This window comes from Niallia sp. FSL W8-0177 (assembly GCF_038006285.1).
In the GTDB taxonomy this organism is placed as follows: Bacteria; Bacillota; Bacilli; order Bacillales; family Cytobacillaceae; genus Niallia; species Niallia circulans_A.
The window spans coordinates 2,997,312-3,112,654 of the sequence record NZ_JBBOUX010000001.1; the positions used below are offsets into that span (position 1 = coordinate 2,997,312).

Here is a 115,343-nt window from a genome sequence, read left to right on the forward strand (position 1 = left end):
GATATCAAAATCTTCCATAAATCCATTGCCACCATGTAGCTGCACACATTCATCTACTACCATATCTAATACTTCCGATGCAAAAATTTTATTTAAGCTACACTCTATAACATATTCATTTATGATTTTCGCCATTATCGTCCATTCTATATCTGCATCTACTTCATCCATTGCTGTAGACAGTAATCCTGCTGTACGATAGACAGTGCTTTCTGCCGCATAAATATAGGAGGCCATTGTTGCATACTTTTCAAGCGTAAGCGGAAAATGAGATAATGGAACAGAAAACTGCACTCGCTTATCCGTGTAAGCAATCGTCTTTTTTAATGCTTCTTTACTAGCACCAATTGCTCCCAGACCAAGCTTATAGCGACCAATATTTAAAATATTTAATGCGATTAAATGACCTTTTCCAATCTCTCCTAACACATTTTCCACTGGTACTTCTACTTGATCAAAACGAACGGCGCAGGTGGAAGAACTCTTGATTCCTAATTTATTTTCTTCTTTCCCTATTGAAATACCTGGAAAGTCTTTTTCTACAATAAATGCAGTAAAATGTTCTGTGTTTACTTTTGCATAGACGATAAAGATATCGGCAATTCCTGAATTGGTAATCCACTGTTTTTCGCCAGTAAGTGAATAGTGTGTCCCTTCCTTATTTAAAACTGCTGTTGTTTTTATACTAAGAGCATCGGATCCCGCTGAAGGCTCCGTTAACGCATAGGAGGCGATTTTTTTACCAACGGCTAAATCCGGTAAATATTTTTCCTTCTGCTTCTTATTACCAAATAAAACAATTGGTAATGAACCAATCCCTATATGAGCCCCATGGGTTACAGAAAATCCGCCTGCAACAGCCATTTTTTCTGAAATAATGGCTGTACTGATTTTATCTAAACCCAAACCACCATATGGTTCTGGGATATCTGAACTTAACAGACCCAGTTCCCCTGCCTCTTCCATCAGCTGTTTTGTTATTGTAAATTGATGATTTTCCATCTCTGCCAAATGAGGTAGTACTTTTTTCTGAACAAACTCACTTGTCATTTCTGCAATCATCTCATGCTCTTCTGTATAATCCTCTGGGGTAAAAATTGCGTCTGCGGTGACCTGTTCCGTTAAAAAACTCCCACCCTTTTGCATAGTAATCCTATCCTTCCTTTCTCCACCACTTAATTTTTATGATAAAAATGTTATTCCTTTTTCGTCGTTAATGGTTTTCCTGTTTGCAATAGATAGAGCATTCTTTTTTGCGTCTCCTGCTGTTGTATTAATTGGATAAACGCTTCTCTCTCTAAATTTAATAAATAGTCCTCTTCCACTAATGCACCAAATTCTACACTGCCACCAGTAAGAACTATAGCAAGATTGCTGGCAATCTCGGCATCATATTCGGAGATAAAACCTATTTTTTTGAGCTTATCAACTTCTTGCATTAAGAAGTCATAACCCATTTTACCTGTAACCATAATCTTTTCTTTTTTAGCCGCTTGAAACTTTTCATCCGCTAATTGTAGAACCGCTTTTTTAGCATCTCTTAATAAAAATCGATCATTATTAGTTATCCCATCTCTCTCTGTTAAGAAGCCTAGTTCTTTCGCTTGAACGGCAGAGGTAGCTACCTTAGCAGTCAAAATGGTCTGAAATACTTCTGCAGTAAGCTGCAGCATTTCTTCTGGTAAAAGTTGTTGATTTTCCTTCCATTTATTGCAATATAAGGCTGTTGTTCCTCCACCGCCAGGGATAAGGCCTACCCCTGTTTCTACTAGTCCAAGATACGTTTCTAACGATGCTTGCACCTTATTTGCCGCCAGACAAATTTCTGCTCCTCCTCCTAATGTTCTTTGATAAGGGGCAGCTACAACTGGCTTCTGGCAATATTTTATGCGCTTCATTGCTTGCTGAAAACGGCGGACGGCTATCTGCAGCTCTACATTATCCTCATTTTGAGCTTCTAATAGCATTAAAGCTAAATTAGCCCCAAGACTAAAGTTCTTTTTTTCACTGCCAATAACCAGTCCTTTATATGCTTCTAACTCTACTTTTTCGATCGCCTTATCAATCATCACAAGAATGTCCATTCCAATGCTCATATTGGAGCTGTGTAATTCCAGTAATAATACTCCGTCTCCAATATCCATTAAACTTGCTCCATCATTGGAAAGAAGCACGCCTCTTTGCTTCTTCCATTCTTGTATGCATATTTGGTCCACGCTTTTTGGAATTGGCAGATATTTTCCTTGATGGTAATAATGTTCTACTCCATTAATCACTTTATAAAAAGATTCAAATCCTTGATCCAACATTTCTTTAATCCATCCAGGTATCTCCCGTGAATCTTTTTCCATTCGTTCTACTGTAGCTTTTAGTGCTAGTTCATCCCATAAACGAAAGGGCCCATTCCTCCAATTAAATCCAGACTGAACAGCTTGATCTATCTCATAAATAGAATCGGAAATCTCCCCAACCATTTTGGCTGAATATAGTAAAAATGGGGCTATTCCTTTCCAGAGAAATTGTGCTTTGGGATTTTTTTCTTCTAAGAATAGAGGAAGCGATCGATGATCTGCTTTCTTTTTTGTTCCAGTCAAATTTTTGTATGTCCACGTATGATAATCAAGAACTTGCAGCCCTTCTTCCGTTTTTCGGTAAAATCTCTTTTGCACCTTTCTGCCCAACATTTTTTTCTTGAGCATTTCTTCTAATAAAGCAGGAATTTGATACATCTCTATTTCTTCTGTATCATTCATTTTCCCTTGCATATTATGAATTACTTGATAAAAAGTATCTAAACCAACCATATCTAATGTATGAAAGGTGGCACTTTTCGGACGACCAATTAGTGGACCTGTTAATTGATCAACTTCTTCGATTGTTAAATCTTCCTTTATCATTTCTTTCACAATATTTAAAAAAGCAAAGGAGCCAATCCTATTTGCAATGAAGTTAGGAGTATCATTCGCTTTTACTACTACCTTTCCTAATTCTTCTTCCGCAAATTGACTGATGGTTTTTACAACATTTGGGGCGGTAACTTTAGTAGGAATGATTTCAAGTAATTTAATATAACGGGGTGGATTAAAAAAGTGTGTACCTAAAAAATGTGCTTGAAAATCTGGAGAAAGATTTTCTTTCATCTGGTTAATCGATATACCAGAAGTATTGCTACTGATAATAGATCCTTTTTTACGGTATTGATCTATCTTTTTAAAGAGCTCCTTCTTTATTTGCATATCTTCAATAATTGCTTCTACAATCCAATCCGATTCTCTTAATAAGTCAAAATCATCTTCTAGATTCCCAATTGTTAGTTGCGCTAAATTATTTAAAGATGTAAGCGGGCTTGGGGATTCTAACTTCATTCTTTCAATAGCAAGCCTACCAAATCGATTCCTCACAACCTCATCTTTTAATGTCAGTCCTGCTTCTATTTCTTCGGATAGTAACTTAGTTGGTACAATATCCAGCAGAACCGTAGAAATTCCTGCATTAAGAAATTGTGCTGCAATCGCTGCCCCCATAACTCCAGAACCAATAACCGCAGCTGATTTTATCTCTTTCACCATGCATCCTCCTTGAAAAAATGTATTAAAATTTGATGGAATTCAAATGGCTCTAAAACACACCATTACTCTTTGTACGTCCAAGTGACGTAATTTTTAACAAAAATTGTGGCAAATTATTCGTTTTTTCTCCATGCTGTGTACTCATTAAATAAAAAAAATAGGAAATGCTAGTAAGGAATGAGTAAAGGGAGGTGTATAAATAAATGGCTCGTCTTAAGAAGAACCCTTCTAAAGCAGGAGTTAGTGCGGCAAGTGTAAAAGGCAACGCTGGTCCAACAGTTGAAACAGATGGTGGCGGAAAAGTTAACAGTCAAAATAATCAATATAAAAAGCAATAGTTTAACAGGAGGTAGATTTTGATGCAGCAACAACAAAATAATATGACTCAACCTAACGGGATGATGATGAAACCACCTGTTATGGTAACAGTCAAAGATTCCCTTTACTTAACAGATATGCTTTCTTGGAATTTACTAGCAATGAAAAAAGCGCATTTTTTTGCTCAACATGCCCAAGATCCAACGATTAAATCACAGCTTGAAAAATGTGGACAAATGCATCAGCATCACTATGAAAGAATACTTAGTCACTTAGATGCTAACAGTCAGCCAATGGCACAGCAACAGCAATAGATTGTAACGAAAAAATTAGTGATTGTTTATTCAATTTGCTCATTCTGCTAAAGAGATTGCCAAACCTTTTTAAGTTGACTCTGCCTTTTGTAGAATGAGCACCTATTCTTCTTAAAGGACTTTGAATAAGCAATCATCTTACTAAAACAATGATTTTATGAGGGAGGAAAAAGAAAATGGATCAACAAAAACCAATTCAAAATCCTGAGTCACAGGTTCCAAAAACACCGCAAATGAATGATCGCGATTTTACAAACGACATGCTTTCAACAGAAAAATACATGACGGATGCTTATTCAACAGCTTTAAATGAAGCCAGTAATGAAACATTTTATCAAGATTTATTATCCATTTTTACCGAAACACAAAATATGCAAAGAGAATTGTATGATTTAATGTTTCAAAAAGGATGGTATAAGCTTGAAGCTGCTGAGCAACAAAAAATCCAGCAATCTTATCAACAATTCAAAGGATACAGTAACCAATTTCCATATGGAAACACCACTATTCAGTAAAACCCTCATTTTATCCACCCAAAACGACATCGTTATGGGTGGTATTTTTACGCTTTGTCCAGCTTTCTTTATAGCATATGTTTTATTTTTGATTTTGTTTTCTTATCTCATTCATTTTTTTAATTTCTGATACAATTTGAACAATTGTTTGTTTCCCATCAGGGAATTTAGCATTCCAATGCTTTACTAAGCCTGGCATATTTTTGGACATATAAGTATAGAGCATCCATACTTGCACTTTTTCCTTTAATTCCTCATTTTCTTCTCCAAGAAGTAATTCCGTATAATTACTCAACAAGGAGTCAAATTCCTCTTGAAATTTCTCGTCCAATTTTCTTCTCTCCCTTCTATTTTCATTGACAACATGATGGAATTGTTTTATTATAAGAGTACACCTAATGATAATGATTATCAATATCATTAACTTCCCATAATTAATATTCTTTCCTTTTCTTTCCCCCTCATTTAAAGAATCGAGAAAGAATACACAAAAAGAGGCTGCTTCCCTGTCAGCCTCTTTTTGTCGTTACATAAAAACCGTTATTCATCACTAGAAAACATATATTTTTTATAATGATATCGAATGGAAAAAATCAATCCCATCGAAAGCATATTTCCCATCAAAGAACTACCTCCATAGCTTATAAAAGGAAGTGGTATCCCGGTAATAGGAAGAATCCCTACCGTCATCCCAATATTTTGGAAAACATGGAAACAAAGCATACTAATAATCCCTACACTCATACATGTATAAAAAGTATTTTTTGTTTCTAAGGCCACTTTTGTTATGTGATAAATAAGCAAGAAAAATAAACTAATGATAATACTTGCTCCAATGAAGCCAAATTCCTCGCCGACTACACTAAAAATAAAATCAGTGTGATTTTCTGGAAGCACTACTTCACTTGTGCCAACACCCTTTCCTGTTGTCTGGCCCGAACCAATTGCAAGCAAAGACTGGGTTAAGTGGTAACCCGTTGTACTTTGGTATGTATAGGGATCTAACCAGGAATAAATTCTTCCCATCTGATACTCCTTCACTCCAAAATACATGGTGATCCAATCTGGATGCCAAATAACAAGGTATAGGACAGCTGTTGCAATCACAGCAAAACTAGAAAAAATCGGCGTCAAGATCTTCCACGAAATACCAGATATAAAAATCATCCCCAGCATAATAGCAAGAAAAACTAAGGAGGTTCCCAAATCAGGCTGCTTCATGACAAGAAGAAGCGGAAATGCTGTTACAGCTCCAATTTTAAATAAGAGAAAAAAGTCACTTTGTATCGTCTTTACTATATACTTTTCCTGATGATCTACAATGATTCTCGATAGTGCCAGTACTAAAAATACCTTTACAAACTCAGAAGGCTGCAGAGAAAAACCAGGTAAAGTGAACCAACTTTTTGCACCATTAATTTCTCGGGCAATACTGGGCGGTGCTAATATAAGCAATACCAATAAGAAAAGACCAAAAGCATACAGATACCAGGTCAGTTTCTTCAACTGGTCCGAATCTAAACGAATTACTCCAATAATAATACCTATACCAACTACATAATACATAACTTGCTTTAACACATAGGATGAGTTTGCTCCATATATAGCAATAAGGCTAGTTAAACATAGAAGCATTAATATTAGAACAAGTGTATAATCTATTTTCGATGAATTTTTTGGGGACATTTTGTCATTGCTCCTTGTTCAGTAAAACTTTTAACAGGTTATCATTCTTCAATTCATAAATAATCATTTTTTACCATTTTATATTTACCCCCAAATGAATAGGGTCACACACACACATTTACAATTCTCCATTATATTTGTATTTGCATGAAATAACAACTTTCGACAATCATTTTTATAAAATTATTTATTTTGATTTCTAACTTTAACCAAATTAATAAAAAACTGTTTAAAATGTCATATAACTTACTCTTTTTATTTTCCCCCAAAAAAAGAGAATGATCAAAATAGCTCCACTCCTAGAAAAATATTCTGGGATGTTAACTACTACTTTGACCACTCTCTTATTTAAGCTTCTACATGTATCGTTTTCGTCAACTCCACTAAATCGTCTGCGATTTTAGCTAATGATTTAGTAGAAGAAGTAATTTCTTCCATTGCCGCCAATTGTTCCTGAGAGGCTTCTGACACGTTCATTGAATTTTGACTGTTTTCCTTAGCAATGCCACTAACTTGATCCACCGAACCTGCAACCTCAACTATATTCGTAGAAATATTATGTGCAGCCTCTAAAATACTTTCCATTTGCTGACTCATGGATAACATTGATTCCGAAATTATCGTAAACTTTTCTTTAGTATCATTGGTAATATTAATGCCGTCTTTTACTTCCTCTGTCACTCGTTTCATTGTTTTAACAGAAGATAGAGTATCTTTTTGAATTTCATTCACTAGAACTGCGATTTGCTTAGCGGACTGATTGGACTGTTCTGCCAATTTCCTTACTTCTTCTGCTACTACTGCAAAGCCTTTTCCTGCTTCACCAGCCCTAGCAGCTTCGATGGCTGCATTTAATGCCAATAAATTTGTCTGATCAGCAATTTCTGTTATAACATTTAAGAATTGACCAATCTCCTGGGAACGCTCTTGCAATAATACAATAGAGTCATTCGATTCTTGCACTGAATTTTGAATTAAACTCATTTGCGTTACAGTATTATCAACAACTGCTTGTCCTTCTTTAGCTTTCAATACAGTATTATGGGTGCTTTTCACCATATCCTCTGTATTCTTCGCAATATCTTTAATTTCATTATTCACAACAGCAACCGAATCAACAATGAAATCCATTCCTTTTGTCTGCTCTTCAGAACCAGCAGCAACACTTTGAATGGCAGCTGAAATCTGCTCTGATACATGGTTTGTTTCTACTGTATTAGCAGTCAGCTTTTCGGCAGAAGCATTTATGTGTTCAGATGTTTCATTCACTTTTTGTACTAAGTTGCGAATAAACTCTTTCATCAAAATAAACGCATCTGTTAGATGGCCAATTTCATCATTAGAAGTTTTATGAATTTCAATCTCTAATTCGCCTTCTGTAATTTTCTTTATTGAATACAATAATTTCTTAAGAGGAGAAATTATGATTCTTCGTGTAAATAATGCAACAATCACTGTTACAAAAATTAAATTAATGACAGTATTAACAAAAATACTGAATTCTTGTGGGAAGACGCCGGCTTCCAGAATCATCTCATTAAGCTTAAAGGATATCATGGTGCTAAATAATGTAGCAAAAAAGATAATGACAATCATTTTTGTACGTAAACTGCGAAAAATACTTCGTTTCTTCATATGAGTTCCCCTTCTAATTTAATAGTTATATATACCTGTTCTTATATCGCGTAAAACCCTATAAATTATGTAATAAGATCTATATACATAGATATCACAAACAAAAAATAGTTGTTTATACCCATTTTACAAAAAATAGTGTATTTAAGCAATTTTTATCCTTTTCTAAAAAAAAAGGAGTATAGCCAAACGTACGGCTATACCCAAAGTGAGAGGAGGTTATGGGGTTACGGTATAAAGAATATGCTGTGCATTCAGCTTCTAAGAAGGTGATACAAGCTATTCTTTATACTTATTAGATATGCTTTTTTATAAAATCAGTGAGGGCTTATCCCCTTTATCGATAAAAAAGGGCAATCATCCTTTTGCGTTTTTAGCGGTAGTATATTTCATCATTCGGACATATACTACATTATAAAGATTAGCGGAAAGAAGGTTCTAAATGAAAAACACCTTATATGTAAACTCCATCATCCATTGTTGTTTGTTGACTGTCTTTGCGACGACTCTTTTTTATATACTGACTGGTTTATCCGTTTTTACTATTGCCTCCTTGATTTCAGGGGTGTTAGTAGCCTTCATTAGTTTATTAGAAGAAGAGGTCATCCATAAGAAAATCCATGATGAACATTGACTTTATTTTTTTAAAAATAATTTACTCTTTTATGTATAAAAAAAGAAAAAGGGGTCCACAATGATACTACAAAGTGTAATTCCCCCTTTTGTTTAGAGCTGTTTCAGATTAATTCTCGCTTTTGAGATATTCCTGATCAGCTCTTTTTTTTATTGAATTAATTGAAGAAATTGTCGCGTCCTTGCTTCTTTTGGCTCAGAAAAGATTTCATGCGGGCTACCTTTCTCTACAATATAGCCACCATCCATGAAAATCACTTCGTCCGCAACTTCTTTCGCAAATTTCATTTCATGTGTAACGATAATCATCGTCATGCCTTCATTTGCAAGTTGTTTTATTACTTTTAAAACTTCTCCAACAAGCTCTGGATCCAACGCAGATGTTGGTTCATCGAATAACATTACTTCTGGTTCCATCGCAAGCGCTCTGGCAATGCCAACTCGCTGCTGCTGCCCGCCTGACAGTTGAAATGGGTAAAAGTCGATTTTATCCCCCAGTCCTACTTTATTTAGTAAATCTGCCGCTTTCATTCTTGTCTTTTCTTTTGATTGCTTTTTCACCGTGATGGGACCTTCCATCACATTCTCAATGGCAGTTTTATGGGGAAAAAGATTGTAGCTTTGAAAAACCATACCTGTTAATTTCCGAAAATCTGTTATAGCCTTTTTCGTTACTTTCGTCGAGAAATCCAATTGCTTATTCTCTATTGTAATATGACCACTAGTTGGTATTTCTAATATGTTTAAACATCGAAGCATCGTCGTTTTTCCTGATCCTGAAGGACCAATAACAACAATGACTTTCCCTTTTTCCACTTCTAAATTTATGTCCTTTAATACTTGTAAATCGCCAAAATGCTTGGACAACCCTTTAATTGAAATCATGATGCTCGCTCCTTCTTCTATCGATTATTTTAGTCTTCCTGCCTAATAGAAGCTTTTTTATTTACTCAAGTGACGGCCGAATCGATTTTCCAGTCCTTGCTGGATAATAGAAAGAGGGAAACAAATAAGCCAATACAATAGGGCTACCTCTGAATATAGCAATAAGAACTCATAATTCGTACTTGCGATTTCCTGTGCCTTTCGAAACATTTCTGTTACGAGAATTAAGGCTGCTAGAGACGAATCTTTAATTAAACTGATAAATGTATTAGATAATGGTGGAATCGAAACACGTGCAGCCTGTGGCAAAATAATTCTTTTTAAATTTTGAACATAGCTCATCCCAATGGAATAGCCAGCTTCCCATTGCCCATTAGGGATACTCAAAATGGATCCTCTCACAATTTCCGATCCATACGCTCCAACACTTAATGAAAAACCTATAATAGCTGCTACAAAAGGTTCGAGCGTAATACCAACATTGGGCAACCCATAAAAAATAATGAAAAGCTGTACGAGTAATGGTGTTCCGCGAATGATGGAAACATAGATTCCAGCAATCACTTTAAAAATTTTTATACTGGATAATCTAGCTAAAGCGGTTAATACAGCTAAAATTATCCCAATAATAAAGGATATAATGGATAGTGGTATCGTATATAAAATAGCCCCCTTCACCAAAGGGAGAAGGGAACTAACTGCTATATCATAATATCGTTGGAATGCTTCTGGGTCAGTAAAAATGCTATTTAAGTACATCTTCTCCGAACCATTTCTCAGATATTGATTTATACGTACCATCATCAACCATTTCTTTAAGTGCTTTATTTACCGCTTCAACTAACGTATCATTTCCTTGTCTAAACATTAAACCACTATGCGCTACATCATCAGCAGTATCGACAATTTTAACTTTTACATCAGGTTTTTGCTTTTTAAAATCTAAGAAAGATAATTTATCATTAACGGTAACATCTACTCGTTTGGCATTAAGAAGTTCAATCGCTTGATTAAACCCATCCACTCCAACTAGCTCTGCGCCATTCGTTTTGGCGATTTCCGCATAATTACTTGTTAATGATTGTGCTGACTTTAATCCCTTCATATCTTTAAAACTTTTCACATCTGAATCTTCTCTTGTGATAAGAACAGCAGCAGAAGAAATATAAGGATCAGAAAATGCATACTTTGCTTTTCTTTCATCATTAATCCCTACTTGGTTCGCAATCATATCAAAACGCTTTGCATCAAGGCCTGCAAACATAGCATCCCATTGTGTTTCCTTAAATTCTGCTTTCACGCCTAAACGTTTTGCCACTTCTTGTGAAATTTCCACATCAAATCCAGTTAACTTCCCAGAATTATCATGAAAAGTAAAGGGAGGGTATGTACCTTCCGTACCAACTATTAATGTGCCCTTATCTTTAATTTGTGCCAATAAATCAGTGTTGTTATCAGCTTTTTTATCTGCAGAATCTTTTGATCCCTTATCTGAATTGCTACCACAAGCAGCTAATACAATGGTAAGACTTACTAATAAACTTAACAATATACTAAATTTTCTCATATCATTCCTCCTTATTCCGATAAGACTTGTCAGCAATAGCTATCATAGTATAGGGGATTACCATTTGTCAAAGCATTGATTCTCCTTTTTATTTTCACCAAAAGTTCTGACATTAACCATGTGGATTATATCCATTTGATACCAAAAAAAGTGACCTTTTAAACGGTCACTTTTTTCCAATTATATAAAAATAAATAAATGCATTATGCTGCCGGCTTTCTAAAAACAAGTGGATGATATCGATGTAATTTCCCTTCATAGACTTTTTGCATTTTGTATTCATCTAATAAATCATAAGGGGTCATTAAACATGGAGGCTTATTAAAAAATAGAACACCACTGTCATGCAAAATCGATGCAACAAATTGCGAACAAAAATAAGCATTTTTACGATTATATGGGATTTTTAGTAAAATAAATAAAAGCCCAAGTAAATTGTATCGATAATTGCTTTGTTCTTTCTCCATCTGCTCAATTTTATTCTTCATTTTTTCATATTGTGTTTGCGTCACAGAAATGGAATAAATAATACACCTACTGTTTCGAAAAAAACTATGCTGCACATTTTCCTTCACAAATCCCCCGATAAATGGATTGCTTGGCTTTCTTCTTCCAAAACTATAAACTTCATTTAATTGCGGATCAAAAGAAATAGATGCATGATTATGGGGCTTTCTTGTAAAAAATTTAATACAACGTGTAAATAAAGTGCCTGTATCCGTTAAAATAATATATACATTTCTTTCAGTCACACAAACACCCCTCCTTCACATTATAATTTTCTTATCGAAATAGCTGCTTCCTTTGTAAACACTTTTAAGCAAAAGTTATAATCTTTAAGACTCCTCTTTGATATCATATAGAGTTAACCGCCGACTGGAAACAAACTCTTGTATTATTTTTATCTACGTCTTTAGACTTAAAAAAGTTACATAAAAAGCATACTTACTTAGAAAGATAATAATTCTCTATAAGTAAGTGTGCCTTATTTAAAAAATCATGCTTTCTTTGCCAGTTTTCAACTCTAGCACAGTATCTGTGTAACCACAATTCCCCTATACTTCGTTCTCATTGAGTAATGGTGATTCAGCTCTTCCCATAATCATTTGGTAATCTGGAAGAATCGGCAAGGAACCAACCTTTGTTGCTACTATTGCCCCCAACCTATTGGCTTGATCTATATAAGACTCCATCTCTTTTTTACAAGCTGGAAATCCCTTTTCATAAATACAAGCAAGAATCGTTGCCATAAACGCATCGCCTGAACCATTCGTATCTATTGCCTTTATCACCTTTCCAGCCATTTGGACTTTTTCCTCGTATAATTGTCCAATTGCCCCTTTCTCACCCAAAGTAATTAACTTGAAAGGTATTTGGAACTTCTCCAAATTTGCTAAGCCTTTCTCTACCGATTGAATCTCTAATAAAAAGAGAAGTTCTTCTTTTGACATTTTTAGGATATCTACAAAAGACAAAAATTCCATGATCACTTGTCTACATTCCTCTTCATTATTCCATCTTTTAATCCGAATATTTGCATCAAAAGCAATGATTAAGCCTTTTTTCTTTGCGATTTCAATCGCCTTCTTTGTTGCTACTCTTGCACTTGGATGAAAGAGTGTCCCAGAACCAAAATAAAAGATCGATTTATTTTCAAAAGATGATTCCTTAAGATCTGATTCTAATACCACTTCATTCGGCGTTTCATTTTCATATTTATGAAACTCTCTCTCTCCAGATGCATCTAAATGAACATATACTTTCGATATTTGCTTGGTTGGTGTACGAACGCTGTCTTTAAGATTTATTTTTTCTTTTAACATTTCCTTTTCGACAAATTGGCTATCTTCTCCACTTCCTAGTTTCGTAAGATAAAAACTAGGAATAGCAAATCTACTGATATGTACTGCAACATTCACAGAAGCTCCCCCTAAACTTCTTTCAAAACAATTATTATCACTCGATTGTGAAACATAATCGATAAACGCATCGCCAAGAGACAGGATTCCTTTTCGTTCCATTTCGTGATTCTTCCTCTCTATCTTTTTCTATCTTTCTAGTATATCTTCTTTTATTTCTTTCGCTAATATTAATTAATGAAACTTCTGTATTTCTTTCTACGTTATACTTTATGTATTTTTCCATCAAAAAAATGGAATTTACAACTAAGTCTAATTTTATATTCAATATATCATTCAGCTTTTGCTAAAATTTTGATATGATAGATAGGCGTATGTTTTCGAGTAAGAATATAATTTGGGAATGAATGGATAAAATAGGAGTGAAAAAATGTTGGATAATTTATGGGATTTAATAGTTGCCTTTATTTTGGGCATAGTAGAAGGTTTGACGGAATTTGCACCTGTATCATCAACTGGACATATGATACTAGTCGATGATTTATGGTTAAAGTCAGGGGAAATTTTTTCACCTGAAGTAGCTAATACCTTTAAAGTTGTTATTCAATTAGGATCGATTTTGGCAGTAGTAATCATCTTTAAAGATCGTTTCTTAAATATTCTTGGTTTGAAAAAAACAATTAATGGTGAAAAAGTAGTCGGACATAAATTAAGCTTAGTACAAGTTATTATTGGGTTAATTCCAGCTGCTGTTTTAGGACTTCTTTTTAATGATTACATAGATGAACATCTATTTAATTTTAAAACGGTTATATATGCTTTAATTGTGGGTGCAATCCTAATGATTATCGCAGACTTTACGCAAAAGAAGAAGAAACCAACCACGACTTCGTTGGATCAAATTACAAATAAGCAAGCATTTTTTATTGGTTTATTTCAATGTATCGCCCTATGGCCAGGCTTTTCAAGATCTGGATCAACGATATCTGGCGGTGTACTGATGGGGCTAAGCCACCGGGTAGCAGCTGACTTTACCTTTATCATGGCAGTACCGATTATGGCTGGTGCAAGCTTTATCTCTTTACTAAAAAATTGGGAATACATCACATCTGCTGCTCTCCCATTCTTTATCGTTGGATTTATCAGTGCGTTTATTTTCGCATTAATTTCTATACGATTCTTCTTAAAGCTAATCGATCGAATTAAATTAACACCATTTGCGATTTATCGTATTGTGCTTGCTATCATTATCATTGTTGTGTTTATTTAATAATATTTATAAACAAAAAGTCATCTCCTCTGAGATGACTTTTTGTTTATGTCCACCTATTTTTCTTTATGGATTCTTTTCGTTGTTTTTCACTCTTCACTTCTAATATATCTAACAAGAATATAAAAATCGGAATGCCTACAATTAATCCCCATACTCCAAAGAAGTGTTCGGAAAATATTAAAACAATAAATGTGAAAAAAACTGGTAAATCGGTCTTAGAAGACATTAATTTAGGATTTAATATATATGCTTCAAGCGCATGAATTACCACAATTAAGATAACAATTGAAATGACATGTGATATTCCTCCGACCGTGTAACCGATAATACATAATGGGATAGAGGAAATAATAACCCCGGCAACTGGTATTAGACCTAGTAAGAAAATCATAATACCTAATCCAAATAATTGAGGAAAGCCTAAGAAATACAAAGCAGTGGTCGTTAACACACAATTAATAAGAGCGATTATAAATTGTGCTTCTATTACTTTTCCAAAGGTTGCCACAAATTTCTTACAGAAATATTTACATTCAAAATAAATGGATGCTATTTTACTTGTATGAAAACGAGTAGCAAACACCCGTAATCTTTCTTTTTCCAACAAAAAGAATAGGCTTAATACTATCGCCATAAACACTTGAAGCAGATTTCCCCATATATTTGTAAAATACTTAAATATAAAGGTAAAGCCCTGATGTAAATAGGTCGTTACACTAAGATTATTTATTGTATTAACTATAAAATTCAAGACTGCATTGTCATGTGGCTGCATATAAAAGTCTGTGATTTGGATAACCAAAATCGAGATTTGCTGGATGACAACAGGTAAATAGGTGGAAATCCCATATATGAGCAAAAATAACACAGTAAAATATAGCAAAATAACTGCAATCGTTCGTTTTATCGCAAATTTGCTTGTAAAAAACTGAACAAGTCGATCCATTAAGTAAGAAAATATAAAAGTAAATAAAATGAGATTTACCATACTACGTACAAAGTAAAGGATCAAACCAATTAAAAACAAAATTAAAAATCTTTTTACTGCTTTTTTTTGAAAAAAATGAAGCAACATCTCCATGCATAAGACTCCTGACGATTTAAAATACCTAACTACAATAAAATTTCCTTTCTTTATCCTTTATTATTAATCCAAAAATGAAAAATAACAAGAAAAAATGTTTGTTTTTTCACAGATTAATTTCAATTCCATTATCTAAAGAAAAATTTCCATTTAATCCATTCTGCTTTATCCAATTTCCAATTGCAACAAAATCACAGTCCATATGAAAAGAAAGGCTTTAAGGTTATCCCCTAAATGCCTTCCTCTTGCTTATTAATCCTTTACTCGTTTAAATGGCCACCAGTTTGCTTCCCCAAAATTCTTTACAAGAACAGGTATAAGCAATGGCAAGATGATAAATGCATATAGGAATAATCCAACTAATACAATGCTCGCTATCTGTAATAAAGATAACATTCCTGATGGCATCATCGCTGCAAATGTTCCCCCTAAGATGATAGCCGCAGAAATGATGACCGTTCCCATCTTCTTCATTGCTTCTAACATCGCATCTTTTATCGTTAAATTCTTATATTCATTAAATCGATCCATAAGGAAAATACTATAATCCACACCTAAAGCTACTAAAATAACAAATCCAAAGAATGGTACTGCCCAACTGATCCCAGAATAACCAAGCAGATTCACGTAGATTGCCTCATTTATTCCAAGTGTTGTATAGAATGTTAAAATTAACGATCCAATAATATAAGCTGGCATAATGATAGACCGGAATAAAAAGATTAAAACAATCGAAATCCCAATCATCATCCAAATAACAGTATTTGTGTAATCGGCATTGGACATAGTGCGAAGATCTGCATTGGTACTAGTAATACCAGAAACAGCAACTTCCGCATTTTCAAGCTTAGTTCCCTTTGTTACTTGATCAACCCTATCTTTTATCCTATCAATTTGATCAATTGCTTCATTTGAATATGGATTGTCGGAGAATACAACATCAAATGTCATGATTTTGCGACTAGGGGATAGGTACGTATCTAAAGCCCCTTTAAATTCATCACTCGCTAATACTTCATCTGGAATGTAGAAACTGTTTGTTTCGTTTTTAGATAATCCAGATAAATAATCCGTAGCAGAACCTAAGCCATCTGATACTTGATCTAATCCTTCAGCACTTTGTGATAATCCATCCGTTAATTGGCCAATCTGACCACCTATATTATTAAAGCCATCTAGTAATTGCTTTTGCCCATCATTAATACTACTTAATCCATTCGTTAATTTAGGCATATTGTTCACGATCTGCCCTTGACCATCTGCTAATTGGTCTAATCCCTTTTGCTGTTGGTCAATGCCATCTAGTAATTGCTGCAGTCCAGTCGAAATATTTGCTTGATTTTTTAATATTTCTGTATAGCCTGCATTCGCTTTACTTATGCCTGTTTGTAATTTAGCTAACTCTGTATTTAATTGATCGATACCAGCACTAATTACGGGTAATTGTTGTTGTGCTCCTAAAAATCCTGCTTTAATTCCTTTATATGCTGGGTTATCAGCTATTCCAGCATAAGTTCCTTCTAAGGAACTAAATGATTCTTTTGGGACTTTATTTAGGCCTTGTGCTAATTGCTCTAAACCTGAACTGATTTTTTGATATTCCCCTAGAATAGCGGATAGACCCTTCTCTGCCTCTTTATATCCAGCTTGTAATTTATTATGCTCATTCAACAGTGCTTCTGCCCCTGTTTTTGCCTGTTGTAATCCTGACTTTATTTGATCAGAACCAGCAGACCCTTGGCGAATGCCTTGTTCAATTTTTTCTAAATTAGTTTGAATTTCTCCCAAACCAGATTTCACATCATTTGTGCCTTTAATGAGCCCATTAATCCCATCTGCTGCATCATTCAACTGTGGTCCTGACTTTTGCAGTTCATCTCCGGCACTGTGAAGCCCCTTACTTATTTGATCAATTCCTTCTTTTCCTTGGCCCAAACCTTCTTCCAAGGATTTCGCTTGATTAGAAATATAAAGATCTTCAATGGAGTCTCCCATTGGTCTCGTTACAGACCGAACTTTATCGACTAAATCTACTTTAGCTAATTCATTTGTAATCGTATCTGCTAAAGATAAATACTCTATTGTATCTAATTCGTCATCATTTTTTAAAATAACCGTTGTTGTCATGGACTCTCCTGGTCCAAAGCTGTCCGCAATTGCATTAAATGCTTTTATCGATGAATAATCATCCCCAATTTCTTCTAAAGAATTAAAAGAAATATCACCATCATAAGTAACAAGGAATGGAATACAAATACATGCTACAACCAATAAAGATAGCAGCGGTCTTTTTATAGAGAAATTACCTGCTATTTCCCAAATTTTGCTGTCTCCATGCTCTGCCGACCCTTTAGATGGCCAAAATAATTTCTTCCCTAATAACAGCATAAAAATTGGTACAACCGTAAATAAGGCGATGAGTAAAATAGCTACCCCTACTGCTACGGCTGAGGCAGATTGGTAAAGCACAAATTTAGAAAATCCTATCGCGGCAAAACCAATCATTACTGCAACACCGCTAAAAAAGACCGTTCTTCCTGCATTTTTGTATGTTTCTACTATCGATTCCCAAATACTTTCCCGATGCATCATTTCCTCTTTAAACCTACTTAATAGTAGAATACAATAATCCGTCCCTATTCCAAAGAGAACAGCAACCAAGAAAATTTGAGTATACGTAGAAAGTGGGAAATTAAATTTATCTACTAGAATAGATACAATAGATTGGGACGCTAAGTATGTAAGTCCTACTGTAATTAAAGGAATAAATGGCGCAACTACCGATCTAAAAACAATTAACAATACAGCCAGAATGAAGACAACCGTGATTCCTTCTGTCTTCTTTAATCCCTCTTGAGAACTATTTACTAAATCCTGATCAATCATCCAGTTGCTGGTATAATAGTGATCCACATCGTATTTTTCAATTGTTTTATATAATGCGTCGCTAACCTCTTCCGCTTCTCTATCATTCCAACTAATAGTCAATGATGTGAGGATGGTTTTTCCATCATCTGAAACCAATTGGTCCTTTAATTCCTCCTTTTCAAACGAGGAAAGTATATCTGTAATTCCTAACTTATTCTTGTTGGCTTCTAATGCATCCACTGCTTTTTTCGCTTCCGCAATATCTTTTTCCGTCAACTTCTTATCATTATGAAAAACTAATGCCACTGTTGACTGTTCTCCTGCATTTTTCTGATTCTGAATCTCATCAAGAATTTTTCCAGCTTCAGAAGAAGAATACTCATCAGGAATGGTAATCTGCCCTTTTTCCTTCACTAAATCTCCCATATTTGGAGCTATTATAAATAAGCCGACTATAGCGATAATCCACGCTCCAAGGATAAACCATTTTCCTTTTAAAATAGCATTCAACTTTATTCCCCTCCAGCTTCTATTCTTTATTTCTCTTCAATTAATCTATCTAGCTTGGCATACGTGTCTATAAAGTTTTGAATTTCAGCTTGATCAAATTGTGAAATAACAGACACAATCACACTTTGAATTTTTTTCTCCATCTCGCCAAATATCACTTTTCCTGCTGAAGTTAAAGTTAAATAAATCACACGCCTATCCTTTTCATCTCTTGTTCTCTCAACCCATCCCTTTTCAACTAAGCGGTTAATGATCGGAGTAATGGCACTTTTTTTCACCCCAAATACAATCGCAAGCTCTGTAGATGTACATACTTCCACATTGTTGATATGGCGCATTGTAAAATGCTGTTCTGTTGTTAGAACATCTCCTATTTCTTGTCTAATTAACTGATCAAATTTACGATTAACAGAAAAATTTATACTTACATATCGATCAATAATCTGATTTATCTCTGCTCGATTAATAATATTCACCCCACATCTATTTAGTTAAAGGGTTTAACTATTAAACATTTTAACTTTATTTTTATTTTTATGTCAATACAAAATTTTCATGCCAAAAAAGAAATAACAATAGCACTAAGAATGCAATACTTCCTCCATTAATTGATTATGCTATAATAAGTAAAAAATTAATGGAGAATAAGAATATGTTTACAAATATCTCAATGAAAAATACACTTATGGAAAGTCTAGGAATCAATATTGTTGAAGTAAAAAATGGGGTATGCATTGCGACGATGCCAGTAGATGAACGAACAAAACAACCTTTCGGCTATCTACACGGCGGAGCTTCCGTAGCTTTAGCAGAAACTGCTGCAAGCATTGGGGCAGCTAGTCTAATTGATCCCAAAAAACAAGCGGTGTTTGGCCAAGAAATAAACGCAAACCATATTCGCTCGGTAAAAGAAGGTCTTGTAACCGCAACTGCTACAGTTATTCATCAAGGAAAATCCAGTATGGTTTACGAAATTAAATTAGCGAATGATAAAAAGGAATTAATATGCATCTCACGGTGTACGCTGGCAGTAATTTCTTTAGAGAAATAGGAGGAATTGGGAGGTGAAATTTCATTTTAGTTGATATTTGTGGGCGGTTGGCTGATTTCTCCTTGCCTTTGGCTGATATTTCGGCTCTTTGGCTGATATTTCAGGAGTTTGGCTGATTCTCTCTTCCTTTTGGCTGATATTTCGGCTCTTTGGCTGATTCCTCCCTCCTTTTGGCTGATATTTCGGGAGTTTGGCTGATTCTCTCTTCCTTTTGGCTGATATTTCGGGAGTTTGGCTGATTCTCTCTTCCTTTTGGCTGATATTTCGGCTCTTTGGCTGATTCCTCCCTCTCTTTGGCTGATTCCCCACTCCCTTTGGCTGATATTTCAGGAGTTTGGCTGATTCCTCCCTCCTTTTGGCTGATATTTCGGCTCTTTGGCTGATTCTCTCTTCCTTTTGGCTGATATTTCGGCTCTTTGGCTGATTCCTCCCTCTCTTTGGCTGATTCCCCACTCCCTTTGGCTGATATTTCAGGAGTTTGGCTGATTCCTCCCTCCTTTTGGCTGATATTTCGGCTCTTTGGCTGATTCTCTCTTCCTTTTGGCTGATATTTCGGCTCTTTGGCTGATTCCTCCCTCTCTTTGGCTGATTTCTTCAATTTTCTCCCCCCATTCAGCGCTTATTTTTCCAATCAACACAAAAAGTGCACGTAAAAATCAGCAAATTGATTTTTACGTGCACTTTTCTCTTATCTATATCTTATATACAAGTATACAATCTTGCTTCATACGGTTTCAATGAAATAGAAGTAGTTGGCTCATGTTCTTCAACTGGGTAATTTGCTAACAGTAGATTTTCATGCTCCAATTCGACGACACGATTTTCAAACACTGCCTCTTCTGCTGATAAATTAGAAATGATCACCATCTTCTTATCATCTAGGGTCCGAGTATAAGCAAAAACCTGTTTATTCTCTTCATCCACTAAATCAAAAGTTCCATATGTTAAAATTGGACCTGATTTTTTCAACTCTATCATCTTCTTATAAAAATGATAGATAGAATCTGGATCTTGCTTTTGACTTTCCACATTGATATCTAAATAGTTTGGATTCATTCCCATCCAAGGTGTATGATCAGAAAAACCAGCATATTCATCACTTGACCATTGCATTGGAGTTCTGGAATTATCACGGCTAGTAGACCAAATAATCTCCATTACTTCCTTATGACTAAATCCTTCTTCCCGTTTCAATTTATACAGGTTTTTCGTTGCCACGTCATCATATTCCTCTATCGTAGGAAATTGAACATTTGTCATTCCTATTTCTTGCCCTTGATAAATGAATGGAGTTCCTTGCATAAAGAAATACATCATTCCTAACGCCTTGGCGCTTTCTTTCCAATATTCCTTATCGTTTCCCCATGTAGAAACAGATCTTGCTTTGTCATGGTTTTCAATAAACAAAGCATTCCATCCCTTGTTTTCTAAACCCTTTTGCCATTTATTTAAAACCTGTTTCAATTCCATAACATCGACGCCATAATTTTTTTCGTTATCCCATAAGTCTAAATGTTCAAATTGGAAAACCATATTAAATTTCCCTTTTGTTTCTCCCACCCATAGCTCTGCTTCTTCCACCTTTACACCATTGGCTTCTCCGACCGTCATAATATCATATTTAGCAAATGTCTCATTCTTTAACTCCTCTAAAAATGGTTGAATTCCTTCTACATTCATATGCTTATCAAAAGATGGGACATAGTCTAAGCCTAGTGGATTATCCATATCTTTTAATCCTTCTTCTTTTTTAATATGACTGATGGCGTCAATTCGGAAACCGTCAATACCTTTGTCAAGCCACCAATTAATCATATTGTATAGAGCTTTTCTTACTTCTTCATTTTCCCAATTTAAATCTGGCTGTTTTGTTGAAAAAATATGCATAAAATATTGTCCAGTTGCCTCATCCAGTTTCCAAGCAGAGCCTCCAAATATACTTTCCCAGTTGTTCGGCTCCTTCCCATCTACTCCATCTCTCCAAATATACCAGTCTCTTTTCGGATTATTTAAGGAAGACCGAGATTCTACAAACCATTCATGCTCATCACTTGTATGATTAATTACTAAATCAATAATTAACTTCATGCCACGTTGATGTACTTCATATAGAAGCAAGTCAAAATCATCCATTGTTCCAAACTCATCCATAATATCTTGATAATCACTAATATCATAGCCATTATCATCATTTGGCGATTTATACATTGGACAAATCCAAATACAATCAATCCCAAGTTCTTTTAAATAATCTAATTTAGTTATAATTCCCTTTAAATCCCCTATTCCATCTCCATTTGAATCCATGAAACTTCTAGGATAAATCTGATAAGCTACTGCCTCTTTCCACCACTTTTGAGTCACTATAATTTCTCCCTTTCTACATCTAATTTCTGTTTTATTACCACATTAAAGGTTGTTTTATTCCGCTACTCGACAACAAGAGTTTCTTTCCACCATTTTCGCAGGTACGGTAATTCGCTTAGTTACAGCATTAGGATATTTAATATCATCTAGTAAGCATTTGGTTGCTTCAACACCAAGCTGAAAAATATTAATATCGACACTTGTTAAGGAAGGCTTCATATACTTACCAGTTGAAATATTATTAAATGCGACAATGGATAAATCTTCTGGAATAGATATGGAAAGTTCCTCTGCATAGCTAATTAATTCAATCGCAATAAAATCATCTGAGACAACAAACGCTGTCGGTCGACTCTCCAAATTCAAAATCTCCATAAGCTTCTCTTTTGTTCGATCCACTAATTCCTTATCATAAATAATTAATTCTTTTTGATAAGCAATTCCATTTTCCTTTAATGCTTGTTTAAAACCTTTCAAACGATCAATCGTAAAAACCATTTCCATATTGGCTCCAATAAAGGCAATTTTCTGGTGACCTAATTGAATTAAGTACTCGGTAATTTGTTTCGTAATAAACACATTATCATTATCCACAAATGTAATTCTTTCAGCATTTTGATAGGGTCTCCCAATAACAGTAAATGGAAATTTATTTAGTAAAAGATAATCCATAATTTTGTCATTCGTTTTACTATATAATAGAATAATGCCATCTACCCTTTTTCCCTGTACCATCTCGATTACTTCCTGCAATATTTCCTCTTCGGATGCCCCAGTTGTTAAATAAATGCCAAACTGACTTTTTCTTGCTTCCAAGCTGATACCTCTTAAAACTTCTGGAAAAAATGGATTTTCTAGCACTCTCTCTGTCGAGTGTGGCATGACAATTCCGATTGTTTTCGTACTCTTAACTACTAAGCTTCTTGCTTGAAGGTTCGGATGATATCCTAATTCCTCCATTGCTTCCCGGACTTTGCGCTTCGTTTCATCACTTATTTTCGGATGATTCGCCAGTACCCTTGAAACAGTGGATGGAGAAACATTTGCTAATTTACCAACATCTTTAATGGTTACTGCCATACTTTCCCCTCCGTTATTTTCAGCACTACAATGGTAAACGCTATCATTTTATATTAAAAAAATTGTTTTATCATTCACCTTTTGTGCAAACGATTGCACTAACATATGTAGAATATACCATAGGAAGAGCTTTATATCAATAAAAAATATTTAGATGACAGGATTTATATTCCCTTTTTTTACAGTATAGGCACAGAGAATCACTCTCTGTGCCTATGTTGTCACATATATTCTCATTCATTATTGACTCTCTAGAAAAAAATCAGTCAATTTATTATCCTAACATTATTTGTCTATCGATTCTAATTCCTTTATCATCGGAGGATTTTCAAGTACCGTATCCATATAATTTCGTCCCCAGCTATACATAGCATCTAAAATGGGCATAAGCGATTTCCCTTCATCTGTTAAGGAATATTCTACTTTTGGAGGGACAACTGGATAGACAACTCGTTTTACTATATAGTCATTTTCTAACTCACGCAATTGGTTGACAAGCATACGCTGTGTAATTCCGGGAATTAAAGCTTTTAGTTCACCAAATCGCTTTGTTCCTTCTTTACCCAAATGCCAAAGGATTAGCATTTTCCATTTTCCGCCTATTATGCTTAAGGTTAGTTCTTTCTCACAATTAAATTCTTTGCCTGCCATTCGTTCCATCATCATTCCTCTTTCCTTAAATGATACTTAGTATACTTTTAGACACTATATAAAAAAAAAGTGCGTACTTACTTAAATGGATTATAAAACGTATAATAACGGTTGTACAGAAATTAGACATATTTCAGTCTTCTTTGTGCAAGATAAAACGAAAAAAAGAAAAGGAGCTAATCAAAATGAAATTACAATTAGCATTAGATTTAGTTAATATACCACAAGCAATCGAGGTTGTTTCTCAGGTTGAACAATATGTTGATATCGTTGAGATTGGTACACCTGTAGTAATAAATGAAGGTCTTCACGCTGTTAAGCAATTAAAAGAAGCTTTTCCTAATTTGTCTGTATTAGCAGACTTGAAAATTATGGATGCAGCTGGTTATGAAGTAAGCCAAGCGGTTAATGCTGGTGCTGACCTTGTCACTATTTTAGCTGTTGCTGAAGACGAATCCATTAAAGGTGCTGTTGCTGAAGCGAAAAAGCTTGGCAAAGAAATTCTTGTCGATATGATCGCTGTTAAAGATATTAAAACACGCGCACAACAACTTGATGAGTTTGGTGTTGATTACATTTGTGTTCATACTGGATATGACTTACAAGCAGTTGGTAAAAACTCTTTTGAAGATTTAAAAGCAATTAAGAGTGTTGTCAAAAATGCTAAAACTGCAGTTGCAGGTGGCATTAAACTAGAAACATTGCCAGAAGTGATTGCTGCTCAACCAGATTTAGTTATAGTTGGCGGAGGAATTACTAGCCAAGAGAACTTAAGTGAAGCTGCATCTAAATTTAAAGAACTAATTGCTCAAGGATAAGTAAATGAAAACAAGCGATTATCTTGACCAAGTCATTCAAGAATTAACGGAGGCAGGAGCACTTATTGCAAATGAGGACTTAGAAAAGCTTGTCGAACGTATTCTTCAATCAAAAAAAGTTTTCGTTTATGGAGCTGGCCGTTCTGGGTTTATGCTTAAATCATTTGCGATGCGAATGATGCACATGGGAATTGATGCTTACGTTGTTGGAGAAACGGTTACTGCTACTTATGAAAAGGATGATCTTCTCATTGTAGGAACCGGTTCTGGTGAAACAAAAAGTATTATAACCATCGTAGAAAAAGCAAAAAGTATTGGTGGAAATATTATAGCCCTAACTATTTCTCCTGATTCTACTATTGGGAAGCTGGTTGATCAAGTTATTAAAATGCCTGGTTCACCAAAAGATCGAGAAAATAATGAAGCGAAAAGTATTCAGCCAATGGGTTCCTTATTCGAACAGTTACTCCTTATCGTCTTGGATAGTGTAATTTTAAAATACATGGAAATAAAAGAATTAGATTCCAGTAAAATGTATGGGAAGCATGCTAATTTAGAATAGATTTTTCTAAAAAAAGAAAAGGATAGATAAAGCATCCTTCATATGCTAAATCTATCCTTTTTCTTTTACTAATCAGAACCTCCACCACAGCTTGAACAGGAGCTATCAGAGGAGCAAGAGCTGTCTGATGAACAGAATACCGATCCAGTTCCACAGCTTGTGCAGCTTGCTGAACTATCACTACTCATTTTCATATAACTGGAAAATTCTGCGTAATGAAAATAAGATACAGATAAATAAGGAACAAGCATGGAATTGAATTTTTGTTCCCTTTTACTTTTTTTCATTTTGTCATAGATGGTACTTTTTTGATAATCTCTAACCTTCTTTACCGATTTTTTCATAGCGGTAATCAGCGCATAAATAGTAGTATGATATTTCGTATCCGTTTTAAAATATCGATTAAATAATTCGTCTTCAGATAAGTTTTTAAAGTCTTCGATAATAGTTGGATGAACAGGATATCGAAAAAATCCCTTATATAAATAGATATTCTCTTTTCTTATAAGAAAAAGTTCTGCATAAACCCAATCAAAAAATCCTCGTAAATCAGGATTAGATTTCCCTTTTACATTAGGACTGTGATGGAGAGTTGAGCCTAAGTATTTATGGGAGAAATCCTTATATTCTCGGGTAAACATGAGCATCTGATGCCATAATTCATCAACTTTCACACTAAACATAGGAGATTCTTTTAAAAGAGAGGTTAAAACAAAATATCGTTTTAAATCAAGTAAGCGCCATTCATACTCATTTTCTCTTAACTTGTTCTCTCTCCTTACTCGTTCTTCTACATTTTCCATATAACTTCTAGTAAGAGATTGTTCTAGGTCATCACTTAGTTTTTTTAATCCTTTAATTGGCTGAATCTCTAATACTTTAGGAGATGCACCAAATTTAAAGGTGAGTCTTGTGCGCAAAAATAGAATAATCCAAATCATAATAACGGTAAGTAGAAGCAGCCATGCCATCTCATCTCTCCCCTTCCAATTAACGGCATTATCTAATTTATAAAGATTAAATTAGAGATTAATAATACGAATTTTATTATGTAAAGTTCCGCCTTTACATTTTTTTAATATTTTATTAATATTAAAACATTTAACTAGAAGCTTATAAAAAATACACCACTAATGGCTAAGTGGTGTACGCATAAAATAATATGTGTAAATTCTTAATTCCCTTGTTATGGGAATTAAGAATTGGTATAATCACTCTATTCTTTTAGCATAAATAATATAACGCTGCGGTGCATTGCCAACAAAGCGAAATGGATAGCATGTTGTCAGGATAAGTTCTTCTTGTGTATCATCTAGTGTAATAATTGATTGATCATCGGCCTCGACTATTTTAGTGGCAGTGATTTGATAAGAGAATTCTCCATATGGTAAAACAATTTTAAGCTCGTCGCCTATTTCTAATTCTCCTGCTCTCCTAAAGACCGTATCACGATGGCCCGATAAGACGATTTGTCCATTTTCATCTGGATAGAAGCTGCCTTTATAATGTCCAACCCCTTTTTCCAAATCATCTGGATCTGTTCCTTCTACAATTGGTAATTCCCCATCAATTTTGTCGATCTTTAATAGTCCAACAGCATCTCCAATAGATGGGACAAAACGTTTACTTTCTTTATCCACCCACTTTTCATTCCCTTTGTTAATGGCTGCCTTAGCTTCGGATAAAGAATTCTTAGTTTGCGCTTTCGTATCCATAATATTCCAAACGCCATATCCAATAAAAAGTACTCCACCTAATATAAGCAGGAGGGATAACCATCTAGTCCACTTCATATCATCCTATGCCTTTCTTTTATAGTTTATTAAAACAACTATTTCTTATTACGAACAATACTATTGCTACTTTGATTAAATTGTAAGCTATTGTTACAGTATCTGGCAATAGCTTTCCTTCTCTACTATTGTATAAATGGTAATTACTAATAATAAAGATAACTTAATCATGTGAAATTTATATTAGTCAATTGTAAATTTATCAATTGAAATAGAGAATTTCGTAATCTATTAATGTCTATTAAAAAAAGGACCACATGTAAATGAACGATGTGATCCAATACTATCTTTATTTAGAAACAGCTATCGCTTCTGCTATATTTGCAGCGTGATCTCCTACTCTTTCTAGATTGCTAATGATATCGACAAAAACAATTCCTGCATCCCCACTACATTTTCGTTCATTCAAGCGACTGATATGCTTTTTTCGATATCTTTTCTCCATTTTATCAATCTCTTCTTCATTCGTAATAGCTTTTTTAGCAAGCTCCTTATCATTTGCAAAAAAGCTTTCATATGAAGTTTTTAGCGTTTCCACTGTAAAATCATACATTTCTTCTAATTCTACTTTTGCATCTGCTGAAAATTCTACTTTTTTATTGATTTTATACTCTACAAGCTCTACGATATTTTCCATATGATCCCCGATTCTTTCAATATCTCTAATAGAATCAACTAAAATAGAAAATTCTTCACTTTCATGAGGTGTAAGAGCTTTAGATGAAAGTTCGACTAAATATTTGGTAATTTCTTTATCTAAATTATTTATCCCTTGTTCGTATTGCAGTGCTTTTTCTTTATATTTCTTTTCTCCAGTCTGCAAATATTTAAATGTTTCTTCTAAACCTTTTATCGAGAATTCCTTCATTCTCTCTAGCTCTTCCTTTGCTTGTCCTAAAGCAATCGAAGGAGAATGCTCAATAAATGTTGTATTTAAGTGCTGAGGCTTCGTAATAATTGCTCCATCGTCTCCAGGAATTAACTTTGTCACAAGCCAAGCTAGTGCAAAGATAAAAGGAAATTGAATAATTGTATTGGATACATTGAATATCCCATGCGCAAAGGCAATTGTCATTGGTTCATTTAATCCAAGAACACCCTGTAAATACGAAATAAAATGCGTAAATGGCACCAAAATTATTACAAATATCACTGTCCCAATAATGTTAAAGAGTACATGCACCATCGCCGCTCTTTTTGCAGCTATAGAAGCACCAATGGCAGCAAGAATTGCTGTAATTGTTGTTCCGATATTATCTCCAAATAATACTGGTAAAGAGGCTTTCAGCGATATAGCATCGGTTGCAAATAACTCTTGTAAAATTCCAATAGTGGCACTAGAACTTTGAACAATTAATGTTAAGACTGTTCCAACTACTACTCCTAAAATTGGATTGTTACTCATATTTACTGTTAATTCATGAAATGCTTCTAAAGAACGTAACGGCTTCATGCCTGTACTCATTAATTCTAATCCATAAAACAATGCTCCAAAACCAAATACAACTTGTCCTAATGAAGTAATTTTTGTATTTTTAAAGAAGAATAAAAGAACAGCACCCGCTGCAATAATTGGTAAGGCATATGCTCCAATATCAATTCCAATAATAAAAGCCGTAACCGTCGTACCTATATTTGCCCCCATAATAACCCCAATGGCTTGGCGTAAGGTCATGAAGCCAGCACTTACTAATCCTACCGTTATGGCTGTTGTTCCTGAGCTGGACTGAATTAAGACCGTTACAAAAATCCCAGCCAATACTCCCATAAACGGGTTTGTCGTAAACCGGTCTAAAATTTCTTGAAGACGATCACCTGCAGCATTCTGCAAACCATCTCCCATATATTTAATACCAAAAAGAAATACCCCTAACCCTCCAAGAAACTGGAAGATCATCTCTTGATAATTTATTTCCAAATGTTTGTCCCCCCCTAAATCCTTATACTGTTAAGACAGATACCAAGTTATCATAACAACACTCGACAAGAATTTACACTATCCTTGAATATTATTTACATGAAATTAATATCGTTTACGAAAAATTTACATTTAATTTTTAAAAGAATAATTGACATTTTTTACTTTGTTTAAAACACAGAGAAAGCGTTTAATATATAAATCCATAAAAAATTCGGTTTTTATCCAATTCCTCTTGAAATGTTTTATGTTAAGATAGTAATGTTTTTCCTTATAGATTTCAGGAAAGAATTATCTTGCAAGGAGCGTAATACCATGATTGATAAATTAAAACCAATTCCCTCTTTATCTTCTAATTCCGTATTCTTAGCCGCTTTATTGGGAATGGTTGGCGGCTTTTTAGATGCGTATACTTTTATTAGCAGGGACGGCGTATTCGCCAATGCGCAAACAGGGAATATTGTTTTGTTTGCAGTGAACGCAGCAACTGGCGAATGGAGAGAATCCCTTCATTATATTCCCCCATTAATAGCTTTTGTTTTAGGAGTGCTAGTCTCAGAAATTGTGAAGATTCCTTCTTTAAGAGAGATCTTATACAGCTATAGACGGTCGATTCTAATATTGGAATGTATTGTTTTAATTATCGTCGGCTTCTTGCCGGCATCTGTACCAAACATTATTGTGACAACAAGTATTTCCTTTGTATCATCCTTACAAATATCTACTTTTAATAAACTCGATAAATGGGCCTATAATTCTACAATGACTACAGGTAATTTACGAACTGCGACGCAAGCCGCTTATGCTGCTTTTATCAAGCAAAGTCAAGAGGCAAGAACCCAATTTAAAGAGTTTTCCCTTATAATCGGCTCTTTTATTTTCGGAGCGTTACTAGGAACATTTACAACCTCTCAATTTGGCACTAAAGCTATCTGGATATCTGCCATCATTTTAATTATTGCATTAGTTCTCTATCATAAAGATAAAGGATATATTCGTAAGCGTTGTGCAAAATAATTAATGTGAAATAAAAGGAGAAAGGCTGATTATTGGCAGCCTTTCTCCTTTTTATTTGCTATTCATAAGGCTATATAGTTCTTCCCATCTTCTTTCCAGCCCTTCCTTTTCCGATAAAAATTGTGCTAAGCTCTCCCATTCCGTCTCTGTTTCTATTCTTCTCTCTACTTCTGATATCTCCTTCTCCAATTCTTCCAGTTCATTTGCCAAATCCACTAGATTAACGGCTGATTCGGTTCTTTGGCTTTTCTTAATCGGCTGCATCTTTTTTTTCGATGTTATTGTTTCGTCTATATGCACTTGTGTCCTTTTCCTTTCCTGTGACTTTTCTCGTGCATACGTATAATTTCCTTCATAGCATTGAATCTCTTGTGACTCAATCCAATAAATCTTCTGAAAAAGCTTATTTAAAAAATAGCGATCATGGGAAACAGCCAGTATAGTACCATCAAAATTCTCAAGAGCGTCTTCCAATACTTCACGAGAATCAATATCTAAATGATTCGTTGGTTCATCTAAAACAAGCAGATTAATTTCTTGATGCATCAGCTGGGCTAATCGTAGCCTCATTCTTTCTCCGCCACTTAAATTGGCAGTCTTTCGAAAAACAGAATATCCATAAAAGAGAAATTGCGCTAAAATATGTCGTGCCTCCCCTTCTGTCACAGATACTGCATTTCGAAAAGCCTCGATAACTGTTTCTCCTTCCATTTCTGTTAAGGTATGCTGAGAAAGATAACCGATTTTAACATTACTTCCAATCTTGATTTCTCCTTCATCTGCCTTGATTTGCTGAAGAATCATTTTTAATAAAGTTGATTTCCCTGTACCATTCTCTCCAATAATAGCTGCCCTATCCTTGTAGTTAATCTTTATCTGTACATCTTTAAATAGGATTTGCCCTCCAAAACTTTTTGAAACATTGCGAAGTTGAATTACGTCCTTCCCACTTCGATCACTTGATTCCATTTCAAAATTCATTTTCTTTCTATTAATAATTGGGCGGGCTAATTTTTCCATCCTCTCTAAAGCCCGTTCCATGTTTCGCGCACGCTTATGAAGTCCTTCATTAGGCGGGTTGGCACGATTGGCCCATTCGCGCAAGCGTTTAATCGCTTCCCTCATTTTCTTGATTTTCTTTTGCTGTTCCTCGTATGCTTGAAATTCTCTTAAAAGCCTTTCTTCCTTTTCCTTCGTAAAATTAGTGAAATTAGTATGATAGGTCGTTACTTCTCCATCCTCTAAATCGATAACTTTTTGAATTACTTCATCTAAAAAGTAGCGATCATGTGAAATAAGTAAAATGGTTCCACTATAATCTTGAAGAAACCTTCCTAGCCACTCCACTGCCATTAAATCTAAATGGTTTGTCGGCTCATCTAATAAAAGGAAATCTGGTTCTTCCAGAAGAATCATGGCTAAACCAATTTTAGTTCGTTCTCCTCCACTTAAATCTCCATATTTTTTGTTTACTAAATGCTGAATATTTAACCCGTTTACAATCTTTTCAATCTTGGCATCCATCTCATACCCGCCAGCATTTGTAAAAAATTCTTGCAGTTTTCCATACTCCTCGATTAAAAGCTGTAATTGGCTTGGAGAGTTGTCCTTCGCCATTTCCTGCTCCATCTGTTTCATCTTCTCTTCGATGATAACTAGATTTGAAAATGCTTGCTTTAAAACATCTTTTGCCATCCATTCTGGTTTAAATTCTGGTATTTGTTCTAAATACCCAATTTTCATGCCTTTTTTCCAATGTATTTGCCCAGCATCTGGTGTTTCCTTCCCAGCTAGAAGCCTAAACAAGGTTGTCTTGCCACTTCCGTTTCTGCCAACAAGACCTACTTTTTCCTTATCCTTGATCTCTATAGAAATATCTTCAAATATCGTGTTTCCTCCATACATTTTCGCTATCTTATTTACGCTGCAAATAATCATTTTACCGCTCTCCTTTGTTATGATTATCTCTTTTCCCAACCTCTAAACGGACGATTCCAGTCCATTTAAAGCAACACAAAAAGCCATGGAAAAACAATTTCTCCATGACTTATCTGCTATAGAAAAGACCTATCCTCTTTTCTATCCATATAACCTGCTACATCTATGGCTATAAAAAATTTCCATGTACTTTTCTAAAGACTTCTGATTTTCGAAAATCCATGCAAAAAGGAGCGCATGAAAATGCACTCCTTTTACCGTCCATATAGATGTGGGTAAGAGATGTTTTCACCGTTTTAATTTGCTATTTAGTTGTTTAAAAAAGGGCACACTTATCCCGTTAACAACTACAATCGCAAATTTCGCACGGTTAATATAGAGACTTTCCATCATATAACCTTGCACTAAAACGGTTGAACTTAACATCCTTTCCCACCTCTTTTCTTTGTATGATAAATTTATTATACCTTTATCAGACATACTTCACAAGAAAAATCAGTAAACTTCGAATCAAAATAATATTCACTAATTTATCAAGTATCTTTCTATCGAAGATGCCTTCTTGTTAAAAGGAAAAGCAGTCGATATAATAATATGAAAACAACGTTGTTATTTTTATTTATGAATGAATCGGAGGGGTGAAGATGAGTGTCACCATTAAAGATATAGCTAAAAGCGCGGGAGTAAGCTATTCCACTGTTTCAAAGGCACTTCGCGATAGTCCATTAGTAAAAAAACCTACGAAGGATCTCATTATGGCAGTTGCTAAGGAATTAGGTTACCAACCCAATATTGCAGCAAGAAGCCTCGTTTCCAAAAAATCTTTTACTATTGGTGTTGTTTGGCCTACCATTGAACAAACCGTTCTCTCAAAGCTTATTACAACTATTAACAAGGAATTGGAGGAGCTTTCTTATACAACATTGATATCTATAAATGAAGTAGAGTCTGCTTTAAAAATCTTCAGCCGCTATCAAGTAGATGCCATACTAGCATTTGATACTAGTCAATCCATTGTTTCTTCTCATTCAGCTGTTCCTATTGTTATGCATGGACTAGCAAATAAGCAAACGCCTTATCCTGTTATTGATGTAAATCGCCAAAAAGCAACTTATCATGCGGTACAATATCTTCATAAGATTGGTCATCATTATATTAGCTATATTGGAGATGTAGAAAGTGATGAACTGCAAAAAGAAAAGGTCAAGGGTTTTGAAGAGGCGATTTTAGAGTTAGAATTACCGACTTTTTCTTTTCAAAAAATACGAGTGAATAATTTTGATCAATATGACGGTTATGAGGCTGCTAAGCAATTACTTACTTTACCTAAACGGCCAACTGCCATTCTTACAGGAAGTTATGATCTTGCGCGCGGTGCTCTTCAAGCTATTTCTGAATCTAAACTATCCATACCAAATGATATTTCTATTATTAGTTATGATAACTTTCCAGCACTAGAGCATTTTGATATGCCCTTATCGACAGTCGGAGTTCCATTAGACAAAATTAGTAAAAAAACGATTGAAATATTGATGAAAGTGATTAATGACGAAGAAGTAGAAACTAAAATTTTTATGGAACCAGAATTAAAAATTACAAATTCCTGCACAAATTATCCTAGATAAAAAGAGGAGACTTCTATGAAATTAGAAATTTCCTCTTACAAACTATCACTTTATCTAAAATCTCACCAATGAATCTAGTTTTACCGGCATGCCAGTTTTTATAGAAATATTTCCGGCAATTCCTGTTAAGATAGATTTCACGCCGTCAATATGGGTGGCGGCACGATGAAACCGATCCTCGATTGGTTCCCCAAAAATGTCTCGAAGTAAAACAGGATCTCCACCGCCATGCCCCCCTTCCCCCTCATTAATCTCTACCTCATAAGGCTTTCCTAGCATTGGATGAACAGTTATACTCATGGAGGATAGCGCCCCTTCCTCCTCTTTATTCCCACCAGAATTAACATACGATTTTTCGATTACTTTCATTTCAATTCTTCCTTTTGTTCCATTAAAGGCAACATTAAACCCTTCCCATGGGGCATAAGCATGTAAAGAGTACGTAAGAATTGCTTTGTTTTTAAACTTAGCTATTAATCCTAATGTGTCTTCGGTGCTAATGCCATCTCCAAACACACTTTGATCTCGCTGATACCCATCTTCTTTTTCGGCATTCAGATACATTTCCTTTAAGTGTTCATTTTTCTCTAAGTGTAAGGCAAAATGATCCGATATTGCATATTTACTGCCATAAGCTCTTTGATAAAACTTAGTTTCCCCACGTTTCTCCGCATTTTCTCTTCCATAAAACATCAAGTCCCCCATTGCTAAAACAGTATCTGGATAGGACTGCAGCCAGAAATTAACAAGATCAAAATGATGGGTTGATTTATGAACAAGCAAGCCGCCACTATTCCGTTTATCTCGATGCCATCTTCTAAAATAATCTGCTCCATGCTCTGTATTCAGTAGCCATTCAAAATGTACAGCATGCACATCTCCAATTACTCCATCTTCAATTAATTCTCTAATTTTGGTATTATGGGGAGCATAGCGATAGTTAAAAGTTACTCGTAGTTTTCTATTTGTACGTTTCACTGCATCTAAAATAGACTGTGCCTTTTCTTCATCAATCGTCAATGGCTTTTCTGTAATAACGTCACATCCCAATTCCATCGCCTTTATAATATATGTATGATGGGTGCGATCCATTGTTGTAACAATGCAGTAATCTGGGGTTTGGTCTTTCAGCATTTGTTCAAATTGATCTGCTGTATATGTTGGTACCTTTTTATAATTATACTTTGATTCTAATAGATGGTTGGCATAAGCCATTCTCGTTTGATTTAAATCACAAAAACCTACTAAATCGGCCGTATCTCGAAAATCCCGCGCTATTGCTCCATAAAAAAATTCTGCCCGTCCACCTGTACCAACTAATGCATATGTTTTCTTCTTCATGATTTTTCCTCCTTATTGTTTAACCATTTTGCTTATTGCCTAACATAAACTAAATGAACTCTTTTTTGTTTTTAGCCACATCAATAATCATCAGAAACTTTGCATATACGGAACACACACAAAGAAAACGATTACATTTTATAGATAAATAATGAAGCTATCTGATGTGCACCATCTACAATTGAGGATATCAAAAAATAGAGAGAATAACCAAAATAACAACGTTGTTATTTTGATTATAAAGGAACTATCCCTAAATATCAATCTTCTAAAAGTATCCTTTTGTCATATCCTTAAAAAAATACAACATAGTTAAATTGCTAGCTCCTAATACTACTTGGTTATTAGGAGCTATAATCATCATATTTAGGACTTTATTATTTTGTAGCTATATGCCGGAATTTTATATGTTCCCTCCTCTAACTTTTTCTTACTTTCCCATTCCCAACTATTTTCTGGTACGGTTATTTCACCAGTTCCTCCATCCATATTTATCGCAAACCAGTAGGTGGCATTCCCTCCAACTCTCGGGATAAGAACCGTTCCAGGAGTGGCTTTTATTTCCCTTTTAATAGCTGCTGTTTCTGCATAATGTTGAATTAATGCCTCAAGCATTTCTTCTCCTGATTTGCCAAGTGGCAAACTGCCAAGCATGACTATTTTCCCTTTGCCCCTTTTAGTCTCTTTGATAAATGCCCTTCCAGCACCAAGTCCTTCTTTGATTAAGCCAATATTTCCTCCTTTATCAGTATTAAAAATTGTGCTCCATAAGCCTAACTCTGCCGTGATTCCAAACGCTTCCCCTATTGTATTCGTTCCATCTAATGGATTTGTAAATAAAGCCTCCGTACCTGCTGCCTTTTCGAGCTCGCCAAGTGCACAATTCGTATGGATAGTATGTTCACCCGTACGTCCTCCGGTAAGGGGGCCGACAATCCATATTCCTCCTTTTTCAACAAATGTTTCAGCTCTTTTTATATATTCTGTTGAAAGATAAGGAATAAATGGGGTAAACAATATTTTATAATCGTCTAAGTCTGTTTTTTCCATAATCAAGTCACGTTGAATCCCTAAAGAAAGGAAGCGTTCATAAAAACTCGTTAACATCTGTTTATATTGAACTCCATTAAATGGCTCTGTTTGAAAATAGGCTTTAGCCCGGTCCGAATAGCAAATCGCCACCTCTGCTTGCTTTGGCTTCGTCCGAAGCAGAAGCGGTTCTAATTCTTTTCGAATTCGTTCTACTTCTAATACATTTTTATAACCAATTGTTGGTTTTCCCCAAGCACTAATAACAGAACTATGAGAAATCTCACAACCGCTTCGCTGTTGCCTCCAAAGCCAGTAGCAAAAACCTTCAGCTCCTGCAGCATAAGCATATGCTGCTTCTGCCTGCAAATAACCATCTAAATGTGGGTTTGCATATCTTTCCAGTGAGGCACTAAAAGAAGTACTTGTTTCCATCAGCCAAAATGGTCTATCTTTCTTTATATTTCTATACAAATCACACAGCATCATAAAGGAACTAGCATTTTCCTGGACCGCATATGTATCAAAAGAGGCAAAATCTAGAGTTTCAAACAACAATGCTTGATCCAGATCAAAAAAGACTGTTGCATTATGTGTAATAGGCGCATTTGAATGTTGACGAATAATAGCTGCTTGCTCTGTTGCAAACTCTGCTATTTTCTCATGTGTGAATAATTTATACATTGTTGATAAAGATGCGTTATGCAAGAAAGGTGTTTGTTTAGGCTGTGGAATTTGTTCAAATGTTTGATAGTATTGGCTCCATATTTGTGTGCCCCATGCTACATTTAAATTTTCAATCGTTTCATACTTTTGTTTTAGCCAACGATGCCATTCAGATTTACAAGTATCACAAAAGCACTCTCCAACATGACATTTAAATTCGTTATCTAACTGCCAGGCAATGATACCAGGCAACTCTCCTAACTCCTTTGCCAGTGTCTCCGTAATAATGGCTGCCTTTTCACGAAAATAGCCATTATTTGTACAAACGTGCTGCCTTGCTCCATGGCTCATAATAGTACCATTTTTATCTACATGCATACGTTCTGGATGTTGATAGGACATCCAAATTGGTGGTGTTGCAGTCGGTGTGCAGAGGATAGTATCAATACCATTATCTTTCAATTTCTTAATCACTTCTTTCAAAAAAGATACATTCACATTTCCTTCTTCTTTCTCGATAAAGGACCAAATAAATTCACCTATACGCACCACATTAATTCCTACTTCTTTCATTAGTTGGATGTCTTCTTCTATAATTTTTTGATCCCATAGCTCAGGATAGAAAGCCGCACCATGATATAGCTTTTGCAAATTTATTTCCTCCTCTTTATAACTGTCTGCTAACAATAAGTGTATAAAAATTCGGATAGACATAAAATAGCTAATGACTGTCCATATGGCATCGTAGTCATCGGAATTTGGCGATAAAATTCCAGTGTTTCTCCCATTCCAGTTCCTACTGATACTTTTTGTAAAGCACCTTGTTCATTTATTTCTTGGATAATTGCCTGTACTGCCTTTAAAGCAATCTCTTTATATTCCGAGCCAATGTACCTTTTGTGAACTGCTTTCAATATTCCGTACGCAAAGCCAGCCGTGGCGGATGCCTCTAAATAGGAGGATCGGTCGGTAATCAAGGTATGCCACATACCTGTTTCATGTTGATATTCTTTTAATGTCTCTATCTGCCTAGTTAGTGTCTCTAATAAATATTCACGAAAGAAATCTCCCTTTGGCAGTTCAAGCAAATCGATTATTTCAGGAATAGCAATGGTAATCCAGCAATTACCTCGTGCCCATAGAGCCTCTGCAAAATGGTGATCCTCCTCAAACGTCCAGCCATGGAACCATAATCCTGTTTTTCGATCACAAAGATATTTTGTATGAATAAGAAACTGCTTTTTCGCTTCTTCTATATACATTTGGTTACGAAGCAGTTTTCCAATTTTTGCAAGAGGTAAAACAGTCATCATTAGTGTATCATCCCATAGCTGATTTTTATTTTCAGGTCCATAGGTCATGTGCTGAAGTCCATCTTCTTTTGTCCTTGGCATTTCATATAGCACCCAGTCAGCCCACTTCTCTAAATAAGGTAAATACGTTTGATCCCTTGTATCTTCATAGAGGTATGCCAAGGTAAGCAGAGGCGCCATCGTATTGACATTTTTAGGTGGAACTCCCTCTTTTAATCTTCGGTAATACCATTCTGTGATTATTTGCTTTGCCTTTTGATCATTCGATATTTTCCAATAATTATAGATTCCATATAAGCCTACACCCTGTGGCCAATTCCATACTTCCCAGCTTTTATCATCCACCACAACTCCATCAAAATGTAGTAAGTACTCACCTGTTTGATCTTTAATACTCGCTAAATTCTCCATCAACTTTTCTATCGAACCAACCACTTTTTGTTTTTCTAACAAAAGTCCTGTATCAACCATCTCTTTCCCTCCATGTAAAGAATAAAGAAAATGTTCAGTTATAAAGATTTCTTTTCCCAGTGCTATTTCAAGCCACTTGTACTGATACCTTCCACAATATACTTTTGGAATAAGAAAAATATCAAAATAACTGGTAATAATGAGACAACAGACATGGCAAACATTGCTCCCCAATTTGATGCTGATTCTGTATCTAAAAATAATTTTAAAGCTAGGGAAACTGGATATAATTCTGCTTTATTTAAATATAAAACCGGATTGATTAAATCTTCCCATTTCCAATAAAACGAAAAAATAGCAGAGGTAGCTAACGCCGGTGTTATCAAAGGTAATATGATGCGAAAGAAGATACTAAAGCGGCCGCATCCATCTATTCTAGCTGCTTCATCTAACTCTACAGGGATGGTACGAATAAACTGGACAATTAAAAAGATGAAAAAGGCATGCCCAAAAAACTGTGGAACAACGATTGGTTTAAAACTATTTATCCAGCCTATTTTGGCAAAGATGATATATTGAGGAATCATTAATACTTCGTGTGGAAGCATCATCGTCACCATCATGCATGCAAACCAAAAGCTTTTGCCTTTAAACTGAATTCTCGCGAATCCATAAGCGATTAGCGCAGACGAAACTACCGCGCCAATGGTGGAAAGTCCAACAATAATCAAAGAGTTTTTAATAAAAGTACCAAAGGACTGTCCAGCAATTCCCTGCCATCCATCTGCATAGTTGGTCCAAATAAATTTTTCCGGAATAAGCGAATGAGCAGTAACAAAGATAGAAGAACTTTCTTTAAAGGAGCTCACAATTAACCATATGACAGGATAGAGCATGATAATAGCAATGATGCTAGTAATCAGATGAAAAAGTATTTTTTTCGGTCTGATTTTTTTCCTTTTCTTTTCTATTGTTGGCCTGATGTCTGGTTCGATAACATTATTTGTTGCTTGTTTAATTGTCTCCACCTTTATTAATCCTCCTTTGACTCGTAATAAACCCATAAGGATGATGTTTTAAATAGAATGAGTGTGGTGAGACCTACGATAATCAACATTACCCAGGCCATGGCAGATGCATATCCCATTTGGAAAAAGTTAAATGCTTTTTGGAATAAATAAAGCGGGTATAGTAAAGTACCATCTAAAGGACCACCCTCCCCTTTTGAAATAATATAAGCTGGTGTAAAAGTCATAAAGGCAGATATTGTTTGCATGACTAAATTAAAGAAAATAATGGGGCTTAAGAGTGGTAATGTGATTTTGAAAAATTTGCGAATGGCATTTGCGCCATCTACACTTGCCGCTTCATAGTATGTTGGCGGAATATTTTTTAGCCCTGCCAGGAAGATAAGCATGGAAGAACCAAACTGCCATACAGCAAGTAGAATCAATGTCCATAACGCGCTTGTAGGATCTTGATACCACAGAATTTTCTTATCAATCCCCATAAAGAACAATAACGCATTGATTACTCCTTCGTTTCCAAAAATATTACGCCACATAATCGCAACTGCCACACTACCTCCGATAATCGATGGAAGATAAAAAAGTACGCGGTAAATCCCTATTCCTTTCATGTTTTGGTTTAAAAGCATCGCTACAAATAAAGCAAACATTAAACGAAGAGGAACGCCTGCAAGTACATAATAAAAAGTAACACTTAATGATTTCCAAAACTTTTCATCTCCAAAGAACATTTCTTTATAATTACCAAGCCCTATCCATGTCGGGGTTGTAAATAAATCATAATTAGTAAAGGATAAGTATAAGGAAATAAGCATCGGCACAACGGTAAATGTCGTAAATCCAATAATAAATGGTGATATAAAAGTGTATCCGGATAAATTATCTTTTAATGCACGTGATTTCATTTCGAATCCAACTCCTTTCTAATCAGAAATAAAGCACGAATCATTCAAAATAGAACTTTTCGTGCATATGTTTTTTGCCTAGTTCAAGTTTTACATATTATGATTTAACGAAATTATGTGCTTCAATAGTGTGGTTAAGCAGCTCCCTATTTATTTCTTCCTAGAATTTCATTTGCTTGTTCTCTAAATTTCTTTGCCCCTTCTGCTGGCTTAATTTGTTTAAATAATATTTGATCAGAAACATCTTTCAGTGATTTAATTACTTCTGCGCTTCCAATTGGATCTGGCGGATCTGCCTCGGTTGCATGCTGTGCCGCAGCTTCCACATATTCGACAATTTTTGTTTCTGACTCGCTTAACTCTGGCTTGATTGCCTCAGATACTTCAGTAGAAACTGGTACCCCTCTTTCTCCTTTAATCAATTTATTTGCTTCCACATTATTCACAAAGTAATCAATAAATTTTGCTGCCTCTTCTTTTACCTTCGAACTTTTCGGAATAGAGAATAACATACTTGGTTTTAAGAATAAGGCACTTTCTTGTGCTGGAGGGAAGTTAATAGTAAGTGAATCATCGGTTAATTGAGAAAATGCTAAGTATTGATTAGAGTAATTCCATGTAAATCCAGTAGCACCTTTTACAATAAAGTCATCTTCCATCCCTTTTATTTGTGCTTGTTCATCTGGAGTTGGCGATGCATCTGCCTCGATTAAGCGCAATTGTCTTTCAAAGTAATCAATAAATAATTGATCATCCTTGTAAGCTAACCCTGTACCATCTTCCTTATAAAAACGCTCCCCTTGTGTTCTTAAATAATATGGGAAGAATACATCTGGGGGATGCATCCCATTCGAACCATAGATTCCTAGTTTTTCTTGTAGCTGCAAGGCTGTTTTTTCGTAGTCATCCCATGACCAAGTTTGGCTGTCAAACTCAATTCCAGCCTCTTTTAATAAGCGATCATTTGAAATAACAGATAATACGTTCACACCTGCAGGTAACCCATAAAGGCTATCATCAATTTTTCCTCCTGAAATATTATTTTCAGGAATATTTGCTGTATCTATTGTTCCATTTTCAAGATAAGGTGTTAAATCTTCCAATTGTCCTTTTTCTCCATACTGAGATAAATAGGCCATATCCATTTGAATTACATCAGGTAATTGGTTTGCTGCAGCCTGCGGAGCTAGCTTTTTCCAATAATCATCCCAGTTAGCAAACTCTGGCTCGATGTTCACGTTAGGATTTTCCTTCTCATACATCTCAATAACTTTTGTTGTGTAATCATGACGAGGCTGTCCACCCCACCACGCAAACCGGATGGTAATCTTGTCGCTGCCATTTTTTCCATCTGATTCGTTACTGCTAGATGCACTACAACCGCTAAATGCTGTTACCACAAACAGACTTAAGGCTAAAATGAGAATCTTCCTCACCAAATCCCCCTCTTCCTTCTTTATTGTAAGTGCTTTCATTATGATTCTAATTGTTATTATCACATGATGGAATATAAAAAATAGAGAAATCCTGTTTAAAAAACAGAGGTATTCATTTTAGAAAATCCATCAGTAAAAAAGCTCCTCATCTCTTCTTTCTCAAAGAGATGAGGAGCTTTTCTACCGTGCGTTCTTATATTCAGAAGGAGTATAGCCAGTATGTTTTTTAAATACCTGGCTAAAGTATTGCGGATTATCGCCGAATCCAATCATTTCTGCCAGTGTTAGTATTTTTACATCATCCGTCTTCTGAATTTCTTCCATTGCCTTATTCACTCTCATTTTCGTCACATATGTCGAAAACTTTTCCCCTGTTTCTTGCTTAAATAATTTGCCTAAATAATCTGCATTCATATAAACCTGTTTGGCAACCCACTTTAAGGAAAGGGCTGGATTGCTTAATTCACTATTAATTATTTCTTTCATTTGCTCGATTATATGCGACTGAGAAGATTTATGTTTTTCATAATAGATAAAGGTGATTTCCTTTGTATGATGGAGTAGAAACTCCTTCATGGCCTGAATACTATCCACTTCTAGTAAATAGGTGATTTTCCCCATATAGTCAGACAGGCTTTTTGCACAGCATGCTTGGATCATGGTGAGAAAAAGTTGAATAACATAGGTTCTTGTCAAATGAATTGGATCTCTTTTAACCGCAATTTGCTGGAATATATCGTCCATCTCTTGCTTTACTTTGTTCCAATTTCCTGATTTTATTTCTAAAAACAATGGTAAATCCCCAAATTCCAAGTTATTTATTTCCTGTTCCTGCTGAATATCTTTTTTTGTTATTATGCTTCCCTCTCCTAAATAAAAACGATGACTTAGACATTCAAGCGCTTCTTGATAAAGTTTTCGCGTTAATGTAATAGGACCTGCTCCACTCACGGCAACCGTCATATCCATTTCGTAGACAGCATAGAAATTTTTACGGATCTCTTCAATTCTCTCTTGTAATTCTTCCTGTCCATTATTTTCATCTACTAGAAACAATATATATTCTCCGATATTAGACGAAAAAATGGGTGATCCAAAAATGTCGCTTCCAACATTCTCTAACATAAATAAATGTTCATAGTTAAAATCTCCTTCGAGATGAAACAGCACAACACAAACTTTCTTATCTTCTAATCTAGTATGAAAAATTCTCTGATAATAGGCTAAAACGTTTTTTTCTGATTTTTTACTAGTAACAAGCTCTGTCAGCAATTGCTTTTTTACAAAAGGCTGCACAGTATCCATTTTCTTTTTCATTTCTAGCAAGTAACGCTTTCTTTTTTCTTTAATCCGAATTTCACTAATCGTCTGTTGGATCGCTTCCATAATTTTCTTTTCGTTACAAGGCTTTAATAAATAATGTTTAACTCCATACTCCATTGCTTTTTTCGCAAAATGAAATTCGGAAAATCCAGATAGAAGGATAAAATGGATAGAAGGATATTCCTTTTTAATTTTAGAAACTAACTCAATGCCATTTAATCCCGGCATCTTTATATCACTAATAACAATATGAGGCTGTAAATTTTTAATTAATTGATAGGCTTCTATCCCATTGGCAGCCTTACCCACGAGCCTTGTATGTAACATATCCCAGTCAATAATACTAGAAATGCCATCTAAAATGATTTTTTCATCATCTACTAGAATTACCCTATACATGTTCTCACCGCCATTTATTTGGAATAATTAGATGTACTTGTGTTCCTGTTCCTCGTTTACTTTTAATTATTAAACCAAATTCCTCACCGTATAGAAGCTTTATCCGTGAATCAATATTATAGAGGCCGATTCCAGTTCCTCTTGTTCTTACTTCCTGCTTTCTAACTTTTGCTAATAATTCCTCCTCCATTCCTGGTCCATTATCCTCTACTGTAATATGCAAATTATTTTCTCTAAGAACAGCATGGACCGTTATTTTGCAAGGCTCTATCATCTGTTCGAGTGCATAATGAATAGCATTTTCTACGAGCGGCTGAATCATCAATTTAGGTATATAGCAATTCTTCGTCTCTGGAGGTATCATTTTATGAAAAATTAAGCGGTCACCATATCGATATTTTTGTATTCTTATATAATGATCTACAATAAATATCTCCTCTTCTAACAGAACTGCATCATTTTTTGCACTAATGGCATTCCGCAATAAGTAACCCAATGACTCCACCATACTGGAAATATCAGTTTGCCGATTCATCTTTGCCTGCCAATTAATCGATTCCAATGTGTTGTATAAAAAATGGGGGTTTATTTGTGCCTGTAATGCTTTAAATTCTGTATCCTTAATTAATAATTGTTTCTCATAGTTTTCTTTGATTAATGTATTAATACGTTCAATCATCAAGATAAAATGATCAGTAAGAATGCCGATCTCATCTTTCGCTTGCATAGGCTGCAATGTATTTTTTATGGACAAATCTCCTTTTTGGACATTTTTCATCGCAGACACTAACTGTTCTATCGGCTTTGTCAGTTTACTAGAAAAAACGATTGCCATAAATAAAACAACTAAGTTCAGCAAAAAGAAAATCGCCAGCATAGTGTATTTTGTTGTTTGCACTTTTGCAATAATCGAATCAAATGACACAATATTCCAATAAACCCAGTTAACATAGGAGGAAGAAGTATGGGTAATAAAGTATTTCTGACCGCCTATTGACTGAATTTCATAGCCGACCTTCTGATTCGGCAAATAGGGGATATTTTCTATTTCTTTGAATATTCCTTTATAAAAGAATTGATTATCTTCTCCGCTAATCATCATATTACTTGTCACTTTATTATTTTCTGATACACTGTCTTCTACAATTTTATCTACATTGACTTGAATAAGGAGTGTGCCTAAATTATCTAAACTCAAGTTCTGATGGGTTCTGATTTTGCGAATAGCAAAGATCTTATTGCTGTCTGTCTCTGTTACCCACTGATTAGCTCCTTTTTTTCTTTCTCCTATCTCGATCCATTTCTCCTTTTTGTTCGAAATAATGGATGATGTATACCCGCCAGCTCGATATTCCCTCCCATTAGCATCAAATATATGAATCGAATGTATATATTTTGAAGATCCTACATACTCTGTCAGCAGATCCCAAAGCTGATTATCCAGCTGATATCGCTGATATGGATTGGAATCCAGCTTTATTTCCGATAAAATGGTTTGAATTTTATTATCTGTCATAAGGGAAAAGGAAACTTCCTCAATACTTTTTAATTCCTTTTCTAGTTGCTTGGATGACATATGCAATGCTTCTGTTGTCTTTTGATAATATAATTGATCATATACATGAAAGGCATATTGAAATCCAATTAATAAAAAGGATAGAGAACCAACCATTATGAATAAAATGGTTAACGTCAGCTTTTTCTTTATTTTTAACTGTCGGTATTTATTTAAAATAGATAAAATGAAATGTTTCATCGTTAACCCCTTTTCCTTTTAACCAATCCTTTGTTGGGTCACTTTCTTTAAACGATGATCAATACTGCCAAAAGCTTTGCACGCCAGCCAGGTAATAACAAATGCAAGGGTACTAATACTAAAGAATAGAAGAAGCGTTATATGAAGTGATGCCAGAAAAGCTATACTAAATACAGCCATAAAGATTCCTACTGTATGGGCAGGCCGTAGAAATCCGATAACAAATGCATATTTTATGCACTGTAACAACTTGAGATCGTAGTATGTATAAACTGGTAGAAGATATAAAAAAGTCGTACTAAAAAAAAGAAATAATCCAAAAATAAAAAAAAGAAGAAGTGTTGTGGGGCCATCCAATATACCAATAATCCGAAAATCCAAATAAAGCAACAGAAAAATAAGCATGAAAATCATCCCAAGAATATTACCTTTCCACCAATCTTGTTTATAGCTGGCCCAAAATAGAGGAAAAATGCGGATATCATTTTCCCCATTCACCCATTTTTTTGTAATGGAAAACAGAGCAATACTTGCTGGCATCCATCCAAAAAATCCCAATCCTAAAACTGTAAAGAAGATCCATAGTAAATTTACATAAGCTAGTCGCGTTACCCATTCACAAAACTTATAGACACCATTTGTTAAACTGTGTACCAATCTCCCATCTCCCTTATTATATTTTTAACTATTGTACACTAATTTTGTAAGCCTTTACATATCCTAGTGTAAAGATAAGGAAAATCAATCGAAAAATTTCTATAATATCCCAATTCTAGAAATAATTAACCGGCTCATTTCACTCCTATCGGATACGCAATTGGTTTAAATCTATCCAATTGCGGCTATATCAAGTACAGAAAAGACAAGTCCAACAGGAGGAGGAAGAGGAAACATGGCTTCTACTAAATTAGCAATACATGAAACGTTAGAATTACATGAAGTACTGACGTTAAAACAGAGTTGTCTAGTAAAATCCTATGCATTACAATCCCTGGTTGAAGATGATACTTTAAAAGCAATTCTAGATAATGATGTATCCAGTTCAGAGAAAGCAATCAAAGAACTGCAGCAAATTCTAAAACAATAAAGGGAAGGTGATTAGAATGAGTTTCATGGATAAATTAAAGGCCACTGGAAAAATGAGTGATGAGTTAATTGCTACGGAGCTACTGGTTTCTGCTAAAGCAACGGTAAGAACGTACGCCGTTGCCTTAACAGAGACAGCTTCTCCACAAGTAAGAGAAATCCTTAAGAAACAACTCAATGAAGCGATTGACAATCATGCTAAAATCGCCAACTATATGATTAAAAATAATATGTACTATGCCTATGATGTGGATAAACAATTAGAGCATGATAAAGAAAAATTAGACCAATCATTAGAATTAGTAAAATAAATAAAAAAAGGAGATAAGTGATATAGTCAGCTTATCTCCTTCTTTTTTAAACTTTAAATCAATATTTTAATATTTGAGGTTTAAATATGTTTATAATAGGGTAAAGATGTTTTATTAAAAACTATTATTTGTGTAGTTTAGTATTTTTCATACTTAAATTGAATCCATGGGAGTAACGAAAATGAACACAATAATGTACATAAAGGACGAATTAAAAAATTTCATTAATGAGAATGGGAACACCTTCAATCAAAAATTACTGACAGAAGCAACAAACGTATCGATAAAAATTACTGATATATTAAATAAAGGCAATATTGATTTATTAAAAAACGCCAAAAAATTGATATTTTACACAGTAGATCAACAAGAGGCAGATTTAATTTCTTTTGCCAAAGTAGAAGGAATTGCATGGGCTAAACACTCTTTGACCTTAGAGTTAAAGCTAGAATGGGTTCAAGCCATCAGAAGAACATTATGGCATTTTATTAGAATGATTGATAAGGATAAGGATATCATTCATAATCGCGAGGATTATTATGGCATGGAAAAATTATTTAATGAAAAGATAGATCAATTTTTAAATAATTTTTTCCTTAGCTATACGCATTATAAAGATGAGATGCTGAATAAACAAAGAAAAATGGTTGAACATTTATCTGTTCCCATTATTCCTATTAAACAATCTATTTCCGTCTTACCATTAATCGGTACCATTGACTCGTATAGAATTAAAGTAATTGAGGAGAAAGTTTTAAACGATATATCAGATTCAAAAATCCAAACATTAGTAATAGATCTTTCAGGTACAGCAAAAATGGAAATGGATGTAATTGATTATTTTGAAAAAGTATTAGCTGGTATTTCTATGATGGGTTGTAATGCCATCCTTACTGGACTAAGACCAGAGTTAGTAAAAAAAATGGTGCATGCCGGTATTCATTTTGAAAAAAATGCTGAAACTAGAGGCACCCTCCAAGAAACCTTAAAGAATATTCTTTAAGGTTTCTATTGAAAATACTGTAGATAGTAATCATCTGTAAATAGTGATCTGAATATAAGTTGAAATTCAACTCTTCAACCTGAATACACCTTGCTTCCTAAGAGGCGAAGGCTAGTTCGCTTCATACTAAAAGGATTCGGACATTCTAACAGCTTCTATGGAGGGCGACCGTGTATTTAGGTTTCTTTATTTTTGAATGGTATTTCCCCATGCAAATTTTTTAATTCTACTCCTATACTGCTAGGTTATATTTATCTCACCTGGCTGAATGGGATATAATACTCCATCCAATGTAAACGATATTCTCCCAGTTTCCTCTGATACAACAATCACTAATGCATCTGATATTTCACTTAACCCAATGGCTGCTCTATGTCTTGTTCCTAATTTATCCTTACCGTTAAATTTACTTGCAGTTGGAAATATATTGCCTGCAGAAATAATCGAATCCTCTTCGATTAACACTCCCCCATCGTGCAATGGGTTTCCAGGATAAAAAATTGCTTCTAGTAAAGAAGCAGATAATTTTGCATGTAAGGGGATTCCAGAATGAATCAATCTGTCTAAAGAATCCTTACGCTTAATAGCTATTAACGCTCCATGTCGTTTATCAGAAAGAGCTTGGGCGCTAGCAGTAAGGATTTCTAAATTCTTAGTATATGGCTTTAAATATAATTGTAAATAAAATGTAGCTGCACGATGATGAATACTTTTAAATAACTTATTTACTTCCTCAAAATCGTTTAAAATACAGCAATCTTTTTCATCCAGCGTATTTTTTAGTTCGCTAAGTTCCGCCTCTAAATCCTCCAATAATTGATGCATCTCCTGATTAAACTCATTAGGTAAATGGTTGTCTCCTTCCATACCAACACTCCCTTTTTTTGTTACCTTGTCCAGCTTTAATGAATTTATACAAGCAAGATAATCATTCAAAGGGTTTTGCATGATTGTATTCCCTTTTCGCAAATGATAGACTGATAGTTGAATATTACTTAGGGAGGCAAAATTTTACATATGAAATTTTGGACTTGGACTATTATAATTTTACTATCTGTTACCGCAATAGGAGTTTCTTCCTATTTTATTTTCCAATCATTATTTGACAGCAAATCCCCCATGCAGAAAGAAAACGACCGTCCAGTTGTAAAACAAGCTTCATCGGAGACAGAAGAAAGCTTTGATAAAGAACAGGTCAATACACCGGTCAATGAGGAAGTGGTTGTTCTGGCAGATGGCACAAGTGGACACACCTTTATTTCTAAATGGCATAATTTTTATAATGAAACATTAGGTTGGGGCAGACTGGAAACAACAAACTATGATAAACAAAAAGAAGCAGCTTTAGCCATCCTTGAGGCTATAAAGAATATAAAGGTTAACAATGAGCAAATTAAGCAGGATATTAGTGATATTAGCACAAATGCTCAAATAGTGGCAGAGAAAGATGATCGTGTCGCCATGCGGAATCTGCATCGCTACTTCCACGATTTAGATATTTATTTTAATGGCTATAATTATGAGCAGACTTTTGGAATTACTGAATTTAGAGGGAACTAATCTTTAAGAAGTTCCACTCTCTTTCAGTTTTTTATATACATGTCATTGGGGTTCTTCACTTCATTATTATTTAAGTACTTTGCGAATTACCTTCTCTTTCCTTTTCGTGTATGGTGGAAAAAGAAACGGAATATCTACTTTAGTACTTTTCCTAAGAATACTTTTTTGATGTGAGAATGTTTTAAAACTGTATTCACCATGATAAGCTCCCATTCCCGAGGCGCCTACACCGCCAAAAGGCAGACTAGGCGGGACAATGTGGGTTAACACATCATTAATACAAACACCTCCTGATGATAGGCAACGAATCACTTTTGCTTCTGTTTCCTTATTGTTTGTAAAAAGGTAGAGTGCTAACGGTTTATCCAGCTTCCTAATCGACTTCATTGCTTCATCTAGATTTGTATAAGTTAAAATAGGCAAAAGCGGTCCAAAGATTTCTTCTTGCATTGTTGCGGAATCCCACGTAGCATCCAGTAGCGTGGGTTCAATAAAACGTGTATCTCGATTGTTCTTCCCGCCAAAAAGGATGGTCTTCCGATCAGCTTCTAGCATTGCTATTAAACGCTGAAAATGTCGATCACTCACAATTCGGCCAAAGTCTTCTTTATCTTCAATCTCTTCTCCAAAATAGTTCCCTAGTGTCTTTTTCATTTCAGCAATCAAGGGTTCTTTAACTGACTCATGTACCATAATATAATCTGGTGCTACACATGTTTGTCCGGCATTTAACGTTTTTCCCCAAATAATACGTTTGGCCGCTATATTTAAATTTGCAGTCTCATCGATGATTACTGGACTTTTCCCACCTAATTCAAGCGTTACAGGTGTTAAGTGCTGAGACGCTGCTTCCATCACAATTTTCCCTACCTTCGTACTGCCTGTAAAGAAAATATAATCAAAATTAGCCTGTATCAATGCTTGATTCGTTTCTATCCCCCCTTCTACCGCACTAATATAGGCAGGCTCAAAGATATTATTTATCATGTCTGTTACAACAGCTGAAACTGTTGGTACAAGCTCTGAAGGCTTTAAGATCGCACAATTTCCTGCGGCGATGGCCCCAATTAAAGGCTCGATTAATAATTGAAAAGGATAGTTAAATGGACCGATAATAAGCACCGTTCCATATGGCTCATATACAGTTTTCCCCGTTGAAGGAAATAGACTCCATGTACTTTTTGCTTTTTGGGGCTTCATCCATCTCTTTAAGTGTCTCTTTGTATGACGAATACTCTGAAGTACAAAGCCAATTTCAGAGGCATAGGATTCAAAAGGATGCTTTCCCAAGTCTTTCTGCAATGCCTTTATAAGAAGAGGTTCTTTTTCTAAAATAGCATTTTTTAATTTTTCCAGCTGTTCTATTCGAAAAGCAAGGGGCAATGTTGCTTGCGTCGAATAGAATGAATTTGTTTGTTCTAATCTTTGATTTACTTCCATTTTCTATTTACGCTCCCTTAATGGGTATTATTTTAATGATGAGTGTATCAAGTAATTCTTCCTATAAGCAAGTTTAAAAAAACACAGTTAAAAAATAACAACAAGGATTTCGTATAAGAATGAGGTTTCTTACACGAAATCCTTGTTATAAGCTTTTATGTAAAACATTTAAAATAGTTCTCAACTCTTCTAATGGAATTTGTCCTGGTGCAGATGCCTTATTTGCTGCAGCAAATGTAATTGCAGACCCAAATACTTCTCCTGCCATCCTGCTCACAGCTCCTTTTCCTCCCATTGACATCGTGACAATCGGTTGATTGGGGGCTTCTTCCTTCATCGTAACAGTCGCATCTAATAATGCTATAACATCCTTAACTGATTTTGGCATGACCGCAATTTTGGGAATATCAGCACCTAGCTGGCGCGCCATTTGTAGGCGTGAAACAATTTCTTCCTTAGATGGTGTTTTGTCAAAATCATGATTAGATACGACAACGGCAATTTGTTTAGAATGGGCCATATTTACAACTTCTTTAATGGCTTCCGCCTCCATGAATAACTCTATGTCTAGTAAATCAATCAGTCCTGTTTCTAGCACACTTTTGTATAACGAGAAATATTCTTGCTCCTCTATTTGTCTTTCGCCCCCCTCTTTTGCTGTACGAAATGTAAATAGTAAAGGAATATTGCCAATTATTTCTCTTACTTGCTGCAGCATTTCTATTACCCTTTTTTTATTATTTATTTCTGTGAAATAATCTGCACGCCATTCAAGGATATCTATCCTCAGCTCCTTTAAGGCTGCTGCTTCTTCCCTTAGCTCTTCTTTTGTTCTACCAATAAGAGAAACACAAATTTTGGGGATTCCTTCTCCAATAATAACCTCTCTTACCTTTATGCTTTTACTCACCATTTTCCCCTCCAACAGCTTTCTTCTAAGTAATATCCAAAGAATCTATAATAGTATCAACAGTTTCCTCTACCTTGTTTCCATCGGTTGTGACTTTCAGATGGTGGTTCCTATAAATTTCTTTTCTCGCATTAAACAATACCTTTATTTCATCTTCAGTCTTTCCTTGCAGTACAGGTCTACTATCAATAATAAATGGGATTCTTTTTTTCCATGCCTCAAAGGACATATCGATATATATAACAATCCCCTTTTCTAGACAAACATTGCGAATATCTTCTTGTAGAAAAGCTCCTCCTCCAAGCGAAATCACTTTCCCCTTCTGTTCCGATAACGCCTTAATTAGTTCTTTTTCTTTTTTTCGAAAAAAAGCTTCTCCATAATGGCTAAAAATTTCTGGAATGGTCATGTTATACTTTTCTTCTATCTGATGATCAACATCCGCAAATTCGCGCTGAAGCTTTTTCGCTAATTCTTTTCCGATCGTCGTTTTTCCGACTCCCATAAACCCTATTAAAAAAATACTTTTCTCTTTCATTGATTCATTCTGCAGCATGAAATGAAGCCCCCTATAACTATATCCGGCAAAATCTTTCTTTTCATTATAAGGGAAATCGAGTCTATATCCTAGCAGATTATCGGAATAAATCTGTTTCATCTCACATATAATGCAGTGGATAAAGGCTAGCTTCTTTCGAAAAATCCGTTCTTCTTCTAACCTATATTCTCATTCATACACCTCTTTTCTCTATTAGCTATTTTTTCAATTTTCTAATCCTATCAAGTATTACATAGTTTTAATGGTTAAACGCAATTTGTAAATTACTATTTTAGAACTTATTTATAATTATTATAAAATTATATTGATTTTTTGATTATAGATGATATTATAATATACATATGCTAAAGAACTAAATTATGAGGTGATTTTTTATATGTCAAATAATCGATTAACGACTAGCTGGGGAGCACCAGTTGGGGACAACCAAAATTCTATTACTGCTGGCCATCGTGGACCAACATTAATCCAAGATGTACATTTACTTGAAAAATTAGCTCATTTTAATAGAGAACGTGTACCTGAGCGAGTTGTTCATGCTAAAGGGGCTGGAGCTCATGGATACTTCGAAGTGACAAATGACTTAACGAAATACACAAAAGCTAACTTCTTATCTGAAGTAGGAAAAAGAACTCCAATGTTTATCCGTTTTTCAACAGTTGCAGGGGAGCTAGGTTCTGCGGATACTGTTCGTGATCCACGTGGATTTGCGGTGAAGTTTTATACAGAAGAGGGAAATTATGATATCGTTGGTAATAATACACCTGTATTCTTTATTCGTGATGCCATTAAATTCCCTGATTTCATCCATACACAAAAAAGAGATCCAAAAACACATTTAAAAAACCCAACAGCTGTATGGGATTTCTGGTCTCATTCACCTGAATCTTTACATCAAGTAACTATCCTGATGTCAGATCGTGGTATTCCAGCAACATTACGTCATATGCATGGTTTCGGAAGCCATACTTTTAAATGGGTAAATGAAGAGGGAGAAGGCGTTTGGGTTAAATATCATTTTAAAACAGAACAAGGGGTTAAAAACCTGGATGTTAATTTAGCTGCTAAACTTGCTGGAGAGAATCCTGATTATCATACAGAAGATTTATTTAATGCAATAGAAAAAGGAGATTTTCCTGCTTGGACACTTTATGTGCAAATTATGCCATTAGAGGATGCCGATACGTATCGTTTTGATCCATTCGATGTAACAAAAGTATGGTCACAAAAAGATTATCCGTTAATCGAAGTTGGTCGTATGGTACTTGATCGCAACCCAGAAAACTATTTTGCAGAAGTGGAGCAAGCTACATTCTCTCCTGGAACATTAGTACCTGGTGTAGAAGTGTCACCAGACAAAATGCTACAAGGCCGTTTATTTGCTTACAGTGACGCACATCGCTACCGTGTAGGTGCAAACCATAATGCCCTTCCAATTAACCGTCCTCGCAACGAAGTAAATAACTATCAGCGTGATGGTCAAATGCGCTTTGATGGCAATGGCGGCGGTTCTGTTTATTATGAGCCAAATAGCTTTAGTGGTCCAAAAGAAACACCTGAAAACAAAACAACGCCATTTGCAGTATCTGGAGTAGCCGAAAGTGCAGCATATGATCATAATGATCACTACACACAAGCAGGAGATTTATATCGTCTAATGACTACAGAAGAACGCGAAAGATTAGTCGCAAACATTGTTGGTGCAATGAAGCCTGTAGCATTAGAAGAAATCAAGCTTCGTCAAATCGGTCACTTCTACAAAGCAGATCCTGAATACGGCACAAAAGTTGCTGAAGGCTTGGGTCTAAGTGTTCCCGAAACAGTAAAATAATAATAATTGGCGAAAAACCCTCTTTTTTGAGGGTTTTTCTTTTCTATTTGGAGGAGGTTGTAACACTAAAAAGATTACAACCTGTTGTTTGTTGATACAGTACCCCTTTTGAATTAGACACAAACGTATTTTTATGATAAATCTGTAGCAGTTATTTTGTCGGAATTATTTTCATTGCGGCATTTGCCTTAATGCTTGCTGCTTTTGGCATATAATTGCGAGTTTCGGCATTTTGCTTGTGATTCCGAACTCTTGCTTGCGACTTTCCGCTTTTTACTTGCGATTCCGAACTTCTTGCTTGCGACTTTCCGCTTTTTGCTTGCGACTCCGAACCTTTTGCTTGCGACTTTCCGCTTTTTGCTTGCGACTTCCCATCGTACAATCGATCCATTTCATCTCAATTATTTGATAATCCTTCAAGAAAGCGCTACTCTTAAAATAGAAAAACTATATTCTAACGAGGTGAAAAGATGGAATTATCAATCAATTCAACAAAGAAACTAAGCAATGGCGTAGAAATTCCGTATTTAGGTTTTGGCGTTTTCTTAGTAAAAGATCCAAAAGAATGTGAAGAAAGTGTCCTTACTGCCATAAAAAATGGTTATCGTTCCATTGATACCGCTACAAGATATGAAAACGAAGAATTTGTAGGCAATGCGATAAAAGCTGCTGGTGTCTCTCGTGAGGAATTGTTTATCACCACAAAAGTGTGGGTAACAGATTTTGGTTATGAAGAAACTAAGAAGGCATTTCATGAATCTTTAAAGAAGCTTCAGTTAGATTATTTAGATCTTTATCTTATTCACTGGGCTGCACCAGGATTTGAAGAAACATGGAGAGCAATGGAAGATCTTTATGAAGAAGGGTTAGTTCGCGCAATTGGTGTATGCAACTTCCAAATCCATCATTTAGAAAAATTAGCTGAAACAGCAAGAATTACCCCTATGCTAAATCAAGTTGAGACACATCCTCTTTTCCAACAGGTGGAACTAAGAAATTACTTAGCACAACACAATATTGCACATGAAGCTTGGGCTCCGCTTGGACAAGGTAAGAATGGATTATTCAATTTACCAGCTTTAACGGAGATTGCTAAAAAACACAATAAAACAGTTGCTCAAGTAATTCTAAGATGGCATTTAGAACGTGATACCATCATTATTCCTAAATCTGTTCATGAGCATCGTATTATAGAAAATGCTGATTTATTTGGTTTTGCACTTGATTCAGAAGATATAAAAACCATTACTTCCCTCGATACAAACGAACGGAGCTTTGGGAATCCTGATGATATCGAACGGTTTAAAGCAATGCAGGAAGCTGCTTCAAAATAATGTCCCTATATTTAGTCTATTATAGAATGGTAGGAGGCGTATAACCTCCTACCACTCTACCAAACACAATATAGTTCTGTGCATTTATCAGCAGAAGATTTTACAGGAGCTTAAGATATATTAAAACAAACAATCAAATTATTAACCCCATATACTTATCCCTTCATGCCTGTTATGGATATTCCTTCAATAATATGACGCTGTGCAATAATATACACAATTAATACTGGAATAATAGATATGACTGTACCTGCCATCATTAACGACCAGTCAGCTGTATATAACCCTTTGAAAGAATTTAATAATAAAGGCACAGTAAAGTTCTCAGGAGAATTCAGATATATCAAAGGATCAAGAAAGTTATTCCAAGATTGCATAAAAGTAAAAATACCAATGGCAGCTAAAGCAGGTCGAAGTAATGGCAATATGATATTCCAATATATTCGAACATATCCTGCACCGTCCATAATAGCTGCCTCTTCTAACTCTTTTGGAATCCCCATAACAAATTGTCTTAATAAAAATACTGCAAAAGCATTAAATAGTGCTCCTGGTACAATTAATGTTAAATGAGTATCTAACCAACCTAATTTATCCATTACCAAATATAAAGGAATCATTGTAACCTGCTTTGGTATCATCATCGTAGCCAGAAATAAAATAAAAAGAAGATTGGCACCTTTAAAATTAATTTTTGCAAAGGCATAAGCTGCCATTGAAGCAGTGAATAATGTAAAGCCCACGATAATAACAGTAATATAAAAGCTATTAAAATACGCTAAATTAAAGGGCATTGCCTGTAAAGAATTAAGAAAATTACTCCAAACAAAAGGGTCAGGAATCCATTTTGGCGGAATAACAAATATTTGGGACATATCCTTTAAGGAACTAAGGATCGTCCAAATAAACGGGAATATCATCACTAGTGCACCAAATCCTAATACAAAATGCAGAACTAATTTTGGCATAAATGTTCGTCTCTTACGTGCTTTTGGGATGTCAAAGTTAGTACCAGTATTTAATTCATATTTATTCTCCATAAAACACCCACCTTTTTTGAAATTTAAATTGGATAAGTGTAAAGATTAAAATAATAACGAATAATATCATGGAAGCAGCGGCACTCTTTCCCATCGTAAAATCAACAAATGCCTGATCATAAATGTGGAAGACAATGGTATAACTTGCCTTTGCAGGTCCACCATTTGTCATAACAAATGCTTGGTCAAATACTTGGAAGGAAGAAATGATGGTCATGATTGTTACAAAAAAGGTAGTTGGTGTTAGTAATGGTAACGTTATGTGCCTAAATTTCTGAATAGCATTTGCCCCATCCATTTCTGCAGCTTCATAATAGCTCCTTGATATGCCTTGTAGTCCTGCCAAGAAAATTACCATGTTATATCCAAGTCCCCACCATATACTTAATAATGCAATGGAAGGTATTACCCACTTAGTATCAGTTAACCAATGAGGTCCAGTTATCCCAATATAGGATAACAATTCGTTTAAAATACCGAAATCTCCATTTAGAATCCACATAAATATTATCCCTACAGAAACTGAACTTGTTACTACAGGCATAAAGAAAAAGACACGGTAGATTGCTTTACCTTTTACTTTATTAAGGGCAACAGCTAAAATTAGCGCTAACGCAATTCCAATAGGTACAACTAAAAACATATAATAGATTGTATTAACCATTGCCTTCCAAAAATCAGGGTTATTTATTTGATTAATATAATTAGATATTCCAATAAAGCTGCTACTCCCAAATCCACTCCAGTCTGTAAAGCTTAAATAAAAGGCATAGATTAATGGAACTAACGAAAAAAACAGCAACCCTAATAACTGAGGACTAATAAAAAGAAAACCCCATAAATTCGCATTTTTTCTAGCCAACTGCCCCACACCCCTTTAGGAAAATATACCAAGAAGGTTTATCTTCTTGGTATATTCTCTCTTTTTAGAAAGATAGAATTATTTATCCACATACTGATTAATTATCTTAATTACCTTATCAATAGTAGTATCAGCGTCTTCTTTACCAAGGAACATTAAGTCAATTGTCTCCGATATTTCAGTCGTTAATCCTGCAAATTGGGCATCACGTGCAAAGTTTGAACCATGTGTAAAACCATTATTCCGCCCATCAAATAAATACTCCATATGTTTTTCACTATTACCTTCTAATGCATTTTCATCTGCGGCAGGAAGAGATGGGAGTGCATTTCCGCCTTTACCAGTTCTTGCTTCTTGCCCTTCTTTACCAACATAATAAGATACAAATTTCATCGCTTCTTCCAAATGTTCACTTTTCTTATTTACTGACATATATGCCACTGGTACACTTACCATTTCTTGTTTTTCTTTGGTGTTACTCGGAAAATAGATATAATCGTAATCTAAACTAGGATTTTGATCGAATTGGGGAGTAAACCAGCGACCACCTGCTACCATACCTACTTGATTAGACATAAACATGGCATCAACCCCTTGACCTTGTGGTAGCGAACCTGCATATACTGCATTTCCATTGGAAACTAAATCATGTAAGAAAAACCGGGCATAGCCCGGTCCTTTTCATGGTTAGAGAATATCCGATAATTTGTACTCTATGCCATGTACCCCTTTATAATACTCAGGATACATTTCACCCCCACATTTTTCACATGCAAACATAGGAGGAGTTGTCGGATCTCCATCATCCATTAAATCGAAATCCCTTACCACGTTAATAGGAATCTCTTCTTTCTCATGACACGCCAAACAAACATAGCTGACGCTCTGTTGCTTGGACTGGTTTAGGCTTATGTTTTTCTTCTTTTTCTTTCCCTTTTTGCGGGTTTTTGATACCGGTGAGATCGTTAATCATCCTTTCTAAATAAGCTCTTGTAGTTTTGCATAAGGCTACCTTTATTTCTAATTTACCATTTTCAAGGCAGACTTCTCCCTTGTATTCATAGTAACATTCACACCTCTGACAAACGAGAGGGTCTTTCTTGCCACTGGCTACTATTCTTTCACGCCACGTCTGGCGACGTAAGGTTTTCTTAACTTTTACAACCCAACGTCTTGCTTTTTGTTGCCAAGTACTCAACACTTTTTTACACAAGTTTTTTGATCTTCTTGAATACATACCGTAATGCCGAATAGTTTTAAATTGCTCGTCTGGGATATGGCGAATTAAACGTGAAATAAATTCTTCGACACTTACGGTTTCGGATTTGTCTTTTCCGTCAGTTTTATCCTTATATTTGAACGTAACGAATTGCCCATCATATGCCTCAATCCGATTGATTCCAATCGCTGGTCGACGAATATAACGGCCAATATAACGAAGTTGTTCTTTTATTTTTCCCCTCTGTTTAGGTGCATACACATAGAAGCCTTCGCCATTATTGGTGAACGCCTTTTGAAGTCTTGGTTGGATTCTTTTCTTTTCTCTTGGTGAAACTCCGTTTCTAATTAATTTTAATACGACCGTTTGCCATTGTTTACGAAGCATCGTAAATGGCAAGAAATCATACTGCTTCCATTCTCCTTTTTCTGTTAATCCACCCATTGTAACTAACATATGTACGTGAGGATTGAAGTTGACCCTTGAACCAAAAGTGTGGAGTCCAGCAATAATCCCAGGTGTTACCTTTGCTTTCTTTTTGAAGAAGTCAGTAAGTAGTCTTGCAGAAGCATCCATTAAATCTTTTAATAGATGTCGGTGAAGGAGAAATACATCTCTTAGTCCTTCATCAATCGTAAAAATTACGTGCCGATGATTAACCTGAAGAACATCTTCAGTAAGTAACCTACTCCATTCTTCACTTTCTCCAACAGAGCACGTGGTACAAAATCGACCTTTACATCGGTAAGGAACCTTTCGCACATCATGACAACCTTCACACACAAATAACTTAAATCCATTTTTGATATCCCCACAATCTCGAAATTTCTCAACCTCCTTAATTACGATAGGGCGGATTTTAGCACCGTGTTTTCTTTTGAAAGCTTCCCAATGTTGGTGTTTATCAAAAAATATTCTTCTCAATATATTGGTCTCCATAAAATGAAAATACCACAGCTTAAATGACTGTGGTAGACCCAAATTTTTATACTTTCTTATCTTTTAAAAAATGAAAGGTTTCCTTCGCTTTCTCATTTTCTGGTAATACAAAATTACCTTTTTGATCAAAGATTCTTCCTCCATTTGACCAAATCCAGCTATACCAATGCCCCTGCCAGTTTTCCATAATCAATCCTTCTTTTCCGGATTCCTTAATCTTACTAGTAACTTCAATAAATGTATCCCAGTTCCAATTGCCCTCCTCATAATATTCTTGTGGCGTTTTTAGACCAGCCTCTTTAAAAATGGTCTTATTATAATAGATAACCATCGGGTTTGCATCTGGAGCAACTCCATAGGTAATTCCGTCTTGTCTTGCTGGACCAAATAATCCTTCAGGAAACTCCTTTAAGTTCACATAACTTGCTTCACTATTAAAAAAATCATCCAATGGTTGTACCACATCTGCCTCTATCATTTGCGGCATAGTTGGCTCATGTGCATAAAACACATCTGGCCCCTTACTCCCTTGTAAAGAAGTCATTAGCTTTTGATCATACTGATCACTTGAAACTGGAACTAGTTTCACCTTAATATTAGGGTTTTTATCCATAAACCCATCAATTGCTTTCTGATAAACTTTTAATTCTGCAGGATTTCCCCATGCTTGCATCGTTAATTGAATTGATTTTCCATTTCCTGAACTGGTTTTACCACTGGAAGTACTATTATTGCTGCAACCGATTACAATAAACATAACTAAAAGTATCCAAATCCCACTTTTAATTGGATTACTAATTTTCATCTAGTTACCTCCCAACTTATAGTTACCGTTAACTAAACTATAACTCCTTTATCTGCTTACTTACGGGGCGTTCTTTTGCTTTATCTGCTTCCCCTGCATTTTTATTTGCAGCTTCCCTATCCTTCTCCATTTCTTCAATTGTTTTTACTTTTAATCTTGCGGCTCCTCGATATTCTTTTGTTGGTAAAAGATTACCAGATTTTAATCTAATTTTCGCTTCTGCAATTGCTTCTGAATATTGAGAAAGCCATTCTTCTTGCGCAACTAATAATTCATCAACCATCTGCCATATTTCTTTCGGATTACAAACCGCGCCAATAAGTGGATCCATCATCATCGCTTGACGTAATAATTGATCATCCCCACTCACTGCAGCTTCCACTGCCAATCGTTGTACCGAAATACTCACATTACATACTGCTGCACATCCGAGTGGTAATTCTCCAACTAGAGGCATATTAATACCATTTCTATCTACATAGCCTGGTGCTTCGATAATTGCGTCATCTGGAAGGTTTGAAATAACTCCATTGTTAACCATATTAAAGTGGCCCCGATACACTCTCCCTGTTTCAAGTCCTTCTAAAATATAGGAACCATGCTCTTCACTTCTATTCTCTTGTTTATATTCAAGAGCAGGATCCTTTAACCAATTAGGAAAATCAGTTTTAAACCAAGTGCGCCCTTCTGTACAAACCCTTAAATACCCTCCAGTTTCTCCGTTAATCCATGACCCTAAATCAATCCATTCCCTTATTTCTTCTGGTCTTTTTCGATACCATGGAACATACTCACTGAGATGCCCATTGGACTCTGTACTGTAATAACCGAATCTGCGTAGCATATCAATCCTTACTTTTTCTGTTTGGCTGTATTCTGGATGATTTTCAAAAGCAGTCAATAGTTTACTAGTTTGATCCTGTCCCTTATAGCTCACCTTGATATACCAAGTTTGATGATTAATACCAGCACAAATAATATCAAGGTCATTTTTGTCTATTCCCAATACATTGGCGATTTGTCTATGCCCGCCTTGTACACCATGACATAAGCCAATAGTTCGGATACCACCATATTTATTACAAGCCCATGTTATCATCGCCATCGGATTTGCATAGTTTAATAGAAGACAATCCTCTTCTGCCACCTCTTTAATATCTTTGCAAATTTCTAACATTTCAGCTATTCCTCGTTGACCATACATAATTCCGCCAGCACTTAATGTATCACCAACGCATTGATCTATTCCGTATTTCAATGGTATCTCAATATCTTTTTGAAATGCAGACAGTCCTCCAATACGAACCACATTAAAAATATACTTTGCACCCAACAACGCTTCTCTGCGATTAGTGGTAGAATGAATAGTGATTTTCAAACCATTTTCATTAATGTCACGTTGGCATAGTTGCGTTACCATAGCCAAATTATCTTGATTTATGTCAGTAAAAGATACTTCCATGTTTCTAAACTCTGGTACAGAGAGTAAATCTCTTAATAGACCTCTAGTAAAACCAATGCTTCCAGCGCCTATAAATGTAACTTTAAATGCCATTTTAACCCTCCTTTTCGTTATATTTATGTTAACATCGGCAAAATGTAAACGCTTTAAAAAATCTCATCTCTTCTTTAGATTTTTGTGTACTATTCTAACCTGTTAAAATTTAGTCTATGATCCCCTTCTTTCTTAGCGCTGAAGGAGTTATACCAATATGCTTTTTAAATACCTTGCTAAAATATTGACTACTATTCATCCCAATAAAACTAGCAACTTTCGTGATCGGTATATCCGTTTGTGTAATAAGCATTTTTGCTTTCTCTATTCTAATCTTGGTTAAGTAATCAATGATGGTACATCCCATTGCCTTCTTAAAAATTCGATGGATATAGTTAGGGTGAAGGTGAGTAATAGCAGACAGCTGCTCTATTCTTATATCATAATCATAATTCTCATGAAGATATTCAATTACCTTTTTTAAATATGGATTCGATAGCTGTGTGGATTCATTTTTAGCTTGTACTACATTTCTTGCAATAAGTAATAATAACTGGGTAAAAAGTATATGAACCATTAAATAATTGTCGCTTGTATCATTCATCTGACTGTCTAACTCCAACACTAGATTTCTTAATGAGTGAAAAACACCGTTTCTATCTTTCAAAAAATGATAGGCCTCTTTCATTACTAGTAATTCTTGTAATTCTTTGCTTTCTTCTGCAAGCTCATTAATAGGAGGAAATGTACGATTCATTTCAGTTAATGCGAATTCCAAATTCAACATTCTACAAGGCTTATTTTTTTCAACAATCAAACGGTGGGGTACATCACTATCAATAAATATAAATTGGTGCTTTTTCATTTGAAAATCTTGCCTTTCTACCTCCACCCGGCATTCACCAGATATAACATACATAATTTCCATAGAAGAATGCGTATGATAGGCCATATAAAATCCATCCCACTCTTTGAAGTAATAAGCAGTAACCTTAGGATGGTAACCTTTACTGCTACTAATTTGATATAAACTACCTGAGTTTATCATTATGTATTCCTCCCTCATTATTTTTTAAATAAAGAAGACAGACAGTTACCTTTTGAAGCTGTTTTTCTATGCTTATTAATTCTTTTAAATTTAAATCGCTAATTATTTCTAGAAAATTTTAAATTTTCCCTTTATCCTTATTTTTATCCTAACTTAAAAAAGAAAAGGGAATCATAAGCTAATAGTGAATAAAAAATGGGAAGAACAAAAAGAATATACTAAACGGATAGGTTCCAGAAGTAGCTACAAAGTATTTGAATAATTATCTTTATCAAGCTATTTTTCTCGTTATTTCCTAAACGTCTAAAGACGGAATTTACCTGAATATGAACGAAATTCGTCTTAATCAAAAAAATAAATGGTAAATAGAATCAATGACTGGAAGATAGTTAGTTATTTTACATTGGAATCTATGAATCAATTTATAAGACAAAATATATCTTTAAAGCAGATGTGAAAGTCATAAAAAGACTCCAATTGTATAGGAAGCACATATGCCCTTCTTAACAATTGGAGTTCTATTTATTTCTTACGGAAATATCCCCCAAAAAAACTACCTGTTCTTTAGATAAAATGATATTTCTATTTATTCACTCATAATCTCTACGTACAATAGAATCTCTCTAATCGTTTTATCAATGTATTACTCCATTTTATAGTTACTTTTTATCCTTTAAATGCCCTCCACTAAATTTAATAACTATTAATAATGCTGAGAAAGCAAAAGCTATGAATATAAGGATAATTGAAAAAACATTATCCCTTGGTAATAATTTCAAAAACCATATTGAAAGAATTAATGTAGCCCAAATTAAACGATCTTCTAATGTTTCTTTATCTAACTTTTTTAAATTTAAATATATAAAAGTGGTGGAAATATCAAGCCAAAAAATATGGACCAACCACTTCTTAAATACCAAGGTAGTTGTCGATCAATTTCTTTTAATTTTTGTTTTTTTTCTTCATCTGGGTTTAACATCATTAAAACTATACCTCTCCTTTACCTAAAAGTGCATTTAAAAACAATTTTTTCTATAAATTCACCACTAAAAATCTTAATCATGTAAATTTTTTATTATTTCAAAAAAATTTATATCTAAGATATGGAAAAATAGGAAGTTTTAAGATTAGATAAATTATTTAATGAGACGAATCTAAAAAATTTTCTTCGCTTGATCTATATCCATTCTTCATAGGATCATTCTTCAATATTATACCAGATAAGAGTTTATTCTCTCTTTACTTAATGCAATTACTTGTTTACGAAAAGATATTAAAAATAAAACTGATCTAACCTTTAATAGCTGCGTGCTATTCATTAAGAGGTAATATTTTGCAAAAAATTCTTAGAGTAAGTAAAAAAAGTGAAATCACACCCGGCGACTTCACTTTTTTTACTTAAAGAGACTTGTTCCAACCTCTTTCCTACGATTAGTCAAGTAGTTATAAAAAAATATTTGAACTTGATAGTACTATTTTTGAGCATGACAAATAACCTCAGCTATTCTATTAAATTTTTCAAACTGAGGTATTGTGTGGTATACTTTTTATGTGTTATTGGTCCTTAGAGACCGTGTACGAGTATTCGTACTTTGTATTGTTCCTGACCATGGAATAGATACATTTCAATAGCTTGTTCATGCAAGCTACAGTGGCAACCCTGTCCTTTTTGGCCTGAGGTTGCTTTTTTAATTTATAATAATAATCCACAATATGATTGGGGGCAGCTTTTTGTTGGCGTATCATGTTCTTAACGATAAGATATAAGACTTTTCGTCCTTTTGGATTTCCACGTTTATTGATATGGTCTTGACCTGCATATTTACCAGATTGATACCTTCTAATATCTATGCCGATAAAGGCGTTCACTTTTTTATGATTAGAAAAGCGTGACAGATCGCCTATCTCACCAATAAGGAGTGCTGCGCTAATCTCCCCAATGCCAGGGAAGCTAGTAAATAACTGGAATTCCGAAAGTTGTCGGGCCTTCACAATTAATTGTTCGGAAACCATTTTTTTCTCCTCTAATAGATGAAGAAGTTGTCGTGCATAATATTGAACTTTTTGAGTTGGAACACTATCTGGTGAAACAGCTGGATAAGATTCTTGCGCGTATTCAATGATCAACTTCGCCTTCTCCATAGCTCGATTTTCTGATATCTTCTTATGCGTAGTTTTCATCAATAAATTTTTAATCTTGGTTCTACTTGTCTGTAATACTAATTCAGGATGTGGAAATAACTCTATTAGTGTTAAAGCATAAGGTGTTACTCTACTGGAAAAGAATCGTTCAAGCTCCGGAAAGCTTACTTGAAGTGCATGGTGCAAGTACATCCGAGTATGTTTTATTTGTCCTTCTATTTCTTGATAAAAGCGCGAAAGATCACGAAGTTCTGTATAAATTTCAGGTTGTTGTACTTTTTCTGATCGATCCACAAATGGATGAATTTGTGCTAATTTATGGGCATCATGTTTGTCTGTTTTCCAGCTTCTGAGTGTTCCCTGTTCTAGTTGTTTCTTGGCTTCCAGAGGATTTAATAAGAAATAGGTTAAATTGTTTTTCTGACAAAAGGTCTCCACTGGCTTCGAATATATACCAGTTGATTCGAAAACAATTTTAGGTTCTTCTGGAAGGCTATGAATCTCTTCCAGTAATGCTTGAAACCCAAACTTATTGTGAAGTATTTCCCCTTCTGAAAGACATGTTTGACCGTCATATAAGACTTTGTAACTTTTCCCCATAGAAATATCTAAAGCAATAATTAATTCCAATGTTTTTCCTCTCTCTTCTTTATCATTTTGAAAGATCTTCACTTTTTCATTTCGATTCCAATTTCCTATACACGAGCTCCTTGGCCCCAACATACTTAAAGCTGATTCAAAAATGAAAGTGAAGAAGCTCCGTTTATCATTCGGATTCGAGATCCCTGAGGCTGGTCGAGCTTTCTTTCCCTTCTCACTATAACTTAAAAAAGAAAAATAGTGGGCAAAGTCATCCGTCGATGACCTTACCCACTAATCTTAGTATGTTTATTTTCATCAAATTTTATTGCTTTTTATTAGTTGAAGCCCACTGGTTATCTGTTGCTGTTTTATGCTGCTTTTTATTTGTAACTTCTGTATTAGCAGTTGCCCATTGGTTATTTACTTCAGACTTTTTTTGCTTCGCCATTATTCATTACCTCCCGCTAGAAATAATTACGTACTATTCTAGTATGAGATAAAGTGGCAAAGATTATGAAGCAAATAGAAAATTGTTTTACTCTTACAGTTTTAAACGCTGCAAGCGAAGAGCATTTAGCACAACAGATACGGAACTAAAAGCCATTGCAGCACCAGCCAGCCATGGCGCAAGCAAACCAATTGCCGCAATTGGGATTCCAAGCGTATTGTAGCCAAAAGCCCAGAATAAATTTTGTTTAATATTTGTTATCGTTTTTCTACTGATTAAGATACTGTCTGCAATAGCTTGTAAATCTCCACGGATAAGTGTAATATCAGCTGCCTCCATGGCAATATCAGTTCCTGTTCCAATTGCCATCCCGATATCCGCTAATGCTAGTGCAGGAGCATCATTGATTCCATCTCCAACCATTGCCACTTTTTTTCCTTGTTGCTGTAGTTTTTTCACAGCTTCTGCTTTTCCATCTGGCAATACCTCTGCAATAATATGGTCAATTCCTGCCTGTCGTCCGATGGCTTCCGCTGTTTGCTGGTTATCTCCTGTAATCATCATGACATCAATGTTCATCTGTTTTAATCGTTTAATGGCATTTTTAGAAGTTTGTTTAATCGTATCGGCTACAGCCAGAAGTCCAGCATATTTGCCATTAACACTTACAAGCATCGCTGTTTTCCCTTGGGATTCCAGGTCTTTCATCATCGGAAGAATTTTCCCGACATTTATCCGGTAACGATCCATTAATCGGCGTGTTCCGATTAATAGTTCACGGCCATCCACATTTGCACGGATTCCGTAGCCTGGGATTGCTTCAAAGTCTGCAGTTTCTCGCAGAACAATCCCTCGCTCTGTAATTCCTTTGACTATCGCCTCTGCAAGGGGATGTTCGGATTTGCTTTCCGCCGCTCCCACTAACGAAAGTAATTCTTCTTCTTGCCATTCCGTTACTATATCTGTTAAGATTGGCTTTCCATTTGTTACAGTTCCTGTCTTATCTAATAAAATCGTATCAATTTTATGGGTCATTTCTAGGTGTTCCCCACCTTTAAATAATATCCCATATTCTGCCGCTCTTCCTGATCCAGCCATAATAGATGTTGGAGTCGCAAGCCCTAATGCACAAGGGCAAGCAATAACTAAAACGGCGATTAGCTTTTCGAGACTTTCCGCAAAATCACCAGGTGTAATGATAAAATACCAGAAAAGAAAAGTAATCAGCGCAAGACTCACAACAATAGGCACAAAAATACCAGAAATATGATCGGCCAAACGCTGAATGGGCGCTTTAGAACCTTGTGCTTCTTCAACCACTTTAATGATTTGTGCAAGCGCGGTTTCTTTGCCAACCTTTGTTGCTTTTATTTTTAAAAAGCCATTTTTATTTATGGTGGCACCAATAACGGTGTCCCCCGCCTGTTTATCAACTGGAATGCTCTCTCCCGTTAACATGGATTCATCAATGGCTGACTGCCCTTCAATAATTTCTCCATCAACAGGGATTTTTTCACCTGGTTTTACAAGTAGCATCTCACCAGCCACGACTTCTTCAAGCGGTATTTCCATTTGTTCCCCATTGCGAATAACAACCGCTGTTTTCGCTTGAAGCCCCATTAGTTTTTTTATTGCCTCAGAAGATCTTCCTTTTGCTTTGGTTTCAAATAATTTACCTAATAGAATTAAGGTAATCAAAATCGCACTTGTTTCAAAATAAAGCCCTACAGGGTGACCAGAATGTCCAAGTGTCTCAAAGGATAAATAAACGCTATAAAAATAGGCTGCGGAAGTTCCTAGTGCAACTAGAACATCCATATTAGCACTCTTATTTTTCAATGCTTTATATGCCCCTACATAAAACTGCTTCCCGACAAAAAATTGAATAGGAGTTGCCAGCGCCATTTGGACCCATGGATTCATTAATAAATCTGGAACATACAGAAACGAAGTAAAGGAAAAGTGGCCCACCATTGTCCATAAAAGAGGCAGTGATAAAATCATCGAGAAGATAAATTTTCGTTTTTGTCTCTTAAATTCTGCTTCTTTTTGATTGATGGATGCTTGTTTGGATTCTTTCTTCGTTGCCCCATAACCAAGCTTTGTTACTTTACCAATTAGTTCATCAGGTACAACAGTTGCTGGGTTATATTCTATCGTGGCATTTTCTAAAGCCAGATTAACGGTTGCTTTATTCACCCCGGCCATTTTATTAAGTCCTTTTTCAATTCTTGTTGCACATGCTGCGCAGGTCATTCCTGAAATGTCTAATTCAATTTTTTCCGTAACAATTCCATAACCTAACCCTTCCACTTTTTCTTTAATTTCACTTGGGGAGAGTTCATCCTCCCTATATTTAACTGTCGCTTTTTCCAGCGCCAAATTTACAGTAGCATTCTCTACACCTTGCATTTTATTTAATCCTTTTTCAATACGAGTTGCACAAGCAGCACAAGTCATTCCCGTAATTTCAAAGGTTTGTTCCTTTACTTGCTCTTTACTTTTCATGACACTTTGTTCCGCCATATCACAAAACTCCTTATACCTATATAGGGTATATTTTATTGAAAATAAAAATGTGCAAAAAACAGCACATTTCCTCTTTAAATTACTTTACATCATAACCTTGCTCATCAATTGTTTCTTTAATCGTGTCGAGAGTTACTTCATTTTCATTGTATGAAACATCAACTAGACCTTCTTTTAAATGAACTTTGACAGCAGAAACTCCACTAAGCTCTCCTACGCTTCCTTCTACCGCTTTAACACAATGATTACAAGACATGCCCTCTACTGTTAATGTTACATTTTCCATTTAAAACACTCCTTATTTTTTCATTAATTTCTGAATAGTTGTTAACACCTCGTCGACTACTTCCATGTCGCCTTCTTGGATACGTTCCACAACACAGTTTTTTAAATGTCCTTCTAATAAAATCTTTGCTACACTATTTAAAGCAGATTGAGTCGCAGAAATTTGCGTAATAACATCATCACAATACGTATCTTTTTCAATTAACCCTTTTATGCCTCTAATCTGGCCTTCAATCCGATTTAGCCTAGTGACTAAATTTTGCTTTACTTTATCTGAATGATGACTTTTTCGGTCACTCGTAATATGGCAATTGTCCATTCCTTGTTCATTCTTCTCCAATAAGTCTACCCCCTTCCTCCATATTTCATCTTATATTTATATCATACCCCCGTATAGTATAAATGTAAACGAAAAAGTATGACAAATTAGTGAAAAATACTCTTTTTCTCTAATATAACCAAATTATGATATATTATTGCTATGAAAAGTATTAGGCAAATCCCACGTCAATCATTAAGAGATCAAGTATACGAACAGTTAAAATCAGCAATCATTCATCTTGAATTAACACCAGGGGAAAAAATTAACGATAAGGCACTGGCTGAACAATTTGGTGTAAGCAGGACCCCTGTACGAGAAGCAATCAAAAAATTGGAGGATGAAGGATTAATTGTAACTTCTCCAGGATCAGAAACCATTATCAGCCTAATAGAAGTAGACCAAGCAATGCATGCCTTAACAGTCGTTGCCGCCCTCCATGCATTAGCAGCTAAATTAGCTTCTATTACTTTGTCTTCCACCGAGGTCGAAAAAATGAAGGTCATTAATAACGAATTTAGTGAGGCACTCAAATCTGAGGATAAGTATAAAGCTATCCAAAAAGACGACCAATTTCATGCCGTTATTTTAGAGGCATCTCAAAATCCAGAAATAGTTATCGCTCTAGAACGACTTCTTCCTAAAATTCGGCGATTAGAATTATTAAAGTTTAATACTATTGATGGGAAAAAATCGATCGAACAGCATCAAGAGATTATTGCATGTATAGAAAAGGGAAATACCTCCCTGCTTCCAACCTTAATCGAGAATAATTGGCTAAGCTTGGTCGAATATTTAGCAGAACAATGAAAGTAGCTGGGGAATTTTTTATTCCCCCTCTTTTTCCACATTTTTTTCTTTCTTCGTCGTCACCATATTACTCCTTAATTCTGGGTAAATTTTCATTAGTAAGGAAAGTAATTGCTGTTCCTCTTCTTCCGTTAGATGTTTCGTCATCTCTTTATTTAATCTTTCTAGCACTTTTTGTATCTCTGGAAAAATGTTCATTGCTTTTGTAGTTGGATATAAATTATTGGCACGCCGATCGTTATCATCTGTATGCCTAACAATATATCCCACGCTTTCTAGATGTTTTACCGCTCTAGCTGTTGTTGCTTTATCAAATTTTAAAACAGTGGAAAGTTCGTCTTGATTAATTCCTGGTTTTGCAATAATTGTTTTCAAAAAAGCTTGCTGCCCACCATTTCCTATTTCATAAGGTTTTAATTCCTTCGAAAGGAATTTCTGATTCTGCCTGTGAATCATCGATATAATCCTTCCAATTGGTATATCGCTCACTATGTTCCTCCCCCCTCGGATAGTTTCGCTTTGAAAAGCGAACACTAAAATCACTGATTGTAGCATACAAAATAATAGTTGCTTATGCAACTAACTTATTTTAAAATAGAGCAATAATAGTTGCTTATGCAACTAAATAAATGAGGTGATTATTTGCATGCTTCTGTAACTGAAAATAAAAACGAAGGTCATCAACGCCGATGGCTCATTTTTATTGTTTTAAATATATTCACATTTATGGGGACGCTCGATGCGAGTATTGTTAATATTGCGCTTCCGACTATCTCAAAAGAATTAGGCCTTGCTTTTGCTAACTCTCAATGGATTGTGATTAGTTATTTACTAACCATTTGTACCGTTATCCTTTTTTTCGGAAAAATGGGGGACGTCTTTGGGAAAATCAAAGTTTTTAAATGGGGATCTGTTCTGTTTATTATTGGTTCTTTTCTTTGTGGCTTGAGTGGTTCGCTTGCTTTTTTAGTCTTTTCTCGAATTATCCAAGCAATTGGTTCAGCTATGACAATGGCAAATAGCCAAGGGATTGTGACGGAAATTTTTCCAGTTAAGGAAAGAGGAAAAGCCCTAGGTCTTATTGGTACCTTTGTCTCTCTAGGAAGTATTACTGGACCAAGCTTAGGGGGAATTATTATTTCGAGTTTAGGATGGGAATACATATTCTGGATTAACATCCCAATTGGTATTATTGCTATATCGCTAGCATGGAAGACCTTGCCTAAAGATATGACACTAACTAAGACAAAAATCGATGTAGCTGGAAGTATATTATTCAGCCTTGCGATTATTCTCCTTATCGGCGGCTTACTGCTTGGTCAGCAATATGGCTACAACAACTGGATGATTATTGCTTCTATCCTAATCGGTTTGATTGCATTCATCAGTTTTGTCATGGTGGAATATCGAAGAGAAAGCCCAATGCTAGAGCTCTCGATCTTTAAAAATCCACTTTTTTCTATTAGTATTTTTTGTGCCTTTATTGTTTTCATTGCTAACTTCTGTTTTAATATCCTATCACCATTTTACACACAGGACATTCTTGGGATGTCTGCATTACATTCCGGATATATTCTAATGCTCTTTCCGATTACGATGGCCATTGTAGCTCCAATTAGCGGCTCATTATCGGACAAAATTAGTGGACAGGCCATTACTTTTGCTGGATTATTAGTAATGATTGTTGCACAAATTGGCCTAACATTTCTTCATGAAGGAAGTTCTATAACTAACCTTGCTTTGTGGATCATTATGCTTGGAGCAAGTTCGGGTCTCTTCCAATCCCCTAACAATTCGCTCATTATGTCAACCGTTGAGCGAAAGCAGTTAGGAATAGCTGGAAGTATTAATTCACTTGTTCGAAACTTAGGAATGGTTGTTGGTATTTCTCTTGCCACAAGCATATTATTCTCAGTTATGAGCATGAAAGCAGGATACCGAGTAACCGCCCTGATTCCTGGTAGACCTGATATTTTTCTTAGCGGTATGCATGTCGTATTTCTTGTATCCAGCAGCCTTTGCTTCATTGGTTTGCTTCTCACCGGCTGGAGATATACTGCATCGCGCAAAGCGGATGAAAAAAAAGTTCGAAACGCTTCTTAATCGATAACTTGGTAAAAAAGCTCCTTGATTTTTTCAAGGAGCTTTTTTCATTAACTAGCTATTAATCAAAAGCCATACCGGTATAAATTAAAATAGCTTCACGTAAAAACGCTGTCGCACCTACTTGCACTTTATCGTAATATGCCGTAAATCGTTCATCAGCAATATACATATCAGCAAGTCCCGCATGTGCCTCTTTCTTGTATTCTGGCCAATTGAAGGTTAGCCATTGGCGATGTAAATCAGCAGCATTCTGAGCAGTTTTCCCAGCAGGATTTCCTTCTTTTAGCGCTTCTTTAAGAGTGGAAAAAAGCTTATTTTCTATCTCTATCATATGGCGGTAATCTTCCTCAGTCATATTCATGAGTTTCGCATTAGATTGGTCGATAATTTCATCGCCATACTTTTCTCGTATTTCTGTCCCATACTTTGCTTCATTATCAGAAACCAGCTTACTCTTAAAGCCCTCGAACTTTTCTTTATCAGACATTGTCATTCTCCCTTCCAGTGTTTTCATCGTTTTCTCGACATTTCCAATCAATTGTATTAACTGTTTTTGCTTTGCCAGAAGTTTTTCGTGATGCTCCTTTAACGCTTCTTTGACGTCAAAAGAAGGGGAAGCCATCATTTTTTTTATTGTTTCTAATGGAACATCTAATTCGCGATAAAAAAGAATTTGCTGTAATCTATCTACTTCTTTTTGCCCATAAATTCGATATCCTGATGAATTGATTCTCGCCGGCTTGAGAAGATCAATTTCATCATAATATCGTAATGTTCTTGTGCTTACTCCCGCTAACTTTCCTAATGCCTGTACGGTATATTCCATCTTTTCATCTCCTGACGATTCCATCATAAAAGATTAACGTAACGTTAATGCAAATAGTTTTTTTCATACTTAAACAAAAAAGTAGTTATCACATAGAAGGATAACTACTTTTTTTGATTAAAGACAATCAATCTTTCATTTAATTAGTTAGAGAAAAGGATTTCGTCATTCCCCTTGTTTGTATCCAATGATATTAAAACGGATTAAATAAATTTCCCCCTATAGTGTTAGCCATCAATTTATCTTTTTAAATTTACAGTTGTTACTTCAAATTTATCATAACGGTGACGGGAAAAGGAATACTCAAATGGTACACCATTGTTTAAATAACCTACATGCTCTACTTCCAGAATTGGATCATTTAATTCACATTCCAGATGTTCATGATCTAATTCTATTGATTTACATGCTCTTATTTTGCGATGTGACCCTGCTATTGTTAACCCTAATCTTTTAGTAATATGCTCATAAACCGATCCATATAACACATCATCATTTAATCCCGTAATAACTGTCGTTGGCATATAAGTAATTTCTAAAACATATGGTTCATTATTTACAGATCTTAATCTGATTATATAATATACAGGTGTTTTAATATCTATCGCTAAATGGGCTGCAACCTCCTCTGAAGGAAAATGGACTTCAAATTTAATAATTTTACTATCGATCTTTTCGCCATCCAATAGCTTGGAGAGGCCAGTTATTTCATTTGTTAACACATTTACTCTGCTAGTATGCAAAGCCGATTGCACAATAAAGGTTCCATGCCCTCTTTTTCGATAGAGCAGCCCTTCCATCACTAGTTTATCCAATGCCCTTTTCATTGTCATTCTACTGCAAGAAAACTCTTTAGATAATGATATTTCATCCGGTATTGGATGATCTAATGGGTAATAATTTTCTTTAATTCGACGTTTTACTTCGACTGCAATTGCTTCATACTTGTTCATACACGAGCCACCTTAATTAAGAAGAAATAATTCTAAATATGTTATTCGCCATTTTAATTATAAACATTTATATTTAAAAGTCTATACTTTTAAAACTAACCCTTAGTATATCTATTTATAGTATAGTACATTTTTTATAAAACGTATACTTATTTTCAAAATGCCTTCAAAAACAGCAAAAAGAGATAGCCGTCTCTTATACGACTATCCCTTGCTCTTCTCTATTTTTATTCTTATCGAATATCGGTTATTTCTTCGGAATTTCGCAACCGTCATCTGTACAAATAGCACCTTCAGCATCTGTTCCTGAAAGATCTTGAAATTTAGGGACTGGATGGTCTTCCTGCCACACTTGTTCAAGCACTCGTTCGAAAGTCTCTGTAGGCTGCGCACCAGAAACAGAGTATTTTTGATTGATTACAAAGAACGGGACCCCAGATACTCCGATTTGGCTAGCAAGCGCTTCGTCTATTCTAACATCATTAGCAAAGCTTGTGGAATCAGCCAATACTTGTCTTTGAGCTTCCTCTTCCAATCCTACTGATTTCCCTATTTCCACCAATGTATCTGGATCACTAATTAGTTTTCCTTCTGTAAAGTAGGCATGCAATAACTGCTCGGTTAGCTCTTTATCTTTTCCAAGCGTTTTCGCATACTTTGTTAGTCGATGGGCATCAAATGTATTGGTTGGTTTCATATTATCAAAGTCATATTTCAAGCCTGTGCTTGCAGCTTGACTTCCAACATTGTTATTAGCATTTTTGGCTTCTTCGATACTCATTCTGTATTTACCAGCAAGTGCTTCATGAATACTTTTACCAGTGTAGACTTCAGCATTTGGATCTAATTCAAAGCTCTTAAATTCAACTTCTACTTGATCTTTATAAGGAAATTGCTCTAAAGCAATCTCTAAACGGCGTTTTCCTATATAACAAAATGGACACACAAAGTCTGACCATACTTCGATTTTCATCTTTTCACCTTCTTCATAATGATCCTATAATCCTATCACACCAATAGAAATATTACTTCTATTTTGCTTTAGGTCACACAGCCCATCTCTTACCAATAGAAAAACTCCTGTTACAGGAGTCCTTCAGGCTTATTTATATATTTTCACACGATCCTCTAATGGCTTGAATTCTTTTTCTCCTGGTTCTGCTAATGGCTTGCCAAATGGCATTTGGGCGACAAGCTTCCAAGAAGGCGGTATCGACCATTCCCCTTGTACTGCCTCATCAATAAGTGGATTGTAGTGCTGTAAAGAAGCTCCGAATCCCACTTCCTCCAGAGCTGTCCAAATGACTAATTGGTGCATGGCATTTGTTTGATTAGCCCAAACGGGAAAATTCTCAGCATATAGGGCAAATTGTTTTTGTAGTCCTTCTATCACTTCCTGATCTTCGAAGAACAAAATCGTTCCATATCCTGCTTTAAAAGAATTTATTTTTTCTTTTGTAGAAGAGAAATTCTCGGCAGGAACAATTTTTTCTAACTCACTTGCTGTCATATCCCATAGTTTATCATGCTGTTCCTGTAATAAAATCACCACTCTTGAACTTTGAGAATTAAAGGAAGAAGGCGTATGTAGCACAGCTTCATTTACTATTTCTTGGATTTTTTCATCCGACACAACAGCTTCTTTGCTTATACCATAATAGGAACGACGATTTTTTATTGCTTCTAAAAATGCACTCATTTTTTCCTCCAGTAAAAAATTTTTTTCTTCTATATATTACCCATTTGTCTTATTCTTAAAATGACTTCTAAAAAATTTTACAAGGCTTTACCTCTTCGATATTTCTCGAAAAAGAGAGTAGTCTTTAAAAGGCTTACTCTCTGTACTGCATTATCCACGAATGGTTTTTAATGCAGTGCTCCAAGCGACTACTTGGTCAAGCATCGCATTCATATTTTCTAAATGTAGAGGTGCTGGTTTAAAGGTTGTAAAGTTCTCAAAATCTGTAAATAGTGAAAGGGTAGGATGAACGCGAACATCTGCAATATGTAATTCGCCCAGAATTCCTCTTAAATGTTCTGCTGCACGTGCACCACCTGTGGATCCATAACTTACGATTCCTGCTGCTTTATTATTCCAAGCTTCTCTTGCAGAATCTAATGCATTTTTTAATGCGCCAGAAATACTGTGATTATATTCCGCTACAACAAATACGAAACCATCAAGGCTTGCTAATTTTTCATTCCATGCTGCAACATTCTCTTGTCCTTCAGCTGCACCTAAAAACGGTAAGTTAAATTCGGCAATATCAACGATTTCATATTCGGCATCGCCACGCTTGTCAGCAATTTCCTTTACCCATGCCCCAACTTGTGGACTTACTCTTCCTTGACGAGTGCTGCCTAAGATAATTCCAATTTTCATCATCCAACCTCCAAATTTTTAAAATATTATTACATTTTTTATCCTAATACTGAGATTATTTAATTGCAAGCAAAAACACTTACTATTATTCAAAAAGTTATTAAAAGTAACTAACTTGTACCTTATGTTAATTAAAAGTTCTAGCAAATGCCCCTGACTATTTCCCCCAAATTTGTAATTCCCTTTATAATCTTTTCTTCTGACATATAAGAATAATTTATTCGGCAATGATTTTTCTCTTGCTTATTAGGGAAAAAGCTCTCTCCAGGAACATAGGCCACTTTAGCGATTGGTAAACTGTGTTCCTGCATGAGTATTTTTGTATCGATATGCTCTGGAAAAGTAAGCCATGTAAACAATCCTCCTTGTGGATTCGTATAGATGATACTAGGAGGAAAAGTTTCATGTAATGTTTGAAACATTACTTCTTTTTTCTCTTTATACGTTTCACGAATATGGACAATATGTTCATCTAAATCATACATATCCATAAATCGGTTCACTGCATACATATTTAAGGTTGAATTTTGTGTATCAGAAGCCATTTTCAATAGGCTTAGTTTTTCCACTAAATCGCGATTAGCTATTAACCAACCTAGACGGAGACCTGGACTAAGAATTTTTGAGAAGCTGCCAATATGAATCACTCTTCCTTCTGTATCAAAACTTTTAATCGCTGGCAGATCCTTCCCTTCATAACGTAATTCCCGATATGGACTATCCTCTACGATAACCACATTATATTTATTTGCTAAGCTTACTAGGGCCTTTCTTCTCTCTAAGCTCATTGTCACACCTGTAGGATTCTGAAATTCAGGAACCGTATAAATAAGCTTTGCATTGGGATGCTTCTGTAATGCTGCTTCAAGCTCATCCATGCGCATCCCATTTTCATCCATCGAAACACCTACATATTCCGGTTCATATGGATTAAACGCAGCAAGTGCTCCTAGAAAAGTCGGATTCTCTGTAATTATGATATCTCCTCTATCGATAAATGCTTTAGCTGCAAGATCTAAACCTTGCTGACCTCCTTGAATAATAAAAAGATTATCAACACTACAGCTTATCCCAATCTTTTTTACTCGACTTACGAGCTTTTCTCTTAATGACGTCAGCCCCTCTGTTTCTGTGTATTGAAGCGCTAATTTTCCATCTTCTTGCAAAACCTGATCATATACCTTTCTTAATTTTTCAATAGGAAAAATTTCTGGGTCCGGATATCCGCCCCCAAATGAAATAATTGCTGGATCTCCCCCTAATCTCAATAATTCGCGAATAGCTGATGGCATTACTCTTTCTATTCGATTAGCAAATTTATAATTCATTTTATCCTCCTTATGTCTATTCCCCTCTTCCTATTAGGCGGAATTTTCAGTATATTCATTTATTATAGAGTAATGTTCTACTCTTGAATATATTGTTTTTTAAGATAATAGTGATTAATGGCAAAATAAAAGCCATTCTCTTCTATAGAGAATAGCCTTATAAAGAAAATTATATTTTGGATGGAGTGATCTTTGTTATCCTTTTTTCCATCGTTACCGCTTTGACTGACAGCCCATTAGGATTAGGAGCTGTCTCTTCTTTTGTTATAACAAATCCTATTTTTTCGTATAATTGGATATTTTTCAGGACATTCGCTCTTACTTTGCATACTACTTTCTGCTTGCCATTTTGGATGGCATATTCTTCTATCCAAGCTAGCAGTTTTTTAGCTATTCCTTTCCCTCTTGCTGACGGAATGACAGAAAGTCTGGAAAAATAGAGAGAATCATCTTGAAGCTGCAGACGAGAAGAACCAAGGGGAACATCATCTATCCAACATATGATTGCTTGCTCTGTTCCATTTTTAAGAGCATAAAGAAATTTGTCAGCTGGTTCCGTTAGTGCACTAGAAGGTACCTCGCTATAACGATAATCTTCAAATGCTTCTAGCATTAGTCTATGAACAATCGGAGCATCTTCTTCTGTCACAAGCCTTATCCGCTCTTTTCGCTTCCTATCTATTAAGATACCCTTTAAGGAAGAAATACTTCCTGCAATAAATGTTGCCTGTACTTTGTTCAGCTCGTCATAGGACCCATAGCCGTAAGTAACACCGATTGAATCTATTCCTGCATTGTTCGCTCCAATAATATCATGTTCCCGATCTCCTATCATCACAAACTCTTCAGGCTTATACGCAGGATACAAATCTAATATGTATTGAATTATTTCTGTTTTCGAAGATCTAGTACCATCCAGATTACTTCCGATTATGTGGGTAAAGTACGTTTCTATTTGAAAATACTTCAAAATCTTTTCTGTGAATATAGTTGGTTTTGAAGTTGCCACAATCATAATACAGCCTTTTGCTCTTAAGCTTTCAAGTAATGGAATAATTTCAGGATATAGTTCATTTTCATACATTCCTAACTGCGTAAACCTCTCTCTATAATAGGAAATGGCTTGATCCGTTATCGTTTGAGTATAACCATAATATTCCATAAATGATTCTTGTAGAGGTGGTCCAATAAATCTTTCTAGTTTACGTAAATCAGATTCTTCTTTTCCAAGCTTTTGTAGGGCATATTGAATAGATTTTGTTATTCCTTCTTTAGGATCTGAAATCGTACCATCTAAGTCAAATAATATTATTTGATAATCCCCCATTAAGACACCTCTTTTTCTATACTGAAAAAACTCAAAATTCTCAATCTTCTCATCCTTTTGTCCTATTATAACGAATGGTTCCACTCGCCTCAATAGAAATTTTGCCATACAAAAAAATACGATTGTTTATTTTAATTCCTTCTTAACCACTATGAATAGTCGATTATTTGTTATATAATAAAAGAAAGTTCCGGCAAACTTAATAATTATTATTCTAGTGCACTCAAATTCACTTATTAATAGGAGGATATAAAATGGTTTACTATGATAAATCGAAAACCGTTAAAAATATATTGATCCAAAAGATTGTTTGCAGTAGCGGTCTCTCCTCTGAAATGCTACAAAATCTCTCTATTCCTGAATTAAAAGAAACATTAAACAAAGTTTATCCCAGCACACATCCTCATAACGGCTGCGGTTCTCTTAAGTGGAAAAAAGTACGATAATTTTGTCAAACTGTGAGATGTTCATCTTATCCATTTATTTAACTATTTTTCCTATTTAATCAGTATCTTTCCATGAAAATCCTCTATAATGGAATTATTCTTTAATAAAGAGGTGCATAATTGGAAAATAAAAAGAAGCAATTTCTTGAAGGGAAGGAAAGATTACATGTTTTATTCCTTTATACAAGCATGCGAAACTATATGGAAGAAGTCCTTCCCTTTATTTATGCTGGTATCGAAGCAAGAGAATATGTAATCCTTATCGATAATGATCGAAATTTCAAAAGGATATTCGAACAATTAAAAACCAAACTTACATCCACGCAATTAAAACAGGTTCATTATGTAAATAGCTTAGATTTTTACTTTTCAAGTGGAAGTTATCATCCATCAGCTATTACAGATTATTTTAATAAAATGGTTCAGCCTTATCTGGATCAAAGTATTCCCTTTCGCTCATGGGCACATGTAGAATGGGCAACGATGGAAGAGCCTTTTCATTTAATCGGAAATTTTGAGAAAATAGTTGATAACGCTTTCAACCATATTTCCTTTCCATTAATTTGTGCGTATGAAGAATGGAAAATTCCAAATGCCTTAGAAACTATCTTACACGAGACTCATCCTTATATTTTAAAAGGTGATAAGCTTATGTCATCAAAAAAATACATAACAGATACACCCTTTTATAAAAAACCGACAATTGAACTTGATTGATACGTAATCAATCGTTTAGCGGAGTAGGAGCCATTACAGTCTTTATTAATTGCTCCTACTCCTTCATATTCTCCATTCCTCTTCCTGCAATCTTTTACTTCTATTAAACTTTAAATCTGATCTCTATAATTCCCATTAGACTCCAAAAGCTCGTACGAACTTTTTACATATTTCACCACGAAATCCTTTACTCTACTAATATGTTAAATTATTTTATTGACAACCTCTTTTTTGGTATGGTAAATTTTATACATTAGTTTATCACTCTAATATATTATCGAACTAAAGGATTTTTTAGTTTTATAGATTTATTGTACTGAAAACATAATTTATAAAGGTGGCTTTCGCAAGATGAAACGTTTAGCAATTAATTTAGTTATTTTGGCATCTGTATTTTTCGTTTTTACAGCATGTTCCAACAATTCTAAAGATAAAAAGGAAGATACATTAGTTATTGGTATTGATGATAAATTTGCTCCAATGGGGTTTAGAGATGACAATAATGAAATTGTCGGCTTTGATATTGATTATGCAAAAGCTGCAGCAAAAAAAATGAATATGTCAGTTGAATTTCAACCAATTGATTGGAAAACAAAGGAGTCAGAATTAAGCAGCGGTCGGATTGACTTAATTTGGAATGGCTATACTATTACTGATGAACGGAAAGAAAAAGTTCTTTTCACAAAGCCCTATTTAAAAAATACACAAGTTGTTGTAACATTAGCGGACTCAAAAATAACCAAATTAGATGATTTAAAAGGAAAAGTTGTTGGTCTCCAATCTCTTTCTTCTGCATCCGATGCATTAAATAGTAGTCCTATTAAATCAAAAATTAAGGAAGTTACCGAGTTTTCCGATAACGTATTAGCATTAAATGATCTGAAGTCAGGTCGTTTAGATGCAGTTGTCATTGATGAAGTTGTTATTGATTACTATATGACAAAAGAACAAGATTCCTTTAAAATCCTTGATGAATCACTTGCTCCAGAAGAGTACGGAATTGGGGTTAAAAAAGGAAACGAAGCATTATTAGAGAAGCTTCAAAAAGCACTTGATGAGATGAATGAAGATGGCACAGCCGCTGAAGTTTCCGAAAAATGGTTTGGTGAAAATAAAGTATTAAATTAAGATCGCAAATGAATCGTAAACAAAACAGGATTTCTTTCCGAAACCCTGTTTTGTTTTGTTGGAGGAATAGAAATGTCAGTTGATTATATTATATCCATACTAAAACCAATGTTAGAAGGAGCCCAAGCAACCGTCCTATTATTTCTTATTGCTATTGTAGTGTCCATTCCACTAGGTTTCCTGTTAACACTCGCCATCCGATCTAGCATCAAGCCAATCGCATGGCTGGCAAGCTGTTATATTTACATCATGCGCGGTACCCCGCTATTGCTGCAATTATTGTTTATATGCTTTGGGTTACCAATGATTCCAGGAATTGGAGAATATTTAGTCCTAGATCGTTTTGTCGCTGCCTCTTTAGGATTTATTTTGAATTATGCAGCCTATTTTGCCGAAATTTTCCGTGGAGGTTTACTTGCAATTGATAAAGGTCAGTATGAAGCATCTCAAGTGCTTGGTTTAAGTAAATGGCAAACCACCACACGCGTTGTTTTACCACAAATGTTTCGAATTGCCCTTCCTGCTGTAGCAAATGAATCTGTCACACTAGTGAAGGATACAGCCTTGCTTTATGCTGTTGCTGTACCTGAGTTACTGCACTTTGCCCAAACGGCAGTAAACCGTGATTTTACGATTATGCCCTTTTTCATTGCTGGAATTATTTATCTCATCATGACCCTGCTATTAACAGCATTATTTAAATGGCTGGAGCGCAGATTTAAATTTGAATAAGAAGGACGGATACTTATGGCAATCATTGAAATAGAGAATATAAAAAAATCATACGATAAGGTCGAAGTGTTGAAGGAGATTACCTTTAATGTCAATAACAATGATGTTGTGGCTGTTATTGGTCCCTCTGGTTCTGGAAAAAGCACAATGCTCCGATGTCTTGTCGATTTAGAGAAAATCGATGGAGGAACGATTCGTGTTTCTGGAGACGAATTAGTGAAAGATGGAATATATGCTCCGCAGCAAAAAGTCAAACAAATTACAGCAAGAATGGGAATGGTTTTTCAGCATTTTAATCTATTCCCACATCTTACTGTAAAAGACAATATTCAGCTTGCACCAAAATTAGTGAAGAAAGAAGCTGCTTCTTCCCTTCAAGAAAGAAGTATGACGATCCTCGAAAAAATTGGTCTATCTAATTTTGCTAATGTCTATCCTGCTAAACTATCTGGAGGACAAAAGCAACGTGTGGCAATTGCTCGAGCATTAATGATGGAACCAGAAATTTTACTGTTTGACGAGCCGACATCTGCATTAGATCCTGAACTAACTGGAGAAGTATTGGAGGTTATGAAAGACTTAGCCAAAGAAAAAATGACGATGGTTGTTGTTACCCACGAAATGGGGTTTGCCAAAGAAGTAGCAAATAAAGTCATCTTTATGGACAACGGTGTCATTGAAGAGTCTGGTCCGCCAATCAACCTATTTACAAACCCACAATCGCCTCGAACAAAAGCTTTTTTGAGTCGAAATTTGAAGTAATAATAACATCGCTCTCCCTTGGAAAGCGATGTTTCTTCTGTCTAAGGCTGATTACCACAACTTTATTTTTTAAAAATTCTAAATTTCCTGCCTTTTTTACTACTTCCTTCCCAACCGAATAACATTCCAAGACATTTTTGGCAGAATGAGTATTAAATTGCCATTTTCCATATAAGATTCTTGAAAAGCAACAGGTTTAACTGCTTCCTGGTGAAGTGTATTAATTGCTTTAGGATCATCGTTTGCAAGAACTATATGCTCCACAATGGAATATCCTTCAAACGACCTAATATCTACCTCTACATTTAATTGATTATCTAAGCTTCTATTAACAGCAAAGATGACAAGCTCCTCTTTCTCCTCATTATAGACAATAGACTGATCTAAATATGGTACATCTGTAAAATCTGTCGAATCATATTTTGGTGAGTCTACAATCGCTTGGATTGCTGTTCCACGCCCATAAACAGATGTGTAATAGTATGGATAGAAAATAGTCTGCTTCCAAGACCCTCCACCTGTTTCCGTCATTATTGGCGCAATAACATTAACTAATTGGGCAAGGCAAGCAATTTTAACTCTATCTGAGTGGTTAATTAAAGAATTCAATAAACTGCCTACAAGCAATGCATCTTCAAAATTATAAACATCTTCTAAAAGTGGTGGCGCTACACTCCAAGGTTCTATTTGCTTATCTTGATCATTCGAGTGAAACCATACATTCCATTCATCAAAGCTTAAATGAAGTTTTTTCTTACTTCTCTTCTTCGCTTTAATATAATCACAGGTTGCAATAACTGTTTTAATAAAATCATCCATATCTAATGATTTTGCGAGGAAATTCGCTGTATCATTGTCTCTATTACCATAATACGTATGCAGTGATACATACTCAACGTAATCATATGTCTGATCCAATGAGGTGGCTTCCCATTCAGGGAATGTTGGCATCGCTGTATTGGAGCTTCCGCAACTTACAAGTTCAATGCTTGGATCTACAATTTTCATTGCTTTTGCTGTTTCGGCAGCTAGTCTTCCATATTCATAGGCAGTTTTATGACCAATTTGCCATGGACCATCCATTTCGTTACCTAAACACCAAACTTTAATATTATGCGGGTCTTTATAGCCATGTTCTTTTCTCAAATCGCTCCAATAGGTCCCTCCTGGTAGATTGCAATATTCTAAAAGGTTACGGGCTGCATCAATGCCGCGCGTTCCAAGATTTACAGCCATCATTACTTCCGAATTCACTTGTTTTGCCCATTCAAAAAATTCATTTGTACCTACTTCATTGGTTTCGATAGAATTCCATGCTAGTTCCAATTTTCGCGGGCGTTTTTCCTTTGGTCCTACTCCATCTTCCCAATTATAAGCAGATACCATATTCCCTCCCGGATATCGCACAATAGGAACTTGTAATTGCTTAACTAACTCGATTACATCTTGACGAAAACCATTCTTATCCGCAGAAGGGTGTCCAGGCTCATAAATACCTCCATAAACCGCCCGTCCTAAATGCTCTATAAACGAGCCATAAATACGGGAATCTATTTCCGATATTTTAAAAGATTTATCGATTACCATTTTTGCAGTTTTGATATTTTCAGTCATAATTCTCTCATTCCTTTTCCGATGTATTTTGATTTACATAAATGAATTTTTTCAGAAATAAACAAGTGCTATTGATATCATCAAAAATTATCTTCATCAATAACTAAATTATTATCAATTTTTCTCCAATAAATATGGCTGTTGATAAACACGATTAGGGAAACTCCGATTAAGGCTAATGGAATCAACATTTGGCAAAAATAAATGATTAAGCAGGCTACTACTACCATCAAGATGCTCATTGGTAAATTTTTAATTGCTATAAAAAATGCGGTTCGTAATAGCTCTAAAACCGTCCCATCAAATGTTAATAAAACTGGAAAGACAGTAACAAAGAACAAACCAAAAAGAAAAACTAAGAGAATATAAAAGTAGTAAATGGTTAGTGATGTATTTGCTGCCATTTCAAAATAAAAATTACGTACAGATAGTAACAGCATTCCAAAACCAACAACAATCAATCCAGCCATCATATTTCTAACAAAATTCGTCTTAAATGATTGGTAAAATTCTGTAAAAACATTCGTTTCTTTTCCAGTAATTAGAGAAAACATACACCGATGGAGTGCGACAGTGGATGGACCAATTGTAATTAATGGAAGACTAAACAATATCCAGAAGAAGTTTAAAGCAATAATAGAATAGAGCTTTCCCATCCGTTCCCAAAAAGGTGAATCATATTTAAATTTCATCGCTCTCGCCTCCTTATCTCCGCTCCTTTATCCTTTTACTGCGCCTGCTGTCATACCTTCTACAAAGTACTTATTAAATATCAAGTACAAAATAAATAAAGGCAGAATAGAGAAAATAGATCCAGCCACTAGGACATCATAATTATTTCCATAAGGAGTTAATAATGTATTTAACCCGATAGGTAATGTAAATTTTTCTGCTGACCGTAAAACAATTAATGGCCATAACATACTATTCCATGCCCCCATAGAACTCAGAATTGCCATTGCTGAAAAAGCAGGTTTTGAAATTGGCATAACAATGCGCACACAAATTCCATACTCGCTACTGCCATCGATTCTTCCTGCATCTAATAATTCTTTTGGGATGCCTGAAAGATATTGTCTAAAGAAAAAAATGGTTGAAGCATGTACTAATCCAGGAAGGATAACGCCAGCATAGGTGTCTATTAGTCCAAAACTGATCATTTGCTTATATAATGGCAGCATCAATATTTCAAAGGGAACCATCATTGTTGCTATAACGAGGAAAAACAATAAGTTTTTAAACTTAAAATGGTACATCGCAAAGCCATAGGCAACAAAATAACAGATAATTAATGTTAAAACTACCGAAACAATGGTAATAATCAAACTGTTCTTATACCAGTCCAAGTACCCAGTACTTCCATCAAACAGATAGCTATAGTTGATAAATGACCAATTTTCAAAATCTAAGTTTAGATTTAAGCCGTTTCTAATTAACATTTGGCCTGGGCGAAAGGATGCAAACAGTCCTGAGATAAAGGGGATGGCAACACTAGCACACATAATAATAAAAAAGCCGTTAATTAAAACTTTTACTAGAGGATTTTTGCCTTCTTTCTTCCCTTTTTTAATTTCTAATGAGGAGCTTGCTAAATGATTATTCTTACCCATACTTATTTGGCCTCCTTTTTAAACATGCCGCTTGAAAGCAAGTACACCATGCTAATGGATAAAGCAACAATTAATAATACTAAGCCAACAGCAGAGGCATATCCTAAATCATTCTTTTCAATTCCCCTTCTATACAAATAACCAACAATCGTTAACCCAATATTTTTGGGAGAATTATTGCTTCCATATATCATAAAGCTTTCAAGAAACATGGCTAATCCGGCATATATACTGATGGTTGTCACATAAATTCTTGTCGGCTTAAGTAACGGCAGAGTGATATGCCAAAATCTTTGCCAAGCATTTGCGCCATCTACTTTTGCCGATTCATAAAGAACCTCATCAATTGAGCTTAGTCCCGCCTCAAAATATAGAGTATTTACTCCCATCCATCTCCATGTTGCTAATAAAAGGAGTGCAAACATGCCCGTACCCCAATTTTTCAGCCATTGTTTTGACTCCAGTCCAAAAAAATGAAGGATTTGGTTCATGAGTCCAGAATCCATTTCACTAAACATATAGCGAAATAAAATACCTGCTACTACGACTGAAACTAATGCTGGCAAATAGATAATCGATTTATAGACTCTTTTCCCTACTACACTTTTTGAATTTAATAAAAATGCGCAGAGCATAGGGATCGGAATTAAAATGATTAACGTTAATATTGTATAGATAACACTATTTCTAACAGCGATATGAAATACCTTATCGCCTAACAACTTTTCATAATTTGCAAGTCCAACAAATTCGCTATATCCGTTCCCAATATTATGAAAACTCATCTCTATAGTCGAATACATTGGATATATCCAGAAGAATGACAAGCTAACAATAAACGGCAATATAAACACATAGGGTGCTATTTTCTGAGAGAATAAAAAAGCCTGGATCTTCTTCAAATTCATTCCTCTCCTTTTCGTCAGTGTCTTTAAGACTACCTCGTAAAGGTAATCTTAAAGACGTCACTTATTCTTGCTCAAAGTCGACCTCCGCTTGTGCATCTTCAAGAGCTTGCTTTACATTTGCACCATTCTCTAGAACCTCATTTAAAGTGGTTAAATTAAATACTTCATTGATAGTAGTCGTAATTGGCACCGTTTTAATCAAATTTACTTCATCTTGAATTTCCAATAATGTATCAAATGGATTATTAACAAAGTACTTTACATACTCATTGTCTGGATTATGAGTGATATCTTTATTAGTCCAAACCTTTGTATTAACCGGATCAAAACCAAGAATATTCCAGATTTGTTCCCCGCCTTCTTCCGTTAACTTTGCCCAAGTCATAAATTCAGCTGCTAGCTCAGCATTTTCAGAGTCTTTATATACGACTGTACCTGTACCACCTGCACCATTTGAACGTTTTTGACCTTCCTCAAACACAGGTGCTGGGGCAATAGCAAATTTGCCAGACATCTCTGGCATATAATCTGTAAAACGAGACATATACCAAATAGCTTTAGGGAAGGCAGCCACTTCACCTTTTGCCACTGTCGCATAGCCTTGTTCTGTATCAATTTGTCCCCCTGGAGTTACTTCGGCAATCCCGCTTTCTAACCAGCCTTGCTGCATTGTTAGCATATTGTTTAATGAATCCAGCTTCACATTTGCATTGGATGGATCTTTTACCCAAGATTCTCCGTGTTCCGACATTGCTAATGTCAGCCAATCCGCACCGCCAGTATCAACAGAGGTCATATAAACTTCTCCATTAGTAGCCTCTTTTAACTTCTCACCAGCTGCTGCAAAGTCATCCCATGTTTTAATTTTGGTATAATCAATTCCATGTTTTTCGAGAATCTCTGTATTGTAGTACATGACAGTAGCCCCAACATGTGTCGGTACTCCATAATAGTTGCCATCTTTTTCATAAGCATCTAATCGAGATGTCACCAAATCAGCCTTATACGGTTCTACATAACTGTTTAATGCCAGCCATGGAACTTCTCCATCTAAATAGTTAGGAAATTGGCCAATTTCTACATCTGCTAAATCAGGAATCCCTTCTCCTGATTGGACGGATAAAGTTAGTTTCGTATGCATATCTGCATATGGATAGACAGTAAATTTAATTTGAATTTGCTTATCTGGATTCGTTTCATTCCATTTATTCAACATTTCCGTGTAAAATTTTTGGTGTAAATCCACGAATAACCACATATCCAACTTCGCACCATCTTCTGGTCCAACTGTCGTAACCTCTGCTTCTACCTCTTTCTTGTCACTTCCCTTTCCCCCAGAGGAATTCGAACAACCAACAACTAAAACAGCCATCAGAAGAATTACAAAATAGGAAAAGCCTTTTTTGGGTAACCCCATAATCTCTGCCCCCATTCGATTTTTTGTATTTTTGAATTTACGTATTTCAAAGATCACCTCCTGATAGTTAAAACGCTTTCACAAATAGGTATATTACCATCCTCAAATTTTTATGTGTAATTCTTATACGCACTTTTTTATTTTTTCCAAAAAAATGTACGGATGTAATAAGCGTTTTTTTCAACCCATCAGAAGTGATGAATTTGGATGTGTGTATATTAGTTCACAAAAATTAATCACTAAAAAAAGAGTTTATCCCTGTCTCTTCTAGGCTTATCTAACAAATATTTGACCATACATCTTTTGGAACTACTAAGTCAAATCGAAAAGTTCCAAAATTGTATGAGTAATTTTGGTCAATATAGAAGAAAATACATCTGTAGGAGCTATTTACAAAAAAGGAGGATTTCTGTTGAATAAAAAGAATAATGATCAAACTACAAAAGTTGCAGGACGCATGTTTGATCCAAGTGATTATGAAAAAAAAGACCAACTTTCTTCTGGCTTGGCAACTACTCATGAACAAGCTACTGATACTTATACAGAAGGAGAAATTGGTGCTGTAATTGATGATGTGGATGGCGAGGATATAGAGATAGGGAAGAAAAGAACTAAATAACAAATAGAAAAAGGATGCATTCTTTTGAGAGAAAGCATCCTTTTTCTATTTTTCATGCCTATGCTATGCTTGCTAAGAAATTGTTACTCTGGAATATATGGTAATTCAAGTGTTTTCGGGATATTAATTACATGGGTCTCCACATAAGATTTTAATCCTTCTTCTCCATACTCTCTTCCAACTCCAGATTGTTTCACCCCGCCAAATGGGAATCGCACATCCAAGCCTTGAACAGCTGCAGTATTAATCATTGTTGTGCCTGCCTCAATGCGACGGGCAACTTTAATTGCATGTTCTTCTTCGCCCCAAACAGAACTTGTTAGACCATAAATGCTCTCATTGTGTAACTCAATTACTTGCTCTTCATCATCAAAAGGCAAAATTGGCACAGTCGGTCCAAATTGCTCTTCTACAACAATTGGATCATGAAAATCAGCGCCTAATACTAATGTAGGCTGCAGAAAATATCCATTATCCATTAATTCGGGATTGAGAATTTCCCCTAATGGAATCACTTTAGCCCCTTTACTTTTTGCATCTTCTACAAGACTTTTAACATATTTCACCTGATTTTTATTATTTACTGGGCCTACCGTCACATCAGGATGAAAAGGATCGCCAACGCGAATCCACTTATTCGCCGCTTCGATATATTTCTCTACGAAAGCATCATAGATTGATCGATGAACATAAATGCGTTTCGCTATCATACAAATTTGTCCTGCGGTAAGGAAGTTTGAAATAACCATTCTTCGCATCGCTTTTTCATCATTTACATCAAAGTCTTCTAGCACAATTGCGGCATCATTTCCTCCTAACTCAAGCGTCATCTTTTTAATCGTTTCAGAAGCAGCCTTCATAATACTCTTAGCTGTCTTCGTTCCACCCGTGAAGGCAATCTTTGCAACTTTTGGATTCGATGTAAGCTCTACCCCTACCTCTGCATCCCCATGGACAAGATTGAGCACACCTGGAGGAAATTCTTCTGCGATAATTTCTACTACTTTACTGACAGCTAAAGGAGCAAATGGACTTGGTTTTACAACCATTGTATTTCCAGTTAATAAGGCTGGTGCTATTTTAATAGTGGATAAAGAAATAGGATAATTCCATGGAGAAATAGCGGAAACCACACCTACTGGATCAAATGTAATGATTGTTCTCCCATTTTCATGCTCTTTTTCTTGGGGAGCAACAACTTTCTTTACATTCTTGCATGCAAATTCCATCCACATGATAGAGATTGCTATTTCACCTTTGGAATCATATAAAGCTTTCCCATGTTCCCGAGATAACAAAGTAGCTATTTCAGGTGTTGCATCCTTTAATTTTTGAATAGCTCGTTCCATTCTTTCGATCCGCTCATCTACATCCGTCCAAGCCCAGCCTTTTAACGCATCATAAGCTGCATCAATCGCTAGTACCGTTTCTTCTTGCGTATTAAGAGGTGCATATCCTACAATCTCATCCGGATGTGTTGGATTTTCACGTGGAGCTTGCTTTTCAGTTGGTACTTTCTCTCCATTGATAATGGCATGTATAGTAATTGGTCCTGTTTGCATATTCCGACTCCTCCTTGTAGGAATTATTTACTTCATTAGTATGAATTAGGTTGTTAAGGTATATACAGTGAGAACGATAAAAACAATTAGATTTTCTTGAGCGACTTATTAACCCCCATAACTTACCGTTACACTATATTAACTTATACACTTTTTAATAGGAGTTTAATCTAGAAAAGCTACTTTTTTTGTGAAAAGAGGATGGAACTGGACAACGGAATTTTCTATAACGGAAAATATCTCCTCTTTCAACTATTTCTCTAATTAATTTTGAAAACTAGTTCGCACGAATATTTGGAGAGGGAGTTTCGACACTCACACTATGAAAAAAGGTATATTCAGTTTGTAGGAGTACTAAATGCACAAACATTTTTATACTTAATAAAAGGGTGGGACAAAACAAAATATATATTGGATAAAGACGAACAATCTCTAATTCAGTGGTGAAACCAATTCGTTCCATTGCACTACAGACACACGATGCGCCGGGGAGCAACCTAAGTCTCCTCGGCTAAAGCCAGTGGGGTCTTAGGCTTTGCTCTGCTTCCCGCAGGAGTCGAGTATCCTCCGTTCCATTTCACTCCTTTTTTAAAGCTTATTTAGTTTTTAAGCAAATTAAAATTACTAGGAAAAAACAGAGCAGACTGAATACACGTAGACTCCTATGGGAGCTGCGAGAAAGTCCAAGACCCCGCAGTTCAAGATGAACGAGGAGGCTTGGCGCTCGCCCCATGGAAAGCGAAGTGTATTCAGTCTGCGGGTGATTACCACAAACCTTTTTTCTTAAAATAAATAAAAACCCCCAAACAATTATACGAATATTCTCTAATATGTACGTATAATTGTTCGGAATTATATTGGGTTGAAATACTTATGTCTCACCCCCATATCCTCGAATAGAAGCTTTTCTCTTTATAAGTTAATTTTGACCATAGTAAGCATATGCTCCGTGTTTTCTAAGATAGTGCTTATCTAATAAATGCTGATCCATAGAAGAAATAGTCGGATTTAGATTAAGTGTATGATAAGCCATTTTGCATACTTCCTCTAAAATAACGGCATGATGAAGTGCCTCTTTTGCATTCTTTCCCCAAGCAAACGGACCATGACTAGATACTAAAACTGATGGAATTTCATTGGGATTTATTCCGTTTTTATAAAATGTTTCTACAATGACATTTCCTGTCTCTCGCTCATAGTCCCCTTTGATTTCTTCTTCTGTTAAACTTCTAGTACATGGAACAGAACCATAAAATGTATCTGCTTGTGTAGTACCTAAAGCAGGCAATTCCTTAGTTGCTTGAGACCAGATAGTGGCCCATGGGGAATGTGTATGAACAATTCCGCCGATATCTTTAAAGTTTTTATACAACACTATGTGAGTACTAGTGTCCGATGAAGGTTTTAAATGACCCTCAACTACTTTCCCTTCAAGGTCAACTACAACTAAGTCACCTACCTTCAAGTCCTCATATTCTACTCCACTTGGTTTAATAACAACTAGTCCCGAATCACGATCAATACCACTTACATTTCCCCAAGTGAATGTCACTAAATGATGTTGAGGTAAACCTAGATTTGCTTCTAAGACTTGTTCTTTTAATTTTTCAAGCATAGTTTTTTTCACCTCTCCTTAATGATTCCCTATTTTTTATACTTTGCGAAAATTTATCTATCAACTACTAGTTATCACCAAAAGATACTAAAACCTTATTGTATTTCAATGTTCGATCTGCCATTTTTTTTAAATAGGCACCAACTTCATCAACAGTAATCTTATGAGAAATCATTGGTTTAAATTTCAGAGTGCCTTTTGTCATGAAATCTAAAGTTGCTTTCCAAGCAATCCCCGGATAGGGGGCTGTATATGAATTCCATGTACCTTGAATTTTTATCTCACCTCGAAGAACATGCTCTATTGCCTCTTCTTCTAATGGAAGATTTGAATGTGCAATACCCAAAAAAACTACACGTCCTTTTTTCTTGGCTGCTAATATGGATTGTTGCTGAGTAATTTTACTTCCGGCTGTTTCAGCAACAACATCTGCTCCTCCATCAGTAAACTTGCGGATTTGTTGAATAACATCAGATACTTTAGCATTTATTACAATATCTGCTCCTAAATCCCTAGCTAGTTCAAGTTTTTCTTCAAATATATCTACCGCAATAACAGTAGATGCCCCAAAGATTTTTGCCCATTGTATTGTTAACTGTCCAATGGGTCCACACCCCATTACGACTACCGTTTCACCTGGTTGAATTTGTGCTTTTTGTAAGCCATGGTAACCAATTGTAGCAGGTTCAACTCCTGCAGCCGTTTCATAATTTAGTCGATCATCAATTTGCAGAACATGCCTTTGGGGTACTTTTACATATTCAGCAAACGCTCCATTACTTCCCGTTCCAATAATGTTATAATTTTCACATAGTGCATAATCACTTGCCTGACAAAATTTACATTCCCCACACGGTACAAGTGGCGCAACTACCACTCTATCTCCCTGTTTTACATTCGTTACATTTCTCCCAATTTCAGCGACTTTTCCAGTAAACTCGTGTCCTAAAATAAGTGGATATGTCCGAGCTCCACTTATCATAGAACGCGGTACATCAGAACCGCAAATACCACAATAAACTACCTTGATTAAAACTTCATCTTCATTGATTTGCGGTATGTCTATTAACTCTGTTTGAATATTTCCCAATGAGTATAAAACTGCTGCTTGCATTTTTTGTTGCATTTTCAAACTCCTTTCTCTATTTTTATGGACACTTTCTGCAATTATATAAAATTGTAATTTCCACCCATTTATCCGGTATCCTAGCCAACTCGAAATCATTTGAGAACTTTCATGTCCTCTTATTCTTCCGTGCTGACTAGCCACCAATACAGTGCAGAACTCTCTATCTATGCTGCGGAAGAGGTTTCTTTGTCTTGAGAATTTTTCTCAGCTTGACGATCTAAATAATCGTAAATTGCCATTTTATTTTTTCTAAAAAAGAACCATAGAATGAAATAAGCGACAATCGTTAATCCAATAAATATAGGATTCTGACTTAAAAATGCTAAAAAAATTAATCCCATTAATGGCTTTCCCAGTATATTAAAACTTGTTATTAACAATGCTCCAGCTGGTAAAGCAATGCCGACGTCTTTGGCAATTTCGGTAAATAAGGGTGCTGTATACGTACACATGTATAATCCAAGACCAAACCAGATAGCTCCATTGACCATAATCTTAGCGATATTACCATTTGAAATAGCCACCAGGCCTTGGACCATAAAGGGAATAGCTAATAAGTCAACAACTGGTAGCACTTTATTTCCTGGAAGAACCATCGCTAGAAATACCATCACTGGAATTAATAATACTCCTGTCATTAATGTTGCTTGTTCTCCAAAACCTGCTGCATCATTGACAGCCAAATACCATTCTCGATTAGATCCTTTTTCTTTTTTGACCGTATTTTTTCTAGCTGCCTCTGTAATTGGACTAAATGCTTGAGCAAAAAGCCCCGCAACGCGCGGGAAAATTGCCATTACCGCACTTGTTGCAATTCCAACTAAAGCAATGGATCCCCATGCATCCAAACTATTTAATGTTGTTAAATTACCTAATACTCCAATGAATATTCCTAGAAACAACCCCAAAGTAATAGGTTCACCTAAAAATCCTAACCGCTTTTGCAAGGTTGCTGGATTTAATTTGATTTTATGGAATCCCAGTTTATTTAAAAGGGGATCCATTAAAACTCCAAATATAGTAGGTTCAATATTATGCATCGCAATAATTGTTGCATTTGGATAATTGTAATATTTTGACCATCTTCTTGCCATCAGCTCTGCATTCAATAAGCTATAAAGGTTAAGAACAATCATACATCCAATCGATAAAATCATATTATCTGTGACCAGATAAACCATTGATCCCCAAATCACATAGGAATAATTATTCCATAAGTCTGATGGCTGGAAAACATCTGTCCACTTCACAAGGAATAGTACCGTTTGCAAAATTAGTCCAACAGCTAGGAATATCATCCCCGGTTCGGTAGAAAAGCCTACTATTGCTGTGGCTTGCCATCCCACATCAAAACCTGTTAATTCCATTCCAGTAATATCAACCATGTTTTGAATTACAGGTGAAATAATTGGTGTAAAGGCGCCTAGAACCATTGTAAATCCTTGTAATCCAATACCGGCATAGAGAGCGGAAATAAATGCTTTCTTCATCGATACTTTAAGTAATAATGCAATAATAAAAATAATGATTGGAACTATAATTGGAGCGCCAAACGTATCAAAAACTTCTTTCAACGTTTCTAAAAACATTCCCATTCCCCCAGTCTATTATTTATTTAGCGCTTTAAGCACTTTTTCCACTTCCTCATAAAACTCATCTTCACCTATTCCAGTTAAACAGCTGCTAGCACTAATGGTTGGGATACCATAATCCGCAACTGGCAATGGACTAGTGTGTGTAATTAAGTCATAATTTCCACTTTGAGCATAATTTAGAGCTTCTGTTGGTTTTGCTTCTGTAGTTCTAACATGGAAGCCTCTAGTCTCCATTTCCTCTTTCAGCTTCTCAGCTACCATCGATGACGTAACCGTTCCTGAACCACATACGGACAATATGTTGTAACTTTTCATTAAAAGTCCCCCAATTCAAATTTATTTAAGCTAAAGCACTACTTAAAATATCAGAGATAACTCGACTATCTTCAGCCTTTTCCATTCTATTTAAAAGCTCTTCGTTCTGAAATATAGCCATTAGCTGCTTTAATAATTTCACTTGCTTTTTTGGTTCTTTAACTGCTAGTAAGAAGACTAATTTCACATCAACTTTCTGGGCAGGATCAGCCATTAATTGGAAATTGACAGGTTCTTCTAAGGTTGCTAAAGCAATGGTTGATTCCTTTACATGTGTGGAGTCTGTATGTGGAATAGCTACATTAATACGGCCAATTTGCAGACCAGTAGGTAAAGACATCTCTCGTTGAAGCACTGCATCAATGTAAGTGTCCGTAACATAACCAGATTCTAATAACATCTCTCCCAAAATCTTAATTACTTCCTCAGAGCTATTTACTTTTAATTTTACTTTTACTAAGTCTAAAACCATGATTGTCTCCTCACATTCACATTTCTAATAAAATAATAAACACTTGTGTTAATCCAATTATTAATTAGTGTGCAGCACCTCCATAAATGATTGAAAATCTTTTGTTTGAATTAACTCTTGAACTTTATCTTTAGATTTAACCAATTGATAAAGTTGTTTAAAAACCTTATAGTGATTTTCTCGATCTACTTCACTTGGTAAAATCAAAAAGACAAGTTGCACATTTGTTTTTCCCCATGGGATAGGTTTATGATTGATAGCTATATAAATCATCGTTTCTTCATTTTCCGTTCTTGCAATAGGATGTGGCATAGCTACGTAATTCCCAACTTCTGTTGACGACATCTCTTCTCTTGTTAAAATACCATCTAACAAATATTCCATTTTCACTTTTTCTGTTAATCTTAATAAGAAGTCATGTTTGTTGTTTTCATCTAAAAGAATGAATCGGTTTTCACTTAAAGTCCGATCAAGAAAGCCCTGATTAATTGCTACTGCTATTTTCTTTAAATCTTGTTCATCCAGAAACTCATTAACATGAATAATGGGAATACCATTCTTCTTCACATCCATTGTTGAAATAATTAATGAAATATTTTCTTCTATTTGATCTAACATTTGTAAGGTATATTCTCCTGCAATTTCAATATCTAGAAAATGTCTTTGAATTTTCTGCTTCAATATCATTGAAGCACCAATCCCACTTCCAGATACGATTGCTACTCTTACTTTTTTTCTTTTTGTTCGTTCAATATGTGCAGCAATATGAAGAGCAATGTATCCGATTTCACTTTCTGGCACAACAAAGGTTAAATGTTTCTCCAAACGATGTGCTAAGAGAACTGCAATATGATAAGCTAATAAGTACTCCATCTTAATATGAGAAATATAAGGATTTTCTACATAAAGCTGATATTGAAGAGGATATTGGGCTTTTGCTAAGTGAAAAAGTAATCCAGACACAAGTAGGCGATCTTCATTAAAGCGAAAATCGTATTGCTTCCCAAGATCAACTAAGCTTTTTTCTAACTCTTGTTTCAGTTCCTGAGGAATATTGGTTTCATTATTATAAAAACTAACTATTATACGCTGGCTTATTAGGTGTAGGCTAAAGTACATTTTCTCTTGATTTCCAATATCTATTTGGAATATCTCCTGAACATCCTCTAAAATCTTAGATGCCAATTCAAATTCTTCATAATCTAAAGATTGCTCTACTTCCTTTACTTCGCGGATCTCATATCCATGTCGGATACGGTATATCGCAATAATTAAATGCACTAACAAACTACTTAATTTCCCTGTGGGAATATCGTGAATATACTTATTTAGATTCTCAATCACCACTGTTGACAGTAAATTTAATTCTTCTTCTAAAACCCAGCCACCGAAACGAACTAATAATTCTTTATACAGCTCTTTAATTGTCATAAAGTTTTTTTCTACTAAACTCTCAAGTAATAATCTTTTGTCAAATTCATCCCCCTCTAATCGAATCCCTTGAAAAACTAATGCTTCCACGGATAAATTTCTTTTTTGGGAGGTAATCATTTGAGAAATTCGTTGAATATCTGACCGAATCGTTTGTGGAGAGAAATAAATCATTTGGGATAATTGTTCGTATGTTGTCCATTCCTTGGTATCTAGAAGTGCCTTTACAATATAAAATGCACGCTCCTCAAATTCAATATGATGTCTCTGTTTAAAACCAACTAACTCACCTTCAAGTTGATAACCTTGGCGTTTATTTGAAATGATGCGTGCCCCAATGAGATAGTTATCATTCAAATCTTTAATGTCATTTCTCACTGTTCTGGAACTAATATTTAGCTGTTCACTAATATCATTTCCCGTTACAAACCCATCTGAGTTTTGAAGTATGTGAAGAAGCTTGGTATATCTATCTCTCATAGTGAATACCTCCTGTATCTACATCATAAAAAAGAAAGCACTTTCACGCTATTTTGTTCTTTTTCCTATTAGTAAGGAAAGGAAAGAGTACAACAAAACTCTTCCTAATGATAATGGCAAACTTTAATGATAGATACAACGAAACTTCGTGTAGAGGTAAGTGCAAATGTATTGGCTGCTAGTAGTGAATTGAATTGGAATGCTTTGATGGAAAAGATTAAAAGAGGAGTACGAAGAAAGGAATGATAACACGCAAGACTCTCATAATTAATAAACGACAAGGAAACATGTTATAGAAACCATAGTTCCACTCAATTTAAATTTCTTTCTGCTTAACCAAAAATAAAAAGACAGAAATTCCCATAATACGGAAATCACTATCTTCTTAGACCAAAAATAAAAGTGAAATGAAAAATACATTCCATTGTATGTAGTATTAATAAAAAATAAAAAACCACCAAATATGTATTTGGTGGAGACGGAGGGAGTCGAACCCTCGTCCAGAAATATCGGCACTTAAGCTTCTACGAGTGTAGTCAACATATTCGCATTTCGCTTATTCTTCTGCCTGTTGACAGGCGTCCGATAAGCTAGTCTGGTTGTTCTCTTCCTTCTTCCTCAGACGGTGGAATCCGGCGTAGCCCACTTAAAGTGAGTCCCTGACCCTACCACATGGGCGATGGAGGGAGGAACCGCTAAGCGCTATTAAGCAGCTAAAGCGAAGTTGTTTTGTTGTTTGCCAGTTATAGGCTTTGACGTTTTAACGAGGCCGATCCCCTCGACTCGCAACCTAAGCTCGAACTATCCCTGTCGAATCCGTAGCGTCCCCATTATAAGGATAAAATCAAGTAATTGTTACATTACAAGATTCTTAGCATTTAAGCTTAACGTTTCGGAAGCTCTGAAATAGGAGCTTAAAGTTATGTTGTCTTATCGACATAAATTATTATAACATAACTGGAGCGTATTTCAATTGTAAAGTTTTGGATTACATTTTTTGCCTTTCACGTAAAGCACGTTCAATACTGCGATTTGCTTCTTTACGTTTTAAAGTTTCCCGCTTGTCATAGTTCTTTTTACCCTTACCTAGACCAATCAAAACCTTTGCATAGCCATTTTTAAAATAAAGTTTCAGTGGAACTAAAGCATAGCCCGCTTCTTTTGTATCCCCGATTAACTTATTAATTTGTTTGCGATGTAATAAAAGCTTTCTTGTTCTTAATGGATCATGATTATAGCGATTTCCTTGTTCATATGGACTGATATGCATCCCTAATAGAAATACCTCGCCATTAATAATCCGCGCATATGATTCCTTCAAATTTACTCTTCCTGCACGAATCGCTTTAATTTCTGTTCCTTGGAGAACAATCCCTGCCTCATAAGTCTCTTCAATAAAATAGTCATGGTTTGCTTTTTTATTCTGTGCTACTAATTTCCCTTCACCTTTTGGCATGTCTCTTCCCCCTACTCTGCCAATAATTTTATCAAAAGAACACCTAATATACAAACATCCTCTGCATGTGGCTTCCTTATCCCAAAGAAACCACATGCCAAAATGCATCTATTTATCTGTTAGCGTCTCTTTTTCTTTCTCTTTGCTTTTGGAGCATTCTCAAAATGTTTTCTATCATTCTTTCCTTTACGTCTTGATTCACCTGGTTTTCCTTTACGATCCGTATCTCTATCTGATTTGCCTTTACGCGGGGCACGAGAGACACTGCCAGTAGAAAATACCTTACCTTCCTTCTTAGGATCTCTGCGGCGAGTTCCCTTCATCCCTACTATTTCAAAGTCAATGGCACGTTCCTCTTTATTAACATTCACAACGCGAACAGTAATTTCGTCTCCAATACGGAAAACCTTCCCTGTTCTCTCGCCAATCATAGCAAAATGACGTTCATCATAACGATAGTAATCATCCGTCATATAGCTTACATGGACAAGTCCTTCAATCGTATTCGTAAGTTCCACAAACATACCAAAATTCGTAACAGAACTAATAATACCATCATATTCTTCGCCAATTTTATCAAGCATGTACTCTGATTTTTTCAGTTCATCTGTTTCGCGTTCTGCTTCTACTGATCTTCTTTCCATACTAGAGGAATGTTCAGCAATTTCTGTTAAGCGGCTGTTCCACTTTTCTTGTGTAGAAGAACTAATATCCCCTTCAATTAAATACGTTCGAATTAAACGATGTACGATTAAATCCGGGTAACGTCTTATCGGCGATGTAAAATGCGTATAAAATTCTGTTGATAAACCAAAATGTCCTAGGCTTTCTGGATAGTATTTCGCTTGCTGCATGGAGCGCAGCATGACAGTCGAAATGACCATCTCTTCAGGAGTTCCCTGTACTGACTCAATAATTTCTTGTAATGCTCTTGGATGAACGGAATTTGCTGTACCTTTCACGATATAACCAAAGTTTGTAATAAACTCGAAAAATCTTCTTAGCTTTTCCTCTTTTGGATCTTCGTGAATACGATAAATAAATGGAACCTGCATCCAATGAAAATGTTCTGCAACTGTTTCATTGGCTACAAGCATAAACTCTTCAATTAATTTCTCTGCGACTGAACGTTCTCTTAGAATAACATCCTGTGGCTTTCCATCTTCATCTACGATTACTTTAGATTCTTTAAAGTCAAAGTCAATGGCACCACGAGTCATCCGTTTTTTGCGCAGAATAGCTGCTAAATCCTCCATTCGTTCAAACATCGGGACAAGCCCTTCATACTTGGCTCTTAGTTCTTCATCTTTATCATGTAAAATCGAATTCACATCAGCATATGTCATTCGTTCCGTTGTTTTAATGACACTTTGAAAAATTTCATGGGAAACTACTTCACCATCAGACGTAATTTCCATCTCACAAGAAAGAGTTAAGCGATCAACCTTTGGATTTAAAGAACAAATTCCATTAGATAAACGGTGCGGAATCATTGGAATAACTCGGTCAACTAAATAAACGCTTGTTCCTCTCTCCTCGGCTTCTACATCTATTGGAGAGTTTTCCGTTACATAGTAAGAAACATCTGCGATATGCACCCCTAATTTATAATTACCGTTCTCTAACATCGTTACTGTAACGGCATCATCCAAATCCTTCGCATCTGCCCCATCAATTGTGACAATAGTTTCATTGCGCAAATCACGTCTATTGGCAATTTCCTCTTCATCAATCGTATCTGGTGCATTATTCGCTTGTTCTAACACGTTATCTGGAAAGGCAAGTGGTAATCCATGCTTATGTATTACCGATAAAATATCAACACCTGGGTCATTTTTGTGTCCAAGTATTTTAACAACCTCTCCCTCCGCATTCTTTCTGCCTTCAGGATAAGAAGTTAATTTCACGACAACCTTATGCCCTTCTATTGCCCCTTTTGTGCTGCCTTTTGGGATAAAAATATCTGTCGCGATTTTTTTATCATCAGGGATAACAAAGCCAAAATGCTTGCTCTCTGAATATGTACCAACAATTTGCTGGACTCCTCTTTCGATAATTCGTACGATTGTTCCTTCTCTTCTTTGGCCAGAGCTTTCCGAAGTGACACGTGCTAATACAATATCACCATTTAACGCCGTTTTAACTTCATTAGGCGGTATAAAAATATCATCCATGCCTTGTTCTTCAGGGATAACAAACGCAAATCCTTTCGCATGACCAGCTAATTTCCCCCGAATAAGGTTCATCTTCTCTGGTAATCCATAACGATTGCTCCTTGTCCGAACAACTAGCCCCTTCTCTTCCATCTGTACAAGTGCCTTGACAAAATCTTTAAAGTGAGAAGAATCCTCTATTCCGAAAGCCTCTTCTAGCTCTTGCACGGTTAGTGGTTTATAGGCTTCATCTTTCATATAAGTTAATAGCTTCTCAACATTTTCTTTAATTATATCTTCCAAACAAAAAACCTCCTTTGCATCTTATTGATTCCAATCTAGTTTTTCTAAAAACTGATAGAAATCTTCAAAAACTTGTTCTTTTTCTTTATCATGTGTAATAACATGTCCAGAGTTTTCATACCATTTAATATCTTTTTGAATCGATTCCACTTCTTCATAAATGATATTTGCACTATTTGTATCAATCATTTGATCATGTCGTGCCTGAATAACAAAAACTGGTGAATAAATAAGATCAACCGATTCTCTTACTTCTTTGATTAAATTTTGTAATTCTTTTAATGTATTCATTGGCTTAAATTGAGCCATTTCCTGCTCAATAACTTCTTCTGATTTCTTCTCGCGCTGCTTATAGTTACGAGCGTATTCAAGTACGCCTTCATACATGACTTCTTCACTTTTAATGTACATTGGAGCACACATGGTTACGATACCCTTTACAGGTACAGTGTAACCTAATTTAAGGGAAAATACCCCTCCTAAAGAAAGACCTCCGACAGCAATTTCTTCAAATCCCATCTCCTTTAAATGCTGGTATGCTTCCGTTACATCCTTCCACCAATCCTTTGGCCCGTATTCCACTAATTCCTCTGGTGGTACTCCATGTCCTTTATATAAAGGTACATAGCAGGTGTAGCCCTTTGTATTTAAATATCTACCAAGCAAGCGTACATCTGATGTATTCCCCGTAAAGCCGTGCAATAAAAGCACTGCACGTTTATTATCTCCTTTAAAGGTTAATGGTTTCTGTTCTACTATTTTCATTAGATAAACGCTCCTTTGTCTTATTATTTTCTCCTTCGTCCTATTCTATAATATAAAGTGACCAATTTATTTGAAAAAGAACTATCCTTCTATTTTAGTAAAAAAGAAAAGAAAGAATCCAGTCATATGATTACATCATACTATAGGTCTTTTATAAATCTTATGTACAACTCCATTTGTTTTCCGAAAAAAAACCTGACCTTTCTTGGCCAGGTTTTTTCATCTATACCGAATCTCGTTATCATAGATCAAAATAACTAACTGCAATCGTTAAGACAAAGAATAAAATTGCTAAAACGATTGTTGCATTGTGAAGGATTAATTCTAAACCACGTGCTTTTTGTTTACCAAATAACTGCTCTGCACCACCAGAAATTGCTCCAGATAGTCCAGCACTCTTACCATTTTGAAGAAGTACTACTACGATTAATGCAATCGCAACGATAATCAATAAAGTAATCAAAACTGTGTGTATCATATCAAACACCTCCATTAAAACCAACCTACATTAGTTTAAATGTATCATATTTTATGTTTTGTCACAATAGTATGTCGCGTCTTTGTCATAATAATTAGTAGAATACACTTTGGGATAGTTAATAATGATTGAAAGGTCTCTTAAACAAGATATATGTTGTTTGTTATGTTTACGAGTAGAGACAATGGCTCTCTGTTCCCTTCTTCAGCTTTTCTTCTTGTTTGCGGGCACAGAGAACGGCTCTCTGTTCCCTTTTTCAGCTTTTCTTCTTGTTTGCGGGCACAGAGAACGGCTCTCTGTTCCCTTTTTCAGCTTTTCTTCTTGTTTGCGGGCACAGAGAACGGCTCTCTGTTCCCTTTTTCAGCTTTTCTTCTTGTTTGCGGGCACAGAGAACGGCTCTCTGTTCCCTTTTTCAGCTTTTCTTCTTGTTTGTGGGCACAGAGAATGGCTCTCTGTTCCCTTCTTCAGCTTTTCTTCTTGTTTGCGGGCACAGAGAACGGCTCTCTGTTCTCTTCTTCAGCTTTTCTTCTTGTTTGCGGGCACAGAGAACGGCTCTCTGTTCCCTTCTTCAGCTTTTCTTCTTGTTTGTGGGCACAGACAATGGCTCTCTGTTCCCTTTTTCAGCTTTTCTTCTTGTTTGTGGGCACAGAGAACGGCTCTCTGCTCCCTTCTTCAGCTTTTCTTCTTGTTTGCGGGCACAGACAATGGCTCTCTGTTCCCTTTTTCAGCTTTTCTTCTTGTTTGTGGGCACAGAGAATGGCTCTCTGTTCCCTTTTTCAGCTTTTCTTCTTGTTTGTGGGCACAGACAATGGCTTTCTGTTCCCTTTTTCAGCTTTTCTTCTTGTTTGCGGGCACAGAGAACGGCTCTCTGTTCCCTTCTTCAGCTTTTCTTCTTGTTTGTGGGCACAGACAATGGCTCTCTGTTCCCTTTTTCAGCTTTTCTTCTTGTTTGTGGGCACAGACAATGGCTCTCTGTTCCCTTTTTCAGGTATCCCAGCCAGCTTATGTCACTGATGGATCCTCCCTCTCTTCTAATAAAAACACATTCCCAACTATAAAAAAAACCCTAGCTTAAAGGAAAACTCCTAAAGCTAGAGTGTTTATCAAGTTAAGTCAAACTTAACTTCAATTATTTTTTAAGGTTGTAGAAAGATTTAAGACCATCGTATACTGCTAACTCGCCAAGCTCGTCTTCGATGCGAAGAAGTTGGTTGTATTTAGCGATACGGTCTGTACGAGATAATGAACCAGTTTTGATTTGACCAGCGTTAGTAGCAACAGCGATGTCAGCGATTGTAGCATCTTCTGTTTCACCAGAACGGTGAGAAACTACTGCTGTGTAACCAGCACGTTTAGCCATTTCGATAGCATCGAAAGTTTCAGTTAAAGTACCAATTTGGTTAACTTTGATAAGGATTGAGTTTGCAATTCCTTTTTCGATACCTTCAGCTAATTTTTTAGTGTTTGTAACGAATAAATCGTCACCTACTAATTGTACTTTAGAACCGATGCGGTCAGTTAATAATTTGTGACCTTCCCAGTCGTTTTCATCTAAACCATCTTCAATAGAGATGATTGGGAATTCGTTAACTAATTCTTCATAGAAGCTTACTAATTCTTCAGAAGTTAAACCAGTACGGCCTTCTCCTGCAAGATCGTATTTACCAGTTTCTTTGTTGTAGAATTCAGAAGAAGCAACGTCCATACCTAAGAATACATCTTTACCAGGCTCGTATCCAGCTTTTTTGATTGCTTCGATGATTACTTCTAATGCTTCACGGTTAGAACCAAGGTTTGGAGCGAATCCACCTTCGTCACCTACAGCAGTGTTTAAACCTTTTGCATGTAAAACTGCTTTTAATGCATGGAATACTTCAGCACCAGTACGTAGAGCTTCTTTGAAAGTTGGAGCTCCTACTGGTAAGATCATGAATTCTTGGAAATCAACATTGTTATCAGCATGAGAACCACCGTTGATGATGTTCATCATTGGAGTTGGTAATTGTTTCGCGTTGAATCCACCAAGGTAACGGTATAATGGAAGACCTACTACTTCAGCAGCAGCATGTGCAACAGCCATAGATACACCTAGGATTGCGTTAGCACCTAATTTACCTTTGTTTTCTGTACCATCAAGTTCGATCATTGTTCTGTCGATTCCAACTTGATCTGTAACGTCCATACCGATGATTGCTTCAGCAATTACTTCGTTTACGTTTTCTACTGCTTTAAGAACACCTTTACCAAGGTAACGAGATTTGTCACCATCACGCAATTCAACTGCTTCGTATTCACCAGTTGAAGCACCAGATGGAACTAGTGCACGACCAAAGAATCCTGATTCAGTTAATACTTCTACTTCTACTGTTGGGTTACCACGTGAATCTAATACTTCACGAGCATATACTTGTTGAATATAAGGCATAATATTTCTCTCCTTTTAAAATAACTTATTTTTTAATAATAGATGTCCCAGTCATTTCTGCTGGCTTTTCAACACCTAATAAATCTAACATAGTAGGAGCTAAATCTCCTAAAATACCATCTGTACGCAATTCAGCATTTTTATCTGTTACGATAACAGGTACTGGATTTGTTGTATGTGCTGTCATTGGTTTTCCTTCAAGTGTTACCACTTCATCAGAGTTACCATGGTCAGCAGTGATAATAGCTTTACCACCTTTTTGTTCAATTAAAGTGATAATTTTTCCTAAACATTCATCCACTGTTTCAATCGCTTTGATTGTTGGTTCAAGCATTCCGGAGTGCCCAACCATATCAGGGTTTGCGAAGTTTAGAATAATTGCATCAAAATTATCTGCCTCAATTTCCTTCAATAGCGCATCTGTTACTTCATATGCACTCATTTCAGGTTTTAAATCATAAGTTGCCACTTTTGGTGAATTGATCAAAATACGTTTTTCACCAGGGAACTCTGCTTCACGTCCACCGCTCATAAAGAATGTAACATGTGGATATTTTTCCGTTTCCGCAATACGAAGCTGAGTCAAGCCATTTTGTGCAAGAACTTCCCCTAAAGTGTTATCAAGGTTTGTTGGCTTGAATGCAACATACCCATTTACTGTTTCACTAAAATGAGTTAAACATACAAAGTAAAGATTTTTTGGATGTTTTTCTCCACGATCAAAGGAACGGAAGTCCTCATTTGTGAATGTATTCGAAATTTGAATAGCACGGTCAGGACGGAAGTTATAAAAAATTACAGCATCTTCATCTTCAATCGTTGCAACTGGTTCGCCGTTCTCCTTTGTGATAACAGATGGAAGCACGAACTCATCAAAGATTCCATTATTGTAGTTATCTTCCACTACTTGTAATGGATCAGAATATGCTGGTCCTTCTCCATATACCATTGCGCGGTATGATTTTTCTACTCGGTCCCAACGCTTATCTCTATCCATAGAATAGTAGCGTCCAGAAATAGTAGCAAATTCACCTACACCGTATTCAGCGATTTTTTCTTGTGTAGCTTTAATATATTTTTCAGCAGTCTTTTGACCGACGTCTCGGCCATCTAAGATACCGTGAATATATACATTTTCTACTCCTTCTTCTTTAGCTAAACGAAGAAGTGCAAACATATGCTCAATGTGGCTATGAACTCCACCATCGGATAATAATCCGAATAAATGAAGATTTTTGCCTTTTTCTTTTACATGCTTAATTGCATTAACAAAAGTTTCGTTTTTATAAAATTCGCCTTCTCTTATAGACAGATTTACTCTTGTTAAACTTTGATATACGATCCGGCCGGCACCGATATTCAAATGTCCAACTTCAGAGTTACCCATTTGTCCTTCTGGAAGACCAACAGCTTCCCCGCTAGCTACTAAAGTAGCATGAGGATAAGAATTCCAATATTTATCGAAATTAGGCTTATTTGCTTGTGCTACCGCATTACCCATGCGTTCACTTCTTAAAGCAAAACCATCTAAAATGATTAAAGCTACTGGAGATTTACTCATTCTTACCTGCCTCCAATAAAGCTAAAAAGCTTTGAGCTTCTAGGCTAGCTCCGCCTACTAATGCTCCGTCTATATCTGGCTGTGCCATATATTCTTTAATGTTTTCAGGCTTAACGCTGCCACCGTATTGGATACGGATTTCTTCTGCAACTTCTGGTGAAAATTGTTCACTTACTACTTTACGAATATGTGCACATACTTCGTTTGCATCTGCAGAAGTAGAAGATTTACCTGTTCCAATTGCCCAGATTGGCTCATATGCAACAACTGTTGCTTTTGCTTGTTCTGGAGTTAAACCATTAAGTGCTTTTGTTACTTGAGTTGCAACAAAGTCATTTGTTTCACCATTTTCTCTTTGCTCTAGTGTTTCACCACAGCAAACAATTGGAGTTAAACCATTTTCAAATGCAGCGATTGTCTTTTTGTTAACAGACTCATCTGTTTCATTAAAGAACTCACGACGCTCTGAATGTCCAAGTACTACATATTTTGCACCGATATTTTCTAATGCAACTGGGCTGATTTCGCCAGTGAATGCACCATTTTTTTCGAAATGCATATTTTGTGCACCGATTTTTACATCTGTGCCATCAGTTAATTCTACTAATTGCCCTAAAAATAACGCAGGAGCACAAACAACTGTATCCACTTTTTCACTTGATGGAACAGATGCTTTTACTTCTTGGATAAACTCAACAGCTTCAGGAAGTGTTTTGTTCATTTTCCAGTTACCTGCAATAATTGGTTTGCGCATGTTAAACATCCTTTCATGCATATCTATAAAGATATTATTTGTCGTTTAAAGCCACTACACCTGGAAGTTCTTTACCTTCCATAAACTCTAATGAAGCACCGCCGCCAGTAGAAATATGACTCATCTTATCTGCTAAATCAAATTTCTCAACTGCTGCTGCAGAATCTCCACCACCGATTACTGAATATGTATCTTGAGATTCAGCAAGTGCTTCAGCTACTGCTTTTGTACCATTTGCGAATGCATCTAATTCGAATACACCCATTGGTCCATTCCAAATTACTAATTTAGAATTTTTAATAACATCTGCATAGATTTCACGTGTTTTAGGTCCGATATCTAATGCTTCCCAATCAGCTGGGATTTCTTCGATAGAAACAGCTTTGATGTTTGCATCATTTGAGAAATCATCTGCAACGATCACATCAACTGGCATATAGAATTTAACACCTTTTTCTTTTGCTTTTTCCATATAAGATTTAGCAAGATCGATTTTATCTTCTTCTAATAAAGATTTACCAATTTCATGGCCAAGAGATTTAACAAAAGTATACGCTAATCCTCCACCGATAATTAAGTTATCTACTTTATCAAGAAGATTTTCAATTACACCAATTTTATCCTTAACTTTCGCTCCACCAATGATAGCTGTGAACGGACGATCAGGATTAGATAAAGCTTTGCCAAGAACATCTAGTTCTTTTTGCATTAATAATCCAGATACTGCTGGAATATGATGAGCAATTCCTTCTGTTGAAGCATGAGCACGGTGTGCAGCACCAAATGCATCATTTACAAATACATCTGCAAGTTCTGCATATTGTTTTGCTAACTCTGCATCATTTTTTTCTTCACCAGCATTGAAACGTACGTTTTCAAGAAGGATAACATCTCCTTCTGCTAACTTGCTGATTTGTGCTTTAACAGCTTCGCCATATGACTCATCTGCTTTAGCAACTTCTTTCCCTAGTAATTCAGAAAGGCGTTTTGCAACAGGAGTTAAACGTAGCTCTTCTACAACTTCACCTTTTGGACGTCCTAAGTGACTTGCTAGAATAACAATTGCACCACTCTCAACTAATTCTTTAATTGTTGGAAGTGCAGCTTGAATTCTTGTTTCGTCCGTAATTTGTTGATCTTTCATCGGTACGTTGAAGTCAACACGAACAAATACTTTTTTCCCTTTTAAATCAATATCACGAATTGTTTTCTTGTTCATTATAGGTACCCTCCACTGCATATTTTTAAAATAGCGGAAACAAAGTTGTTTCCGCTGTTAGATTAAAGGGGGTGCTTATTAACTCGCACATAATTCCATTTATAAAGGGAAATTATTTTGTTGCAAGTTGTGCAAAGTGCTTAACAGTTCTTACTAATTGGTTAGTATAAGACATTTCGTTGTCATACCAAGCAACTGTTTTAACAAGTTGTTGATCACCAACAGTGATAACTTTTGTTTGAGTTGCATCGAATAATGAACCATAGCTAATTCCGATAATATCAGAAGAAACAAGCTCTTCTTCAGTGTAACCGAAAGATTCGTTAGCAGCTTCTTTCATTGCAGCGTTGATTTCTTCAACTGTAACTTTTTTATCAAGAACAGTTACAAGCTCTGTTAATGAACCAGTTTTAACTGGAACACGTTGAGCAGCACCGTCTAATTTACCTTGTAATTCAGGTAATACTAAACCGATTGCTTTTGCAGCACCAGTTGAGTTAGGAATAATGTTTTCAGCAGCTGCACGAGCACGACGGAAGTCACCTTTTGGATGTGGAGCATCTAAAGTATTTTGGTCGCCTGTGTAAGCGTGAATTGTAGTCATTAAACCAGATACGATACCGTATTTGTTTTGAAGAACTTGTGCCATTGGAGCAAGACAGTTAGTAGTACAAGAAGCACCAGAAATAACTGTTTCAGTTCCATCAAGAACATCATGGTTAACATTGTAAACAACTGTTTTCATTTCGCCAGTTGCTGGAGCAGAGATAACTACATTTTTAGCACCTGCTTGAATATGAGCTTCTGCTTTTTCTTTTGTTGTGAAGAAACCAGTAGATTCGATAACTGTATCTACACCAAGTTCTCCCCATTTAAGATCAGCTGGGTTTCTTTCAGCAGTTGTAACAACTTTTTGACCATTTACTAAGAAATAACCTTCGTGTACTTCGATTTCACCTTGGAAAGTTCCTTGAGATGAATCATATTTTAAAAGATGTGCTAGCATTTTAGTATCAGTTAAATCATTGATTGCAACCACTTCTAATTCTGGGTTTTCCATGATTTTTCTGAATGCCAAACGTCCGATACGTCCAAAACCGTTAATACCTACTTTTACTGTCATTGTAAATTTCCTCCTCTAATTTTAAGAGTATTAAATATATAAAGGGATTTCCCATTATATCAACTTTTTTGCGGCTCCTTCATCTGTTATTAAAATAGTTGAAGTTGGTGCTTCCTTTAGATAAGCACGAATAGCCTTTGACTTCGATGCTCCACCTGCTACAGCGATGATATTAGGTACAGTAGATAAGTCTTCCAGTCTAAGGCCAATTGTTTGTACCTTGTGGACAACTTCTCCCTCTTCATTAAAATAGTACCCGAATGCTTCGCCAACAGCTTCTGCATTTTTAATCTTTTCTAAATCACTTTTGCTGGTATTTCTGCGATTCGCCATTGTAAGCGCCTCGCCAATGCCGTGAACTAAAAGATTTGCGGAACGAATGAGTTTTAATACTTCGCTGATACGAGGGTCTGTGGAAATGCTTTTGTACATTTCTTCGCTGACCTCATCAGGAGCATATAAAACCCGATGTTTTGATGCAGTATGATCTGCCATCATGGAACAAATTGTATTCGCCTGATTTTTGACATCTTCTCCTATTCCACCACGTGCCGGGACAAATAATAATTCCCCATCTGCAATATTAGGCGTCAGTGCCTCTGCAACAGAGGACATAGTAGTCCCACCAGTAACTGCGATGATATTATTTCCCTTTAGAAGAGATTTCATACAATTTGCTGTGGCAAGTCCTAATTCTTTTTTTACCCATGGAGAGTGATCACTGTCTCCAGCTACAATGATAACTCGGTTAATACCTAGTTTTCTTTGCAGTAGCTGCTCCATTTCGTTAATACCCGTTACTTCTCTCATTACACTAGAAAGACTTTCCAACACTTCTTCCCCTATCGAAGTGACTGTCATGCCGATGTTTGAAATATGTATAAGCTGCTGCTCCTTTAAAAACTCGACTTCACTTCTCAAGACTCTTTCGGTCAGTCCTAGGCTCACTGCCAGACTTCTTCTTCCGACAGGCTGCATATTCTTGATATATTGCAGAATATAGTACCTTTTTTGCATAACTGTAAGTAAATCAGGTAATAATCTTTTTTGAATCTCAATAAATGAAACCATGCTTTTGATGCGCTCCTTCACTTACAGTGGTCGTCAGAAGTCCCACATAGACATTTTCCGTCCCGGGTACTACAAAAAAATAATTCCTTGCTACAAGAACAATTCTAACACCAGTATAGTATGAATTCAACTGATATGTGTCTATTTTTTGTTAAATTTGGCGAAAAAGTGTCGTTCTATCTTTTCATATTATTTGGAAAAAACTAATTATTACTTATGTTATTGATTCGCTAAGAAAATACAGCTTTAAATATGCTTTTTTTATTATAAAAGCTTTCATTTACTATACTAATCATTTTATGAGAATAACTTTCATCATGATGCACAATCGGTTAAAATTTGGATATTTTAGCATTAAGCGTCCATACTCTGGAGTTTTCAGCCCTAATGATGCGGATATCAACCACACTTCCTTTTTTCCAGCCAATGTTTAATCGGTACTACTCACCTGATGTATGATGAAAAAAAGGAGAATACACCTTTGTTACCTCCCGTTATTTCAAGAAGAACTGACAAGATCATAATGAATGCTCTTCATTTTTAAATAACTTTATTATTCGTGAAAAAACTGTTATTTCCGCTACAACAATATTTCAAAGTCAGGTCATTTTATCCCTATATACTAAGGAGGTTTCTTTATTGTGTAGTAAATCCCTTTTAATTCACAATAAATACCCCACTCCTAAGAGCAGGACTTATTTAAGTTTTTTCCCAGAATATTTAGGTGAATACGGAGTTATAATAACTAAAAAATTAACAGGAGATTATTATGACCAAAAAAAGTCAGATGTTACTAAACATTATTATGGTTATTGTATCTTGGCTTTCCATTCCTTTACTAGGTAAGCAAACTATAAAGAGATTTTCCCAGCCGCTATTTTTAGTATTATTATGTGTAGCTTAGATCTTCAAATAGGTAAAAGGCTTAAGTGGTGGAGTTTTTATAATATTCCTCATTCCACTTTGCAAAATGAAATTCCTTTCCTTATAGGTCCAATGTTATTAATGGCTTTATGCACATTAAAATGGGCTTATGGAAGTTTTGTGAAGTTCCTGTTATTGAATGCGTTTGGTGGAGTAATATTCACCTTTCCTTTAACAATGTTATTCTCTAAATTAAAATTGTATAGATTAGTAAAAATAAATCACACACAATTTTTCCTATATTTCTTTTATAAAGCATTTTTTCTTTATGGATTTCAATATTTGTATGAGAAAAGCAAAATAACTAAGGCTTATTAATTTACACAAATATACTATGTATCGCTGTTTACAGATACTTTATAACCATTACTCTTATTTAAAATTATAATTAAATATGCCCCCACTCCAAATGAGTACATACCACTCCACATATGTTTAGCCATACACATGAAACTATTTTATGGGAATCTAATATTCCGATATAAATTATATGAGTGCTTGCCTCGGAGACACGGACAAATCTATTTTATTGAATAATGACAAAGTGAATAGTTTTATGAGAGATTGGTTAAAGCAAATAAAGTGAAATAAAATAAGGATTTTTTGAGGAGAGCCGGACAAAAAAACACTCCTCAAAAAAATCCTTATTTATCAACATTTTAGCGCCCTCGGAGGGAATCGAACCCCCATTTTAAGAACCGGAATCTTACGTGCTATCCGTTGCACCACGAGGGCATTATGTTAAAGTTACGCTTTCATATTATAAGCGAACATTCCGTATATTGCAATAGAAGATGTTTAAAAAAAGGTGCAGTGGGTATCATGGAGAAAGGATTGTAACCGGAATAAAGAGATGGTATTTGATAATAGCTTTCTATATCACCAATAATGAAAAAGATGTCGAATGATATTTTCAGGGAATCAAGCTTTAACGTTTGACCTTAATTGACCATCCGTGTATCATTAGGAATACATACAGTTTAGATGTTTTTCATCTGACTGAAGAAACAAATACTTATGCTTTTCGAACAGATATTAAAAAGGAGGATTTTAAATGAATTTAATCCCTACAGTTATTGAGCAAACAAATAGAGGAGAACGTGCTTACGATATCTACTCTCGTTTATTAAAAGACCGTATTATTATGCTGGGCAGTGCTATCGATGATAACGTTGCTAACTCTATCGTATCACAGCTTTTATTCTTAGAAACAGAAAATCCTGAAAAAGATGTATCTATTTATATCAACAGCCCTGGTGGAAGCATCACTGCTGGTATGGCAATTTATGATACAATGCAGTATATTAAGCCGGATGTGCAAACAATTTGTATCGGTATGGCTGCTTCTATGGGTGCATTCTTACTTGCTGCTGGTGCAAAAGGTAAACGTTATGCATTGCCTAATAGTGAAGTGATGATTCACCAACCACTTGGCGGAGCACAAGGTCAAGCAACTGAAATTGAAATTGCTGCTAAACGTATCTTATTCCTACGTGATAAATTAAACGGTATTTTATCTGAGCGTACTGGTCAACCAATGGAGGTAATCGCAAGAGATACAGAACGTGATAACTTTATGACTGCGGAAAGAGCAAAAGAATATGGTTTAGTTGACCATGTTATCAGTCGTAATTCACTTGAAGACAAGAAAAATTAATATAAAAACTCTTAATAATTAAAAAAGGCTATTCCAAATTAGATTTCTATAGATGGATATCATCTATAAAATTTTCCTATTTGGAACAGCCTTTTTCATTAGGAGAGTATTATTAAGCAGCTTTACTTTAATAAACCTGTTAAATTTTGAAGCGCTTCCACTTCATCACTGCCATCAACTATTAATTTTATTGTTGCCCCTGAATGAATAGCTAGACCCATTATTCCCATAATACTCTTTGCATTCACTCTTCTTCCATCCTTTTCAATAAATACTTCAGATAAATAATTACTTGCCTCTTGGACAAATAAAGCTGCGGGTCGTGCTTGAAGTCCAGATTTTAAGTCCACTGTAATCTCTTGCTCTACCATCGAACATCCTCCCCTTCATCAATGTAGTAATATATCTATTATACAAGGAAAAGGAAAATTTTGCTCGATTCACCTCAAAGAATATTCAGTTTAGAACAATTTTTCTGATAATAATCTTCTAAATAAAAATGGATAATATATATCGTTTACTTGATATAATTATCCATTCTTATTAGTTGACTTTTTCTCCACGACGAAGAGCATCGGCAATTTCATCTATTTTTCTTAAACGGTGGTTGATGCCGGATTTACTGATGTTACCAGATGACACCATTTCTCCTAATTCTTTTAAGGTTACATCTTGATAGGCAACTCTAAGCTCTGCAATCTCTCTAAGTTTATCAGGTAGAATTTGTAATCCGACTGTTTTATCAATATAACGAATATTCTCAACTTGTCTTAATGCAGCACCGATTGTTTTGTTTAAGTTAGCCGTTTCGCAATTGACTAAACGGTTGACTGAATTTCTCATATCTCTAACAATTCGAATGTCTTCAAAACGAAGAAGTGCTCCGTGTGCACCGATAATATTAAGAAATTCAGTTATTTTTTCAGCTTCTTTTAAGTAAGCAATAAAACCTTTTTTTCTTTCTAATGTCTTACTTTTTAACCCAAATGTATTCATTAAATCACTGAGCGCTATAATATGTTCTTTATATAAAGAGGCAATTTCCAAATGATAAGAAGAAGTTTCCGGGTTATTAACCGAACCTCCTGCTAGAAAGGCTCCGCGTAAATAAGATCGTTTACAGCATTTTTTCTTAATAAGATCTGGAGAAATTTCATGTGTAAACACAAAACCTTCTTTAAGAATGCTCAGTTCCTCAAGCACTTCTTTTCCTTGATTAGAAATTCGCACAATATAGACATTGTTCTTTTTTAAACGCATTTTTTTGCGGACTAATAGTTCAACCGGGATATCAAAATACCTTTTTATTAGCGTATAAATTCTTCTTGCGATAGCTGCATTCTCTGTCTGGATATTTACAACTAGCCTCTGGTTAGAAAAGGAAAGTGTCCCATTCATTTGAATTAATGCTGATAATTCTGCTTTTCCACAACAATTTTTGGCTTCAATTGTTGTTAATTCTTTTTTAGTTTCTGAAGCAAAAGACATGTCCTTCCCCCCTTATAGACTCGGAGTATATTGTTCCAATACCTTGTCTAAAAAGTTACTCTTCTTTCAATCGATAATTGAATAGAGAATTTTCGCCACTTCTAGAGTATTATGGCGAATAACACCTTGATCAAGCTTAATGATATCACCAGCTATTACATCTAAATCCATCCGTTCCAGCCGATTAATATCAAAAACCACAGGCTTTGCTTTTTCTTCATCATATCTTTGTTGTATACTTGCAGGAATATTCGTTTTGTTCACGATTATTGTATCAATAAATGGCTTTTCTACATGTTCATATAGTGCCTTCACATGATCACTTGCCGTATAATCGGACGTTTCCCCTGCTTGTGTCATTATATTGCACACATAGACTTTTTTCGCTTTCGCTTCTCGGACTGCCGCTTTGATTTCTGGAACGACTAAGTTTGGTAAGATACTAGTATATAAGCTTCCAGGCCCCATCACAATTAAATCGGCTTGCTCGATAGCATGTATCGTTTCAGGAAGCGGCTCAGAATCTTCGGGGGTTAGGAAAACTTTTTTTATCTTTTTCCCAGCCTCTGGAATATTAGACTCCCCTATTACAATCGATCCATCTTCCATTACCGCATTTAAGATAACACTATGACTAGTCGCAGGTAATACTTTACCACGGACATTAAGTACTTTGCTCATTTCTTGAATCGCATAGGTAAAGTTACCAGTAATGGAAGTCATGGCCGCTAAGATTAAGTTACCTAATGAATGTCCATCTAAATCTTTGCTATTCGTGAAGCGATGTTGAA

Annotated in this window: 108 protein-coding genes, 1 tRNA gene, 1 other RNA gene and 1 pseudogene (2 of these 111 cut by a window edge); 26 read left to right on the forward strand and 85 right to left on the reverse strand. The window is 35.5% G+C overall.

The annotated features are described in order from the left end of the window. Nucleotides 1–1,146, reverse strand: partial view of an acyl-CoA dehydrogenase family protein gene (locus tag NST77_RS14855; RefSeq protein WP_341123150.1) — the 5' portion only. It extends 609 nt beyond the left edge of the window; only the first 1,146 of its 1,755 coding nucleotides appear in the window; the start codon lies at nt 1,144–1,146; its stop codon lies off the left edge, out of view. 50 nt (nt 1,147–1,196) lie between these two features. Then, nucleotides 1,197–3,569, reverse strand: coding sequence for a 3-hydroxyacyl-CoA dehydrogenase/enoyl-CoA hydratase family protein (locus NST77_RS14860; RefSeq protein WP_341123151.1), 2,373 nt, complete (start codon nt 3,567–3,569; stop codon nt 1,197–1,199). Between the two features lie 203 nt (nt 3,570–3,772). Here NST77_RS14860 and NST77_RS14865 point away from each other — a divergent pair, with 203 nt between their 5' ends. From NST77_RS14865 to NST77_RS14875, 3 genes are all read left to right on the forward strand, one after another. Beyond that, the gene (locus NST77_RS14865) at nt 3,773–3,907 is read left to right on the forward strand and encodes a YuzL family protein (protein WP_082138326.1); all 135 of its coding nucleotides are present in this window, start codon (nt 3,773–3,775) and stop codon (nt 3,905–3,907) included. Nucleotides 3,908–3,928: 21 nt separating this feature from the next. Next, nucleotides 3,929–4,201, forward strand: a complete 273-nt coding sequence (locus tag NST77_RS14870) for a hypothetical protein (protein ID WP_095330478.1) — start codon at nt 3,929–3,931, stop codon at nt 4,199–4,201. A 176-nt stretch (nt 4,202–4,377) separates the two neighbouring features. Beyond that, nucleotides 4,378–4,716, forward strand: coding sequence for a spore coat protein (locus NST77_RS14875; RefSeq protein WP_095330477.1), 339 nt, complete (start codon nt 4,378–4,380; stop codon nt 4,714–4,716). A gap of 82 nt (nt 4,717–4,798) precedes the next feature. On the opposite strand, the gene NST77_RS14880 is transcribed toward NST77_RS14875, so the two are convergent. The 3 genes from NST77_RS14880 to NST77_RS14890 form a co-directional block, all read right to left on the reverse strand. Continuing rightward, entirely contained in the window at nt 4,799–5,047 is a 249-nt protein-coding gene (locus NST77_RS14880; protein ID WP_095330476.1) for a DUF2573 family protein, read from the reverse strand. 209 nt (nt 5,048–5,256) lie between these two features. After that, nucleotides 5,257–6,402 carry a rod shape-determining protein RodA gene (rodA, locus tag NST77_RS14885; protein ID WP_095330475.1) on the reverse strand — a complete coding sequence of 382 codons (1,146 nt, stop codon included), beginning with the start codon at nt 6,400–6,402 and terminating at the stop codon, nt 5,257–5,259. 348 nt (nt 6,403–6,750) lie between these two features. Beyond that, entirely contained in the window at nt 6,751–8,037 is a 1,287-nt protein-coding gene (locus NST77_RS14890) for a methyl-accepting chemotaxis protein (RefSeq protein WP_123260639.1), read from the reverse strand. A 442-nt stretch (nt 8,038–8,479) separates the two neighbouring features. Here NST77_RS14890 and NST77_RS14895 point away from each other — a divergent pair, with 442 nt between their 5' ends. Then, nucleotides 8,480–8,671, forward strand: coding sequence for a hypothetical protein (locus tag NST77_RS14895; protein WP_123260638.1), 192 nt, complete (start codon nt 8,480–8,482; stop codon nt 8,669–8,671). A gap of 149 nt (nt 8,672–8,820) precedes the next feature. On the opposite strand, the gene NST77_RS14900 is transcribed toward NST77_RS14895, so the two are convergent. From NST77_RS14900 to NST77_RS14920, 5 genes are all read right to left on the reverse strand, one after another. Continuing rightward, nucleotides 8,821–9,555: an amino acid ABC transporter ATP-binding protein gene (locus NST77_RS14900; RefSeq protein ID WP_095330473.1), complete on the reverse strand. Its 735-nt coding sequence runs from the start codon at nt 9,553–9,555 to the stop codon at nt 8,821–8,823. A 57-nt stretch (nt 9,556–9,612) separates the two neighbouring features. Next, a complete protein-coding gene (locus NST77_RS14905; RefSeq protein ID WP_095330472.1) occupies nt 9,613–10,314 on the reverse strand; it encodes an amino acid ABC transporter permease in 702 nt (233 codons plus the stop codon). Then, complete coding sequence (locus NST77_RS14910; RefSeq protein ID WP_095330471.1) at nt 10,301–11,122, reverse strand: amino acid ABC transporter substrate-binding protein; 822 nt, start codon at nt 11,120–11,122, stop codon at nt 10,301–10,303. Before NST77_RS14910 ends, NST77_RS14905 begins: the two co-directional genes overlap by 14 nt. Before the next feature lie 203 nt (nt 11,123–11,325). Further along, nucleotides 11,326–11,874, reverse strand: a complete 549-nt coding sequence (locus tag NST77_RS14915; RefSeq protein ID WP_163187811.1) for a hypothetical protein — start codon at nt 11,872–11,874, stop codon at nt 11,326–11,328. A gap of 303 nt (nt 11,875–12,177) precedes the next feature. Beyond that, a complete protein-coding gene (locus NST77_RS14920) occupies nt 12,178–13,143 on the reverse strand; it encodes a PfkB family carbohydrate kinase (protein WP_123258163.1) in 966 nt (321 codons plus the stop codon). A gap of 268 nt (nt 13,144–13,411) precedes the next feature. Between NST77_RS14920 and NST77_RS14925 the strand changes: the two genes are divergently transcribed. Then, a complete protein-coding gene (locus NST77_RS14925) occupies nt 13,412–14,251 on the forward strand; it encodes an undecaprenyl-diphosphate phosphatase (protein ID WP_171509900.1) in 840 nt (279 codons plus the stop codon). 46 nt (nt 14,252–14,297) lie between these two features. Here the strand turns inward: NST77_RS14925 and NST77_RS14930 are convergent, their stop codons facing one another. The 3 genes from NST77_RS14930 to NST77_RS14940 all read right to left on the reverse strand — a co-directional run bounded on the left by NST77_RS14930 (nt 14,298) and on the right by NST77_RS14940 (nt 19,192). Beyond that, nucleotides 14,298–15,335 (reverse strand): AI-2E family transporter, encoded by a 1,038-nt coding sequence (locus NST77_RS14930; RefSeq protein WP_095330456.1) that lies wholly within the window; start codon nt 15,333–15,335, stop codon nt 14,298–14,300. A gap of 255 nt (nt 15,336–15,590) precedes the next feature. After that, nucleotides 15,591–18,716 (reverse strand): MMPL family transporter, encoded by a 3,126-nt coding sequence (locus NST77_RS14935; protein ID WP_095330455.1) that lies wholly within the window; start codon nt 18,714–18,716, stop codon nt 15,591–15,593. Between the two features lie 26 nt (nt 18,717–18,742). Next, the gene (locus tag NST77_RS14940; RefSeq protein ID WP_095330454.1) at nt 18,743–19,192 is read right to left on the reverse strand and encodes a MarR family winged helix-turn-helix transcriptional regulator; all 450 of its coding nucleotides are present in this window, start codon (nt 19,190–19,192) and stop codon (nt 18,743–18,745) included. A 176-nt stretch (nt 19,193–19,368) separates the two neighbouring features. Here NST77_RS14940 and NST77_RS14945 point away from each other — a divergent pair, with 176 nt between their 5' ends. After that, on the forward strand, nt 19,369–19,767 hold the full coding sequence (locus NST77_RS14945) for a hotdog fold thioesterase (RefSeq protein WP_171509903.1): 399 nt from the start codon (nt 19,369–19,371) through the stop codon (nt 19,765–19,767). 100 nt (nt 19,768–19,867) lie between these two features. Here NST77_RS14945 and NST77_RS14950 read toward each other — a convergent pair whose 3' ends face one another. The 4 genes from NST77_RS14950 to NST77_RS14965 form a co-directional block, all read right to left on the reverse strand. Continuing rightward, complete coding sequence (locus NST77_RS14950) at nt 19,868–20,365, reverse strand: hypothetical protein (protein ID WP_341123153.1); 498 nt, start codon at nt 20,363–20,365, stop codon at nt 19,868–19,870. 101 nt (nt 20,366–20,466) lie between these two features. Next, complete coding sequence (locus NST77_RS14955; RefSeq protein ID WP_341123154.1) at nt 20,467–22,131, reverse strand: glycoside hydrolase family 13 protein; 1,665 nt, start codon at nt 22,129–22,131, stop codon at nt 20,467–20,469. A 57-nt stretch (nt 22,132–22,188) separates the two neighbouring features. Then, a complete protein-coding gene (locus NST77_RS14960; RefSeq protein ID WP_123258168.1) occupies nt 22,189–23,214 on the reverse strand; it encodes a LacI family DNA-binding transcriptional regulator in 1,026 nt (341 codons plus the stop codon). Nucleotides 23,215–23,499: 285 nt separating this feature from the next. After that, nucleotides 23,500–23,874: a winged helix-turn-helix transcriptional regulator gene (locus NST77_RS14965; protein ID WP_095330446.1), complete on the reverse strand. Its 375-nt coding sequence runs from the start codon at nt 23,872–23,874 to the stop codon at nt 23,500–23,502. A 176-nt stretch (nt 23,875–24,050) separates the two neighbouring features. Between NST77_RS14965 and hxlA the strand changes: the two genes are divergently transcribed. Further along, nucleotides 24,051–24,683 (forward strand): 3-hexulose-6-phosphate synthase, encoded by a 633-nt coding sequence (gene hxlA, locus NST77_RS14970; RefSeq protein WP_123258169.1) that lies wholly within the window; start codon nt 24,051–24,053, stop codon nt 24,681–24,683. A gap of 4 nt (nt 24,684–24,687) precedes the next feature. Then, complete coding sequence (gene hxlB / locus NST77_RS14975; protein WP_341123156.1) at nt 24,688–25,245, forward strand: 6-phospho-3-hexuloisomerase; 558 nt, start codon at nt 24,688–24,690, stop codon at nt 25,243–25,245. 68 nt (nt 25,246–25,313) lie between these two features. Here hxlB and NST77_RS14980 read toward each other — a convergent pair whose 3' ends face one another. The 3 genes from NST77_RS14980 to NST77_RS14990 form a co-directional block, all read right to left on the reverse strand. Next, complete coding sequence (locus NST77_RS14980) at nt 25,314–26,216, reverse strand: hypothetical protein (RefSeq protein ID WP_095330443.1); 903 nt, start codon at nt 26,214–26,216, stop codon at nt 25,314–25,316. A 240-nt stretch (nt 26,217–26,456) separates the two neighbouring features. After that, entirely contained in the window at nt 26,457–27,038 is a 582-nt protein-coding gene (locus NST77_RS14985) for a class D sortase (protein WP_095330442.1), read from the reverse strand. A 289-nt stretch (nt 27,039–27,327) separates the two neighbouring features. Continuing rightward, on the reverse strand, nt 27,328–28,956 hold the full coding sequence (locus NST77_RS14990) for a Na/Pi cotransporter family protein (protein WP_341123157.1): 1,629 nt from the start codon (nt 28,954–28,956) through the stop codon (nt 27,328–27,330). Between the two features lie 315 nt (nt 28,957–29,271). On the opposite strand from NST77_RS14990, the gene NST77_RS14995 reads away from it, so the two are divergent. Next, nucleotides 29,272–29,973 (forward strand): YoaK family protein, encoded by a 702-nt coding sequence (locus NST77_RS14995; RefSeq protein ID WP_095330441.1) that lies wholly within the window; start codon nt 29,272–29,274, stop codon nt 29,971–29,973. Between the two features lie 51 nt (nt 29,974–30,024). On the opposite strand, the gene abc-f is transcribed toward NST77_RS14995, so the two are convergent. Both abc-f and NST77_RS15005 read right to left on the reverse strand, forming a co-directional pair. Continuing rightward, on the reverse strand, nt 30,025–31,911 hold the full coding sequence (abc-f, locus tag NST77_RS15000; RefSeq protein WP_163187827.1) for a ribosomal protection-like ABC-F family protein: 1,887 nt from the start codon (nt 31,909–31,911) through the stop codon (nt 30,025–30,027). Between the two features lie 288 nt (nt 31,912–32,199). Beyond that, nucleotides 32,200–32,337, reverse strand: coding sequence for an RAxF-45 family protein (locus tag NST77_RS15005; RefSeq protein WP_164463690.1), 138 nt, complete (start codon nt 32,335–32,337; stop codon nt 32,200–32,202). Between the two features lie 218 nt (nt 32,338–32,555). Here NST77_RS15005 and NST77_RS15010 point away from each other — a divergent pair, with 218 nt between their 5' ends. Next, nucleotides 32,556–33,536 (forward strand): LacI family DNA-binding transcriptional regulator, encoded by a 981-nt coding sequence (locus tag NST77_RS15010; protein ID WP_095330439.1) that lies wholly within the window; start codon nt 32,556–32,558, stop codon nt 33,534–33,536. A gap of 54 nt (nt 33,537–33,590) precedes the next feature. Here the strand turns inward: NST77_RS15010 and NST77_RS15015 are convergent, their stop codons facing one another. From NST77_RS15015 to NST77_RS15055, 9 genes are all read right to left on the reverse strand, one after another. Continuing rightward, nucleotides 33,591–34,877, reverse strand: a complete 1,287-nt coding sequence (locus NST77_RS15015; RefSeq protein ID WP_123258172.1) for a Gfo/Idh/MocA family oxidoreductase — start codon at nt 34,875–34,877, stop codon at nt 33,591–33,593. Nucleotides 34,878–35,243: 366 nt separating this feature from the next. Further along, a complete protein-coding gene (locus NST77_RS15020) occupies nt 35,244–37,223 on the reverse strand; it encodes a beta-galactosidase (protein WP_164464108.1) in 1,980 nt (659 codons plus the stop codon). Nucleotides 37,224–37,252: 29 nt separating this feature from the next. After that, a complete protein-coding gene (gene bglB / locus NST77_RS15025) occupies nt 37,253–38,356 on the reverse strand; it encodes a beta-galactosidase BglB (RefSeq protein ID WP_123258174.1) in 1,104 nt (367 codons plus the stop codon). Nucleotides 38,357–38,418: 62 nt separating this feature from the next. Then, nucleotides 38,419–39,291: a carbohydrate ABC transporter permease gene (locus NST77_RS15030; RefSeq protein ID WP_235850283.1), complete on the reverse strand. Its 873-nt coding sequence runs from the start codon at nt 39,289–39,291 to the stop codon at nt 38,419–38,421. Nucleotides 39,292–39,329: 38 nt separating this feature from the next. After that, on the reverse strand, nt 39,330–40,229 hold the full coding sequence (locus tag NST77_RS15035) for a carbohydrate ABC transporter permease (protein ID WP_341123161.1): 900 nt from the start codon (nt 40,227–40,229) through the stop codon (nt 39,330–39,332). Nucleotides 40,230–40,375: 146 nt separating this feature from the next. Then, entirely contained in the window at nt 40,376–41,665 is a 1,290-nt protein-coding gene (locus NST77_RS15040; RefSeq protein ID WP_095330433.1) for an ABC transporter substrate-binding protein, read from the reverse strand. A gap of 180 nt (nt 41,666–41,845) precedes the next feature. Then, a complete protein-coding gene (locus NST77_RS15045) occupies nt 41,846–43,387 on the reverse strand; it encodes a response regulator transcription factor (RefSeq protein ID WP_341123162.1) in 1,542 nt (513 codons plus the stop codon). Between the two features lie 4 nt (nt 43,388–43,391). Next, nucleotides 43,392–45,143 (reverse strand): sensor histidine kinase, encoded by a 1,752-nt coding sequence (locus NST77_RS15050; RefSeq protein WP_123260627.1) that lies wholly within the window; start codon nt 45,141–45,143, stop codon nt 43,392–43,394. Nucleotides 45,144–45,161: 18 nt separating this feature from the next. Continuing rightward, the gene (locus tag NST77_RS15055; RefSeq protein WP_095330429.1) at nt 45,162–45,800 is read right to left on the reverse strand and encodes a YesL family protein; all 639 of its coding nucleotides are present in this window, start codon (nt 45,798–45,800) and stop codon (nt 45,162–45,164) included. Nucleotides 45,801–46,035: 235 nt separating this feature from the next. Here NST77_RS15055 and NST77_RS15060 point away from each other — a divergent pair, with 235 nt between their 5' ends. The 3 genes from NST77_RS15060 to NST77_RS15070 all read left to right on the forward strand — a co-directional run bounded on the left by NST77_RS15060 (nt 46,036) and on the right by NST77_RS15070 (nt 47,543). After that, nucleotides 46,036–46,230, forward strand: coding sequence for a spore coat protein (locus NST77_RS15060; protein WP_095330428.1), 195 nt, complete (start codon nt 46,036–46,038; stop codon nt 46,228–46,230). Nucleotides 46,231–46,246: 16 nt separating this feature from the next. Then, nucleotides 46,247–46,540 carry a spore coat protein gene (locus NST77_RS15065; protein WP_235850282.1) on the forward strand — a complete coding sequence of 98 codons (294 nt, stop codon included), beginning with the start codon at nt 46,247–46,249 and terminating at the stop codon, nt 46,538–46,540. A 181-nt stretch (nt 46,541–46,721) separates the two neighbouring features. Further along, entirely contained in the window at nt 46,722–47,543 is an 822-nt protein-coding gene (locus NST77_RS15070) for an STAS domain-containing protein (RefSeq protein WP_341123164.1), read from the forward strand. Nucleotides 47,544–47,783: 240 nt separating this feature from the next. Here NST77_RS15070 and cdaS read toward each other — a convergent pair whose 3' ends face one another. Continuing rightward, entirely contained in the window at nt 47,784–48,410 is a 627-nt protein-coding gene (gene cdaS / locus NST77_RS15075) for a sporulation-specific diadenylate cyclase CdaS (protein WP_095330451.1), read from the reverse strand. A gap of 150 nt (nt 48,411–48,560) precedes the next feature. Here cdaS and NST77_RS15080 point away from each other — a divergent pair, with 150 nt between their 5' ends. Beyond that, the gene (locus tag NST77_RS15080) at nt 48,561–49,103 is read left to right on the forward strand and encodes a hypothetical protein (RefSeq protein WP_095330426.1); all 543 of its coding nucleotides are present in this window, start codon (nt 48,561–48,563) and stop codon (nt 49,101–49,103) included. Nucleotides 49,104–49,169: 66 nt separating this feature from the next. On the opposite strand, the gene NST77_RS15085 is transcribed toward NST77_RS15080, so the two are convergent. From NST77_RS15085 to NST77_RS15095, 3 genes are all read right to left on the reverse strand, one after another. Beyond that, complete coding sequence (locus NST77_RS15085; RefSeq protein ID WP_123258178.1) at nt 49,170–50,543, reverse strand: aldehyde dehydrogenase; 1,374 nt, start codon at nt 50,541–50,543, stop codon at nt 49,170–49,172. Between the two features lie 145 nt (nt 50,544–50,688). Continuing rightward, on the reverse strand, nt 50,689–51,453 hold the full coding sequence (gene aroD / locus NST77_RS15090; RefSeq protein WP_095330450.1) for a type I 3-dehydroquinate dehydratase: 765 nt from the start codon (nt 51,451–51,453) through the stop codon (nt 50,689–50,691). 25 nt (nt 51,454–51,478) lie between these two features. Beyond that, nucleotides 51,479–52,009 (reverse strand): shikimate kinase, encoded by a 531-nt coding sequence (locus tag NST77_RS15095; RefSeq protein WP_095330424.1) that lies wholly within the window; start codon nt 52,007–52,009, stop codon nt 51,479–51,481. Between the two features lie 379 nt (nt 52,010–52,388). On the opposite strand from NST77_RS15095, the gene katA reads away from it, so the two are divergent. After that, nucleotides 52,389–53,843, forward strand: a complete 1,455-nt coding sequence (gene katA, locus NST77_RS15100; protein WP_095330423.1) for a catalase KatA — start codon at nt 52,389–52,391, stop codon at nt 53,841–53,843. A gap of 151 nt (nt 53,844–53,994) precedes the next feature. Here the strand turns inward: katA and NST77_RS15105 are convergent, their stop codons facing one another. After that, nucleotides 53,995–54,234, reverse strand: coding sequence for a hypothetical protein (locus NST77_RS15105; protein WP_163187837.1), 240 nt, complete (start codon nt 54,232–54,234; stop codon nt 53,995–53,997). A 79-nt stretch (nt 54,235–54,313) separates the two neighbouring features. Here NST77_RS15105 and NST77_RS15110 point away from each other — a divergent pair, with 79 nt between their 5' ends. Continuing rightward, complete coding sequence (locus NST77_RS15110; RefSeq protein WP_095330421.1) at nt 54,314–55,177, forward strand: aldo/keto reductase; 864 nt, start codon at nt 54,314–54,316, stop codon at nt 55,175–55,177. Between the two features lie 155 nt (nt 55,178–55,332). Here NST77_RS15110 and NST77_RS15115 read toward each other — a convergent pair whose 3' ends face one another. The 14 genes and pseudogenes from NST77_RS15115 to NST77_RS15180 form a co-directional block, all read right to left on the reverse strand. Continuing rightward, complete coding sequence (locus NST77_RS15115; RefSeq protein ID WP_206426436.1) at nt 55,333–56,145, reverse strand: carbohydrate ABC transporter permease; 813 nt, start codon at nt 56,143–56,145, stop codon at nt 55,333–55,335. A 61-nt stretch (nt 56,146–56,206) separates the two neighbouring features. Beyond that, a complete protein-coding gene (locus NST77_RS15120; RefSeq protein WP_095330419.1) occupies nt 56,207–57,079 on the reverse strand; it encodes a carbohydrate ABC transporter permease in 873 nt (290 codons plus the stop codon). 78 nt (nt 57,080–57,157) lie between these two features. Further along, nucleotides 57,158–57,715: pseudogene (locus tag NST77_RS15125) on the reverse strand (extracellular solute-binding protein); the annotation flags it as partial. Between the two features lie 51 nt (nt 57,716–57,766). Beyond that, entirely contained in the window at nt 57,767–57,910 is a 144-nt protein-coding gene (locus NST77_RS15130) for a hypothetical protein (protein WP_341122616.1), read from the reverse strand. 22 nt (nt 57,911–57,932) lie between these two features. Then, complete coding sequence (locus NST77_RS15135) at nt 57,933–59,237, reverse strand: IS91 family transposase (protein WP_083967595.1); 1,305 nt, start codon at nt 59,235–59,237, stop codon at nt 57,933–57,935. Between the two features lie 46 nt (nt 59,238–59,283). Beyond that, nucleotides 59,284–60,042: an extracellular solute-binding protein gene (locus NST77_RS15140; protein ID WP_341123165.1), complete on the reverse strand. Its 759-nt coding sequence runs from the start codon at nt 60,040–60,042 to the stop codon at nt 59,284–59,286. Nucleotides 60,043–60,079: 37 nt separating this feature from the next. Then, on the reverse strand, nt 60,080–61,597 hold the full coding sequence (locus NST77_RS15145; RefSeq protein ID WP_123258181.1) for an alpha-glucosidase/alpha-galactosidase: 1,518 nt from the start codon (nt 61,595–61,597) through the stop codon (nt 60,080–60,082). 109 nt (nt 61,598–61,706) lie between these two features. Next, complete coding sequence (locus NST77_RS15150; protein ID WP_163187841.1) at nt 61,707–62,585, reverse strand: AraC family transcriptional regulator; 879 nt, start codon at nt 62,583–62,585, stop codon at nt 61,707–61,709. A gap of 659 nt (nt 62,586–63,244) precedes the next feature. Continuing rightward, a complete protein-coding gene (locus tag NST77_RS15155) occupies nt 63,245–63,505 on the reverse strand; it encodes a hypothetical protein (protein ID WP_341123166.1) in 261 nt (86 codons plus the stop codon). Between the two features lie 634 nt (nt 63,506–64,139). After that, the gene (locus tag NST77_RS15160; protein WP_341122637.1) at nt 64,140–65,399 is read right to left on the reverse strand and encodes an IS110 family transposase; all 1,260 of its coding nucleotides are present in this window, start codon (nt 65,397–65,399) and stop codon (nt 64,140–64,142) included. Between the two features lie 232 nt (nt 65,400–65,631). Next, complete coding sequence (locus NST77_RS15165; RefSeq protein ID WP_095330412.1) at nt 65,632–65,757, reverse strand: hypothetical protein; 126 nt, start codon at nt 65,755–65,757, stop codon at nt 65,632–65,634. A 93-nt stretch (nt 65,758–65,850) separates the two neighbouring features. After that, nucleotides 65,851–68,283 carry a heavy metal translocating P-type ATPase gene (locus NST77_RS15170; protein WP_171509909.1) on the reverse strand — a complete coding sequence of 811 codons (2,433 nt, stop codon included), beginning with the start codon at nt 68,281–68,283 and terminating at the stop codon, nt 65,851–65,853. Between the two features lie 82 nt (nt 68,284–68,365). Next, nucleotides 68,366–68,572: a copper chaperone CopZ gene (copZ, locus tag NST77_RS15175; RefSeq protein WP_095330411.1), complete on the reverse strand. Its 207-nt coding sequence runs from the start codon at nt 68,570–68,572 to the stop codon at nt 68,366–68,368. Nucleotides 68,573–68,584: 12 nt separating this feature from the next. After that, complete coding sequence (locus tag NST77_RS15180; protein ID WP_095330414.1) at nt 68,585–68,890, reverse strand: metal-sensitive transcriptional regulator; 306 nt, start codon at nt 68,888–68,890, stop codon at nt 68,585–68,587. Nucleotides 68,891–69,052: 162 nt separating this feature from the next. Here NST77_RS15180 and NST77_RS15185 point away from each other — a divergent pair, with 162 nt between their 5' ends. Then, nucleotides 69,053–69,700 carry a GntR family transcriptional regulator gene (locus NST77_RS15185; protein WP_163187843.1) on the forward strand — a complete coding sequence of 216 codons (648 nt, stop codon included), beginning with the start codon at nt 69,053–69,055 and terminating at the stop codon, nt 69,698–69,700. 18 nt (nt 69,701–69,718) lie between these two features. Here NST77_RS15185 and NST77_RS15190 read toward each other — a convergent pair whose 3' ends face one another. Next, on the reverse strand, nt 69,719–70,189 hold the full coding sequence (locus tag NST77_RS15190; protein WP_095330409.1) for a MarR family winged helix-turn-helix transcriptional regulator: 471 nt from the start codon (nt 70,187–70,189) through the stop codon (nt 69,719–69,721). Nucleotides 70,190–70,342: 153 nt separating this feature from the next. On the opposite strand from NST77_RS15190, the gene NST77_RS15195 reads away from it, so the two are divergent. After that, nucleotides 70,343–71,803: an MFS transporter gene (locus NST77_RS15195; protein WP_235973355.1), complete on the forward strand. Its 1,461-nt coding sequence runs from the start codon at nt 70,343–70,345 to the stop codon at nt 71,801–71,803. Nucleotides 71,804–71,864: 61 nt separating this feature from the next. Here the strand turns inward: NST77_RS15195 and NST77_RS15200 are convergent, their stop codons facing one another. The 7 genes from NST77_RS15200 to NST77_RS15230 all read right to left on the reverse strand — a co-directional run bounded on the left by NST77_RS15200 (nt 71,865) and on the right by NST77_RS15230 (nt 78,623). Further along, a complete protein-coding gene (locus tag NST77_RS15200) occupies nt 71,865–72,632 on the reverse strand; it encodes a MerR family transcriptional regulator (RefSeq protein ID WP_163187845.1) in 768 nt (255 codons plus the stop codon). A gap of 239 nt (nt 72,633–72,871) precedes the next feature. Next, a complete protein-coding gene (locus NST77_RS15205) occupies nt 72,872–73,585 on the reverse strand; it encodes a GntR family transcriptional regulator (protein WP_123258185.1) in 714 nt (237 codons plus the stop codon). Between the two features lie 247 nt (nt 73,586–73,832). Beyond that, nucleotides 73,833–74,558 carry a DsbA family oxidoreductase gene (locus tag NST77_RS15210; protein WP_095330406.1) on the reverse strand — a complete coding sequence of 242 codons (726 nt, stop codon included), beginning with the start codon at nt 74,556–74,558 and terminating at the stop codon, nt 73,833–73,835. 129 nt (nt 74,559–74,687) lie between these two features. Further along, nucleotides 74,688–75,284, reverse strand: coding sequence for a nitroreductase family protein (locus NST77_RS15215; protein ID WP_095330405.1), 597 nt, complete (start codon nt 75,282–75,284; stop codon nt 74,688–74,690). A 150-nt stretch (nt 75,285–75,434) separates the two neighbouring features. After that, the gene (locus NST77_RS15220) at nt 75,435–75,968 is read right to left on the reverse strand and encodes an NADPH-dependent FMN reductase (protein WP_095258633.1); all 534 of its coding nucleotides are present in this window, start codon (nt 75,966–75,968) and stop codon (nt 75,435–75,437) included. Nucleotides 75,969–76,108: 140 nt separating this feature from the next. Next, entirely contained in the window at nt 76,109–77,296 is a 1,188-nt protein-coding gene (locus NST77_RS15225; RefSeq protein ID WP_163187847.1) for an aminotransferase-like domain-containing protein, read from the reverse strand. A gap of 169 nt (nt 77,297–77,465) precedes the next feature. Beyond that, nucleotides 77,466–78,623, reverse strand: coding sequence for a GNAT family N-acetyltransferase (locus tag NST77_RS15230; protein WP_095330403.1), 1,158 nt, complete (start codon nt 78,621–78,623; stop codon nt 77,466–77,468). A gap of 254 nt (nt 78,624–78,877) precedes the next feature. On the opposite strand from NST77_RS15230, the gene NST77_RS15235 reads away from it, so the two are divergent. From NST77_RS15235 to NST77_RS15255, 5 genes are all read left to right on the forward strand, one after another. Beyond that, complete coding sequence (locus tag NST77_RS15235) at nt 78,878–79,069, forward strand: hypothetical protein (RefSeq protein ID WP_095330402.1); 192 nt, start codon at nt 78,878–78,880, stop codon at nt 79,067–79,069. Nucleotides 79,070–79,189: 120 nt separating this feature from the next. Then, the gene (locus tag NST77_RS15240) at nt 79,190–79,786 is read left to right on the forward strand and encodes an MEDS domain-containing protein (protein WP_123258188.1); all 597 of its coding nucleotides are present in this window, start codon (nt 79,190–79,192) and stop codon (nt 79,784–79,786) included. A 351-nt stretch (nt 79,787–80,137) separates the two neighbouring features. After that, nucleotides 80,138–80,914 carry an amino acid ABC transporter substrate-binding protein gene (locus NST77_RS15245; protein WP_123258189.1) on the forward strand — a complete coding sequence of 259 codons (777 nt, stop codon included), beginning with the start codon at nt 80,138–80,140 and terminating at the stop codon, nt 80,912–80,914. 72 nt (nt 80,915–80,986) lie between these two features. Next, complete coding sequence (locus NST77_RS15250) at nt 80,987–81,646, forward strand: amino acid ABC transporter permease (protein WP_095330399.1); 660 nt, start codon at nt 80,987–80,989, stop codon at nt 81,644–81,646. A 15-nt stretch (nt 81,647–81,661) separates the two neighbouring features. Then, nucleotides 81,662–82,408 (forward strand): amino acid ABC transporter ATP-binding protein, encoded by a 747-nt coding sequence (locus tag NST77_RS15255; RefSeq protein ID WP_095330398.1) that lies wholly within the window; start codon nt 81,662–81,664, stop codon nt 82,406–82,408. Nucleotides 82,409–82,507: 99 nt separating this feature from the next. Here the strand turns inward: NST77_RS15255 and arfA are convergent, their stop codons facing one another. The 5 genes from arfA to NST77_RS15280 form a co-directional block, all read right to left on the reverse strand. Next, entirely contained in the window at nt 82,508–84,022 is a 1,515-nt protein-coding gene (arfA, locus tag NST77_RS15260) for an arabinosylfuranosidase ArfA (protein WP_095330397.1), read from the reverse strand. Between the two features lie 80 nt (nt 84,023–84,102). Then, nucleotides 84,103–84,714, reverse strand: coding sequence for a YesL family protein (locus tag NST77_RS15265; RefSeq protein WP_163187849.1), 612 nt, complete (start codon nt 84,712–84,714; stop codon nt 84,103–84,105). A gap of 27 nt (nt 84,715–84,741) precedes the next feature. Then, nucleotides 84,742–85,632: a carbohydrate ABC transporter permease gene (locus tag NST77_RS15270; protein ID WP_171509911.1), complete on the reverse strand. Its 891-nt coding sequence runs from the start codon at nt 85,630–85,632 to the stop codon at nt 84,742–84,744. Nucleotides 85,633–85,634: 2 nt separating this feature from the next. Continuing rightward, a complete protein-coding gene (locus tag NST77_RS15275) occupies nt 85,635–86,540 on the reverse strand; it encodes a carbohydrate ABC transporter permease (RefSeq protein WP_095330395.1) in 906 nt (301 codons plus the stop codon). 61 nt (nt 86,541–86,601) lie between these two features. Continuing rightward, the gene (locus tag NST77_RS15280) at nt 86,602–87,957 is read right to left on the reverse strand and encodes an ABC transporter substrate-binding protein (protein WP_164463697.1); all 1,356 of its coding nucleotides are present in this window, start codon (nt 87,955–87,957) and stop codon (nt 86,602–86,604) included. A 412-nt stretch (nt 87,958–88,369) separates the two neighbouring features. Here NST77_RS15280 and NST77_RS15285 point away from each other — a divergent pair, with 412 nt between their 5' ends. Further along, on the forward strand, nt 88,370–88,576 hold the full coding sequence (locus NST77_RS15285; protein ID WP_095330393.1) for a YozQ family protein: 207 nt from the start codon (nt 88,370–88,372) through the stop codon (nt 88,574–88,576). Between the two features lie 83 nt (nt 88,577–88,659). Here NST77_RS15285 and NST77_RS15290 read toward each other — a convergent pair whose 3' ends face one another. The 12 genes from NST77_RS15290 to secG all read right to left on the reverse strand — a co-directional run bounded on the left by NST77_RS15290 (nt 88,660) and on the right by secG (nt 102,327). Beyond that, nucleotides 88,660–90,138: an aldehyde dehydrogenase family protein gene (locus NST77_RS15290; protein WP_123260614.1), complete on the reverse strand. Its 1,479-nt coding sequence runs from the start codon at nt 90,136–90,138 to the stop codon at nt 88,660–88,662. A gap of 919 nt (nt 90,139–91,057) precedes the next feature. Further along, entirely contained in the window at nt 91,058–91,753 is a 696-nt protein-coding gene (gene araD / locus NST77_RS15295; protein WP_095330391.1) for an L-ribulose-5-phosphate 4-epimerase, read from the reverse strand. Between the two features lie 67 nt (nt 91,754–91,820). Beyond that, entirely contained in the window at nt 91,821–92,879 is a 1,059-nt protein-coding gene (locus NST77_RS15300; RefSeq protein ID WP_171509913.1) for a galactitol-1-phosphate 5-dehydrogenase, read from the reverse strand. A 167-nt stretch (nt 92,880–93,046) separates the two neighbouring features. Further along, the gene (locus tag NST77_RS15305) at nt 93,047–94,471 is read right to left on the reverse strand and encodes a PTS galactitol transporter subunit IIC (RefSeq protein WP_123260613.1); all 1,425 of its coding nucleotides are present in this window, start codon (nt 94,469–94,471) and stop codon (nt 93,047–93,049) included. A gap of 18 nt (nt 94,472–94,489) precedes the next feature. Next, nucleotides 94,490–94,792, reverse strand: a complete 303-nt coding sequence (locus NST77_RS15310; RefSeq protein WP_095330388.1) for a PTS sugar transporter subunit IIB — start codon at nt 94,790–94,792, stop codon at nt 94,490–94,492. A 25-nt stretch (nt 94,793–94,817) separates the two neighbouring features. After that, on the reverse strand, nt 94,818–95,264 hold the full coding sequence (locus tag NST77_RS15315; protein WP_123258194.1) for a PTS sugar transporter subunit IIA: 447 nt from the start codon (nt 95,262–95,264) through the stop codon (nt 94,818–94,820). Nucleotides 95,265–95,324: 60 nt separating this feature from the next. Next, nucleotides 95,325–97,175 carry a BglG family transcription antiterminator gene (locus tag NST77_RS15320; protein ID WP_095330386.1) on the reverse strand — a complete coding sequence of 617 codons (1,851 nt, stop codon included), beginning with the start codon at nt 97,173–97,175 and terminating at the stop codon, nt 95,325–95,327. A gap of 470 nt (nt 97,176–97,645) precedes the next feature. After that, nucleotides 97,646–98,004, reverse strand: a transfer-messenger RNA (tmRNA) gene (gene ssrA, locus NST77_RS15325). A gap of 159 nt (nt 98,005–98,163) precedes the next feature. Continuing rightward, nucleotides 98,164–98,631 carry an SsrA-binding protein SmpB gene (gene smpB, locus NST77_RS15330; RefSeq protein ID WP_016203855.1) on the reverse strand — a complete coding sequence of 156 codons (468 nt, stop codon included), beginning with the start codon at nt 98,629–98,631 and terminating at the stop codon, nt 98,164–98,166. Nucleotides 98,632–98,750: 119 nt separating this feature from the next. Then, a complete protein-coding gene (gene rnr / locus NST77_RS15335; RefSeq protein ID WP_413230959.1) occupies nt 98,751–101,042 on the reverse strand; it encodes a ribonuclease R in 2,292 nt (763 codons plus the stop codon). Between the two features lie 66 nt (nt 101,043–101,108). Next, a complete protein-coding gene (locus NST77_RS15340) occupies nt 101,109–101,852 on the reverse strand; it encodes an alpha/beta hydrolase (protein ID WP_171509916.1) in 744 nt (247 codons plus the stop codon). 241 nt (nt 101,853–102,093) lie between these two features. Continuing rightward, nucleotides 102,094–102,327: a preprotein translocase subunit SecG gene (gene secG / locus NST77_RS15345; RefSeq protein ID WP_031540682.1), complete on the reverse strand. Its 234-nt coding sequence runs from the start codon at nt 102,325–102,327 to the stop codon at nt 102,094–102,096. A 127-nt stretch (nt 102,328–102,454) separates the two neighbouring features. Between secG and NST77_RS15350 the strand changes: the two genes are divergently transcribed. Further along, complete coding sequence (locus NST77_RS15350) at nt 102,455–103,405, forward strand: hypothetical protein (RefSeq protein WP_341123167.1); 951 nt, start codon at nt 102,455–102,457, stop codon at nt 103,403–103,405. A gap of 54 nt (nt 103,406–103,459) precedes the next feature. On the opposite strand, the gene eno is transcribed toward NST77_RS15350, so the two are convergent. The 7 genes from eno to NST77_RS15385 form a co-directional block, all read right to left on the reverse strand. Then, nucleotides 103,460–104,755: a phosphopyruvate hydratase gene (gene eno / locus NST77_RS15355; protein ID WP_095330376.1), complete on the reverse strand. Its 1,296-nt coding sequence runs from the start codon at nt 104,753–104,755 to the stop codon at nt 103,460–103,462. Between the two features lie 25 nt (nt 104,756–104,780). Further along, entirely contained in the window at nt 104,781–106,316 is a 1,536-nt protein-coding gene (gene gpmI, locus NST77_RS15360) for a 2,3-bisphosphoglycerate-independent phosphoglycerate mutase (protein WP_047943787.1), read from the reverse strand. Beyond that, nucleotides 106,309–107,070 carry a triose-phosphate isomerase gene (tpiA, locus tag NST77_RS15365; RefSeq protein WP_047943786.1) on the reverse strand — a complete coding sequence of 254 codons (762 nt, stop codon included), beginning with the start codon at nt 107,068–107,070 and terminating at the stop codon, nt 106,309–106,311. The genes gpmI and tpiA overlap by 8 nt, the downstream gene beginning before the upstream one ends. Nucleotides 107,071–107,104: 34 nt before the next feature. Continuing rightward, the gene (locus NST77_RS15370) at nt 107,105–108,289 is read right to left on the reverse strand and encodes a phosphoglycerate kinase (protein WP_123258197.1); all 1,185 of its coding nucleotides are present in this window, start codon (nt 108,287–108,289) and stop codon (nt 107,105–107,107) included. Between the two features lie 112 nt (nt 108,290–108,401). Continuing rightward, nucleotides 108,402–109,412: a type I glyceraldehyde-3-phosphate dehydrogenase gene (gene gap, locus NST77_RS15375; protein ID WP_047943784.1), complete on the reverse strand. Its 1,011-nt coding sequence runs from the start codon at nt 109,410–109,412 to the stop codon at nt 108,402–108,404. 54 nt (nt 109,413–109,466) lie between these two features. Continuing rightward, nucleotides 109,467–110,483 (reverse strand): sugar-binding transcriptional regulator, encoded by a 1,017-nt coding sequence (locus NST77_RS15380; protein WP_095330374.1) that lies wholly within the window; start codon nt 110,481–110,483, stop codon nt 109,467–109,469. A 1,587-nt stretch (nt 110,484–112,070) separates the two neighbouring features. Further along, a tRNA-Arg gene (locus NST77_RS15385) sits at nt 112,071–112,142 on the reverse strand. 319 nt (nt 112,143–112,461) lie between these two features. On the opposite strand from NST77_RS15385, the gene clpP reads away from it, so the two are divergent. Continuing rightward, a complete protein-coding gene (clpP, locus tag NST77_RS15390; RefSeq protein WP_047943782.1) occupies nt 112,462–113,064 on the forward strand; it encodes an ATP-dependent Clp endopeptidase proteolytic subunit ClpP in 603 nt (200 codons plus the stop codon). Nucleotides 113,065–113,186: 122 nt separating this feature from the next. Here clpP and NST77_RS15395 read toward each other — a convergent pair whose 3' ends face one another. The 3 genes from NST77_RS15395 to NST77_RS15405 all read right to left on the reverse strand — a co-directional run. Beyond that, a complete protein-coding gene (locus tag NST77_RS15395; RefSeq protein WP_095330373.1) occupies nt 113,187–113,435 on the reverse strand; it encodes an HPr family phosphocarrier protein in 249 nt (82 codons plus the stop codon). A gap of 172 nt (nt 113,436–113,607) precedes the next feature. Next, nucleotides 113,608–114,552 carry a DNA-binding protein WhiA gene (gene whiA / locus NST77_RS15400; protein ID WP_047943780.1) on the reverse strand — a complete coding sequence of 315 codons (945 nt, stop codon included), beginning with the start codon at nt 114,550–114,552 and terminating at the stop codon, nt 113,608–113,610. A 66-nt stretch (nt 114,553–114,618) separates the two neighbouring features. After that, on the reverse strand, nt 114,619–115,343 hold the 3' portion of the coding sequence (locus tag NST77_RS15405; RefSeq protein WP_095330372.1) for a gluconeogenesis factor YvcK family protein. It continues 232 nt past the right edge of the window; 725 of the gene's 957 nt are visible here — the last part of the coding sequence; its start codon lies off the right edge, out of view; it ends in the stop codon at nt 114,619–114,621.

Excerpts from the sequence above, each read along its gene's own strand:
- NST77_RS14865 (WP_082138326.1), top strand. The coding sequence starts at position 3,773 with ATGGCTCGTCTTAAGAAGAACCCTTCTAAAGCAGGAGTTAGTGCGGCA.
- NST77_RS15015 (WP_123258172.1), bottom strand. The coding sequence starts at position 34,877 with ATGAAGAAGAAAACATATGCATTAGTTGGTACAGGTGGACGGGCAGAA.
- NST77_RS15320 (WP_095330386.1), bottom strand. The coding sequence starts at position 97,175 with ATGAGAGATAGATATACCAAGCTTCTTCACATACTTCAAAACTCAGAT.
- araD (WP_095330391.1), bottom strand. The coding sequence starts at position 91,753 with ATGCTTGAAAAATTAAAAGAACAAGTCTTAGAAGCAAATCTAGGTTTA.
- NST77_RS15265 (WP_163187849.1), bottom strand. The coding sequence starts at position 84,714 with ATGAAATTTAAATATGATTCACCTTTTTGGGAACGGATGGGAAAGCTC.
- NST77_RS15235 (WP_095330402.1), top strand. The coding sequence starts at position 78,878 with ATGGTTTACTATGATAAATCGAAAACCGTTAAAAATATATTGATCCAA.
- NST77_RS14930 (WP_095330456.1), bottom strand. The coding sequence starts at position 15,335 with ATGGAGATGTTGCTTCATTTTTTTCAAAAAAAAGCAGTAAAAAGATTT.
- NST77_RS15105 (WP_163187837.1), bottom strand. The coding sequence starts at position 54,234 with ATGGATCGATTGTACGATGGGAAGTCGCAAGCAAAAAGCGGAAAGTCG.
- katA (WP_095330423.1), top strand. The coding sequence starts at position 52,389 with ATGTCAAATAATCGATTAACGACTAGCTGGGGAGCACCAGTTGGGGAC.
- NST77_RS15095 (WP_095330424.1), bottom strand. The coding sequence starts at position 52,009 with ATGCTGCAGAATGAATCAATGAAAGAGAAAAGTATTTTTTTAATAGGG.
- NST77_RS15230 (WP_095330403.1), bottom strand. The coding sequence starts at position 78,623 with ATGGGGGATTATCAAATAATATTATTTGACTTAGATGGTACGATTTCA.
- NST77_RS15225 (WP_163187847.1), bottom strand. The coding sequence starts at position 77,296 with ATGAATTATAAATTTGCTAATCGAATAGAAAGAGTAATGCCATCAGCT.
- NST77_RS15310 (WP_095330388.1), bottom strand. The coding sequence starts at position 94,792 with ATGAAAAGTTACAACATATTGTCCGTATGTGGTTCAGGAACGGTTACG.
- NST77_RS15145 (WP_123258181.1), bottom strand. The coding sequence starts at position 61,597 with ATGGCATTTAAAGTTACATTTATAGGCGCTGGAAGCATTGGTTTTACT.
- NST77_RS14875 (WP_095330477.1), top strand. The coding sequence starts at position 4,378 with ATGGATCAACAAAAACCAATTCAAAATCCTGAGTCACAGGTTCCAAAA.
- NST77_RS14920 (WP_123258163.1), bottom strand. The coding sequence starts at position 13,143 with ATGGAACGAAAAGGAATCCTGTCTCTTGGCGATGCGTTTATCGATTAT.
- NST77_RS15370 (WP_123258197.1), bottom strand. The coding sequence starts at position 108,289 with ATGAACAAGAAAACAATTCGTGATATTGATTTAAAAGGGAAAAAAGTA.
- NST77_RS15180 (WP_095330414.1), bottom strand. The coding sequence starts at position 68,890 with ATGGACAATTGCCATATTACGAGTGACCGAAAAAGTCATCATTCAGAT.
- whiA (WP_047943780.1), bottom strand. The coding sequence starts at position 114,552 with ATGTCTTTTGCTTCAGAAACTAAAAAAGAATTAACAACAATTGAAGCC.
- NST77_RS15305 (WP_123260613.1), bottom strand. The coding sequence starts at position 94,471 with ATGTTTTTAGAAACGTTGAAAGAAGTTTTTGATACGTTTGGCGCTCCA.
- clpP (WP_047943782.1), top strand. The coding sequence starts at position 112,462 with ATGAATTTAATCCCTACAGTTATTGAGCAAACAAATAGAGGAGAACGT.
- NST77_RS15065 (WP_235850282.1), top strand. The coding sequence starts at position 46,247 with ATGAGTTTCATGGATAAATTAAAGGCCACTGGAAAAATGAGTGATGAG.
- NST77_RS14965 (WP_095330446.1), bottom strand. The coding sequence starts at position 23,874 with ATGGAACGAATGGCAGGCAAAGAATTTAATTGTGAGAAAGAACTAACC.
- NST77_RS15135 (WP_083967595.1), bottom strand. The coding sequence starts at position 59,237 with ATGGAGACCAATATATTGAGAAGAATATTTTTTGATAAACACCAACAT.
- rodA (WP_095330475.1), bottom strand. The coding sequence starts at position 6,402 with ATGTCCCCAAAAAATTCATCGAAAATAGATTATACACTTGTTCTAATA.
- NST77_RS15200 (WP_163187845.1), bottom strand. The coding sequence starts at position 72,632 with ATGGAATATACCGTACAGGCATTAGGAAAGTTAGCGGGAGTAAGCACA.
- copZ (WP_095330411.1), bottom strand. The coding sequence starts at position 68,572 with ATGGAAAATGTAACATTAACAGTAGAGGGCATGTCTTGTAATCATTGT.
- NST77_RS15185 (WP_163187843.1), top strand. The coding sequence starts at position 69,053 with ATGAAAAGTATTAGGCAAATCCCACGTCAATCATTAAGAGATCAAGTA.
- NST77_RS15035 (WP_341123161.1), bottom strand. The coding sequence starts at position 40,229 with ATGAAATCACGTGCATTAAAAGATAATTTATCCGGATACACTTTTATA.
- NST77_RS14860 (WP_341123151.1), bottom strand. The coding sequence starts at position 3,569 with ATGGTGAAAGAGATAAAATCAGCTGCGGTTATTGGTTCTGGAGTTATG.
- gap (WP_047943784.1), bottom strand. The coding sequence starts at position 109,412 with ATGACAGTAAAAGTAGGTATTAACGGTTTTGGACGTATCGGACGTTTG.
- NST77_RS15115 (WP_206426436.1), bottom strand. The coding sequence starts at position 56,145 with ATGCCAAAATTAGTTCTGCATTTTGTATTAGGATTTGGTGCACTAGTG.
- NST77_RS15245 (WP_123258189.1), top strand. The coding sequence starts at position 80,138 with ATGAAACGTTTAGCAATTAATTTAGTTATTTTGGCATCTGTATTTTTC.
- NST77_RS15010 (WP_095330439.1), top strand. The coding sequence starts at position 32,556 with ATGAGTGTCACCATTAAAGATATAGCTAAAAGCGCGGGAGTAAGCTAT.
- NST77_RS15280 (WP_164463697.1), bottom strand. The coding sequence starts at position 87,957 with ATGGGGTTACCCAAAAAAGGCTTTTCCTATTTTGTAATTCTTCTGATG.
- NST77_RS14995 (WP_095330441.1), top strand. The coding sequence starts at position 29,272 with ATGATTGATAAATTAAAACCAATTCCCTCTTTATCTTCTAATTCCGTA.
- NST77_RS15250 (WP_095330399.1), top strand. The coding sequence starts at position 80,987 with ATGTCAGTTGATTATATTATATCCATACTAAAACCAATGTTAGAAGGA.
- hxlA (WP_123258169.1), top strand. The coding sequence starts at position 24,051 with ATGAAATTACAATTAGCATTAGATTTAGTTAATATACCACAAGCAATC.
- NST77_RS14925 (WP_171509900.1), top strand. The coding sequence starts at position 13,412 with ATGTTGGATAATTTATGGGATTTAATAGTTGCCTTTATTTTGGGCATA.
- NST77_RS15350 (WP_341123167.1), top strand. The coding sequence starts at position 102,455 with ATGATTGAAAGGTCTCTTAAACAAGATATATGTTGTTTGTTATGTTTA.
- NST77_RS15070 (WP_341123164.1), top strand. The coding sequence starts at position 46,722 with ATGAACACAATAATGTACATAAAGGACGAATTAAAAAATTTCATTAAT.
- NST77_RS14945 (WP_171509903.1), top strand. The coding sequence starts at position 19,369 with ATGTTTACAAATATCTCAATGAAAAATACACTTATGGAAAGTCTAGGA.
- NST77_RS15165 (WP_095330412.1), bottom strand. The coding sequence starts at position 65,757 with ATGGCGAAGCAAAAAAAGTCTGAAGTAAATAACCAATGGGCAACTGCT.
- eno (WP_095330376.1), bottom strand. The coding sequence starts at position 104,755 with ATGCCTTATATTCAACAAGTATATGCTCGTGAAGTATTAGATTCACGT.
- NST77_RS15210 (WP_095330406.1), bottom strand. The coding sequence starts at position 74,558 with ATGAAAATCGAAGTATGGTCAGACTTTGTGTGTCCATTTTGTTATATA.
- NST77_RS15150 (WP_163187841.1), bottom strand. The coding sequence starts at position 62,585 with ATGATAAACTCAGGTAGTTTATATCAAATTAGTAGCAGTAAAGGTTAC.
- NST77_RS14870 (WP_095330478.1), top strand. The coding sequence starts at position 3,929 with ATGCAGCAACAACAAAATAATATGACTCAACCTAACGGGATGATGATG.
- cdaS (WP_095330451.1), bottom strand. The coding sequence starts at position 48,410 with ATGGAAGGAGACAACCATTTACCTAATGAGTTTAATCAGGAGATGCAT.
- NST77_RS15170 (WP_171509909.1), bottom strand. The coding sequence starts at position 68,283 with ATGGCGGAACAAAGTGTCATGAAAAGTAAAGAGCAAGTAAAGGAACAA.
- NST77_RS15205 (WP_123258185.1), bottom strand. The coding sequence starts at position 73,585 with ATGAACAAGTATGAAGCAATTGCAGTCGAAGTAAAACGTCGAATTAAA.
- NST77_RS15220 (WP_095258633.1), bottom strand. The coding sequence starts at position 75,968 with ATGAAAATTGGAATTATCTTAGGCAGCACTCGTCAAGGAAGAGTAAGT.
- NST77_RS15255 (WP_095330398.1), top strand. The coding sequence starts at position 81,662 with ATGGCAATCATTGAAATAGAGAATATAAAAAAATCATACGATAAGGTC.
- NST77_RS14905 (WP_095330472.1), bottom strand. The coding sequence starts at position 10,314 with ATGTACTTAAATAGCATTTTTACTGACCCAGAAGCATTCCAACGATAT.
- abc-f (WP_163187827.1), bottom strand. The coding sequence starts at position 31,911 with ATGATTATTTGCAGCGTAAATAAGATAGCGAAAATGTATGGAGGAAAC.
- bglB (WP_123258174.1), bottom strand. The coding sequence starts at position 38,356 with ATGGTTGATACAGGACTTTTGTTAGAAAAACAAAAAGTGGTTGGTTCG.
- NST77_RS14960 (WP_123258168.1), bottom strand. The coding sequence starts at position 23,214 with ATGGCAGTAACCATTAAAGATGTTGGTAAATTAGCAAATGTTTCTCCA.
- NST77_RS15060 (WP_095330428.1), top strand. The coding sequence starts at position 46,036 with ATGGCTTCTACTAAATTAGCAATACATGAAACGTTAGAATTACATGAA.
- NST77_RS15290 (WP_123260614.1), bottom strand. The coding sequence starts at position 90,138 with ATGCAAACAGGACCAATTACTATACATGCCATTATCAATGGAGAGAAA.
- NST77_RS15395 (WP_095330373.1), bottom strand. The coding sequence starts at position 113,435 with ATGGTAGAGCAAGAGATTACAGTGGACTTAAAATCTGGACTTCAAGCA.
- NST77_RS14985 (WP_095330442.1), bottom strand. The coding sequence starts at position 27,038 with ATGAAGTGGACTAGATGGTTATCCCTCCTGCTTATATTAGGTGGAGTA.
- NST77_RS15270 (WP_171509911.1), bottom strand. The coding sequence starts at position 85,632 with ATGGGTAAGAATAATCATTTAGCAAGCTCCTCATTAGAAATTAAAAAA.
- NST77_RS14910 (WP_095330471.1), bottom strand. The coding sequence starts at position 11,122 with ATGAGAAAATTTAGTATATTGTTAAGTTTATTAGTAAGTCTTACCATT.
- hxlB (WP_341123156.1), top strand. The coding sequence starts at position 24,688 with ATGAAAACAAGCGATTATCTTGACCAAGTCATTCAAGAATTAACGGAG.
- NST77_RS14900 (WP_095330473.1), bottom strand. The coding sequence starts at position 9,555 with ATGATTTCAATTAAAGGGTTGTCCAAGCATTTTGGCGATTTACAAGTA.
- NST77_RS15140 (WP_341123165.1), bottom strand. The coding sequence starts at position 60,042 with ATGAAAATTAGTAATCCAATTAAAAGTGGGATTTGGATACTTTTAGTT.
- gpmI (WP_047943787.1), bottom strand. The coding sequence starts at position 106,316 with ATGAGTAAATCTCCAGTAGCTTTAATCATTTTAGATGGTTTTGCTTTA.
- NST77_RS15215 (WP_095330405.1), bottom strand. The coding sequence starts at position 75,284 with ATGAGTGCATTTTTAGAAGCAATAAAAAATCGTCGTTCCTATTATGGT.
- NST77_RS14980 (WP_095330443.1), bottom strand. The coding sequence starts at position 26,216 with ATGGCATGGCTGCTTCTACTTACCGTTATTATGATTTGGATTATTCTA.
- NST77_RS15300 (WP_171509913.1), bottom strand. The coding sequence starts at position 92,879 with ATGCAACAAAAAATGCAAGCAGCAGTTTTATACTCATTGGGAAATATT.
- NST77_RS15380 (WP_095330374.1), bottom strand. The coding sequence starts at position 110,483 with ATGGTTTCATTTATTGAGATTCAAAAAAGATTATTACCTGATTTACTT.
- smpB (WP_016203855.1), bottom strand. The coding sequence starts at position 98,631 with ATGCCAAAAGGTGAAGGGAAATTAGTAGCACAGAATAAAAAAGCAAAC.
- NST77_RS15275 (WP_095330395.1), bottom strand. The coding sequence starts at position 86,540 with ATGAATTTGAAGAAGATCCAGGCTTTTTTATTCTCTCAGAAAATAGCA.
- NST77_RS15045 (WP_341123162.1), bottom strand. The coding sequence starts at position 43,387 with ATGTATAGGGTAATTCTAGTAGATGATGAAAAAATCATTTTAGATGGC.
- NST77_RS15340 (WP_171509916.1), bottom strand. The coding sequence starts at position 101,852 with ATGAAAATAGTAGAACAGAAACCATTAACCTTTAAAGGAGATAATAAA.
- NST77_RS15050 (WP_123260627.1), bottom strand. The coding sequence starts at position 45,143 with ATGAAACATTTCATTTTATCTATTTTAAATAAATACCGACAGTTAAAA.
- arfA (WP_095330397.1), bottom strand. The coding sequence starts at position 84,022 with ATGACTGAAAATATCAAAACTGCAAAAATGGTAATCGATAAATCTTTT.
- rnr (WP_413230959.1), bottom strand. The coding sequence starts at position 101,042 with ATGAAAGATGAAGCCTATAAACCACTAACCGTGCAAGAGCTAGAAGAG.
- NST77_RS15315 (WP_123258194.1), bottom strand. The coding sequence starts at position 95,264 with ATGGTTTTAGACTTAGTAAAAGTAAAATTAAAAGTAAATAGCTCTGAG.
- NST77_RS15005 (WP_164463690.1), bottom strand. The coding sequence starts at position 32,337 with ATGTTAAGTTCAACCGTTTTAGTGCAAGGTTATATGATGGAAAGTCTC.
- NST77_RS15110 (WP_095330421.1), top strand. The coding sequence starts at position 54,314 with ATGGAATTATCAATCAATTCAACAAAGAAACTAAGCAATGGCGTAGAA.
- NST77_RS15080 (WP_095330426.1), top strand. The coding sequence starts at position 48,561 with ATGAAATTTTGGACTTGGACTATTATAATTTTACTATCTGTTACCGCA.
- tpiA (WP_047943786.1), bottom strand. The coding sequence starts at position 107,070 with ATGCGCAAACCAATTATTGCAGGTAACTGGAAAATGAACAAAACACTT.
- NST77_RS14890 (WP_123260639.1), bottom strand. The coding sequence starts at position 8,037 with ATGAAGAAACGAAGTATTTTTCGCAGTTTACGTACAAAAATGATTGTC.
- NST77_RS15085 (WP_123258178.1), bottom strand. The coding sequence starts at position 50,543 with ATGGAAGTAAATCAAAGATTAGAACAAACAAATTCATTCTATTCGACG.
- NST77_RS14895 (WP_123260638.1), top strand. The coding sequence starts at position 8,480 with ATGAAAAACACCTTATATGTAAACTCCATCATCCATTGTTGTTTGTTG.